This is a genomic window from Streptomyces sp. 378, from assembly GCF_030124145.1.
Classification (GTDB): domain Bacteria; phylum Actinomycetota; class Actinomycetes; order Streptomycetales; family Streptomycetaceae; genus Streptomyces.
Map to the genome: position 1 here is coordinate 1 of NZ_JASKMS010000020.1, position 113512 is coordinate 113512.

A 113512-nucleotide genomic window follows, 5' to 3' on the forward strand; every position below is an offset into this window, starting at 1 on the left:
TCAAGGAACGGTCGCTTCCTTTGTACTCACCCTCTCGGGCTTTCCTCCGGGCTTCCCTTCGGTGTTCCAAACTCTATCAGTGTTTTTCCGGCCTCCTGACCACCGTCCTGCAGGCATGCAGAAGGCGACCCAGAGATAGGATCTGACAAGTTGGTTGCTGCCCGGCCAGGACGCGAGGTCGCGTCGTTCAGCCCCAAGCAGGAGTACGACTGTACACGCGGCCGTGGAGCGGGGGCAAATCGATGTGAGGTATGGTCTAGACCACTTCGGAGTGCTCACGCGGAACCGGCACTTCAGGTGACATACGCTGCTGAACAGTGTGCCGTCCGGTACCTACAGGGACGGCCATATCGATCTCCACCCCTGGGAGGTTTCCCATGACCACCGTGACGTCCCCGCTCGCAGGACGCGCCATCGGACTGGCAGCCGTGCCGGATCCCGTCTTCTCCGGGGCCATGGTCGGCCCGGGCACAGCGATCGACCCCGTACGTGAGCCTTCCGAGGCCGTCTCGCCCGTGGACGGCGTCATCGTCTCCCTGCACCCGCACGCGTTCGTCGTCGTCGACCAGAACGGGCACGGTGTGCTCACCCATCTCGGCATCGACACCGTGCAGCTCAACGGCGAGGGTTTCGAGCTGCTCGTGAACAAGGGCGACACCGTACGGCGCGGTCAGGGCGTCGTGCGCTGGAACCCGGCCGCCGTCGAGGCCGCCGGCAAGTCCGCGGTCTGCCCGGTCGTGGCCCTGGAGGCCACGGCCGAAGCGCTCTCCGATCTTCGTATCGACGGCGAAGTGAAGGCCGGCGACAGTCTCTTCCTCTGGAAGTGACGTCAGTGCCGTCGTGATGACGGCGAGTACCACAACCAACGCGGCGGCGGGGCCCGCCGCTCTATCGGAGACGGGTGAGATGGAGACAACCCTGCGAGGCGTCGGTGTGAGCCACGGTGTGGCGATCGGCGAGGTGCGGCACATGGGAACGGCGGTACTCGAGCCGCCCGCGAAGCAGATCCCGGCGGAGGAGGCGGAGCGCGAACAGGGGCGCGCCCGCAAGGCCGTGGAGGCGGTGGCCGCCGACCTGATAGCGCGTGGCAATCTGGCCGGGGGCGAGGCCCAGGCGGTGCTCGAGGCTCAGGCCATGATGGCCCAGGACCCCGAGCTGATGGCCGATGTGGAGCGGCGGATCGCCGTGGGCAGTACGGCGGAGCGCGGCGTGTACGACGCGTTCGCCTCCTACCGCGAGCTGCTGGCGGGTGCCGGTGAGTACCTCGCCGGTCGCGTGGCGGACCTCGACGACGTGCGGAACCGCATTGTCGCCCGCCTGCTGGGGGTGCCGATGCCGGGCGTCCCCGACAGCGACGAGCCCTACGTCCTGGTCGCCCGTGACCTCGCTCCGGCCGACACCGCGCTGCTGGACCCGACGCTGGTGCTCGGCTTCGTCACCGAGGAGGGCGGGCCGACCAGCCACAGTGCGATCCTGGCGCGTGCGCTCGGCGTGCCGGCGGTGGTGGCCCTGCCTGGTGCCGGTGAGATCGCCGAGGGCACGATGGTCGCCGTCGACGGCAGCACGGGAGAGATCTTCGTGGACCCGAGCGACGAGAAGAAGGCGCAGCTCGAGGCCGCGGCCGCCGAGCGGAAGGCGGCGCTGGCGGCCTCGACGGGGCCCGGTGCCACGGCGGACGGTCACAAGGTGCCGCTGCTCGCGAACATCGGCGGCCCCGCCGATGTGGCGGCCGCTGTCGAGGCCGGTGCCGAGGGTGTCGGTCTCTTCCGCACGGAGTTCCTCTTCCTGGACGACAGCAAGCAGGCGCCGTCCGAGGAGAAGCAGGTTGCCGCCTACCGTCAGGTGCTCGAGGCGTTTCCCGAGGGACGCGTCGTGGTGCGGGTGCTGGACGCGGGCGCGGACAAGCCGCTCGACTTCCTCACGCCGGCCGACGAGCCCAACCCGGCGCTCGGCGTGCGGGGCCTGCGGACGTTGCTCGACCACCCGGATGTTCTGCGCACCCAGCTGACCGCGCTCGCGAAGGCCGCGGAGGGGCTGCCGGTCTATCTGGAGGTCATGGCCCCGATGGTGGCGGACCGTACGGATGCCCGGGCCTTCGCGGACGCCTGCCGTGAGGCCGGGCTGCGGGCGAAGTTCGGCGCGATGGTCGAGATCCCGTCGGCGGCACTGCGGGCTCGCTCGATCCTGCAGGAGGTCGAGTTCCTGTCGCTGGGGACCAACGACCTCGCCCAGTACACCTTCGCCGCCGACCGTCAGGTGGGTGCGGTGTCCCGGCTGCAGGATCCGTGGCAGCCCGCCCTGCTCGACCTGGTGGAGTTGTCCGCCGAGGCGGCGAAGGCCGAGGGCAAGAGCTGCGGTGTCTGTGGTGAGGCCGCGTCCGACCCGTTGCTCGCCTGTGTGCTGACCGGTTTGGGCGTCACCTCTCTCTCGATGGGTGCGGCGTCTATTCCCTATGTCCGGGCGACGCTGGCGAAGTACACGCTGGCGCAGTGCGAGCGGGCTGCCGCGGCGGCGCGGGCGACGGACAGTGCCGAGGACGCGCGCAGTGCGGCGCAGGCGGTGCTGTCGGGCGAGTAGGTCCGGCACGGCCGGCCGGCTGCCCGGCGAGGGGCGCTCCACCGAGGTGGCGCGCCCCTCCCCCGTTCAGTGCTGATGCCCTTGGGCCGGTTTCTCCTCGCCGAGGTCGGGTGGCGTGCAGTAGTCGACGTTGGATTCCGGGGAGATCAGGTCTCCGGATTCGACGTCGGTGCAGTAGGCGTCGAAGACCTCTCCCGCCGTGAGGGGTTCGAGTCCGTATGCGCGCATGCGCCAGCCGTAGACGCGGTCGGGTGTGCCTGGGGCGCTGGTGCGGATGACGAGTCCGCCGGGGCTGTCGGTGGCCAGGCCGAGGGCGAGGACCGTGGTGAATTCGAGGGCTTCGGTCCCGTCCGGGTTCAGCTCGGCCCCGTGGTCGGTGATGTGGAGGGCGGCGATGAGGGGTTCGGGGGGCCCGGTGACGCTGCAGACGAGGTGTCGGTGGCCGGGTGGGGCCGTGTCGAGGATGCGGACGAGCAGGTCGGAGGCCCGGGTGAAGGCGGCGCGTCCGATGTCCTCACCACAGGCGGTGCAGGCGCCCAGGCGGGCGAGGAGGGTGGTCGCGTACTCCCAGGTGGCCTGGCGCACGGCCTCGTCGACGAGGTCCGGGAGCAGGTCGGCCAGTGGCCGGCCGTCGTAAGGGAGGGTCGGGCCGGTGAGGGCGATCTGTGCGGTGAAGCGGGTGCGGCTCGACGGGCTGTCGGGGTCGAGGCCCTTCTGCGTGCAGAACTCGGCGTACTCCTCGGGGTCGAAGAGCGCCACCGCGGTGTGGCTGCCCTGCAGGGTTCGGCTCCTGAGGAGGCCCTCCACCTGTTTCAGGTAGGTGGCGTGGTCGTCGAAGGTGAAGCTGCGGTAGCGCCGCATGGCGCGAAAGTCGTGCTCGTCGGTCAGCAGGCCGATGGTGCCGGCGATTTCGCGGCGCAGTAGGCGTCGCATGGTGCGGTTGTCGGTGTGCGCCATTGTTTCCCCCTGTGCACGGTCGATCAATGCTCACTCACAGTAATCGTCGGCACTGACAGTGAGCCGGGGCGCCGTGGCACACGCACTCGATCGACAGCGCCTGGACGGCAGAAGGCGCAGGTCACAGCGATGGGTGGGGGTGTGTGCTGCGGCCTGCGCCGTGGTGACGTCGCGATGCGGTGGGGGTCAGGAGCGTTTGCGGGCCAGGTCCTCGTAGAAGTTCAGCAGGTCGAGGTTGTCGATGGAGCCCGGGTTGACCGCCTTCTCCAGCGGGGTGCCCTGGAGGAGGCGCTTGACGGGGACCTCGATGCGCTTGCCGGTGAGGGTGTGCGGGATTCCGGGCACTTCGATGATCTCGTCGGGGACATGGCGCGGTGACAGTTGCTCGCGGATCGTCTGCTTGATGCGGGTCAGCAGGGACTCGTCGAGGACGGCTCCGGGGGCCAGGTGGACGAAGAGAGGCATCCAGTAGCCGCCGTCGGGCTGCTCGATGCCGATGACCAGGGACTCCCCGATCTCGGGGAGACGTTCCACGGCTTCGTAGATGTCGGCGGAGCCCATGCGGACGCCCTGACGGTTGAGCGTGGAGTCGGAGCGGCCGTGGATGACGACGGATCCCCGGGAGGTGACGGTGATCCAGTCGCCGTGCCGCCAGACGCCGGGGTAGGTGTCGAAGTAGCTGTCGTGGTAGCGGCTGCCGTCGGGGTCGTTCCAGAAGTGGATGGGCATCGATGGCATGGGGTTGGTGACGACCAGTTCCCCGACCTCGTCGACGAGGGGGTTGCCGCTCGGGTCCCAGGACTGCAGGTCGGTGCCGAGGCACGGGGCCTGGAGCTCGCCGACGTGGACCGGGAGGGTCGGCACGGCACCGGCGAAGCAGGAGCACACGTCGGTGCCGCCGCTGACGGAAGCGAGCCACAGGTCGTCGCGGACCTCGTCGTGGAGCCAGCGGAAGCCGTCGGGCGGCAGGGGCGAGCCGGTGGTGGCGACGCACTGGACGGCGGAGAGGTCGAAGTCGCGCGACGGGTGCACACCCGCCTTGCGGCAAGCCATGACGTAAGCCGCCGAGGTGCCGTAGAGGGTGGCTTTGGTGCGTTCGGCGATCCGCCACTGGGCGCCGGTGTCGGGGTAGCCCGGGCTGCCGTCGTAGAGGACGATCGTGGTGCCGGTGAGCAGGCCGGAGACGAGGAAGTTCCACATCATCCAGCCGGTCGAGGTGTACCAGAAGAACCGGTCTTCCGGGCCGAGGTCGCAGTGCAGGCCGAGTTGCTTGAGGTGCTCGACCAGGATGCCGCCCTGGGACTGGACGATGGCCTTGGGCAGGCCGGTCGTGCCGGAGGAGTAGAGCACCCACAGGGGGTGGTCGAAGGGCACCTGCTCGAAGACGGGGTCCGTGTCGGCCGAGGTGAGGGCCGACCAGTCCAAGGCGCCCTCGGGTGCCTCGGTGCCGAGGAGCGGGATGTGGATCACGGCGCGCAGGGTGGGCAGTTCGCGGCGAAGCTCGGCGACGACCTCGCGTCGGTCGTGTTCCTTGCCGCCGTAGCGGTAGCCGTCGACGGTGAAGAGGACGACGGGTTCGACCTGCCGGAAGCGGTCCAGGACGCTGCGGGCGCCGAAGTCGGGCGCGCAGGAGGTCCAGACTCCGCCGACGGCGGCTGTGGCGAGGAGGGCGACCACGGCCTGTGGGACGTTCGGGAGGTAGCCGCTGACGCGGTCGCCGGGACGTACGCCGAGCGCGCGCAGTTCGGCGGTCAGGGAGCCGACCTGGCGGCGCAGCTCGGCCCAGGTGACGGGGCGCGGTTCGTGCGTCTCGTCCACGTGCAGGAGGGCCGGTTCGTCCGCGCGGGTGGCGGCCGCTCGCAGGGCGTGTTCGGCGTAGTTGAGGGTCGCTTCGGGGAACCACTGGGCGCCCGGCATCGAGCGGTCGCCGAGCACGCGCGCGTAGGGGGTCGAGAAGCGGACGTCGAACCACTCCGTGACGGCTTTCCAGAAGGTGTCGAGGTCGTCGACGGACCAGCGGTGCAGGGCCGCGTAGCCGCCCTCGGCGGGGGCGCCGTGGCGTTCGGCGGCCCAGGCCTGGAACCTGGTGATTCGTGCCCGGGCGATGCGCTCGGGGTCTGGCTGCCAGAGCGGCTGGGGACTCTCGGTCGACATGGTCGGCTCCCGGACTGTGCGCGTCGTGTGCGTCCTCCGCGCACGGGCTGGGGTGTGCGCGTGAGCGGCTGGCACGGACAATGCCATGTGATCGACTTCGGCACCAGGGTGCGCCCCACACAGTCCGTGTCGTGAAGATGTGGTCCATGCATGGGTGAACGGCAGTTGAACGACACTCGTGCGCGGGGCGGTCAGTGGCAGGGTGAGCAGCATGAACGGTCGTGACCTGGTGCGTTCGGTGAGAGCGGTGGCTTCGGTGGGGGCGGCGCAGGGTGTGCGTACCGTACGAGCAGCGTGGCGCAGGCACCGGGCCGACGCCACCGGGCTGCCGACGCGAGGGGCGGAGCGTGCCCGGGTGCCCGGGCCCGTGCAGGACGCGGAGCCGGGGCCGGGGGGCGGTGTAGTCCGCTTCGGCCGGTCGGAGCTGCGGATTCTGGTCGCCGCGAACGGGGCGGTGTTCTGGGGTTGGGACGGGGCGGAGCCCGAGCCGTCGTACGCGCTGGCCGGCGGGTGTCCGGAGCCGGATCCGCGGGCGGTCCTGGAGCCGGACAAGGACGGCGGCTGGCGGGTGGTCGCCGAGCGGGTCACGGTCGTGGTCTCACGGCACGGCGCGGTGGAGGTGCTCACTCCGGGTGGTGTGACCCTGCGGCGCGATCTGCCGCCGCGGTGGTGGGAGCCGGTCGGCGGGGGTCCGGGACGGTGGATGCAGCGGTCGGAGGTGGGCGCCGACGCGCGGTTCTTCGGTCTCGGGGGGCGGACCGCGGGTCCTCGGCTGCCGGACGGGACGTACCGGCTGTGGAACACCGATCCCGGCCGCTCCGTCGCGCCGGGCGACGACCCGCTGTACATCACGATGCCCGTGCAGGTGGTGGTGTCCGACGGCGGCACCCACCTGGCCTTCCACGACAACGCGTGGGACGGCACGGTGACGCTGCGGGCGGGCGAGGAGGGCTCGGGTTCCGGACACGACCGGGCGGGGACGAGCGAGCTGCGGATGGACGGCGGTCCGCTGCGCTGCTGGGTGATGGTGGGCACCCCCGCGCGCGTGCTGCTCGCCTGGGCGTCGCTCACCGGGGCGCCCGCCCTGCCGCCCGCGTGGGCGCTCGGGCACCATCACGCGCGGTGGGGGTTCGGCAGTGAGCAGGAGGTACGGCGGATCGTCGCGGGGTATGCGGAGCACGGCCTGCCGCTCGACGCCGTGCACCTGGACATCGACCACCTCGACGCACACCAGGTGTTCACCGTCGACCAAAACCGTTTCCCGAAGCTGCCCGTGCTGGCCGAGGAGCTCCGGCGGGACGGCATCCGGCTGGTGTCGATCGTGGACCCGGCGGTGAAGGCCCTTCCCGGCAACGCGGTGTACGACGGCGGTGTGGCGGAGGAAGCGTTCGTGCGGGACGCCTCGGGTGAGGTCGTGGAGGGTGTCTCGTGGCCCGGGGAGGTGGTGTTTCCCGATTTCACGCACGCCCGGGTGCGGGAGTGGTGGGGCGGCCTCTACGCGGAGCGGCTCGCCCAGGGCTTCTCGGGATTCTGGCACGACCTGAACGAGCCCACGTCGTTCACCGCCTTCGGGGAGTCGACGCTGCCGCGTTCGGCCCGGCACTGCCTGGAGGGGCGTGGCGGTGACCATCGCGAGGCACACAACGTGTACGCCCTGTGCATGGCCAGGGCGGGGTTCGAGGGCCTGAGGAGGCTCGCGCCCCAGGAGCGGCCGTTCCTGTTCTCCCGCTCAGGGTGGGCCGGCATGCAGCGCTACGGAGGCACCTGGTCGGGTGACGTGGCCACCGGCTGGGCGGGGCTTAGGGCGTCGTTGTCGCTGGTGTTGGGTCTCGGCCTGTGCGGCGTCCCGTACTCGGGGCCGGACGTCGGGGGCTTCGACGGGGATCCGTCCCCCGAGCTGTATCTGCGGTGGTTCCAGCTGGGCGCGTACCTGCCGCTGTTCCGTACGCATGCGGGTCTGCGGGCGGGCCGCAGGGAGCCGTGGGAGTTCGGCGGCGAGGTGCTGGAGCACGCGCGCGTGGCGCTCGTGGAGCGCCGGCGGCTGCTGCCGTACTTCATGACGCTGGCGCATCTGGCGCGGCGTACCGGGGCGCCCTATGCGCGGCCTCTGTGGTGGGGGGCGCCGGAGGAGCGGGCGCTGCGTGACTGCGAGGACGCCTTTCTGCTGGGTGACAGCCTCCTGGTGGCGCCGGTGCTGGACCCGGGCGCCGAGCGGCGTGCCGTGCGGCTGCCGCGGGGGCGCTGGTACGACACCGCGACAGGGCAGGCGTACGAAGGTCCGGGGCAGGTGCTCGTCGACGCGCCGCTGTCGCGGATTCCGGTGTTCGCGCGCGCGGGTGCCGTGATCCCGGTCCGTGGGGAGGACGGTGGTCTGGAACTGGAGGTGTGGGCGCCCGCCCGGGGACGGACCGGAGGCGGTCTGGTCGTGCCGGACGGGGGCGAGGGGTGGGACGAGTCGGAGATCGAGCGCTATACCGCTCGCTGGACGGGGTCGCGGGTGGTCGTGGAGCGGGAGGGTGGGGAGGACGGGAGTGCGCCGCCCCACTCCGTGCGCGTCCGCGGGGCCGGGGGGCACTGAGCGCCAAGCGGACCGGGCTCAGATGTACCGGCCCTCGAACCAGGCCCGTACGGCCAGGGTGTGGAGGGGGAAGGCGAGCTCCTCGGGCCTGCGCAGGAGGTGCCAGCCCTCCGTCTCGTCCGTGGTGGTGGAGGAGGGCAGGCCCTCGGCCGGGCGTTCCGGGAGGAGGCCGAAGAGCAGCAGGTGCCCGTCGGGCGAGCTCATGGCGTCGACGAGCCGCACGTCACGACCGGCCGCGTCGATGCCGGTTTCCTCCCTGAGCTCGCGTATGACGGCCTGCCGCCAGTCCTCCCGGTCGTCGATGTAGCCGCCGGGCAGGGCGATGCCCCCGCGCGCGGGGGCGATGGTTCGGGTGATGACGACCAGGGCGGTGCCCTTGGTGTCGTACACGGGCTGGAGGGCCACCGCGACCGGGAGTGGATTGCGGTAGGCCACGGCGCCGCACATCGGACAGGTGCGGGGCCAGCCGGTGACGCCCTCGTCGTAGGGCGCGCCGCAGCTCGAACAGTGGGAGTTCGGCGCGGAGTTGGAAGCGGAGTGCTGAGTTTCGGACACGCGGCGGACTGTAGCCGATCACGCGGAGGGCGCCTCGGGCAGGCGGCTCAGTGGGCGCCGGTGAGCGACTTCCTGGACACGGGGAAGTCGAAGTACGTGTCGGGATGGGCCTCGGGCTTGAAGGTGTAGTGCCACCACTCCTCTGCCAGGTTCACGAAGCCGACGCCTTCCAAGGTGCCCTTGAGCAGCAGCCGGTTGGCGCGCTGCCGCCCCTGGATGCGTGGGTCGAGGGTGTGCGAAAGGGTGTCGAAGCAGTCGAAGCCGGTTCCCATGTCGATCGAGTTGTCGGGGAACCGCTCGCTCCGGGGCGCGAAGCACGGCACCAGGGGCTCCCCCGGGCGGTAGGGCCGGGTCGGCTTCGCCGGGAGCCCGACGAGGGTGACGTCCAGGGTGGAACCACGGCTGTGGCCGGATTTCGCCGCGATGTACCCGTCGGCGAAGAGCCGGGTCTTGTCGACGTGGGGGTAGAACTCGCCCTTCATGGCCTCGTCGTCGAGGTCCTCGGCCCAGCGGACGAAGTGGTCCACCGCGCGTTGCGGTCGGTAGCAGTCGTACACCTTGAGCGAATACCCCTTCCGCAGGAGCGCGCTCTGGGCCTGGTGAAGGGCTTCGGCAGCGGGGCGGGTGAGGATGCAGAGGGGCTGGCGGTAGCCCTCGACGCGCTCGCCCACGAAGTTGTGCGGGGTGGCGTAACGCATCTCCTGGATGATCGTCGGGTCCACACTTCTGAGCGCCACGAAGTCCTTCGGTGCCTTGGGATCGATGGCGGCGCGGGCGGTTGCGGTGGGCGTGATCGCTGTCAGCGTGACGGCGAACGCGGCGAGCAGGGCACGTGCCACGGTGGTGAGTCGTGTCATGCACCTGCGTCTATCAGGAGTGGCGGCGCCGGGGAAAGGGAGCGCCCGGGCAGTGGCGGCGGCCCGTCGGCGCCGGTCTCGTGGCCTGCCGATCAGCGACCGGCCCTGGCAGACTTCTGACGTTCCGTCAGATGTGGGCTGCGGGGAGGCGCTGTGACGCGTGTACGAACACCTGTGGTGGCGGGGTGGTTCGCCGGGGAAGGGGACGGTTTCCGGCTGCTCGGCACGCGTTGTTCGGCGTGTGCCACCGTCTTCTTCCCCCGGGAGGACCACCACTGCCGCAATCCCGCCTGCATGGGCGGGGAGCTGCGGGAGCTTCCGCTGTCGCGCCATGGCCGCATCTGGTCGTACACGGACAGCCGATACCGGCCGCCGTCACCCTACGTGACCGATGCGGAACTTCCGTGGGAGCCGTGCGCGTTGATCGCTGTGGAGCTGGAGGCCGAAGGGATGGTGGTGCTGGGACAGGCGGTTCCCGGGACCACCGTGGCCGATCTGGCGGTGGGCATGGAGGTGGAGGTCGTGCCCGGCGTGCTCCATGAGGACGCGGAGACGACCTGGACGACGTGGCACTGGCGGCCGACGGGGGTGACGGCATGACGGAAGAGGTGGCGGTGCTCGGCGCGGGCATGCACCCATGGGGCAAGTGGGGGCGCGGCTTCGTGGAGTACGGCGTCGCGGCGGCCCGCGCGGCGCTCACCGATGCCGGGCTGGAGTGGCGGGACATCGGCGCGATCATCGGCGCGGACACGGTGCGGGGTGGCTATCCCGGGTATGTCGCGGGGGCGACGTTCGCGAAAGCCCTGGGCTGGCAGGGCGCGCGGGTCACCAGCGTGTACGCGGCGTGCGCGTCGGGGGCGCAGGCCGTCGACGCCGCGCGGGCACAGATTCTCGCCGGGCTGGCCGACGTGGTGCTCGTCGTGGGGGCCGACGCGGCTCCCAAGGGATTCTTCCGTCCCGCGGGCGGGGACCGGCCCGACGACCCCGACTGGCTGCGGTTCCGGATCCTCGGGGCGACCAACCCGGTGTACTTCGGGCTGTACGCCCGCAGACGCATGGCCGTACACGGCGACACACCGGACGACTTCGCGCAGGTGAAGGTGAAGAACTCGGCGATGGGAGCACTGAACCCCCACGCCCGCTACCGCAGCCGCGTCACCGCCCAGGAGGTCGCCGCCTCCGCCGTCGTCGCCGACCCGCTGCGTCTGCTCGACATCTGCGCGACCTCCGACGGCGGCGCGGCGGTGGTGCTCTCGAGCATGGATTTCGCGCGCCGGCACGGGCATGCGCGGCCGGTGCGCATCCGGGCCGTGTCCACGGTGACCCCGCGCTACCCGAACACCCTGCTGGACCTGCCGGACATCGCCACGGACTCCACGGCAGCGGTGGATCCCCCCGGCACGCCGTTCCGCAGCCGGATCGCCCGCGCCGCCTACGAGGAGGCGGGCATCGGGCCGGAGGACCTGTCGCTGGCCGAGGTCTACGACCTGTCCACCGCCCTGGAGTTGCAGTGGTACGAGGACCTGGGGCTGTGCACAGAGGGCGAGGGCGTGAAGCTGCTGCGGGACGGCGCGACAGCCCTGGGCGGTCGGATACCGGTGAACGTCAGCGGTGGACTGGCCTCCTTCGGCGAGGCCGTTCCGGCGCAGGCGATAGCTCAGGTCTGCGAAGTGACACGGCAGTTGAGGGGCGAGGCGGGTGACCGGCAGGTCGTCGGGGCGCGTGTGGGCATCACGGCGAACCAGGGGCTGTTCGGGCACGGGTCGGCGGTGATCGCGGTGCGGTGAGGTACGAGAGGCCGGCGAGGAGGTACGAGAGGCCGGCGAGGTACGAGGGCCCCGGGCCGACGCCGCTCCGGGGGCCGGTCGTACCGCGCGCACGCGGCCCTCGTGAGTACGCTCCGTGACCGCGTGGAAATCCTGCGTGAACGCCTCGTGAACTGCGCTCGGGCGGGTGCCGGTGGCGTCGATCATGCTGCCGTGCACTCCTGGACGGACACTCTGCGCTTCGCCTTCCAACCGGTGGTCAATCTGACGACCGGCGCGGTCGCGGGGCTGGAGATACTCGCCCGCCCGGAGACCGGCGACATCCTGGCCGAGGCCCGCCGGAACCCCGAACTCGACTGCCGGCTGGCGGTGTCGGCCGTGCGTGCCGCGGTCCGCAGGGAGACCCTGCTCCCGTTGTTCGTCAACGTGTTCGCCGCGACCCTCGCGGACCTCGGCGGGCTGCCCTCACTGCACGCTGCCGTGCGCGAGGCGGGGCGACTGCCGTGGGAGGTGACGATCGACATCTGTCCGCCGTACACGCACGTGCCGCAGCAGGCTCTGCTGGAGGCGGTGGACGCGCTGCGCGAGCAGGGCTTCCGGATCAGCGCGGACGGTGTCGGGGACGGGGACGTGCCCTTGCGGCTGCTCTCGGAGTTGGCGCCCGGCCTGGTGAAACTGGACGCGTCTCTGCTGCCGCACCCGGCGGTGGTGCGGTCGATGCGGACCCTGTGCGACGAGTCGGGGGCGCTCCTGGCCGTGGAGGGCGTGGAGACCGAAGGGCAGTGCGCGGTGGCGCTGGCGGCGGGGGCGCAACTGGCGCAGGGCGAGTTGTTCGCGCCTCCGGCGCGGCTGCCCGCCGCGGACGTCTATGTTCCGCCCCGGTCCCCCGGCGAGGTGGTCGCGCCGCGCTCCGGACCGTCGGTGCGGGAGTTCGTCCGGCCCGCCGCGCTGCTGCCCGCCACGGCATCCGCAGGGCGGGTGCGAGCCCTGCTGACCGGATCGCCGGACGTGTCCGGGGTGCTGCTCGTGGACACCGCCGGGATGCCGGTCCGATCGGTGCACCGCTCCCGCTTCCTGCTGTCCATGTCGGGCCGCTACGGCCACGCCCTCTACGCCGAACGGCCCGCGGCCAAGCTCGGCGACCCGCCGCGGACGGTGGGCGTCGACGCCTCCGCCTGGGAGGTCCTGGACGTGGTGGCGGTCGGCGGGCGGGACCGTACCTCGGACGACGTCGCCGTGGTGGACGCGTACGGGCGCTGCGTCGGGGTCGTGCGACTCGCGGACCTCGTGCGGGCACTGGCCGAGACACGGGTCGAGGAGGCGGCGGGACTCAATCCGCTGACGCGTCTGCCCGGCTCGGACGCGATCACCGGTGAGGTGGACCGGCGGATCGCCGCGGGTCGCGCGTTCGCACTGAGCCGACTGGACGTGGACCACTTCAAGCAGGTCAACGACGGGGCCGGCTTCGCGGCGGGCGACGAGCTGATCCGGGCGGTGGGGCGGGCGCTGCGGCAGGCCGCGACGGGCGGGGCACGCGTCGGGCACATCGGCGGGGACGACTTCCTGGTGCTCGCCGATCCGGAAGGTCTCGATCCGCTGGGCGCCGCGGTGTTGGACGTTCCCTGGTCGGCGGGTGGCCGACCGGTCACGCTGTCGCTCGCTACGGTGCTGTGCCCGCCGGGCAGCGTGACCGATCACCGGCAGGCCGCCGCTTGTCTGGCGCCGTTGAAGAAGGCCGCGAAGGCGCTGCACGGGACGAGTTGGGTGCTGGGCCGGCCGGGCGTCCCGGGTCACGAGACCCGCCGGGGCTCACCGCCGAGGCCGATGTCGGCACCGACGGGGTGCGCGTCGGCACCGACGGGGTGCGGGCTGGGAGTCGAACCGAACGTACAGGGCGTGTGAGAAGCGGTGCCCGCCGCGCCGGCTGGCCCGGGCGTCGGGTTCCTGCTCGACGGTTGCGGGGCGGTGACGCGTGCGTCGTTCCGCAGGCGTGCTGAGGGGGCGGGAGCCGGGGCCGGGGGCCAAGGGGCGGGAGCCTTGGCCGGGGCCGGGCACGAGGCTTCGCTGCTTCAGGGGCTGGAGGGGTGAGGGTGGGCACGAGGCTTGCAGCGCTGCGACGGCTACAGACCCAAGGGCTGAGGCCCGGGAGCCGGGACCGAGGGCTTGGCACGAATCTGGTAGCGCTGCGGTGGCTGGACGGCTGAGGGTCCGGGGGCCGGGGCCGGGCACGAGGCCTGCGGCACTGCGACGGCTCGAGCGCTGAGGGCTGACCCGGAAGCCGGGGACCGGGCCTCAGCCCTCAGCGAGGCCCGGAAGCCGGGACCGGGAGCCGGAGACGGGGCTTGCGGTGCTGCGACGGCTCGAGGGCTGGGGGCTGAGGCCCGGGAGCCGGGAGCGGGGGACGGAGACCCGCGCCGGGGGCCGGGCGGCGGGCGGCCGGCCGGCGGCGCTGTAGGGCCCGTCGGGGCGGGGCGGTGGCCGGGCCGTCGGGGCTTTCGTGGCTGCCATGGCGCCGCGGAACTCGTGCGGTTGAGAAGCGGCCAGGTCAGGTGGATCCTGGACACGAGCAAGCGAAGAGTCAGGTCGGGCCGGGATCGCGCCGCCCAGGCGGAGCCCGGTGGAGGCCGGACACCATCAGCCAAGCCTCGTGCGGCTCTCACTCGGGTCCGCGCGAGCCGGACCAGATCTGAACAATGACGCGACCGGGCGCCACCGTGGCCGGGCATCGGCCCACCGGTGCGGCAGGAGCCCGGCAGTCGTCGGAACGACCGTCAACCGTTGCGGTCGGCGACCTTGACGCCCTCTGGGTGCCGGTGAACACTTCCGGTGTCAGCCGACATCGCCGTACATATTCGGCGTATTCCGGCACTGCGGCGCGTGGATGCGCCGACGCCAAGGCCCGGCCTCCCAAGGCGAGTCGGCTGCGACGGCACGCTCGTCACGGATGCCGGACGGGGCGCGAACGAATCTCCCTGCCTTCGGCTGAAGTGGCCATGGGTAACGCACCCTGCATGTGAGGCCCGGGGTACACCGTCCCCGGGCCTGGGCCTAGGAGCCGCCATGAGCAACGTAGACATCTTCGTCGGCGAGATCATCGGCACGGCGATCCTCATCCTGTTCGGCGCGGGCGTCTGCGCCGCCGTGACCCTGAGATTCTCGAAGGCCCGGGCCTCGGGCTGGATCGTCATCGCGTTCGGCTGGGGTTTCGGTGTCCTGGCCGGCGCGTACACCGCAGCCCCGCTGTCCGGCGGCCACATCAACCCCGCCGTGACCCTCGGGCTGGCCGTCGACACGGGTGTGTGGAGCAAGGTCTGGGTGTACCTGCTCGGGCAGATCGTGGGTGCGATGCTCGGCGCCGTCCTGGCGTACCTGGTCTACTTCGCCCAGTTCCAGGCCAACGTACGGCAGACGGGAACCACGGAGGGAACGGCGGACGAGCCGGTGCCGACCCTCGGCATCTTCTCCACCATCCCGGAGATCAGGAACCCGGCCGCCAACCTGATGACGGAGACCCTCGCGACCATCGCCCTGGTACTTCCCATCCTCGCGCTGGTCGGTGACAACAGGGTCGTGCAGGGGGTCGGCATCGGACCCATCCGGGGTGAGGGAGCCGGGATCTATGGTTCCGGCATCTCGATCCTGCTGGTGTCCCTGCTGGTCGTCGGCATCGGCCTCTCGCTCGGTGGGCCCACCGGCTACGCGATCAACCCGGCGCGTGACCTCGGCCCGCGCATCGTGCACCAGTTCCTTCCCATCCCGAACAAGGGGACGACCGACTGGGGGTATGCCTGGATCCCGGTGGTGGGGCCCGCGGTCGGCGGAATTCTCGCGGCTCTCATCTACAACGCAGCCTTCTGAACCAGCCCAAGGGGTAGTCATGACGGACAACGCCGAGAAGTACGTCGCAGCGATCGACCAGGGCACCACATCGAGCCGCTGTATCGTCTTCAACCAGGACGGCGCGATCGTCGCCGTCGACCAGCGCGAGCACCGCCAGATCTTTCCCAAGCCGGGCTGGGTGGAGCACGACGCCACCGAGATCTGGTCCAAGGTACAGGCGGTGGTGGCCGGAGCGATCGCCAAGGCCGGTCTGCGCGCCGACCAGTTGAGCGCGATGGGAATCACCAATCAGCGCGAGACGACGCTGCTGTGGGACCGCGCCACGGGCAAGCCGGTGCACAACGCCGTCGTCTGGCAGGACACGCGGACGGCCGCGCTGTGCAACCAGCTGGGCGGCTCGGACGGGCAGGACCGGTTCCGCGAGCAGACGGGGCTGCCGCTGGCCACCTACTTCTCCGGGCCCAAGGCGGCCTGGCTGCTCGACAACGTGCCCGACCTGCGGGCGCGTGCCGAACGCGGCGAGATCGCCTTCGGCACGATGGACTCCTGGCTGATCTGGAACCTCACCGGCGGCACGGACGGCGGGCAGCACGTCACCGATGTGACCAACGCCGGGCGCACCATGCTGATGAACCTGGAGACCCTCCAGTGGGACTCCTCGATCCTCTCTGCGATGAACATCCCCGAGGCCATGCTGCCCGAGATCCGCTCCTCGGCCGAGGTGTACGGCACGGCCGTCGGGCAGCTCGCGGGCGTCCCCGTGGCCTCCGCACTGGGCGACCAGCAGGCGGCCGTGTTCGGGCAGGCCTGCTACGACGTGGGCACGGCGAAGAACACATACGGCACGGGCAGCTTCCTGCTGCTCAACACGGGCGACCGGCCGGTGCCGTCGAAGAACGGCCTGCTGACGACGATGGGGTACAAGATCGGCGAGGAGGCCCCGGTCTACTGCCTGGAGGGCGCGATCGCCATCACGGGCGCGCTGGTCCAGTGGTTCCGCGACCAGCTCGGCATCATCCGTACCGCCGACGAGATCGAGCCCCTGGCGGCCAGTGTGGAGGACAACGGCGGCGCGTACATCGTGCCGGCGTTCTCGGGCCTGTTCGCGCCGTACTGGCGCTCCGACGCGCGGGGCGTGGTCACCGGCCTGACCCGGTACGTCACGAAGGCGCACCTCGCGCGCGCGGTGCTGGAGGCGACGAGTTGGCAGACCCGTGAGGTCGTGGACGCCATGTACCAGGACTCCGGGGTGCACATCACCACCCTGAAGGTCGACGGCGGCATGACCAAGAACAACCTGCTCATGCAGCACCAGGCGGATGTCCTCGACGTGCCGGTGGTGCGGCCGAAGATCTCCGAGACGACCTGCCTGGGCGCCGCGTACGCGGCCGGTCTGGCCACCGGTGTGTGGAACGACCTGGACGAGCTCAAGGCGCACTGGCAGAAGGACGTCGAGTGGACGCCGAACATGGAGGCGTCGGTGCGCGACCGCGAGTACCACAACTGGCGCAAGGCCGTGGAGAAGAGCTTCGGCTGGGAGGAGGGCGACAGCTGACCACGCGCGCGTGGAGCGTCGTGTGCGACGGCGGCCCGTACCCCGGTCGGCGGGGTGCGGGCCGTTCCCGTTCGGCCGGGGCGGTGTCAGCCGGTCACGGCCTCGCGGCGGTCGGCCGCGTACGCCATGGCGTGCTGGACGACGCCGATGAGCGCTTCCTTGACCGACTCGCGGTCACGGGCGTCGCACGTCAGGAGCGGCACGTCCTCGTCGAGGTCGAGGGCCTGGCGGACGTCCTCGATCGGGTAGCGGGGGGCGCCCTCGAAGCAGTTGACGCCGACGAGGAACGGTATGGAACGCCGTTCGAAGTAGTCGACGGCGGCGAAGCAGTCCTCCAGGCGGCGGGTGTCGGCGAGCACGACGGCACCGAGCGCGCCCTCGGAGAGCTCGTCCCACATGAACCAGAACCGCTCCTGGCCCGGCGTGCCGAAGAGGTACAGCACGAGGTCCTCGCGGAGGGTGATGCGCCCGAAGTCCATCGCCACGGTGGTGGTGTGCTTGCCCTCCACGCCGCTGGTGTCGTCGACCGGACGCCCGGCCTCGGTGAGCAGCTCCTCGGTGCGCAGCGGCCTGATCTCGCTGACCGCGCCGACGAGCGTGGTCTTGCCCACGCCGAAGCCGCCGGCCACCAGGATCTTGAGCGTGACGGGCTCGACCGGAGGCTTGCCGCGCTCAGAACGCCCGAAGATCATCGATCTCTTCTCCTGCTTGATGGGGTCGGACGACGGCGGGCCGCAGCCTTAGGCGCCCGGGGTTTCGATGACGAGTACGTCGCCGGTGACGACGTCCGCACCGTCGCGTCCCCCACCCTCGTCGACCGGGGTACGGGCCGTCGGCCGGGGCGGAGGTGGCGGTGGCGGTGCGCGCGGTGGAGTCCGGCGGGGCCGTCCAGGTCCGGGGCGCGCAGGACGGTGCCGTCGGCGGCGGCGCCCCCGTGGAGCTCGACGACCCGTTCGTGCGGCAGCACGGGCAGACCGGTGCGGCGGGCGAAGACGCCCGGACGGTCCTCGGGGGCGACGCGCGGGGTGTCGAAGCCGCGTGCGGCACGGTCGGAGAGCGGCTCGCGCGCGAGCAGCCGACCGTCCGGGCGCCCGGTGCGACGGGCGAACGCGCCCGGACGGCCCCCGAGGGCGACACGCGGGGTGTCGAAGCCGCGTGCGGCACGGTCGGAGAGCGGCTCGTGCGCGAGCAGCCGACCGTCCGGGCGCCCGGCGACGACATCCGTGCGGGTGCCGACCCGGTCCGCCCCGAGCTGCCGGCCAGTCATGTCAGTACCCCGCTTCCGCGCTGCTCACAGCGCCCGGAGCCCGTTGATCACGTCGCGCAGAATACTCTCGTCCGGCAGCTCGGCAGGGGGCACGGGCCGGTTCACATGGACGAACTCCGCGTCCACGAGATCTCCGACGAGGACCCGCACCACCCCGATCGGCAGGTCGAGTTCCGCTGCGAGTTCGGCGACCGACTGTGGGTCGTCGCGGCACAGTTCGACGATGTCCACGTGCTCCGGGGAGAGCATGTGGTCCGCTTCCGGGTCGTCCGCCTGCGGTTCCGCGACCACGACCGCGATCAGGTCCAGGCGGTGCTGGCCCTGGCTGCTGGTGCGGCCACGGGTCATCGCGTACGGACGGACGACCGGTCCGGCCTCGTCGTCGAACCAGTGGCTTCTTCCCTGACCGTCAGCGCTCATGTCATCCCACTACCCGCCCGCGGGCAGATCGGTGCGCGGAGCGGCGGCCAGATGCACGCCCACCCGCTTCACGAGGAGCGTCATCTCGTAGGCGACCTGGCCGACGTCCGAGTCGGCGTCCGAGAGGACGGCGAGGCAGCTGCCGTCGCCGGCGGCCGTGACGAACAGGAAGGCGTCGTCGAGTTCGACGACCGTCTGGCGGACGTTGCCGGCCTCGAAGTGGCGTCCCACGCCCTTGGCGAGGCTGTGGAACCCGGAGGCGACGGCGGCGAGGTGCTCGCTGTCCTCCCTGGTCAGGTCCTTGGAGACGCCCGTCGGCAATCCGTCGCCGGAGAGCACGAGGGCCTTGCGAATGCTCGCGACGCGGTCCACCAGGTCGTCGAGGAGCCAGTTCAGCTCGCCCGTGTTGGTGGTGTGGCCGGTCGCCTTCGGTGCGGTCATCGACCGTCCCCCTCTGTCGTTCCTTGTGGTGCTGTGCCGCTGTGGGCGGCATCGCCCGCGGCGTTCTCCTCGCGGCCTCGCTGCCAGCCGCGCTGGAGCGAGGCCATGCGGCTTCGTACTTCATCGGCGTCGCGTTCGACGGGCTCGGCCCCGTCCTCGGTGCGCGGCTGCGAGGTCCGCTTCAGCTGCGGGGCCAGGTTGGCCTGCCGGACGCGCCGGGGCAGCGGCGTGGTGCCGGAGCCGGTCCCGCGGGGTGCGGCGCCGGCTCCCGGGCGCGTGGTGCCACTGGTGGTCTCCGGCGTGGAGCCGGAGGGGTGATCGGGTGCGTTCGGGCCGCTCGCCGCGATCTCCGCGCGGCGGGTGCGCCTGGGCGGACCGGACGGCTCCGGCAGGTCGCCGGGTGCACTGCCGGGCGAGGCCGGGGCACTGGTGCGGTCCTCGTCGCGGTCGGCGGCGCCGATGCCGCGGCGGACGGAGTCCGTCCCTCGACGACGGGCCGGCAGCGGGGGCGGGGCGTCCGGCCGGGCCGCGCCCCGCCGGCTGCCGGTCGAGGAGCTCTCGGTGCGGCTCCGGTCGGGAAGGGCGGTGGCGGGCTCGGGGCCGGAGCGGCCGGGCGTGGGCCCTTCGCCGCGGCGGCGTTGCGGAAGCGCGGAGGCGGGGCCCGGCTCCGTTCGGCCGGTGGTCGTGGGGGTCTCCTCGTCCGCGTTCCCCCGCCGGGGGCGCTGGTCCGTGACCGGCCGCCCGTGCGAACTGACCAGTTTGGGGGTGTGGCGGCGGGACAACGGGACGGGAGCGCTCAGCTCCTCCTCGCCGTCGGTCCGGTCCCCGGCGCTGCGGGCGTCGGCGCCCTGGCGGCGCGGATCGCGACGTCCCGCCGTCTCGTCCGGGGCGCGGGTGAGCGAGTGCCGGGGACGGAACAGGCCGCCGTGTTCGCTGTCGTCGTCCTCGATGGCGCCGGGGAAGTCGCCGACGGTGTCCAGGTCGACGGGCGCCTCCAGTTCGACCGGACCGTCCAGCAGGGAGGCGGGCACGCCGGGACGCTGGGCGGACGCCTGGGACAAGGCGGCGCGGCGGTTGTCCTGCGGCTCGCTCCCGGGCGCGAGCCGGGGGCGGTCGAGCCGGAACCCGATGCCGTTCGTGTCGGGGACGTCGTCCGTCAGCAGCGCGTCGGGGATGAAGACCACGGCGGTCGTGCCGCCGTACGGCGAGGGCTGCAGGGAGACCCGGACGTTCTGGCGCTGGGCGAGTCGGCTGACCACGAACAGGCCGAGGCGGTCGGTGTCGGACAGTTCGAACTCCGGTGTCTCGGCGAGCCGGAGGTTGGCGTCCAGGAGCGCTTCGGCGGCCATGCCGAGGCCGCGGTCGTGGATCTCCAGGGTGAAGCCGTTGGCGACGCGCTCGCCCAGGACCTGGACGGCGGTGTGCGGCGGGGAGAAGACCGTGGCGTTCTCCAGGAGTTCGGCCACGAGGTGCGTGAGGTCGGCGACGGCCGGGCCGCTGATGGCCATCCTCGGCAGGCGGCGGACCTCGATGCGTTCGTAGTCCTCGACCTCGGCGACGGCGGCGCGCACGACGTCCATGAGCTGGACGGGCTTGCGCCACTGACGGGAAGGCGCGGCGCCGGAGAGGATCACGAGGCCTTCGGCGTGCCGGCGCATGCGGGTGGTCAGGTGGTCGAGGCGGAACAGGTCGGCGAGTTCCTCGGTGTCCTCGGTCCGGCGTTCCATGGCGTCGAGCAGGGTCAGCTGCTTGTGGAGGAGGACCTGGCTGCGGCGCGCGAGGTTGACGAAGACCTCGGAGACGCCGGCGCGCAGCTCGGCCTGCTTGACGGCGGCCTCCACGGCGGCGCGCTGCAGGGTGTTGAGGGCCTGGCCGACCTCGCCCATCTCGTTCTTGTCGTATTCGAGGCGCGGGACCTCGGTCTCGACGTCGACCTGCTCGCCCGCCGAGAGGCGGCGCATCACGCTGGGCAGCCGCACTCCGGACGCCTCGTGGGCCTCCAGACGCAGTTGCCGCAGATCGCGGATGAGGGTGCGGCCGACGCGTACGGACAGGAAGAGGGAGAGCAGGAGCGCGATCAGGCCGAGGGCGCCCGCGATGACCGCCTTGGCGATGACGCCGACGGCCACGGGGTGGACGCGGTCCTGGTAGCGGTCGTTGGCCTGGTCGTTGAGGGTGCCGAGTTCGTCGAGCACATCGCCGGCGGCGCTGTTCCAGCTCTGGGCGGAGACGCCGCGGGGGGTCCCGGAGCCGGTGGAGACGGCGGCTTCCTCGGCCACGCGCAGGGGAGCGGAGGAGGCGTTCTTCCAGAAGCTCTGGTAGCGGTCGCGCTCCGCCGCGGGCAGCAGCGGCAGGTTGACGTCGTACATCAGCGTGCGCTGGGCCACGAGGTCGGAGATGTCGCGCTCTTCGGAGCGGGAGATCCTGCCGACGATCAGGGCGGAGCCGAGGAGGGCGTCCTCGCGGGAGAGCAGTTCGCGGGCGCGGGCGAGGTTGACCAACGCGCGGTACTGCTTGTCCAGTTCGACGTTGTCGACCACGTGGAGGTTGGCGAGGAGGACGTAGCAGGGGTCGACGAGCCGGTTGTAGAGGTCGAGTGCCTGGGCGCGGTTGACGGTGCCGTCCTCGACACTGCGGCGCAGCGACTCGATGCCGTCGAAGGCGTCCAGGACCGCGGTCAGCCGCTCGTCGGTGTCCGCGCCCATCGCGTCGCGCACGTCGGGGTGCCGGGCGTTCTCGCGGATGCTGCCGACGGCCTCGTCGGTGGCGGTCCGGCTGCGGCGGAGGGCGGCGAGTCCGTCGGAGGCACGGGGGTCGGCGAGGTGGACGAGGGTCTGGCGGCGTTCCTCCTGGAGGACGCGCACGGTGTCCTCGATGGGGTAGCCGATCTTCTCCACCACGGACGACACGTTGAACAGGTCGCCCGCCTCACGTCCCGTGAGGACCGTGGCGAAGGCCCAGATCGCGGTCAGGGACACCAGCGGCACGAGAAGCAGCGCCACGATCTTCCGGCGGATGGACTTCCCGCGAAAGCGCATGGCCTCCCCCAGCTCGGGCCCCCGGGCTACCCGGGGTACACATGTGCGTCAACAAACGGCGAGAGCCTACTACCGACCCACAGGGAACTCGAAGACCGGCCCGGAGCCTGAACTTCCGCGCCGGAGGCACGGCGTCGGGAGTTGTCCGGTCATGGCGGGAGTTGTCTCCCCGAAACGGGTGGTGGCGGTGGGGGTCAATCCCCGTGTTCAGCCAGAGCGGTTGGCTGAAACTTTTCGTTATCCGGGAATCTTCGTGAGGAGTTGTTCGTCCTTCCCCATGGGAAACGGGGGCGGAATCGGCCACAGGAGCCGCGTCCCGCATCTGGGCGGCGTAAAACAGCGCAAGCCGGGCAGCCGCTGGGGAGCACGGGTCTTCGGATGCGAGCGAGCGGTCTGCTGGCGGTGGGGAGTGACACGGTGATGGGCACGGCGGAACGGCACGGTGCGCCGAGGGCGGACGGGGCGCAGATGGCGAGGCCCCGGAAGACGCAGGCGACCGATCGCGACGGTCCCGGGAATCCGGTGACGCCTGCGGAGCGGGGGCCGGGGGTTCCGGCTCACGAGATGGGCCGCGGCGCCCGGGAGCAGCAGTACCACCGGCCGCTGTGGGTCGAGGAGCCCGCGCGGCGGCGCCGCTTGCCGGATCCCGTGCGGACGGCTGCCGTGCGGGCGGTCCTCCTCATAGCCGTGACGCTGATTCAGGCGATGGTGGCCTTCCTGTGCACGATGGCCGGGTCCTGGCTGGCGTTCCCGATGGTGATCAGCAGCGTGGTCAGCACGATCGCGGCCACCTGGGGGGCGCTCGACGTGTGGGTGACCCGCCAGGTCTGGAACCAGCGCAACGGAGTGGTGTCCGTGCCGAGCAGCACGGCCCGGGCCCTGCGGCGCGAGCGGCGCCGGACCCGGCGGCAGGAGCGGGCCGCCGCGCGGGCACAGGGGCGGATAGGCCGGCGAGGTGGAGCCGGACAGTTGTCCCACTCGTGAGGCGTGGCGCGAGGGGCCGCGGTGGGGCGACCGCAAGCGAGAGAGGTCGCTCGGCCGAGGTCCGCCCCGGCGGCATCGCCTCACCGTAGGGACGCCAGGGCCTAGGAAACCGGGCGTTTGTACATCCTGGTCGCCGTGATCTCGCTGTGGACCGCCTCGCCGTCCTGGGGCTGCTGCGGCAGACCGGGGCGCAGGTGTTCCTCGACGCTGATGTATTTGAGGCCCGCCCTCAGGTCGGCGTCGTTGCGCATGCGGATGACCAGGGGGAACTCGGCCAGGGCGGTGGTGTCGAACAGGCCGGTGGTGTACAGCAGCTGCACACCCAGGGCGTCCGACACCGCCCGCTGCAGTTCCAGCAGGTACGTGGCGTTGGCGCGGCCGATGGGGTTGTCGAGGAACAGCGTGCCGGCGTGCCGGTGCTTGTCGCGGCCCCGGTCGTTCGAACGCAGCGCGGCCATCGTGCAGTACAGGGCGATGGCGGCGGTGAGGAGCTGGCCGCCGGAGAAGACGTCGCCCATCTGCCCGACGGGGACGCGCTCGGCGCGCAGCACCGCGTCCGGCTTGAGGATCTCCACGGCGACGCCCTTGGGTCGGAGGGCCGCCGCGACGCCCCGCAGCAGCAGGGACATGCCGTCGCGCCGCAGGTCGGAGTTCTTCTTGACGGCGGCGCGCGTCGCCTCGTCGATGACCTCACCGAGCCGCTCGGTGAGGGTCGCCTGGTCGGGCTCCTCGAAGCGGATACGGAGGAACTCCTGCCCGGACCACTCGCCGAGGCCCTCCGGAAGCCGGGAGAGCCGCTGGGCCGAGCGCAGGGTGGCCAGCGCCGATTCGACCAGGCCGCGCAGGCGGTCCACGATCGAGTCGCGGTTGCGCTCCAACTGCTCCAGTTCGTCGGTCAGGACGCGCAGCCGGGGTGCGAAGGCGTCCGCCCACTTCTGGGCGTGCTCCGGCAGCGCGGAGGCGGGCAGTTCGCGGATCTGCTGGCGGGCCGGGGTGCGGACCTGCTCGTAGCGCGTGGAGTTGGCGTGCCGGACGAGGATGTCGCCGGCCTCGCGGAGGGCGGCCTCGGCCGTGGACAGGTCGGCCGCGCAGCCGCGCAGGGAGCGACGGGCCTCGGCGGCGGACTGGCGGGCCTCCTCGGGGCTGCCGGGGTACGGCTCCGTCTCCTCCTGCTCCTCGTCGGTGCCGTGCTCGCGCAGCAGATCGCGGAGCAGGGCGGCGATCTCGTCGAAGCCGCTCGCCGCGTCCTCGGCGGCGCGGTGGGCGTCGAGGAGGTCGGCGTGCGCCTCACGGGCCCGGTTCAGCGCCTCGGTGTGGGAGGCCAGTTCGGCGGTGGCGGTGCGCAGCAGGGTCTGCGCGTGCTCCGCGTCGCGCGGCTGGAGCTCCTCGGGGAGCCCGGTGTGCGCCTCGCCGTCCTCGGGTGCGAGTCGTTCGGCCTCGCCGCGCAGCCGCCCGAGCTGCTCGCTCGCGGTCGACATCCGTGTCTCCAGGAGCTGCACCAGTTCCTCGGCGCGGGCGGCGGCGGCCTGGCGGCTGGGCCCGTCCGAACCGTCGGGTGATTCGAGGAGTTGCTCCGCGCGCGTACGGACCTTGTTGCTCAGCCGGTCCAGCTCCGCGCGGGCCGCGCTCTCGTCGCTCTCCGCGCGGGCCTGCTCGGCGCGCAGGTCGGCTCCCACGCCGACCTTCTCGTACAGCTGGGACGCGGCCCGGTAGGCCTCGCGCAGGGCGGGCAGGGAGGTTCGGGGGGCCTGGGCGTCCTCCTCGGGCACGTCGTCGGGAGCGCCCGCGATCTCGGAGCGCTCCGCGCGCAGGGCGCGGGCGGTGCGGCGGGCGTCGTCGGCGGCGCGCTGGGCGGCACGCCGGTCCTCGTCGGCGGCCCGGGCCCGCTCCAGGCAGGCCTGGGCACTCGCCTCGGACTCGGCGGCCTCGTCGGCCAGCTCGCGCACCTTGACCTGCCAGCCGGCCCGCTCGCGCAGCCGGAAGGCGAGCCCGGCGAGGGCGTCGGCGGAGCGGCGGGCCTTCTGGGCGGCCTCCTGCCGTTCGTCCCGGACGCGTGCGGCCTCGGCGGCGGCCTCGTCGGCCTCGGCCCGCACGGTCCGGGCCTCGGCCAGTTCGGCCTCCGCCTCCTCGGCGAACTCCCGGGTGTCCTGGGCCGCCCGGGCCAGTTCGGCCAGCCGGCCGGCCGGACAGCCGGTGCGCCAGGAGGCGAGCCGGGCGGCCAGCTCGCGGTCCTTGCCGAGCCGGGCGGCAAGCGTGCGGATCTCCTCGTCCCGCTCGGTCGCCCGGGCGCGCAGTGCCTGCCGTTCCTCGTCGGCGGCGTGCTCGTCGTGCATGGCCGGGTTCGGCGGCACGAGGAAGACGTCGCCGCTGTCGGTGTCCGGTGCCGGGGTCGGGGCGAGCAGGGCGGCGGCGGTGCCGACGGCCACGGCGGAACGGGGCAGCAGAGCCGCGTCGCCCAGCGCCTCCCGGGCACGGGCGTGGGAGTCGGGGTCGGTGATGATCACCCCGTCGACGAGTTCGGGTCGGGCGGCCAGCACCCGCGCGTGGTCGGCCGGGTCGACTGCCTGGGCGAGATAGCGCCAGCCGGGCAGGGCGGGGATGCCGTGCTCACCGAGGAACTCCACCGTGGCCAGCACATCCGGGCCGGGCGGCAGCAGTCCGCCGTCGCCGAGCGCGCCGAGGATGCGGGAGTCGTCGGCGGCGGCCGTGCGCAGCTCGAACAGTTGCCGTTCCGCGGAACCGACGGTGTCGTCGAGGAGTTCGCGCAGGTCGTCGGCGAAGCGGTCGAGGTCTTCGGGGCTGAGCCCCGGGGTGCCGGAGGCCGACTGTGCGTTCGGCTCGGTGTCCGCGCCGTGGCGGGGCTGCGGGATGCCCGGGCGGGTTTCCGGGGTCAGGCTGAGCAGTTCCGCCAGCCGCTTCTCCCCCGCCAGGGCGTCGGCGGTACGTCGCTCGGCCTCGTACGACCGCTCCGCCGCCGTCGCCGCGTCCGCCGCGCGGGCCGCGGTCAGCTCGGCGCGGCTCTCGGTGGAGGCGGCTTCGCGCGCGTGCTCCGTGGCCCGGCGGGACGCTTCACGGGCGGAGTCCCAGGCCGCCACAGCGGTCTTCTCGGCGTCGCTGGCGGCGAGGGCCGCGCGGGCCGGGTCGGCGTCGGGCGCGGAGTCATCGAGCCAGCCGGCCCGGACCGCCTCGGCGGTCTCCTGCTCGACCTCGGCGAGGCGCTGCTTGAGGTGACCGATCTCGCTGCGGGCGCGCTGGGCCTGCGTGGCGGCGGCAGTGGAGTCCCGGTAGGCCGCGTCGCTGACCTCCTGGAGGGCGGCGGAGCGCTCCTCCTCCTCGTTGGCGTGGCTCTCGGCCTTCTCGGCGGCCGCGTGCAGGGCCCGGACGAGGTCCACGGCGGCCCTGGAGCGGGCCGCCAGGGCGGGCGCGGCGTCCCGCTCGGCCTCCTGGATCGCGGCGGACACGCGGGCGACGCGGTCGGAGGCGGCGCGGTGGCGCAGTACGACCTCGGCGGCCTGCCAGGCCGCGTACAGGGTGCGGGCGTCGGCGAGCTCGCGCTTCTGCGCGGCGGCGGACTTCTCGGCCGCCGCGAGGGCCAGCGAGGCGTGCCGGTAGGCGAGTTCGGCGGAGATCAGGGCGCTGCGCTCGCGGGCCGCCTCGGCGTGCGTGACGGCGTAGGCGGCGGCGGTGACCCGCTGGGCCAGGTCGGCGGCCCGGACCCGCTCCCGCACCCCGCGCGCGGACAGCCTGCGGGCCAGGGTCCGGGTACGGCGTTCGGCTCCGGCGTGGACGTCACGCGCGCGTGAGCGGGCCTCGGCGGCCTCGACGATCCGGCCGAGGAGGTCCACCGATCCGGCGGTGAAGTCGCGTTCGGCGATCAGCTCGGCACGCCGGCCCAGCTTGTTGCCGAAGCCGCTGACCAGGTCTGCGAGCCCGTCGGTGTCGCGGGTGTCGGTGACGGCACGCAGCAGCAGGTCGGTGAAGTCGGCGTCCTTCTTGACGGCGAAGAGACCGGCGGCCTCGCCTTCGTCGGCGTTCATCTCCCGCTGGTAGCGGAAGAGTTCGGGGTCGAGGCCGAGGTCGCCGAGGTGCTCGATCCAGCGGTCGTGGATCTCCTCCCAGTGGACCTCCAGGTGCGGGTAGGTCTTGCCCGCCTCCGTGAGGGCGTCGCGGAAGCCCTTCATGGTGCGGCGCCGCCCGCGCGCACTGGACTGGCCCTCGACCGGGGCCCGTACGGCGGTGGCCTCCGCCACGGGGAGGTTGTCGAGGCTCAGCCCGGGGCCGGGCCGGAAGGAGTACCAGGCCTCGGCGAACTTCCGCGGGTCGTTGGAGACCTGCCGTCCGCGCCACTCGCTGACCTTGCCGACGACGACGCACTCGCCGGTCAGCACGTGCTGCCACTCCAGCGCCACGTGTCCGCAGTCGTCGGCGAGGAGGAATTTGCGCAGCACGCCGGAGCTGGCGCCGCCGAGCGTGTTCCGGTGTCCGGGCAGCATCACCGAGAAGATCAGCTTGAGCAGCACCGACTTGCCGCCGCCGTTCTCCAGGAAGAGCACACCCGCGGGCGCCGGCCGGCGCGGCGGGCCGACCGGCTCCTCCTCGAAGAACTCCGCCTGCGCGGGCGCGGGGTCGGGCACGATCTCCCCCACGCCCCGCAGGTCAAGCACGGTGTCGGCGTAGCGCGCACCGGCGGGCCCGATCGAGTAGAGGCGGACCCGGGACAGCTCGTACATGGCGGACTCTCGTAGATCTTCGTGAGATGGGGGGTCAGGAGGCGTGGAAGGGCAGCCCGGCGTCGGCGACCAGCTCCAGGTCGTCGCCCTCCTCGGGGGGCAGCAGCGTCGGTGTGCCGTCGGTGACCGGGACGACGCCCAGTTCCAGCAGTTCGGCCATGGCGGCGCTGCCGGCCATGTCGCGGACCTGGAGCTGGTAGCGGGCGGTGGTGCGGTACGTGCCGCCGTGGTCGTCGCCGGTGCGCTGCAGGAATCCGGAGTCGGTGAGGAAGGTGACGGCCTTGGCGACGATGCCGGTGGTCGAACCGGCCAGCCGGCGCGCGTCCTTGGTGGCGCCGGTGGCGCTGCGCCGCACCCAGATCCGCCAGGCGGCCTCCAGCCCGGGCGCGTCGGTCGCCGGGTCGGTGTTCTCGCCCTGCTCGGCGGCGCGTTCCTCCAGCCGTCGGCAGGCCTGGCGCACGAAGGCGTCGACGCCGTTGACCGTCACCCGGCCGATGTAGCCGTCGTCGGCGAGGTCCTCGGGACGCGGGAACGCCAGGGCGGCGACGGCGAGATGGGCGAGCCCGTGCAGGAACCGGTCACCGCCGTCGGCGGACGTACGACGCGCGTAGTCGCCCATGCGGACGGCGAACACCGAGTCCTCGGCGGCGGTGACGGCCATGCCCGCGCGCGGGGACACCTCCAGCACGATCAGCCCCAGGCCGGTCGCCACGGCGTCCGCGAGCCGGGCGAAGGGCGGGTCCTCGCGGTAGCGCCGCAGCAGGTCCGCGTACTCCTGGTCGCGGGCGGGCTGCAGCTTGGGCTGCAACCCGAAGGACACGAGCCGGGCCGCGTCGGCGGCGTCGGCGGGAGTGACGGCGGCGCCGGCCGCCGGGGCCGGCCCGTCCGGCTCGCTCCACTCGACATGCTCGCTCACGGTCGGGACTCCTTGTGCCACTCGTACTGACTCATGCCGCTTCCGTCCGGTCCGCCGCCATCCCCGCCGCGTCCAGCAGCGCGGTACCGACGATGAGGTCCGCGCCGCCGAACTCCGGATCGTCGAGCTGGGTCCCGTCGTCCACGGCGAACAGCAGCTTCTGCTCGCCCTGGCGATAGGCCGTGCCGACGGGCGGACTGGCGGCATGCACCGCCAGCAGGGCCACCAGATACGGCAGTTCGGGATCCTGCCGCCGGGCCTGCGCCAGCAGCCCCGACAACCGGCGCGGCGCGTCCGCCGGCAGGTCGAGCAGTTCCTGCGCCGCCGCGAGCTGCTCCTCGCTGAAGCGGCTGTCGTCCGGGGTGGCGATCAGGTCGGGCTCCGGCATCTCCGCGCCCAGATGCTCCCGCTCCACCGGCGGCGTCAGCAGTATGTCGACGAGGTCACCGACCCGGACGGACACGGGCGTGCGCAGCCCGGTGCCGCGGCCGAAGAACGCGTCCGTGACGCGGACGGCCTGCTCCAGCGGCAGCGGCAGCACGGGCGCGAGGAGGTGCCCGTAGAGGTCCGTCCCCGATGTCGTCATCGGGGTGGCGAAGGCCTGCCGGTCCTGCTCTGCGCGGAACAGCGGTCCGGCTTCCAGCAGCCGGGACTGCAACTGCGTGTGCCGGCGGATGCAGTCCTTGACGATGTCGACGAGCTCGGCGGCCCGACGCTTGTGCTCGGGGTCCTCGGACTCGTCGCGCGCCTTGCGGATGTTCGTGAGGATCGCGTTCTCATGGCGGTAGCGGTCGGCGACGTGCTCCAGCGCCTCGGCGATCATGTCGGGCACGGTGGAGAGCCAGTCCACCGCGCGCACGTTGCGCCGGGTCGCCTCCAGGGCGCGGCGCAGGGTCTCCGAGTACTGCACGGTGCGGTAGCGGGCCTGTTCGGCCGCGAGCTGGGCGTCGGCGAGTCTGCCGCGGCTGATCAGCACCTCCAGCTTGACCTCGGCGGCGATCTGCGCGCTGGTGACGTCCGTGTCGAGGGCACCGACGAGGACGTTGACCGCTTCGTCTGTGGTACGGAGGTAGACCGTGCCGCCGGGCCCGGGGACCTCCTCGATCAGCTTGAAGTCGTAGTCGCGGCGCACATAGGTGCCGTCGGCCGCGAACGTGCCGTACACCGCGCGGAAGCCGCGGTCGACACTGCCGACGTTGATCAGGTTCTCCATCACCCAGCGGGCGACCCGCTCGTGCTCGGCGGCGGGCCGTTGCGCGGCCTGGGCGGCGATGCGCGGGATGAGGCGGGCAACGATCTGGTCGTGGTCCGCGCCCGTGTCGAAGTCCATGTTCAGGGTGACCAGGTCGATGGCCGCGAGGGCCACCTCCGCCATGCCGTACACCGAGTACTCCCCGGCGAGGTTCGCCTTGCGCGCGTCGAGGTCGTGCAGCGGCGCGGTGCAGGCGAGCGCACGCAGGCGCCGCGCCAGGCCCTCGTCGGCGGCCGGCCCCGGGGCGGGGCGCGGCCCCGCGCTGAGCTGGGGCGGAACGCTGTCCGTCGATGCAGGCGAAGTCACGGTGCACAGACTAGGTCCTGGGTCTGACATCGGCCCAAACGACGCGGTGCGCCCTCGGCGCCGCCGTCCTCAGCCGTCCTCGCCGACCCGCTGCCGGTACACCTCGACGACGCGCTCCAGCGAGTCGTCGAGGTATCCCGCCAGCAGACTCTCGGCCTTCTGTCGGTCGCCGCTATGCAGAACCTCGAGGATCGCGACATTGCGCGCGATGTACGGTTCGTGGAGTCGCTGTGGCTCGTCCACCACGTGGAAGGCCAGCCGCAGTTCGGCGAAGACGCTCCGCATGAGCTCGTCGGTGCGTTCGCTCGCGGCGAGAGCGACCAGTTCCCGGTGGAAGTGGATGTTCGCCGTTCCCACCGCTTTCCAGTCACCTTCCCGGGCCGCCGTCCGTCCCTGCGCGACCGCACCGGCCAGTCCGTCGAGCCCGTACGGGGGCTGCCCGAGGCCTCGCACGACCGCGCACTCGACGAGCCGGCGGGTGCGGTAGATGTCCTCGACGTCCTCCACGGTCAGCACCCGGACGAAGACGCCCCGGTTCAGCTCGTGGACGAGCAGGCGTTCGTGCGTGAGCAGCCGGAACGCCTCGCGCAGCGTGTTGCGGGAGACGCCGAGCGCGCCGCCGATGCTGTCCTCCGACAGACGGGTCCCGGGCGGGAAGTAGCCTTCGGCGATCCGGCTCCTGAGGATGTCCGAGACCCGTTCCGCGGTGCTGGTGCGCCCGAGGAGGGCCCGGTCGTCGGCGAGGTCCTTCAACTGCTCTGCCATGCCGGAATTCAATCGCAGATCACAAGTACAACCCAACATGGGTATTGAGGGATCGTTGAACAATCCTCTACGGTGCTACACACGGCGTCGCTTTCCCCACCGTCGCGCCGACCGCTTCGGCGCGACCCGGCTCACCCCAAGCACCCTCCTCCTCCCTCTGCGAGGTGCCCATGAGCACGACTCCTCCACCGCAGGCAAAGATCGACGACACCCGCGCCACGCCCGCGGAACGCGCCCCGGACGACGGGGCGCTGGGCTGGCTGCGGGCCCTGGGCCCGCGCGGGCGCCGCGCGTTCGCCGGCGCCTTCGGCGGCTACGCCCTGGACTCGTACGACTACTTCACGCTGCCGCTGAGCATGGTCGCGCTGTCGGCGTACTTCGGCCTGAACAGCGGCCAGACCGGACTCTTCACGACGGTCACGCTCATGGTCTCCGCGATCGGCGGCGCCCTCGCGGGCGTGCTCGCGGACCGCGTCGGCCGGGTGAAGGCGCTGATGGTCACCGTGATCACGTACGCGGTGTTCACGGTCGCCTGTGGTTTCGCGCCCAACTACGAGACGCTGCTGGTCTTCCGTGCGCTCCAGGGCCTCGGTTTCGGCGGTGAGTGGGCGGTCGGCGCGATCCTCGTTGCCGAGTACGCGAGCGGCAAGCACCGGGGGCGCACGCTCGGCGCGATCCAGAGCTCGTGGGCCGTGGGCTGGGGCCTGGCCGTGATCGTCTACACCCTGGTCTTCTCGGTGGCCGACGACGACCTGGCCTGGCGCATCATGTTCTGGACCGGGGCCCTGCCCGCGCTGCTCGTCGTCTGGCTGCGGCGCAATGTGCACGACGCGCCCGAGGCGACCGCGGTGCGTGAACAGAGCGCGCAGAAGGGCTCGTTCACGGCGATCTTCAAGCCGGGCCTGCTGCGGGTCACGATCTTCGCGGTGCTGCTGTCCACCGGTGTGCAGGGCGGCTATTACACGCTGGCCACCTGGGTGCCGACGTATCTGAAGACCGAGCGCGACCTCTCGGTCGTCGGCACCGGCGGCTATCTGACGTTCCTCATCTCGGGCGCCTTCATCGGCTACCTGACCGGCGGCTACCTCACCGACAAGCTGGGCCGGCGGCGCAACATCTGGCTGTTCGCCCTGCTGTCGGCGCTCTGCATCCTGGCGTACGCGAACATCCCGAGCGGCGCCAACACCCTGCTCCTGGTGCTCGGCTTCCCGCTCGGGTTCTGCATGTCGGCGATCTTCAGCGGCTTCGGGTCCTACCTGAGCGAGCTGTACCCGACGGCGGTGCGCGGGACGGGGCAGGGCTTCACGTACAACACCGGCCGCGCGGTGGGCGCCGTGTTCCCGACCATGGTCGGGTTCCTGGCCGACAGCTGGGGCGTCGGCGGCGCGCTGGTCTTCGGCGCGATCGGCTACGGCATCGCGGCCCTGGCGCTGCTCGGGCTGCCGGAGACGCGTGGGAAGGAGCTCGCGTGAACCGCACGAGCACCGAGGACCGACCCCTGCTCCTCGTCGACGAGCACGCGCGCGCGTGGAGCCCCGCGACGGCCCGGGCCCGCTTCCGTGACGGCCTGACGGGCCCCACGGCGGGGGTCGCGGCGGGCCACACCCAGGTCAACCTGGTCTCGGTGCCCGCCGACTGGGCCTACGACATGCTGCTGTTCTGCCAGCGCAACCCCAAGCCCTGCCCGGTCCTGGACGTCACCGACGCCGGGTCCTGGACGACCGTGCTCGCCGAGGGCGCGGACCTGCGCACGGACCTGCCGCGCTACCGGGTGTGGCGGGACGGCGAGCTCGTGGACGAACCGACCGACGTGCGCGCGTACTGGCGGGACGACCTGGTGTCGTTCCTGATCGGGTGCAGCTTCACCTTCGAGTGGGCGCTGGGCGAGGCGGGCGTGCCCATCCGCCACGTCGAGCAGGGCCGCAACGTCCCGATGTACGTGACGGGCCGGCAGTGCCGTCCGGCGGGGCGGCTGCACGGGCCGCTGGTGGTGTCGATGCGGCCGGTGCCGCCCGGACATCTGGCGGCGGCGATCCGGGAGAGCAGTCTGTTGCCTGCGGTGCACGGCAGCCCCGTGCACTGCGGCGACCCCGCCGGGCTCGGCATCGGCGATCTCGGCCGCCCCGACTTCGGCGACCCGGTGGACGCCGAGCCGGACGACATCCCGGTGTTCTGGGCGTGCGGGGTGACCCCGCAGGCGGCGGTCATGGCCTCGCGTCCGCCGTTCGCCCTCACGCACGCCCCGGGGCAGATGTTCCTCACCGACGCCCGCGACGAGCAGTACCGCGTGGCCTGACAGGAGACACTGGACACATGGCCTGCATCGATCTGAACGCCGACCTCGGCGAGGGCTTCGGCCGCTGGCGGCTCACCGACGACGAGCAACTGCTGTCCGTCGTCACCAGCGCCAACGTGGCCTGCGGCTTCCACGCCGGGGACGCGGTCACCATGCGCCGGGTGTGCGAGCTGGCCGCCGAGCGCGGGGTCCGGATCGGCGCGCAGGTCTCCTACCGGGACCTGGCCGGATTCGGGCGGCGCGCGATGGACGTGCCGCCCATCGAGCTGGCGGCCGAGGTCGCGTACCAGATCGGCGCCCTGGAGGTGTTCGCACGCGCGGCGGGCGCCCGGGTGGCCTATGTCAAACCGCACGGCGCGCTCTACAACCGGGTCGTGGGCGACGCGGAGCAGGCCGCCGCGGTCGTCGACGGCGTGCTCCTCGCGGACGCCGCCCTGCCCGTCCTCGGCCTGCCCGGCTCGCGCCTGCTGGAGCTGGCCGGGAAGGCCGGACTGCCGGTCGTCACCGAGGCCTTCGCGGACCGGGCGTACACCGATGAGGGCACCCTGGTGCCGCGCGCCCGGGAAGGTGCCGTGATCACCGACCCGGACACCGTGGTGGAACGCTCCCTGGGCCTGGCCCGCTCCGGCGAGGTCGTCTCCCGCTCGGGGACGCGCATCGAGGTACGCGCGCGTTCCCTGTGCCTGCACGGCGACACCCCGGGCGCGGTGGAGCTGGCGCGCCGGGTGCGGGAACGGCTGGAGGCCTCGGGCGTCCGCGTGGAGGCGTTCGTATGAGGGTCCTGCCCGTCGGCGACGACGCCCTGCTCGTCGAGGTCTCCTCGGGCGACGAGGCCGAGGCCCTGCACGCGGAGCTGCTGCGACGCCGCGCGGAGGGCTCGCTCCCGGCCCGCGAGATCGTGCCGGCGGCCCGCACGGTCCTCATCGACGGCCTCGACTCCCCCGCCCGGCTGGCCGCCGAACTGACCGCCGCCGAGCTGCCGCCCCCTCCGTCACGCGCTCACGCGGTCGTCGAGATCCCGGTGCGCTACGACGGCCCGGACCTGCCCGACGTCGCCGCGCACTGGGGCGTGCCGGTGCCGGAGGTCGCCCGCATCCACGCGGGCACCGAGTTCCGGGTCGCCTTCTGCGGCTTCGCGCCCGGCTTCGGCTACCTCACCGGGCTGCCGCCGCGCTACGACGTCCCGCGCCGGGCCACCCCGCGGACGGCCGTCCCGGCGGGGTCGGTCGCCCTGGCGGGCCCGTACACGGGCGTGTACCCGCGCTCGTCGCCCGGCGGCTGGCAGCTCATCGGCAGCACGGACGTCGTGCTGTGGGACCACACGCGCGTGCCGGCGGCGCTGCTGGCGCCGGGTACGCGGGTGCGGTTCGTCCCCGAGGCGGGGTCATGACGGACCGTGCGCTCGCCGTGGTCCGGGCCGGGGCCCTGACCACCGTGCAGGACACGGGCCGCCCGGGCCACGCCCACCTGGGTGTGCCCCGCTCCGGGGCCCTGGACCGGACCGCCGCCGACCTCGTCAACCGGCTCGTCGGCAATCCGCCCGGGGCGGCCGTGCTGGAGACGACCCTCGACGGCTGTGCCGTCCGCCCCCGTTCGAGCGTCACCGTGGCGGTCGCGGGCGCGCCCTGCCGGGTCACGGTGGACGGGCGGCCCGTCGCCTGGTGCGCACCGGTGCGGGTACCCGCCGGGGCGCTGCTGGACGTCGGACCCGCCGCCGCGGGCGTACGCGCCTACGTGGGGATCTGCGGTGGCATCGCGGTCGAGCCGGTGCTCGGCAGCCGGTCGACGGACCTGCTGTCGGGGCTCGGTCCGCCCCCGCTCGCGGACGGCGCGGTGCTGCCCCTGGGCCGGCCGACGGGCGGCCACGCGCGCGTGGACGTCGCCCCGCAGCCGGCGCCACCGGCCGAGCTGGTGCTGCGGGTGACACTCGGCCCGCGCGACGGCTGGTTCACACCGAAGGCCGTACACACCTTCGGCTCCCGCGCCTACCGGGTGTCCTCCGCGAGCAACCGCATCGGGCTGCGCACCGAGGGACCGGCCCTCGAGCGGGCCCGGCCGGGCGAACTCCCCAGCGAGGGCATGGTGCTGGGTGCCGTGCAGGTTCCGCCGGACGGCCTGCCGGTGGTGTTCCTGGCCGACCACCCGACGACCGGGGGCTACCCGGTGATCGCCGTGGTCCGTGCCGCCGACCTTCCCGCCGCCGCTCAGGCGGTCCCCGGGACGCCGGTCCGCTTCGTGGCCGTGCGCCGCCGCTGAGGCCGGCACGCGGGTTCGCGGGACAGGCCCGTCAGGCCGCGTCCGCCTGCTCCGCGACCGGCAGCGCGGCGAGGGCGGCGGACACCGCGGCCGAGGCCCGCAGGTCGAGCCGGGTGCTCGTGCCCCGGGCGCGGTGCCGGAGCTCGTCGACGGCCAGGGTCAGGAGCTGGGGCAGCAGGTCGGTGCACCGGCGGGCCACCCAGCCGGTGCCGGCCGTGGCCAGCCACCTCAGGCGCGCCGCCTTCGTCGGGACGGGGCACTCGGCCTCGGCCGAGGGCGCCGGCCCCGTCGCGAGGCCGTGTTCCGCGAGGAGGGCGTGAAAACGCAGCGCGAGTTGCCGGTGCCCGCGTTCCCCGGGGTGCAGCCGGTCCGCGCTCCGCAGGGCACGGTCGGTGATCCAGTCGCCCTCGCACGCGTGCAGGTGCAGCGCCCCGTACCGCTCGGACAGCGCGTGCACCACCGTGTTCACCGCCCGCTGCCGCCGGGCCAGTGGGCCGGCCAGGGCCCACGGCAGACCGAGCATCGCCCCCGGGTCGGGCAGGCACGCGGTGAGCAGCACGGCGCCCTGCCCGGTGCAGGCCGCGTACACCTGGTCGAGCCGGGCGGCCACGGCCCGGATGTCGAAGGTGCAGCGCAGGGTGTCGTTGACGCCGACGACGACGGACACGAGGTCGGGCCTCAGCTCCAGCGCGGCGGGCAGCTGCCGCTCCAGCACGTCCCGGGTCCGCGACCCGCTCACCGCGAGGTTGGTGAAGTCGACCGGCCCTTCGGCGAGCCCGTGCGCGAGCAGCGCGGCCCAGCCGCGCCACACCCGGTCACCGACGGGATCACCCACGCCCTCGGTGAGCGAGTCACCGAGGGCCGCGAACCGCAAGACCCCCGCGCACCGCGGGGGTCTCATGCCACGCCCCCGGGGGCGTACGGCAGTGCCGGGCGCACCGGGACGGCCGCGTCGTGCGCGGCGAGGAACGCGTCGACCGCCGCGTTCCACCCGAAGCACTCCGCACGCGCACGTGCCGCCTCGCGCCGGTCCGCCTCCCGGCGTTGCAGCAGGAGGTCCACGGCGTCCGCGAAGGCCTCACCGTGGTCCGCCGCGGCGGCTCCGGCGGAGCCGATCACCTCCGGCAGCGCGGACGACGCGCTCGCCACCACGGGCGTGCCGCAGGCCATGGCCTCCAGTGCGGCGAGCCCGAAGGTCTCGGCGGGCCCGGGTGCCAGGGCGAGGTCGGCGGAGGCCTGGAGCGCGCCCAGCAGCCCGGGGTCGGGGACGTGCCCGAGGAAGGTGACCGGCAGGCCGCTGACGCGCACCCGCTGTTCGAGCCGGGCGCGCAAGGGGCCGTCCCCGGCCACCACCAGCGCGGCCCGGCGACCACGCCGCCGCAGCGCCTCCAGGGCGTCCAGCGCCGTGCCGGGCCGCTTCTCCACGGACAGCCGCGAGCACATCACCAGCAGCGTCTCGTCCTCACGCGCGTGCCGGGCCCGTACCCCTGGGTCGCGCAGCGCCGGGTGCCGCTGCACCAGATCGACGCCGAGCGGGGCCCGGACGACGTTGCGGGCACCGATCCGCACGAACTCCCGCTCGGCGAACTCGGTGGTGCACACCACACGCGAGTAGGTGTGGGCCGTACGGACGTTGAGGGCGTCGGCGGCCCGCCGGGCGGCTTTCTCGGGCAGGCCCCAGGTGCGCAGCACCCCGTCGGCCGTCTCGTGCGAGACCATCACGGCCGGGACCCGGGCGCGCCGCGCCCACTTGCCGGTCCACCGCAGGGTCGTCCGGTCGGACACCTCCAGCCGGTCCGGCGCGAGTTCCTCCAGGAGCCGGGCCACTCTCCGTTGATCGGTGAGGACGCGGTAGCCGCCGGTGCCGGGCAGCAGCGGCCCCGGGAGGGTGATCACCCTTCCCTGCTCGGTCTCGCGGTCGCTCATCCGTTCGCCGGGGATCACGAGGACGGGTTCGTGTCCCGCCGCCTTGATGCCTTTGCCGAGCTCGCGCAGCGCGGTGCGCAGACCGCCGGACGAGGGTGCGACGAAGTTGGCGAGCCGGACGATCCGCAGCGGCCGACGGCCGCTGTCGCCCGGGCGGGAGGCGCTCATGCCGCCACCGCCGTCCGGCGCCCGGCGAGCACGTGCGCGTAGTGCCCGATCAGCTGGTCGCCGACGGCCGCCCAGGTGCGGCCCTCGACCATGGCGCGTCCGGCGGCGCCGAAGGCGGCCCGCAGTCCGGGATCGGCGGCCAGGGACCGCACCGCGCCCCGTACGGCGCTCGCGTCGCGCGGCGGTACCAGCAGGCCGGTGCGCCCGTGGGCGACCAGGTCCAGCGGTCCGCCCGCGGCGGGCGCCACCACGGGCAGGCCGCTGGCCATGGCCTCCTGGACCGTCTGGCAGAAGGTCTCGAAGGGTCCGGTGTGGGCGAAGACGTCGAACGAGGCGAAGGCCCGGGCGAGGTCGTCACCGGTGCGCCGACCGAGGAAGACGGCGCCGGGCAGCGCCTGCTCCAGGCCGGGCCGGCTGGGGCCGTCGCCGACGATCACGACCCGGACGCCCTCCAGGCCGCAGGCACCGGCGAGGAGTTCGACCTGCTTCTCCGGGGCGAGCCGGCCGACGTAGCCGACGATCAGTTGGCCGTTCGGGGCGAGTTCGCGGCGCAGGATCTCGTCGCGCCGGTCGGGCCGGAACCGCTCGGTGTCGACGCCCCGCGGCCACAGCCGGACCCGGGGGACTCGGTGGGCCTCCAGGTCGTGCAGGGCCGCGCTGGACGGGGCGAGGGTGAGGTCGGCGGCGCCGTGGACGGAGCGGATGCGCCGCCAGGCGGCGGCCTCTCCGGCCCCCATGTACGTACGGGCGTAGCCGGCCAGGTCGGTCTGGTACACGGCGACGGCGGGGATGCCGAGGCGGGCGGCTGCGGCCATGCCGCGCACGCCGAGGACGAAGGGGCTGGCGAGGTGGACGACATCGGCACGGTGCTCGACGAGGGTGGCGGCCAGACGGCGGCTGGGGAGGGCGACGCGGACCTGGGGGTAGCCGGGGAGCGGGAGGGAGGGGACGTGGACGACGGGGCACGGCGCGCAGGCGTCGGGCTCGTCGCCGGACGCGGGCCCTCCCTGCTTGAGCGAAGCCGCGAGCTCGGGGGAGGGGGCCGGGGCGACGACGACGGGGGTGTGACCGCGATCGACGAGGTGCCGGGCGGTCTGGAGCGCGCAGTGGGCCACGCCGTTCACATCGGGGGGAAAGGATTCGGTCACGATGACGACACGCATACCGGTGTTGTCGCCGTGCCGGACGTGGCCGCGTCAACGTGGATCTTTCCGCACGTGGAACGTCCCATGAGCGTTCTGAGGTGCACCCCGCACAGGTCAGGTCGTGTCCACGCCCTCCTGACCCGCGAGTCGTCCCGTGTTCACCCGGGAGGCGCGAATCCGCCCGGGCCTCCCGTCGGGCAGGGGGGTCACACAGCGGTCTCCTCGGGACCGATGCGGCTGCGGACGGCCGTCTGGACCTCGGCCTCCTCGGCCGGGTCGGCGGCGAGCCGGCGCAGTCGCTCGACGACTCGGGTGTCTCCGGTCTCGGCGTGCCGGGCGGCGATCTCCCGGGTGGTCTCCTCACAGTCCCACAGGCATTCGACGGCGAAGCCGGTGGCGAAGGAGGGGTCGGTGGCGGCGAGGGCCCGGGCGGCCCGGCCGCGCAGATGGGAGGAGGCCGTCTCCCGGTACACATGGCGCAGGACGGGTGCAGCACAGGCGATGCCGAGCCGTCCGGTGCCGTCCACGAGGGTCCACAGGGTCGGCGCGTCGGGGCCTTCGCCCCGTACGGCCTCCCGTAGCGCCGTGAGGACGAGGTCGCGGTCCTGGACCCCGCCACGGCAGGCGAGGAGGCGTCCGGCCGCGGCGCCCAGCACGTCCGGCCGCCGGGCCCAGCCGCGCGCCCGGTCCACGGCCGCCAGTGAGCGCATCCGTTCGAAGGCGTCGACGGCGGCGTCCACGACCAGCGTCGAGCCGGTGGCCACGGCGCCCTCGATCAGATCGAGGGCCTCGGGATCGTTGCCGTCGGCGAGGTACCTGAGGGCCGTGCACCGGGCTCCGTCGGTGCCGTCCTTCGCCGCCCGGACGATCTCGGCCCGGTCCTCGGGCCCTGCCACGGCGCTGAGACAGCGGGCGGCCGGCACATGGAGGGCGGCACCCCGCTCGATGCCTTGCTGGGCCCACTCGAAGACGGCCTGCACGCTCCACCCCGGGCGGGGGCCGGACGGCCGCATCTGCCGCTGCCAGCGGTCGAAGCTGCCGGTTTCATGGGCGGCACGCACGCGCGTGGCGACGGATTCGCGCGGATCCTCCGCCCACAGGCGCCAGGGCCGGGGTTCGAAGGCGTCCCGGACGGTGGCGGCCAGCTCGGCGTCGCCCTCCGGATCGGCCGGGAACCGGGCGAGGACGGGTGCGGCGAGGGCGCGCAGCCCCGCGTCGTCGTCCCTGAGGGCCAGCTCGTCGAGGGCCCAGGCCCAATTGGAGCCGTGGGCGGCGTACCTGCGCAGCAGTTCGAGGGCGTCCCGCCTGCCGTAGGAGGCGAGGTGCCCGAGGACGGCCAGGGCGAGCCCGGTGCGGGACTCGTCGGTGTCGAGGACGTCCTCGGCGCAGAAGAGGTGGGCCTCGACCTCGTCCAGCTCGCCGTTCAGGTCGAGGTAGAGGCGGGCGTAGTAGAGGGAGCGGTTCTCCACCTGCCAGTCGTGGCGGGGATCGCGCAGCACACAGTGGTTCAGCGCCGCCAGCGCCTCGGGGCGCGGGGCGGTGAGCGCGTGCAGCGTGCCGTCGCCGCGGCCCCGCTGGAGCAGGCCGAGCAGCGTACCGCTGGGCGCTATGACCGGATCGAACATGGGAAACAGCCTCACATCAAGCGTCGACGCAACCGGGGACGTGTACTACCTGGCCGCGCGACAACACGTCGGAGTGCCCGCCGTTTCCTGCTTGCTGTAGACCATCTTCCTCTGCCTCTCGTCGGTGGCCCTTGCGGACCGCGTCACGGCCCGCGCGGTGCGGCAACCCCTGCCCAACCATCACGTCCGTGAACCACGTCGTCATGATGACTCGGCACTCTCGTCCACCGCGACCGAAATTTCGGCGGCCTTGTACCGCCTCCCCCGTTTTCCGTGTCGTGCCTGGTCAGGCCGGTCGGCTCAGTGTTCGCCGAAGAGTTCGAGCACTTCGGTCCGCCCGAACATCCGGGCGGTGTCGACCGCCGAGGGTGTGCCGGCGGACGGGTCGGCCCCGCCTTCCAGGAGGACCTTGATCACGTCCGTCTCGCCCTTGAAGACCGCTCCGGCGAGCAGGGTCTGGCCCCGGTCGTTGATCCGGTCGGCCTCGGCGCCGCGCTCCAGCAGCGCCCGCACCGCGTCGGAGTGGCCGTGATAGGCGGCGAGCATCACGAGCGAGTCGCCGCGGTCGTTGGTGAGGTTGGCCGGAACACCCGCGTCGACGTACGCCACGAGAGCCTCGGCCTGTCCCCGCCGGGCCAGATCGAAGATCTTGGTCGCCAGCTCCACGACCTCGGGGTCGGGGACTTCGGTCATCGGCCGGACCGCCTCTCCACTACGCGTCTGCTCCGGGTGTACGCCTGCGAGGGCGCAGCCGTACGGGTGAATCGCCAGGGTACTGGCTCGCGCGGCACATGACCCGATGTGCCCGAGGTAAAGATCAGTACAGACCCGGACAAGCGCAACAGTCCGGTCCCACCGAGCGCGGGGCCACTCCGCCGCATGGGAGAAATCGTCCAAATTTCACCCAGTTGCACCTTTTATCGTATGGATACATCCTGTGAGCCTGGAAGTACTCATGGTGACTGTCCCCGCGAACCAGGAGATCCCCAATGATCCTCTCCATCTCAGGCGTGGTCCTGCTCGGCATCGTCGTCTTCATCTTCTTCCGCAAGGACGGACTGAAGGCCTCGCATGCCGTGGTCGCCATGCTGTTCGGCTTCTACCTGGCGAGCACGGCCATCGCCCCGAGCATCAAGGCGGGCGGCGAGAGCCTCGCGAGCCTCCTGGGCGGAATCAAGTTCTGACGGCCCCGTTCCCCGTACGCATCCCGCCCGTACGCACCCACTGGAGGCAGTAGTGGCCCGGCGCCCCCTCCCCCGCATTCTGAGCAACGGCAGCGCGCAGCTCGCCCGGAGCCGGGAGCTGGCCCGGACGGCCGCCGACAGTGCCACCGACGTCCTCCACCCGCTGATCACGATCACGCGGGGGCTGCGCCGGCTGGCAGCGGCCGGGCGGCGCAGATGGACCGAGACCCCCAAGGAGCGACGGGGGGCGCTGCTGTTCCTGGTGACCTCCGTGGTCCTGGTCGTGGCGCTGGTGCCGTACGGGCCGCTGCTCGCCGTCATCACCCTGATGGCGGCCGCGGCCTGGCAGGGCCGGGACCGGACCGCGGCGGCGTCCGACGGGCCCGACGAGTCGCAGAGCCAGCGGCTGAAGTCGCTGTACGAGGCTCTCGTACCGCACTTCTCCGCCGCCGAGGACCCTGAGCCGCTGTACTCCCACGGCGGCGCGTGGGACAAGGCCTTCCCCACCTACGCGTTCGACGGCGGCGGCCGGATCTCGCAGCTGGTGGTGCGCTACCCGGCGTACTTCACCGACGGCGAGGCCGAGGCCCGCGCCCGCATCGAGCACCTCCTCGCGGCCAAGTCGGGCCGGGGCCGCGAATACCACTTCACGTGGGACGAGGAGGGCAACCAGTTGACGCTCGGCGTCCTCCTGCCGCTGCCCGTCGACATCACCGCCCAGCGTTTCGTCACCACCCCCGGCGAGACGGTCCTGGGCTTCACCGACCCCACCCAGGTCCAGCGCACCCTGCCCCTCACCCACGGGGAACGCCGCCGCGACGTGCCGCCGGTCGTCTGGCGCACGGGCCCGCGCTCCACCGAGCCACACCTGCTGGCTCTCGGCCAGCCGGGCAGCGGCACCTCCACCCTGCTGCGGTCCATCGCCCTGCAGGCCCTGCAGCACGGCGACGTGGTGATCATCGACGGCGGCGGCACCGGCGAGTACGCCTGCCTCACCGGCCGGGACGGCGTCCTGGCCGTCGAGGCCGGGCTCGCCGGGGTCACGGCCAGCCTGGAATGGGCGGCGACCGAGACGGAGCGCCGCCTCATCGCCGCCAACCGCGCCCACCAGGCGGGCCACCCGCCGCCCGACGACACCAAGCGCCCGCTGTGGATCCTCCTCGACCGCCCCACGGCGTTCACCCATCTGGCCGCCGCGGACGGCCGCAAGGATCCGCAGTCGCTCCTCCAGGTCCCCCTCCGGCACGGCCGCCCGGCGAACGTGACGGTGGTCGTGGCCGACCAGCTGGACAGCATGGACGCCCTCAGCGAGCCGGTGCGCCGGCACACCCGCGCCCGCGTGGTCCTGGGCCCGGCGACGGCGGACCAGCTCGAGTCGGTGCTGGGCGCGCCCCCGCACACCACCCCCATCGACCAGCTCCCGCCCGGCCGCGGCTACGCCCGCCTGGGCACGGGCCCGGTCCACCGCCTCCAGGTCCCCGCCACCCCGAACCCCTACGACGACGCGACGCCCGACGCCCTGTGCCAGGCGGTCCTGGACCTCCTCCCGCCCCGGACGACTCCGGCGGACGGGGAGACGATCCCGGAGCAGGACCAGTCGGCGGGCGAACCGGAGCCGGTACCGACGGCAGGGCAACCGGAGCCGGGGGCGACGGCCGGCGAACCGGAGCCGGTGCCGGTGGCCGTCGGGCCCGTGGCGCCGGAAGCGAACCCCGGCCCGGTGCCGGTCCTCGGTCAGGACCCCCGGCCGCATCCGGCGCCGGTTCTGACGAAACCCTCGGAAGCGGATCGCTCGTAGCCCACCGGGGCGCGGGCAATCCGCCACCCCGTCCTGCCCAGTGCCGCAGCAGGCGACGGTTCGTCCCGTCGCGACGTCCGGCACGCTCCCCGTGCTCGGCTTCGCTCGCACGGGAGGGGCCCCACCGCCGCACCGGCCGAAAGCCCGAGTATGTCCCGTACGAGGCCTTCCGGCCGGGCCCGCCGAGAGCACGCACCGGACATCGCTCCTGCCGTAGGCACCCGCCTGCGACGTGGCGTCACCCCGTGCCGAAGACAACGGACAGACGTCGCCTGCCGCGGCACTAGGCGACGAACGTGCGCGGCGCCTCCGCGCCCCCGACGACGCCGCTCTCCACCAGTGCCGCGGCCGCGGCCAGCCGCACGGCCGCCTCCTCGGCCACCGCACCCCCGACGGTGAACGGCAACCGCACATACCCCTCGAACGCCCCGTCCACCCCGAAGCGCGGCCCGGACGGCACGCGCACCCCGACGCGCTCCCCCGCCTCGGCCAGCCGCGAACCGGACAGCCCTCCCGTGCGCACCCAGAGCGTCAGCCCGCCCTGAGGCACCTCGAACTCCCAGTCGGGCAGCTCCCGCCGCACCGCGGCGACCAGCTCGTCCCGGTTCGCCCGGGCCTGCTCCCGCCGCACCTCCACGGCCTGCACCCAGCCCCCGGTCCCGAACAGCCAGTTCACCGCCAGCTGTTCCAGCACCGGCGTACCGAGGTCGGCATACGCCCGCGCGGCGACCAGACTGCGGATCACGTCCGGCGCGGCCCGCACCCACCCGATCCGCATACCGGCCCAGAAGGCCTTGCTCGCCGACCCCACCGTGATCACTGTGGACCCGGCCGGGTCGAACGCGCACACCGGCCGCGGCATCCGTACCTCCGCGTCGAGCCACAGCTCGCTCATCGTCTCGTCGGCGATCAGCACGGTCCCCGCCGACCGCGCCGCGTCCACCAGCCGCCGCCGCTGGTCCTCGTCCGCGAGCGCCCCGGTCGGGTTGTGGAAGTCGGCGACGACGTAGGCGATGCGGGGCGCTGCGTCGCGCAGGACCTGCCGCCAGCGGTCCATGTCCCAGCCGGTGAGCCCCTCCGCCATGGCGACGGGCACGAGCCGGGCCCCGGCCTCCCGCATCAGCTGGAGGATGTTGGCGTACGAGGGCGACTCGACGGCGATGCGCTCACCCCGCCCGGCGAACAGATGGCAGATGGCGTCGATCGCGCCCATCGCCCCGGTCGTCACCATGATCTGCTCGGGCATGGTGGGAATCCCGCGCGCGGTGTACCGCTCGGCGATCATCGCCCGCAGCGCCGGCAGCCCCGCGGGATAGTCGCCGTGGGTGTGCGCGTAGGGCGGCAGTTCCTCCAGGGCGCCCTGGACGGCTCGGGTGAGCCAGGGCTCGGGGGCCGGCAGGGCGGCGCAGCCCAAGTCGATCATCGAGCCGAGTGCCTCCGGAGGCAGGGGCTCCAGTCCGCGCGCGGGCAGCGGGTTCCCGGCCGGCACCGCCGTCCAACTGCCCGCGCCGCGCCGGGACTCCAGGAACCCCTCGCTGCGCAGCGCCTCGTAGGCGGCGGCGACCGTCGTACGGCTGACGGACAGGGAGAGTGCGAGTTCACGCTCGGCGGGCAGCCGGGCGGCCACCGGGACCCGCCCTTCGAGGACCAGCAGGCGGATGCCGTCGGCGAGCGCGCGATAGGCCGGCGGCCGGCGCGTGCCGGGTCCCGCCGGTCGGTCCTGCTGGGAGCTGAGGAGCCGGGCGAGTTGCGCCGCTCCCACAGCCGAGGTCCACTCCGCCATCGAAATCAGTCCACCTTCCCCGGATTGGCCATGGATGGCCTCTCCATCCAAGCCACATGGTGTCATGCAGCAGTCCACTACCACCACAGGGGGGCACATCATGTCCACGCGGGGGCGTCTCACCCGGCGGCTCGTCCAGCTCTACGCCGGTCTCGCGCTGTACGGAGCGAGCTCGGCACTGCTCGTGCGCTCGGGTCTCGGTCTGGAGCCGTGGAACGTGCTGCACCAGGGCCTCGCCGAGCGGACCGGCCTGTCGATCGGCGTCGTGCTGACCCTGGTGGGCGCCGCGGTGCTGCTCGTGTGGATCCCGTTGCGCCAGCGACCGGGCCTCGGCACGATCTCCAATGTGCTGGTCATCGGCATGGCGATGGACGCGACGCTGGTCCTGGTGCCCGACGCGCACGGTCTGACGTCGCGCGTCACGCTGCTGGTGGCGGGGATCGTCCTGAACGGGGCGGCGACCGGCCTGTACATCGCGGCCCGCTTCGGACCCGGCCCGCGCGACGGCCTCATGACCGGACTGCACCAGCTCACGGGCGTCTCGATCCGTCTGGTCCGCACGGGTATCGAGCTCACGGTCGTGGCGACCGGCTTCGCCCTGGGCGGCACCGTCGGGATCGGCACCCTTCTGTACGCCCTGGCGATCGGCCCGCTCGCACAGGTCTTCCTGCGCGTGTTCGCCGTCCCCCCGGCATCCTCCGGCAGCACGGCCGTTGCCCTCGCTCAACCCCGAGGGGCGATACTGCGTCCGTGACCCCGCGGATACGCCACCCCTACCTCGACCATCCCGGCCCGATCGCCTTCGCCCACCGGGGCGGGGCCGCGGACGGGCTGGAGAACACCGTGCGGCAGTTCCGGTGTGCCGTGGAGGCCGGCTACCGGTACATCGAGACCGACGTCCACACCACCCGGGACGGCAGGCTCGTCGCCTTCCACGACGCGACGCTGGACCGGGTGACGGACGGGGCGGGCCGGATCGCCGACCTGCCGTGGCAGGAGGTGCGGCAGGCGCGCGTGGCGGGCGAGGAACCGCTCCCCCTCTTCGAGGAACTCCTGGAGACCTTCCCCGACGTGCGCTGGAACGTGGACGTCAAGGCGGAGGCGGCCCTGCTGCCCTTCCTGGACCTGGTCGGGCGGACGGACTCCTGGGACCGGATCTGCCTCGGCTCGTTCTCCGAGGCCCGTGTGGTGCGTGCCCAGCGGCTGGCCGGCCCGCGTCTGGCCACGTCGTACGGCACGCGGGGTGTGCTCAACCTGCGCCTGCGCTCCTGGGGGCTGCCGGCGGCGGTGCGCCGCTCGGCGGTGGCCGCGCAGGTCCCCGAGATCCAGTCCGGCATCCAGGTTGTGGACGGGCGCTTCGTGCGCGCCGCCCATGCGCGAGGGCTGCAGGTCCACGTGTGGACGGTCAACGAGGCCGAGAGCATGCACCGGCTCCTGGACCTGGGCGTGGATGGCATCATGACCGATCACATCGACACGTTGCGCAAGGTCATGGAGGACCGCGGCGTCTGGGTCTGAGGTCCCGGGTCCGTCCCCCACGCGCGTTCACGGGGAAGCGAGGGCACGGGTGGGTCAGGACACCGTGCGGACACCACCGGCCGACGGGGCCGCGGAGCTGAGGCGCGAGCAGCGCGGCTGGTACGTCTACGACTGGGCCTGCTCCGTCTACTCGACGAGCGTGCTCACCGTGTTCCTGGGCCCCTATCTCACCTCGGTCGCCAAGTCGGCGGCCGACGCCGACGGGTACGTCCACCCCCTCGGCATACCGGTGCGGGCCGGCTCCTTCTTCGCCTACTCGGTGTCCTTGTCGGTGATCGTGGCCGTGCTGGTGATGCCCCTGGTGGGTGCGGCCGCCGACCGCACCGGCCGCAAGAAGCCCCTCCTCGCGGCCGCCGCCTACACCGGCGCCACGGCGACGGCGGCCATGTTCTTCCTGGACGGCGACCGCTACCTGCTCGGCGGCGTCCTCCTGATCGTGGCGAACGCCGCACAGTCGGTGGCGATGATGCTCTACAACTCCTACCTGCCGCAGATCGCCCCGCCCGAGCAGCGGGACGCGGTCTCCTCCCGCGGCTGGGCCTTCGGTTACGCCGCCGGCTCGCTGGTTCTCGTCGCCAATCTGGTGCTCTACACCGGCCACGAAGGTTTCGGGCTCTCCGAGAGCGCGGCGGTCCGCATCTGCCTGGCGTCGGCCGGGCTGTGGTGGGGCGCGTTCGCCCTCGTCCCGCTGCGGCGGCTGCGCGATCGCCGGACCGCCGGCCGGGAGGCGGCCCTCCCCGGCTTCCGGCAGCTCGCGGCGACCATCCGCGACATGCGCCGCCACCCGCTCACCCTGGCCTTCCTGCTCGCGTACCTGGTCTACAACGACGGCATCCAGACGGTGATCTCCCAGGCCTCGGTCTACGGCTCCGAGGAGCTCGGCCTCGGTCAGTCCACCCTCATCGGCGCGGTCCTGCTGGTGCAGGTGCTGGCGGTGGCGGGCGCACTGACCATGGGCCGGCTGGCCCGGGTGTACGGGGCCAAACGCACGATCCTCGGCTCGCTGGTCGCATGGACGGTGACGCTGGCGGCCGGGTATTTCCTGCCGGCCGGGGCGCCGGTGTGGTTCTTCGTCCTGGCCGCCGGGATCGGACTGGTCCTCGGCGGCAGCCAGGCGCTGTCCCGGTCCCTGTTCTCCCATCTGGTCCCGGCCGGCAAGGAGGCCGAATACTTCTCGGCATACGAGGTGAGCGACCGCGGCATGAGCTGGCTGGGACCGCTGCTGTTCGGGATCACCTATCAGCTGACCGGGAGCTATCGGGACGCGATCATCTCGCTGGTGGCGTTCTTCGTGCTCGGGTTCGGCCTGCTCGCACGGGTTCCGGTGCGGCGTGCGATCGCCGAAGCGGGGAACCCGGTTCCGGACAGGATTTAGCACTGAACACGAAAGGGCTGTAGTGTACGCGTTTGGCCTGCCAGGCGGACCGTTACTGCGCGTCAAAGATGTCGAAACGCTGGGTTGTATCTGGTAGCAGATGTGACAAACCGGGCGCTGGTGGGTACAACAAGGGCGGCTACGACGGCGACGCATGACCCGGAACGGGACTCGGAACGGGAATCTTTACCGCCGACCGGACGTTGACCGGATGACGACGACAGCGACACCTGTCCTGTGGGCGACAAGCCCGGGAGGCACGATTCATGAGTGAGCGAGCTCTTCGCGGCACGCGCCTCGTGGTGACCAGCTACGAGACGGACCGCGGCATCGACCTGGCCCCGCGCCAGGCCGTGGAGTACGCATGCGAGAAGGGGCACCGCTTCGAGATGCCCTTCTCGGTCGAGGCGGAGATCCCGCCGGAGTGGGAGTGCAAGGTCTGTGGGGCCCAGGCACTCCTCGTGGACGGCGATGTCCCTGAAGAAAAGAAGGGCAAGCCCGCGCGTACGCATTGGGACATGCTGATGGAGCGGCGCACCCGTGAGGAACTCGAAGAGGTCCTCGAGGAGCGCCTGGCGGTTCTGCGCTCCGGTGCGATGAACATCGCTGTTCATCCCCGCGACAGCCGCAAGTCGGCATAGTCCCTCCAGGGTCTGGCCGAAGTAACAGCGCATCAGTAAGACCGCGGGCGCCGTACGAGATGTACGGCGCCCGCGGTCTTCCGCGTGTCCGGGCCCGGTGCCGGACCGGCTGGGCCCGGGGTGGCTCAGTGGGCCAACGGCGGCCGCGGGGCGTCCCCCGGCTCGTCCCTGATGACCTCGCCCTGGACGACCTTGCCGTCGGGCTGGTGCATACGCGCCTGGTGGAACGCGCCGCCCAGGGTGCCCGGGCGGGCCTCCCTGAGCTTGCGTTCGACAGTACGCTCGGCGGAGCGGCTCACGGCCTTCTGCACCGGCGGCAGCAGCATGAGCAGGCCCACCGCGTCCGACATCAGGCCCGGGATCATCAGGAGCAGGCCGCCCAGCATCATCAGGCCGTTGCCCTCGCTGCCCGGCCGGGCCGCCTCGGGCATCACACCGCTCTGCTGCTGTTGCAGCGCCTCGGAGAGCTTGCGGAAGGCCCGCCGGCCGGCCCGCTTGATGACGACGGAGCCGAGAACGAGACCCGCCAGCAGGACGAGGAGGACCACCAGCCCGTTGGTCGCCCCCGCGACCAGCGTGAGCAGCCAGATCTCCAGCACCAGCCACACGGCGAGGCCCAGCGGCAGGAGCGTGCGCAGCCGGGAGCGCCTGGGCCGGGCGGGGGACGGAGGGGTCTGAGCGCCAGTCGTCATGCCTCCAGTGTGCCTGGCCCCGGCTCAGCGCGGCATAAGGCCGCCATCAGCTGATTCTGTGAGCGGTGGCCCGGGAAGGGACCGGACGGCGCTACGGCTTCGACGGCTTTCCGGAGCGCCCCGTGACCTTGCCGACCCGCTCCCCCACCCCCCACGCCGTGACGCGCCACAGCGCCTCGACGAGGATGTCGCGGCTCATCTTGGAGTCGCCGAGTTCCCGCTCGACGAAGGTGATGGGCACCTCGATCACGTGGTAGCCGGCCTTGACCGAACGGCGGGCGAGGTCCACCTGGAAGCAGTACCCCTGGGAGGCGACCTCGTCGAGGCCGAGTCCCTCCAGGGTCTCGCGGCGGAAGGCACGGTAGCCGCCGGTGATGTCGCGCAGCGGCAGATCGAGCGCCAGCCGGGAGTAGAGGCTGCCGCCCCGGGAGATCACCTCGCGGGACTTCGGCCAGTTCACCACCCGGCCGCCCGGCACCCAGCGCGACCCCAGCACCAGGTCGGCGCTCTTCAGGGCGGTGAGCAGACGGGGCAGTTCCTCGGGCTGGTGGGAGCCGTCGGCGTCCATCTCGATCAGCACGCCGTAGTCCCGCTCCAGGCCCCAGCGGAAGCCCGCGAGGTAGGCGGCGCCCAGGCCCTCCTTGCCCTTGCGGTGCAGCACGTGGACGTGGTCGTCCTCGACGGTCAGCTCGTCGGCCAGCTTGCCCGTGCCGTCGGGGCTGTTGTCGTCGGCCACGAGCACATGCGCCTCGGGGACGGCCTTGCGCACCCGGCCGACGATGCTCTTGATGTTCTCCGCCTCGTTGTAGGTCGGGATGATCACCAAGGCCGTGCCGAGCGGGCCGAACTTCCTCCCCTGGGCCCCCGCCGCGAGGGTTCCGTCGCCGTCGTTCACTACTGCCCCTTCATGTCCATACGCAGAGGTCCACCATAGTGGGCCCGGCCTGCACCGACATGACAGGACGTTCGAATCGTGGTGTCGAATCCGCAAGACGCGGGGGAGAACGCGCTTCCGGGTGCGCATACGGCGGATGGGGGCCCGGCGCCCTTCGGGCCGGCCTGGGATCCGCCGGCTGCGGATCGACCGAAAGCCGTTGTCTACTGAGCGCCCGGGCCCCACCCGGGTCACACCTCCCCGACCGGCCGGAACGTTCCCTCGGCGCTGCGCCGGCCTGAGCCTGGCTCCCAGTGGCGGTGCTCCGGTGCGGCACACCGTCCCTGACCCGGCGGCGCCGCGGCGAGTGCTCGGACGTTCCCCGGTCGGGCGTCCGGTGGTGGACTCCGCCGAACCTACCGGCCTCCTCCGGCCGCCTGTCAACAGCCGTTCGAGCTGCGCATCTTCCGGCAAGGACCTGGTCAGCGCGGAGGATACGCAGGTCGCACGCCGGGGGCGCGGCGCACGGCTTCAAGCGCGCCACCCCCGTACATCACTCGCCCGGCCGTACGAAGACCGTGCGTCCGCCCACCACGGTGCGCAGGCAGACGGGCAGGTCGCGGCCAGGAGTCAGGTCGGGCAGACCGGGCGTGCCGGAACGGGGATCCGTCGACCAGCGCGCGACGCGGTCGTCCGGGGCCTGCACGACGAGTTCGCCGGTGCGCCAGACGGCGTAGTCGGCCGGGGCGCCCGGGACCAGAACGCCCGCGTCGTCCCGTCCGACGGCCCGCCAGCCGCCGCGCGTGTGCGCCGTGAACGCTGCGCGCACGGAGACGCGGTGCTCCGGTGTGCGGTGGAAGGCGGCGGCCCGGACCGTGCCCCACGGATCGAGCGGGGTGACCGGGCTGTCGGAGCCGAAGGCGAGCGGGACACCGGCGCGCAGCAGGGCCGCGAAGGGGTTCAGGGCGCGGGCCCGTTCGACGCCCAGGCGCTGCGCGTACATGCCCTCCTCGCCACCCCACAGGGCGTCGAAGGCGGGCTGCACCGAAGCGGTGAGGCCGAGTTCGGCGAAGGCGGCGACACTCTCCGGGGTGAGCATCTCGGCGTGCTCGACGCGGTGGCGGGCGGCCCGGATCCGGGCGAGGCCGAGCTTGTCGGCGGCGGCGCGCACGCCCTCCACCACGGCGTCCACGGCCGCGTCGCCGATGGCGTGGAACCCGGCCTGCAGGCCCTCCTCGGTGCAGGCCACGACGTGCGCCGCGACCGCGGCGGCGTCCAGATAGGCGATGCCGGTGTCCCCGGAGTCGGCGTACGGCTGGTGCAGGCAGGCCGTGTGGGAGCCGAGGGCGCCGTCGACGAACAGGTCCCCCGCGGCTCCGGCCGCGCCCAGCTCGCGGGCCTTGGCGACATCCTGTTCGGCCCAGTAGCCGACGACACGCGGTCCGGGTTCCGCCGCGGCGAGGCGCAGCAGGCCGGTGAAGTCGTCCTCGGAGGAGATCTCGGGCCCGGCGCACTCGTGAAGCGTGCCGATGCCGAGCGAGACGGCGTGCGCGAGGGCGGCGCGCTGTGCCTCGGTGCGCTGCTGGGGGGTGACGGCCGCGAAGGCGGCGGCCCGCACGGCGTGATGGGCGCCGGCGGTGAGCGGGCCGTCCTCACGGGTGACCTCGGGAACCAGGTCGAGCAGGGCGGTGCTCACCACCGCCGAGTGGACGTCGATCCGGCTGAGGTAGAGGGGCCGGTGCCCGGTGGCCTCGTCGAGTTCGGCCCGCGCCGGGGGCCGGCCGCCGGGCCAGCGGGCGGCGTCCCAGCCGTGCCCGAGCAGCACGCGGTCCTCCGGGCGGGCGGCGGCGAAGTCCCGTACGAGGGCGAGGGCGGCTTCGAGGGAGGGGGCGCCCGACAGGTCGAGACCGGTCAGGGCGAGCCCGGTGGCAGTGGTGTGCACATGCGCATCGGTGAATGCCGGGGTCACCAGGGCCCCGTCGAGGTCGATCACCTCGTCGACGCCGTCGGCGAAGGCGTCAGCGGCTCCCTCGGACCCCACCCACGCGACCTGTCCCCGCTCCACGACCATCGCGGTGGCGAAGGGATCGGCGGGGCTGTGCACCTCGCCACGGCGGAGCAGAACGGTCTTCGGCGGCACACTGGACTCACTCATGGAGCACAGTCTCACAGGCCGCCCTTCGACGCCCCGCAAAGGGGCGCGGGACCATGTCGAGGTGCGGCTCCGCCGCGCGGGCCCCGCGGGCCGCGGTACCGACCGGTCAGATCCTGGGCGGCCGCGCCTCGTAGGGCGTGGACAACACCACCGTCGTCCGGGTCGACACCCCGGCGAGCGACCGCAGCCGGGCCAGCAGCTCCTCCAGCTCGTGCGGTGTGGCGACCCGCACCTTGAGGATGTAGTTCTCGTCCCCCGCGACGCTGTGGCACGCCTCGATCTCCGGCACGTCGGCCAGCCGGTCCGCGATGTCGTCCGGTGCACTGGGGTCGAACGGTTTCACCGAGATGAACGCCGTCATCGGCAGTCCCACGGCCTCCGGGTCGACGACCGCGGCATAGCCCCGGATGACACCCCGCTGCTCGAGCCGCCGCACCCGCTGATGCACGGCCGACGTGGACAGGCCCGTGGCCTTGCCCAGGTCGGTGTAGCTCATCCGCCCGTCCTTGACGAGCAGCTGCACGATCTGTCGGTCCAGCTCCTCCATGGCGCAAGAACCTACAGTGCGGTTGATCTCCCGGGATACCCGAGCGGCCCAGGTCATGCCCGCTTCGTGATGAGGGCGGAAGCCGGCTGTCAGCAGTTCGGGGGACAAACACACCGCAGCGGACACCTGCGCGGGGCATGTGACGAACGCCACAGGCCTCGAACAGTCTCCGTAATGTTCTCGTGATTACCGCCCAGGGGGCGCGGGAAGTGCTTGCTGTGGTCGAGGCCGCAGTGCCTGATACGGCCCAGCCTTAGGGGGAGAACCCAATGCAGAGTCTTAAGCGCCCTGGTCGCACCGCACCCAAGCGGCAGCAGCTCGTCGTCGAGCCCGAGCCGGAGGGTGTCGAACCCGACACCTTCGACGACGAACTCGACGCCTACGACACGTTCGAGATGTTCCGGGTCGTCTGCCCGGACTGCGCGCAGCCCATCGCCCTGCTGGCGGACGAGGAGGTGCTGCCGGAGCACGCGATGTGCGCCTCGCCGTGGAACCCCTTCGGACTCACGGTCTGCGCCGGGACCGGCCGCAGGGCCGCGGACGCCCGCCCTGCGGACGAGTCCGTGGAACCGCAGGAGCAGCACACCGCCCTGCTGTTGACGCTCCCCCAGGGGCTCGACTGGCGGACCCAGCCCTTCTCGCACGTGGGCGGCCCGGGCTCGCGCCCCATCAGGGTCCCCGTCATGCGCCGCCACGCGGCCTGAGCGCGGGCCTTCTCCGCCCGCCCGCTCCCCTCCCGCAGCCGCCCCGCGCCACGGCTCGCAGACCGCCGTGGTGCGGGACCGGTGCGCCCGGAGCCGGACCGATCCGGGCGGGCCCTGAACGCACGGCCGATTCCACCATGCGGTGACCTGTCCGGGCTCTGCCGCGTTGCCCTGGTATGACCCCCATCTCCTCAGCGACCGGGCGTCAGCGCCTCCTGTACGTCCCGCCGCCCGCAGAATCGGTTCGGCCGGCTCCGCCCCGCTATCAGGACCCGCCGATCTACCGCGACCTGATGCGGACCTGGGCCGAGGGCGGCCGCACCCTGCCGGGCCGGCACGACCCGGAGTGGATGCGGCTCGCGGCCCCCTGGCGGGGCCTCGACCAGTTCAGCGTCCCTCTGGACCCACGAGATGGCGGGCGATGACCATCCGCTGGATCTGGTTGGTGCCCTCCACGATCTGCAGCACCTTGGCCTCGCGCATATAGCGCTCGGCCGGGAAGTCGGCGGTGTAGCCGTAGCCGCCGAGGATCTGCACGGCGTCGGTGGTGACCCGCATCGCCGTGTCGGTGCAGTGCAGCTTGGCCATGGCGGCCTGCCGCGCGAAGGGCCGGCCCGCGTCCTTCAGCCGTGCGGCGGCGAGGTAGAGCGCGCGGCCGGCCTCGATCTGCGTCGCCATGTCGGCGAGCATGAACCGCAGTCCCTGGAAGTCGGCGATCGGCTTGCCGAACTGGCGCCTTTCGGTCGCGTAGGCCAGGGCCTCGTCGAGCGCGGCCTGCGCCACTCCGATGGCGCACGCCGAGATGCCGAGCCGTCCCGAGTCGAGCGAGGACAAGGCGATCGCGAAGCCCTGACCCTCCTCGCCGATACGCCGGTCGTCCGGGACGCGGACGCCGTCGAAGTGGACCTGCGCGGTGGGCGAGCCCTTCATGCCCATCTTCTTCTCCGGCACGGCGGCGCTCAGCCCCTCGGCGTCGCCGGGCACCAGGAACGCGCTGATCCCGCGCGGGCCCTCCTCGCCGGTGCGCGCCATCACCGTGTAGAAGTCGGCGATCCCGCCGTGCGTGATCCAGGCCTTGGTGCCGGTGATCACCCAGCCGTCGCCGTCCCGCACGGCCTTGGTGCGCAGGGCGGCGGCGTCCGAGCCGGAGTGCGGTTCGGAGAGGCAGTAGGCGCCGAGCAGGCCGCCGCCGAGCATCGCGGGCAGGTGCTCGACCTGCTGCTCCTTGGTGCCGTAGGCGGCGAGCGCGTAGGAGGCCAGGGAGTGGACGCTGACGCCGAGACCGACGGTGAGGCGGGCCGCGGCGAGCTCCTCCAGGACCTGGAGGTAGACCTCGTAGGGCTGGTCACCGCCGCCGTACTCCGAGTCGTACGGCAGGCCGAGCAGCCCTGAGCGGGAGAGCAGGGTGAACAACTCGCGCGGGAAGCGGCCGGCGTCCTCCTCCTCGGCCGCCTTCGGGGTGATCTCCTGCTGCGCGATGTCGCGCACGAGCGAGATCAGGTCCCGGGCCTCCTCCGTGGGCAGTTGTCGGTCCACCGGCTGCGGGGCGCGGTCGGGCATGGCGACGCTCTCCTCCCTGTCGGGCACTGGCGGACGGGCCCATGGGTGGGGGCGGCGCCGCCGGGTCGTTCTGGTGCCTGGCCGATGCTTGCGGTCCCGGGTCTCGGGCGCTGCTGACCAGCGGCTCTGCGCTGTGAGTATGCCCGATCGAAGGCATCACGTCACCAGTTAACGACCGCTCACTTCAAGAATAAGCCGTGCGCGGCCGGCGTGGCGAAATTGGTCCGCACCATTGACCCAACTGGTCTAGTCCTCCTACTGTTTCGCTCCACCGATTCACCGCGTTCATGCCAATGAGCGCGGCCGTTCCCCTCTCCCCCACGAGGAGACACCGGATGCACACCCCCCACCCCTCCCGCTTCCGGGCCATCGTGTCCGCGGCCTGTTGCGCCGTCCTCGGCGCCGGTCTGCTGGCCGGCGCGGGCACCTCCGCCTCCGCGGCGACCTCGGCTCAGGAGGCCGCCGCAGCCACGAAGGACGCCCCCGGGGCCAGGGCCGCGGGCTCCAAGGTCATCGGGTACTTCACCGAATGGGGCACCTACGACCGCAAGTACTACGTCAAGAACATCGAGACGTCCGGGTCGGGCAGCAAGCTCACCCACATCAACTACGCCTTCGGCAACGTCACCGGCGGCAAGTGCGCCATGGGCGACGGGTACGCCGCCACCGACCGGGCCTACACCGCCGCGGAGTCCGTCGACGGCAAGGCCGACACCTGGGACCAGCCACTGCGCGGCAACTTCAACCAGTTGCGCAAGCTGAAGCAGAAGCACCCGAACCTCAAGGTCCTGTGGTCCTTCGGCGGCTGGACCTGGTCGGCCGGCTTCGGCGAGGCCGCGAAGAACCCGGCCGCCTTCGCCCGGTCCTGCTACGACCTCGTCGAGAACTCCCGGTGGGCCGACGTCTTCGACGGCATCGACATCGACTGGGAGTACCCGAACACCTGCGGCGCCACCTGCGACACCAGTGGCAAGGCGGCCTTCAGGAATCTGATGCGGGCCCTGCGCGCCGAATTCGGCTCACGCAACCTCGTCACCGCGGCGATCACCGCCGACGCCACCCCGGGCGGCAAGATCGACGCCGCGGACTACGCGGGCGCCGCCCCGTACGTCGACTGGTACAACCCGATGACCTACGACTTCTTCGGCGCCTGGGACGCCGCGGGACCGACCGCTCCGCACTCGCCACTGACCTCGTACTCCGGCATCCCGAAGGCGGACAACCACAGCTCGGCGACCATCGCGAAGCTCAAGGGCCTCGGCATCCCGGCCTCGAAGCTGCTGCTCGGCATCGGCTTCTACGGCCGCGGCTGGACCGGCGTGACGCAGTCCGCCCCGGGCGGCACCGCGACCGGCCCGGCGGCGGGCACGTACGAGCAGGGCATCGAGGACTACAAGGTGCTCAGGACCAAGTGCCCGGCGACGGGGACGGTGGCCGGCACGGCGTACGCCAAGTGCGGCGGCGACTGGTGGAGTTACGACACCCCGGCCACCATCGGCACCAAGATGGACTACAAGAACCGGCAGGGCCTGGGCGGCACGTTCTTCTGGGAGCTGAGCGGTGACACGTCGAACGGTGAGCTGATCAAGGCCATCAAGTAGCACCCGGAGGGAGGGGCGGAGGTCCGCCGCGGACCCTCCGCCCCTTCGTCACGCGCCCCGGCGGGCGGGCTGCGGGGCCGGGTAGGCCGGGTCGAGTTCCTCGATCGCGCGCAGGGTGCCGCCGAGGGTCTTCACCAGCAGCTCGCACATGGTGGCGCGGGGCAGTTCGGGACGGTCGATCCATTCGAGCGTGGCCCCCTCGACGCTGCACACCCAGGCCAGCAGCCCCATCCGCGCCGGCGCGGTGACGTCGACACGGCCGTACGCACCCTCGGCGATGGTCGTCACCACCGCCTCGCGCACCCCGTCGCGGAGGGCGTGCACCTCGGTGTCGAAGCCGACGCCGCCGCTGACGATCGTGCGGTACGCGGCCTGGTTGTGCTCGGCGTAGCGCAGATAGCTGTCGACGGTGCGCTGGACCCGGTCGACGGGGGGCAGTTCGGGACCGCTCGCCGCCAGGGTGACCAGTTCCGTGACGGAGTCCTGGATGATGGCCAGGTAGTAGCCGCGCTTGGACTGGAAGTAGTAGTAGATCAGCCCCTTCGCGACATGCGCCTGCCGGGCGATGTCGTCCATCGACAGGGCGTCGTAGGAGATGTCGGCGAACAACCTCCGCCCGATGGCGATGAGTTCGGCACGGCGCGCCATCGAGCGCTCGGTGCCGCGGGCCCGGGGGCGCGCGGCGGGCTGGGGGCTGATGTTCAAGGTCGACCCTGGTCTCGACGGGCGGGGGCGGGACCTCCGCAGTATGTCAGGCGCCGACGCCGGGCCGTGGGTCAGGTCACAGCAGCCCGAGCTGGGTCACGAGCATCGCGACGACCACGACGAGGGCCCACCCCATGACGTGCTCGACGATCTTCGGGCCGTCTTCCTGAGGGCCGCCGGTGCGGGCGCGGGTGGCGGTGACGGAGTACGCGGTCATGGCTTCTCGCAGGGTCGGCGGTGCGGACGGACTCCCCCCGAAGTCCTGTCCACCTTGCCACCGGAAGCGGCTTTCACGGCCGAGAGCTTGGTCACACGCGGACGCCCACAGCCGCCAGGGCCTTGCGCTGAGCCCCGCTCGGGCGGGCCGGGAAGTACAGGTAACAGATGCCGCCGGTACCGGAGGCGACCTTGCCGGAGGCGTTGTACCGCTTCGTCCTGAGCCAGATGTTCTCCCACTCCCGCCTGCGGTAGACGCGTCGCACGGCCTCGTCGGTCGGGGAGAAGGGGTCGTTGGCGATCACGTCGCCCTCGGCGGTGAAGCCGATGACGGTCATCAGGTGCCCGGCGGTGCCGTACCCGGCGCCGGTCAGCTCCTCCTTCAGGAACGACTGGGACGTTATGGCCGGGATGCCCGCGGCGATCAGCCTCTCCAGGTCGGTGAGCGAGCCGAGCCGGGTGACCACGCCCTGGAGGCCCTTGAACGTGGCCGCGTAGGCGGCGTTGAACGGCCAGTTGCCGCAACCGCCGTACTGGTAGTCATAGGTGAACCGGGCCGCGTGGCAGACCTGCGGATCGGTGTACGACGGGTCGACCCAGGCGAGTTGCTCCTCGGTGAGCCGACCGCCCCAGTACTCGATGATCATCTGGGAGGACGTCGGGCTGCACCAGGCTTCGCCACCGTTGTCGTACTCGGGATACCGGCCCTTGTGGATTTCCTGCGAGTAGCGCGGGACGGCCAGTTCCTTCGCGAGGCCGGGCGCGGACGCCGGGACGGTGAACCGGTCGGGCACGTCGGAGCCCATGGCGCCGAGCCGCCAGACGGTGGGCGTGGCCTTGGTGCCGGGCTTGCGGTAAAGGGTCAGGCGCAGCCGGTACGCGGCCAGGCGCAGACCGGTCGACGGGGCGTCGATCGCCAGGGTGTCGGTCCAGACCGTGCTCCTGCCGTCGCTCTGGCCGTCGACGGAGGTGCGCCGGATGTCCTGGTCGCCCGCCGCCCAGCGGCCCATCACGTACCAGGGGGTGCTGGTGCCGTCGGTGTAGGTGCCCCTGATCTCGGCCTGGATCCAGGTGCCGGCCGGGGTGCGCGCGTTCCAGGAGACGATCACCTCGGTCGCGGGGACGGTGAGCCGGTGCACGGGCGAGGTCCAGGTGCCGTACTCCCACGCCGCGGTGGTGCCGGTGTGCGGGTCGGTGTAGTCGGCAGTTCCGGCGGGCCGGGCGATCACCAGACCCGGGCGGGTGCCCGCGACGGCCCGGGTGCCCTTGGCGGTGCCGCCACGCCAGTCGCCGTAGGAGAGCCAGGCCCGGTTGTCGACGGTGGGGGCCGGGACCGCCCGGGCGGGTTCCGCGGTGTCGGTCGTCATGGGGGCCTCGGGGTCGGCGGCCGCCGGACCCGCGCCCGCGGTGACGGCGGCGGCGACCGCGGCGGCCAGGACGGTTCTGCGGGCGGGCTGTTCGGCTCTGCGCATGGCGGGGACCCCCGGATGTCGGAGTAGGGCAGGGGCGGGGCAGGTCCGTGCACGGCCGGGACGCGTCCGTGCGTGCGCCACATATGAGCACAGCCCGCCGTGTCCTGCCAGCACTTCGACGCGCGCCACGCCTATCAATATTGGCGTCGACCAGTGGCGACCGGGCAGGAGACCGTCGTTAGAGTGCTGGGCGAGATGACTGACTCCTTCCGCCCCGCACCGGGTCCCGCCGCGCACGACCTGGCCGCCCGGATCCGCCGTCTCTCCCCCTCCTGCGGCCCGGTCCGCCTCGTCGGTGTGGACGGCCACGCCGGGTCCGGAAAGAGCACGTTCGCCGGGCGGTTGGCCACGGCGCTGGGCGGTGCGCCGGTGCTGCGTCTCGACGACATCGCCAGCCACGACGCGCTCTTCGACTGGACCGGGCGGCTGCTGGACCAGGTGATCGAGCCGCTCTCCCAGGGCCGGACGGCGCACTACACCCCCTACGACTGGCGGGACCGCCGCTTCGGCGCGCCGGTCCCGCTCCCGCCCGCGCCGGTGCTCCTCGTGGAGGGCGTCGGCGTGGGACGCCGGGCGCTGCGCCCCCACCTGGCCCTGCTGCTGTGGATGGAGCTGCCGCGCGAGGAGGCCTGGGCGCGAGGACGGTCGCGGGACGGGGCGGAGCAGCGGGAATTCTGGGACGGCTGGGTCCCGGCGGAGCGCCGGCACTTCGCCGGCGATCCCTCGCGACCGTTCGCCGACCTTCTGGTACGGCAGCGCGACGAGGGATATGAGGTGCTCGCGGGACCCGCGGGGACCGTTGGACCGGACCATCCCCTCACGCACGGTGACGGACCACCCGCAGTGTGCTGAACTTGTGAAGGGCCTTGCCGGACAACTCGCCGCAGCGCCTCAACTCGGCTTGACCGCTGGGCCGTACAGGTCTTACGTTCTCAATGTGCGGCATCGGAGCCGCCCGCAGACGCGAAGCCCCCGGTTGTTCCCCCGTGATCGGGGGCTTCGTTCTGCCCTCTTCCGGTTCTCCGGCCGCCGCGCGGGCGCCGACCGCTCACCCTGGGTCACCGCGCGCGAGTGCCTCGCCTCCGCTCCCACCTCGCCGAACGGCCCGTGCGGCACCCTACGGGGGCGCCGCCCGCGACGGTACGATGCCCTCGTCGCGACCTGCGGACGGTTGCTTCGCGCACGGCAACTGCGGTCCGTGGCACAGCGGTTCGAGCAGGGCAGCCGGCTGGGGGACGGCTCGTTGGCCTACCGACGGGGGCACGGTTCGTGGGGGACGGGATGGACTTCGGCACGCAGGGCCCTCAGGCCCCGGCCGACCTCGCCTGGCTGCGAGGCGTGGACGCCTACACCATGGGCGCCTATCCGCAGGCGGAGGAGGAGTTCCGCGCCGCCGTGCGCATGGACTCCGGGATGGCCGACGGCTGGCTCGGACTGCACGCCCTGCGCGTCGACACGACGACCGCGCTGCTGCGGATGTTCCAGCACCGCGACCGCTTCGGGGAGCAGCGCTCCCGCTACCGTCGCGCGCTCAACTCCTGGTACTGGCTGGGCTGGTGGGTGCAACCCGTACTGGAGAGCCCCCGCGACCTGCTCCTCGCGCACGCCTCCCACTGGCTCGACGGCCGCCATGTTCCCGAGCTGGACCGGGCGCTCGCCGGGCTGCCGCCGGTGGACACCGACCACCAGGTCCGCTTCCTGCACTCCTGCCGCGCCTATCTGGTCAAGGACTGGGAGCAGCTCGTCCGCCACACCGATCCGCTGCTCGACGATCCCATGCTCGGCATCGAGGCGGGCCTGTTCGGGGGCATGGCCCGGGTCCGCCTGGAGATGTACGGCCAGGCCGAACCACTGCTGGCCGCCGCGCTGATGCGCTGCCGCAGCGAGCAGCCCCAGCGCAAGGAGCTGCGGTACTGGCTGGCCCGGGCGCACGAGGGCACCGGCCGCAGTGCCGCCGCGCTCCCCCTGTACCGGGCCGTGCACCGCGTCGACCCGGCCTTCATGGACACCTCGGCCCGGCTCACCGCGATAGCCGAGGGCGACGGATACGACGACGTCACGGACCTCGCCGCGATCACGCTCACCGGCGCGGGCCAGGACGTCGTGGACGGGCCCGACGGGTTCGATCCGCTCTTCGGCCCGGAGGGGCGCGACCTGAGACTGCCCGACCCCGAGCCGCCGATCACTCCCCTGCCTCCGGTGACCGTCCCGCCGGTCCGCGCCAGGACCGGCCCGGCCTCCACCCTGCCCGCCGGGCCGACCGACCCGGCCTTACTGGAGGAAGCACTCGCCGAGCTGGAGCGCATGGTGGGCCTGGAGCCGGTGAAACGCCAGGTCAAGGCCCTGTCGGCGCAGCTGAACATGGCCCGGCTGCGGGCCGGGCAGGGCCTTCCGGTCCAGCCGCCGAAACGGCACTTCGTCTTCTCGGGCCCCTCCGGCACCGGCAAGACCACCGTCGCCCGCATCCTCGGCCGGGTCTTCTACGCGCTCGGGCTGCTCGGCGGCGACCACCTCGTGGAGGCGCAGCGGGCCGATCTGGTGGGCGAGTACCTCGGGCAGACGGCGGTGAAGGCGAACGAGCTGATCGACTCGGCCCTCGGGGGCGTCCTCTTCGTCGACGAGGCCTATGCCCTGTCCAACTCGGGCTACGGCAAGGGGGACGCCTACGGCGACGAGGCCCTGCAGGTGCTGCTGAAGCGCGCGGAGGACAACCGCGACCACCTCGTGGTGATCCTGGCCGGCTACCCGGAGGGCATGGACCGCCTGCTGGCCGCGAACCCCGGGTTGTCGTCCCGTTTCACCACCCGCGTCGACTTCCCGTCGTACCGGCCCCTCGAACTCACCGAGATCGGCAAGGTACTGGCGGCGGAGAACGGCGACCTCTGGGACGAGGAGGCCCTCGACGAGCTGCGGTCCATCGCCGGGCACGTGGTGGACCAGGGGTGGATCGACGAGCTGGGCAACGGGCGGTTCCTGCGGACGCTGTACGAGAAGAGCTGCGCCTACCGGGACTTGCGCTTGTCCCTCTACCCCGGAGCGCTGGGGCGCGAGGATCTCGCGACGCTGCGGTTGCCGGATCTGATGCAGGCGTACGGGGAGGTGCTGTCCGGGCGGGGACCGCAGGATCCGCCCGGACCATGAGGAAGCCGAGTGGGGCCGTGGCGCCGGCCAGGGGGTGCTTTGAAAGTCCCGCACAGCATCCCCTAGGTGGCCAGGACCTCCTCCGACGCCCCGCTGCTGCGGGGCTCGGTCAGCCTCACCTCGCGCACCTCACGATGCGCCGGATCCCGCACCTCCCCCACCAGCAGCTCCAGCACGTCCTCCAGGGCGACCAGCCCGAGCACCTTCCCGGACCCGTCGGCCACCTGGGCCAGGTGGGTCGCCGCCCGCCGCATCACCGTCAGCGCGTCGTCCAGCGGCAGCTCGGACCGCAGGGTCGTCATGGAACGCCACAGGTGCTGCGGGACGGCCCGGTCGGGGTCCTCCAGGTCGAGGACGTCCTTGACGTGCAGATAGCCCATGAACACGCCGTTGTCCGCGGCAATCGGGAAACGGGAGTAGCCGGTGCGGGCCGTGAGCCCGACGATGCGACCGGGGGTGACCGACGGGCTGACCGTCACCAGGGACTCCCGCTTGAGCAGGACGTCCGTGACCGGGCGGGAGCCCAGCTCCAGGGCGTCCTCCAGGCGTTCGGCCTCCTCGGGGTCGAGCAGACCCGCCTGGCCGGCGTCCTCCACCAGCCGGTTGAGCTGCTCGCTGGTGAAAACGGCCTCGACCTCGTCCTTGGGCTCCACGTGGAAGAGCCGCAGGATGCCCTTCGAGCAGGCGCCGAGGGCGGCGGTGATGGGCTTGCAGAAGCGGGCGAACCAGACCAGGCCGGGGCTCAGCCACAGCGCGGCCTTCTCCGGGGCCGCCATCGCCAGATTCTTCGGGACCATCTCGCCGATGACCAGGTGGAAGAAGACCACGGCGGCGAGGGCGATGACGTAGGTGAGGGGGTGGATGACACCCTCGGGCAGGTGGATCCGCTCGAAGACCGGCTCCAGCAGGTGCGCGACGGTCGGTTCGGCGACCGCGCCGAGGGTCAGCGAGCAGATGGTGATGCCGAACTGGGCCGCCGCCATCATCTGCGGCAGCCGCTCAAGACCGTAGAGGACCTGCCGGGAGCGGGCCGTGCCGAGCGGTTCGATCTGGCTGCGGCGTACGGAGACCAGCGCGAACTCGGCGCCGACGAAGAAGCCGTTGGCGAGCACGAGCAGCGCCGCGAAGAGAAGCTGGAGCACGCTCATCGGACGGCCTCCGCCATGGACGGCACGGGGGCGGTCCGCACCAGCCGGACCCGTTCCGCGCGGTAGTGGCCGACCTGGCGCACCGACAGCCGCCAGCCGGGCAGCTCCGCCCTGTCCCCGACGGCCGGGATGCGGCCCAGCAGGTCGGCGATCAGGCCCGCGACGGTCTCGTACGGGCCTTCCGGCACGTCGAGGCCTATGCGCTGCAGGATGTCGACCCGGCAGCTGCCGTCGACGTCCCAGGCGGGCCTGCCGTCCTCCGGCGGCACGGCGGCCAGCTCGGGCAGGTCGTGTCCGTCGTGCTCGTCGCGGACCTCGCCGACGAGTTCCTCGACGATGTCCTCCAGCGTCACGACACCGGCGGTGCCGCCGTACTCGTCGACGACGACCGCGATGGGCTGCTCGCTGCGCAGGCGGGTGAGGAGCGGCCGCACGGGCAGCGTCTCGGGGACGAGCAGCGCCGGGCGGGCGATGCGGCCGGCGGGGGTGCGCAGCCGGTCCTGGACGGGCACGGCCAGGGCGTCCTTGAGGTGGACCATGCCGACGACCTCGTCGATCCTCTCCCGGTAGACGGGGAAGCGGGACAGGCCGGTGGCCCGGGTCAGGTTGATCACGTCCTCGGCGGTGGCCGAGGACTGCAGGGCGCTGACCTTCACACGCGGCGTCATCACGTGTTGCGCGGTCAGCTCGCCCAGCGACAGGGTACGGACGAACAGATCCGCCGTGTCCTGCTCCAGGGCGCCGGCCCGGGCGGAGTGGCGGGCCAGGGAGACGAGCTCGCCGGGGGTGCGGGCGGAGGCCAGTTCCTTGGTGGGTTCGACGCCCAGGACGCGCACGAGCCGGTTCGCGACGGCATTGAGGCCGGCGATGACCGGGCGGAACAGCCGGGCGAAGACATGCTGCGGGCCCGCGACGAAGCGCGCCACCTGCAACGGCCTGGACACCGCCCAGTTCTTGGGCAGGAGCTCGCCGATCACCATCTGCACGGCGGAGGCCAGCAGCATGCCGACCACGACCGCGACACCGGGGACGGCTCCCACGGGGATGCCGACCGCGGTGAACGGGCCGTGCAGGAGCTCGGCGAGCGCCGGTTCGGCGAGCATGCCGACGACGAGCGAGGTGATGGTGATGCCGAGCTGGGTGCCGGAGAGCTGGAAGGACAGTTCCTTGAGCGATGCCACGACACGGTGGGCGCGCCGGTCGCCCTCGGCGGCGGCCTTCTCGGCCTCCGGGCGCTCGACCGTGACGAGTCCGAACTCGGCCGCCACGAAGAATCCGTTGGCGAGGATCAGCAGGAACGCGGCTGCCAGGAGCAGCAGGGGGGTGGTCATGATGCCGCCGCCTCCACACGGTCGCGTACCTCGGCAATGAGGTCCGCGCTATGTCGGCAGGGGGCGGCGCAGGTACTGCAGGACGATCCGTCCATCGCCGGAGGGGGTCACTCCTCGGTGAGCAGGGGCCTCTGTGCACCGGGCGGGGCAACAGAGGCGGAGGCGCGTCCATCACGCCTCCGCCAACAGATTAATCAAGACACGGCCCGGTGCGGCAGTGGCGGCCGCCGGGAGGCCCCCAGCGTCAGTCCCGAGGCACCTCGGGGCCCGCCGTGGAACGGGCCTCGGCGAGCGCCCGCAGGGCCCTGGCGTCGGCGATCGCGCGTTGTCTGGCCAGGCCCGGCTGAATGCCCAGAGCAGGCAGACTGGTGCCGTCGCTGAGGTTGAGGAAGACCCAGGGGTCGCCGGGCCGGAGGGTCACCTGGAGGATCTCCGCCCATTCCAGCCGGCGCTTGTTCGTGAGATTGACGACAGTGACGCCGTCCTCGTCGGCGACGACCTTGGGCCGCGCCAGGAGGAGCAGTACGGCGTCCAGCAGGAGCGCCGTGAAGACGAAACTGACACGCTCGCCGGGGCTGAGCTGCTTCAGCAGCATCGCGACCGCCGTGATCACCACGAAGACCGCGACGGCCGCGGTGAGCAGCACCACGCGGGTGCTGCCCGGCCGGAAGGTGACGGGCAGGGCGGGCAGATCGGACATCGGTGCGCGCCCCTCAGAGACGGCAGGCGTGGATGGCCGTGGTCAGGATGGCCCGGGCGCCGATGTCGTAGAGGTCGTCCATGATCCGCTGGGCTTCCTTGGCGGGGACCATCGCGCGGACGGCGACCCAGCCCTCGTTGTGCAGCGGGGAGACCGTCGGGGACTCCAGGCCGGGTGTGAGGGCCACGGCCTTCTCCAACTGCTCGACACGGCAGTCGTAGTCCATCATCACGTACGTCCGGGCGACCAGGACGCCCTGGAGGCGGCGCAGGAACTGCTGCACCTTGGGGTCGTCGGGCTCCGCGCCGGTGCGGCGGATGACGACGGCCTCGGACTGCATGATCGGCTCGCCGGCGACCTCCAGGCCCGCGTTGCGCAGGGAGGTGCCGGTCTCGACGACATCGGCGATGACCTGGGCGACGCCGAGCTGGATGGCGGTCTCGACGGCACCGTCGAGGTGGACGACGGAGGCGTCGATGCCGTGCTCGGCGAGGTGCGCCGCGACGATGCCCTCGTAGGAGGTGGCGATCGTCTTGCCCGCCAGGTCCGCCAGGCCGCTGATCGTGCCGGGCTTGGTGGCGTAGCGGAAGGTGGAGCGGGCGAAGCCGAGGGCGAGGATCTCCTCGGCCTGGGCGCCGGAGTCGATGAGCAGGTCACGGCCGGTGAGGCCGATGTCCAGCTGGCCGGAGGCCACGTAGATCGCGATGTCGCGGGGGCGGAGGTAGAAGAACTCGACCTCGTTCTCCGGGTCGACGATCCGCAGTTCCTTGGACTCCCGGCGCTGCTGGTAGCCGGCCTCATGCAGCATCTCCGCCGCAGGGCCTGACAGGGAACCCTTGTTGGGGACGGCGATGCGCAGCATGAGGTCGGCTTCCTTCGCGTGGGTGTCGTACGGGGGCGGGTGCGGCTTACAGGTGGGCGTAGACGTCGTCGAGGGAGATGCCGCGGGCGACCATCATCACCTGGACGTGGTACAGCAGCTGCGAGATCTCCTCGGCGGCGGCTTCCTTGCCCTCGTACTCGGCGGCCATCCACACCTCGGCGGCCTCTTCGACGACCTTCTTGCCGATGGCGTGGACGCCCTTCCCGACCAGTTCCGCGGTGCGGGACGTGGCGGGATCGCCCTGGGTGGCCTTGTGCTGGAGCTCGGCGAAGAGCTCCTCGAACGTCTTCTTGGACATGGTGTCGCTCAGCCTATGCCACACGCGGCTTTCGTCAGCGCCAGGGTTCGGATACTGAGCGGAGGGTGGCCGCGGTCGCGACCGCGGCCGTCACCGCCTCGTGCCCCTTGTCCTCGTGGGAGCCCTCGATTCCGGCGCGGTCCAGGGCCTGCTCCTCGGTGTCGCAGGTCAGCACACCGAAGCCGACGGGGACCCCGGTGTCCACGGAGACCTGGGTGAGGCCCTGGGTCACGCCCTGGCACACGTACTCGAAGTGGGGGGTTCCGCCGCGGATGACGACCCCGAGGGCGACGATCGCGTCGTAGCCGCGGCCCGCGAGGACCTTGGCGACGACCGGGAGCTCCCAGCTGCCGGGGACCCTCAGCAGGGTCGGCTCGTCGATGCCCAGGTCGTGCAGGGCGCGCAGGGCGCCGTCGACCAGGCCGTTCATCACCTTCTCGTGCCACTGTGCCGCGATGACGGCGACCCGGAGGTCACCCACATTGCGTACGGACAGCTCCGGTGCACCCTTGCCGCTCACGTTGCTCCCTCTGTGCTCTCTTACTGGTTGCCGCAGGCCGGCACGGTCGTCGTGTCCAGCCAGGGCAGGTCGTGGCCCATCCGGTCCCGCTTGGTGCGCAGGTAGCGGAGGTTGTGCTCACCGGCGCTCACGGGCATCGGCACGCGCGCCCTGACCGCGATGCCGTGCCGCACGAGCGCGTCGGTCTTGTCGGGGTTGTTGGTCAGCAGCCTGACGCCGCGCACGCCGAGGTCGGCGAGGATCTGGGCGCCGGCCGCGTAGTCGCGGGCGTCGGCGGGCAGGCCGAGTTCGAGGTTGGCGTCGAGGGTGTCGCGACCGCGCTCCTGGAGTTCGTAGGCGCGCAGCTTGGACATCAGGCCGATGCCGCGGCCCTCGTGTCCGCGCAGGTAGACCACGACTCCGCGGCCCTCGTCCTGGATGCGGGCCAGGGAGGCGTCCAGTTGGGGACCGCAGTCGCAGCGGGCGGAGCCGAAGACGTCGCCGGTGAGGCATTCGGAGTGGACCCGGACGAGGACGTCCTGGCCGTCGCCGATCTCGCCGTGCACCAGGGCGACGTGCTCGACGCCGTCGACGATGGAGCGGTAGCCGTATGCCGTGAAGGTGCCGTGGGCGGTGGGCAGTTGGGTCCTGGCCTCGCGGCGGACGGTGGGCTCGCTGCTGCGGCGGTAGGCGATCAGGTCCTCGATGGAGATGATCGTCAGGCCGTGCTTGCGGGCGAAGGGGATCAGCTCGGGCAGGCGCAGCATGGTGCCGTCCTCGCCGGCGATCTCGACGATCGCGCCGGCCGGGCGCAGGCCCGCGAGGCGGGCGAGGTCGACCGCGGCCTCGGTGTGGCCGTTGCGGGTCAGGACGCCTCCGGGCCGGGCGCGCAGCGGGAAGATGTGGCCGGGGCGGACGAAGTCGCCGGGTCCGCTGACGCCGTCGGCGAGCAGCCGGAGGGTGGTGGCGCGGTCGGAGGCGGAGATGCCGGTGCTCACGCCGTGGGCGGCGGAGGCGTCGACGGAGACCGTGAACGCGGTCTTCATCGACTCGGTGTTGTCCTCGACCATCTGCGGGAGGTTCAGCCGGTCCAGTTCCTCGCCCTCCATGGGGGCGCAGATCAGGCCGCGGCACTCGCTCATCATGAAGGCGACGATCTCGGGGGTCGCCTTCTCGGCGGCGATGACGAGGTCGCCCTCGTTCTCCCGGTCCTCGTCGTCGACGACCACGACGGGGCGGCCGGCCGCGATGTCGGCGATGGCCTGCTCGACGGGGTCGAGGGCGAAGTTCTCGACGTCGTCGGCGCTGTACAGGGCGGTGGTCGAGGGGGTGGCGCGAAGCGCCTCGGTCAGGGTGGTGGCGGGTGACGGGCGGGCGGTCATGCCGGCGCTCCTTCCAGGGTGGGCCGCGCGGCCTGACGCGAGCGCAGCCACCAGTCGCGCAGGCCCCACAGGACGAGCGCGCCGTAGATGACGTAGACGAAGCCGGAGAAGGCGTAGCCGTTGGCGAAGTTGAGGGGCACGCCGACGAGATCGACGAGCAGCCAGGCGAACCAGAACTCGACCATGCCGCGGGCCTGGGCGTACATGGCGACGACGGTGCCGACGAAGATGTAGGCGTCCGGCCAGGGGTCCCAGGACAGGGTGGGGTACGCCGTGAAGAGCAGCGCCACCGCGACCGTGCCGGCGGCGGCCGCCGCGGCCATCGCCGCGCGCTCGCGCCAGGTGGCGAACCGGACGGCGATGTGGCCGTCCTCGGCCTGTCCCCTGCCGCGCTGCCACTGCCACCAGCCGTACAGGGCGACGACCATGACGACCGCCTGCTTGCCGGCGCTGCCGGTGAGGTGGCCGAAGAAGGCGCCGAAGAGGATCAGGCCGGCCAGGAACTGCACGGGCCAGGTCCAGATGGAGCGGCGCCAGCCGAGGGCGAGGGCGGCCAGACCGAAGAGGTTGCCGACCATGTCGGACCAGAGGATGTGCTGGCCGAAGAGGGCGAACGCCTCGGAGTTCAGCGTGTTCACCGGGCCGCCCCCGGTGCGCGGTCGCCGAGCATCCGCTCGACGTACTTGGCGATGACGTCCACCTCGAGGTTGACCGGGTCGCCGGGCTGCTTGTGGCCGAGCGTGGTCAGGGCGAGGGTGGTGGGGATGAGGCTCACGGTGAAGTGGTCGGAGCCGGCGTCGACGACGGTGAGGCTGATGCCGTCGACGGTGATGGAGCCCTTTTCGACCACGTACCGGGTGAGGTCGGCGGGGAGGGAGATCTTCACGATCTCCCAGTTCTCGGAGGGCTTGCGCTCCAGGATCTCGCCGGTGCCGTCCACGTGGCCCTGCACGATGTGCCCGCCGAGGCGTTCGCCCACGGCCATGGGGCGTTCGAGGTTGACGCGGGAGCCGGCCTTCAGGGCACCGAGGCTGGAGCGGTTCAGGGTCTCGGCCATGACGTCGGCGGTGAACTCGTCGCCCTCGTGGTCGACGACCGTGAGGCAGACGCCGTTGACGGCGATGGAGTCGCCGTGTTTCGCGCCTTCGGTGACGACCGGGCCGCGCAGGCGGAAGCGACAGGCGTCGTCGAGGTTCTCGACGGCGGTGACCTCGCCCAGCTCTTCGACGATTCCGGTGAACACTTCCCGGGTCCTCCTGCCTCTTCGGGCACGGACTCCGGGGCTGTCGATGACGACAGAAGGTACGAGCAGGACACAGGGACGACGCCGGACGGAGTCCGCCACGGGGGACGGACTTCTGGGCGGCGCGCACGGATGCCCGCTCGCCGCGCACTGCCTCCCATCCGGACTTTAACCGTCGGTCCAGGAATTTCACCTGGTCAACCGGTCGCTGGAGGCGACCGGGTCGCGGACTGTAACCGCCGGTTCGGACTTTCACCGACCCCGGAGTGCGCTGCTACTGGTACCCGGCCAGTGTGCCACGCCTGAATGACGTTCAGAGAGGGGAAGTGTGTGGGCTGCCTCACAGACCGTGTCGCGCCCCTTCCCGAGCGCGACCGAGTCCTCGACATCCGTGCGGGACCGGCCCCTTGAGGCCGTCATTGGTACACACCTATTGACGATGTGGTCTAGTCCTTTCTAGGGTCGGCGTCAGGGTCGACCGACCCCCACTGACCGGCCCGGCGGCGGTGACGACGGCCCTTGCCCGCCGTCGGGCCTTCCCAGGCGCAGCCCCTCCCCCGGCGTGAACAGCTCCTCCTGAGCCCGGTCTCGCGCCGAGAGCAGCGCACCGCGCAGGACCGCGCCACCGCCCAGGGTGGTGACCCGCACCTCCGTGGGCAGCGGCGTCATCCGGGCGATCCGGTCCTGGACGCGCGCGGCGAGCTCGACGCCGCCTGCCTTCCCGACCTCTCCCCCCAGGACCACGCAACCGGGGTCCAGGATGGCGACGACCGAGGCGACCCCGACGGCCAGCCGGTCGGCCAGGGCGTCGAGGAAACGGGCCGCGGGGTCACTCCCCGACGGGGGCACCTCCGGCAGCGGACCCGTCTGCCGCGGCAGCGCCGCACTCCGCACCCGGCCCACCGCCTCCCGCACCACACCGGCGGCGGCCCGCACCACGCCGACCGCCGGAACCTCTTGCCCCGCCGCGGCCGCAACGCCGTACTCCGCCGCCAGGTCCAGCACGGCGGCCGACGACGCCAGGGAATGGAAGCCGCCCTCGCAGTCCGTCGAGGTCGGCAGTGCGGCCGTGCCCGGAACCGGGAGGAAGCCGATCTCACCGGTGCCACCGGAGGCGCCGCGACGAAGGGCGCCGTCGAGGACCACGGCCGCACCCGTTCCATGGCCCAGCCACAGCAGGACGAACGTGTCCCGGTCCCGGGCCGCCCCGTCGCGCTGCTCGGCCACCGCCGCCAGGTTGGTCTCGTTCTCGACGCGGACGCGGGTGTGAGGCAGCCGCTCCTGGAGGGTGGCGACGAACCGGCGGTGCCATTCGGGCAGGCCGGTGGAGTCACGGAGTTCGCCGCTGGAGGGGTCGATCAGGCCCGGCGCCCCGATCCCCACGGTGTGCAGGCGGTCGGCACCGGCATCCTTCACCACCCGCTCGACCAGGGTGACCGCCTGCTCCACGGCGGGGCCGGTCCCCATGTCGCCCCCGATGGGCACCGACGCCTCGGCCAGCACCCCGCCGACCAGGTCCGCGACGGCCACGGAGACGCCTTCGGTGCGGACGTCGAGGGCGGCCAGATGCGCCCGGTCGGCGACGATGCCGTACACCTTCGCGTTGGGGCCGCGCCGCTGCTCCCCGGTCTCGCCGACCACGGCGATCAGACCCGCGGCGGTGAGGCGTTCGACGAGGTCGGCGACGGTCGGCCGGGACAGGCCGGTCAGTTGCTTCAAGCGCCCTGCCGTCAACGGGCCTTCCTGCTGGAGCAGGCGCAGGGCCAGCCGGTCGTTGATGGCCCGGGCGGTGCTCGGGGATGCGGGCATGCCGGGATCCTTCCAGATCGGCGGGGCCGTGGGCCGAGGCCCGCCGGGTAACCCTCTTATTATCAGGCAGGGTTCCTGATAGTTTACGCCAGCACCAGAGGCGAGGTACGGCGGAGACCTGGGCGAGTAGGGCAGAGACCTGGAGGGGGACCGCAGAATGGGCAACGTGGTCGACGAACAGCGCGAGGTGAAGCGGTCCCGGTACGCCGTGGCCGCCGTCTTCGCCGTGCACGGCGCCGTGACCGGCTCGTTCGCCACCCGCGTACCGTGGATCCAGGACCACGCCGGCGTGAGCGCGGGCCAGTTGGGGATCGCGCTGGCCTTCCCCGCGCTCGGCGCGTCCGTGGCCATGCCGCTCGCCGGCAGCATCAGCCACCGCTTCGGCGCCCGCAACGCGCTGCGCGGACTGATCGCCCTGTGGACGTTGTCCCTGGTCCTTCCCTCCCTCGCCCCGAACCTGCTGACGCTCTGTCTGGCCCTGTTCACCTACGGCGCCACGGCGGGCATGGCGGACGTGGCGATGAACGCGCTGGGCGTCGAGGTCGAGAACCGCCTCGGCCGGTCGATCATGTCCGGGCTGCACGGCATGTGGAGCGCGGGTGCCCTGATCGGCTCGGCGGCCGGCACGCTCGCCGCGCACCTCGGCTCGGACGCCCGGCTGCACCACGTCCTGGCCGCCGCGGTCCTCACCGTCGTCGGCGTGCTGTCCTGCCAGTGGGTGCTCGACCTGCAGCCCGCCGAGGACGAGGAGCCGCCGCCGCGGTTCGCGCTGCCGCCCCGCTCGGCGCTGCTCATCGGCGCGATCGGGTTCTGCGCGGTGTTCGCGGAGGGCGCGAGCCTGGACTGGTCGGCGGTCTATCTGCGCGAGCAGTTGGAGACCTCCGCCGGGCTCGCCGCGGCGTGCACGACGGGCTTCACGCTCACCATGGCCGTCGCGCGGCTCGCCGGCGACAAGGTCGTCGACCGCTTCGGCGCCGTGCGGACGGTGCGGACGAGCGGCGTGTTCGCCGTCCTGGGCGGGCTGCTGATCGTGGTGGCGGACCATCCGGCGGTGGCCATGAGCGGGTTCGCCCTGATGGGTCTCGGCATCGCCGTCGTCGTACCGGTGTGCTTCGCCGCGGCCGGCCGCAGCGGCGCCAACCCGAGCCTGGCCATCGCGGGTGTCGCGACCATCACGTACACCTCGGGGCTGATCGCGCCGAGCGCGATCGGCATGGTGGCCCAGGCGACCAGTCTGATGGTGTCGTTCTGCCTGGTGACGGCACTGTCGTGCGGCCTGGTGGCGTTCGCGGGGGTGCTGCGCCCCGGCGAGCGGACGAAGCTCGGCCGGCCGAAGACGGCGGTTCCGGACCCGCGGCCCTGAGCCGGCGGCGCCGGACCGAACGGGCCCGGCACCGCCCCGGCCCCCAGCGCTCCCGGCGCACCCCGGCCACCACTCCGTGGACGCGAGCGGCCGGCTCATTCGACCACCGGTGGCCGGACCTGTCCGGCGTGGGCAGGGCCGACCGGATCGGGCTGCCGGAGCCGCACGCCCCGTCGTTCGACCGATCGGCGATCCTGGTCGCCCCGCCGGTCGTCACCGCGCTGGTCAGCACGCCCTGCCGGCCTTCGCCCCGCCCCACCTCAAGACGCGGACACCCCTGCCGGCCGAGGGCACCTCCTCCTACGACGACGCCAGGTCGTAGGCGTAGGAGGCCGTGAACGTCCCGGGCCTGCTCTTGCAGCCGTCCGACTCCCCCGGCAGTTTGACCCACAGATAGGCGTCGATCCGGGCCTCGCCGGTGCTGAGGGTGGGTGCCCGGCCGAGCTTGCGGCCCGCCGGGTCGCACCACTGGCCGTCGGGCGGGGCGCCGTTGCCGTTGCGGCTGGTGTCGATGACGGCGCCGAGGCTCTCCGGGCCGCCGAGTGCGTCGAGGACCCGCCGGTCGTAGGCGACCTCGTCGGCGGTGGAGTGGAAGTTGGAGACGTTGCTGAAGATCCCGTCGGAGGACGCGGGCGAGGCGGCACCGGCCTGTCTGAGCCAGGCCGCCTGTGTGCCGGGCGCGTTCCAGCCCGAGTGTCCCGCGTCGAAGTACACGCGGGCCCGGGGGTTGGCGGACTTCAGGACGCGGCCTGCCCGGGCCAGTGAGGCGAAGCGGTCCGCGCGATCACCGGCGGAGAGGCACGCGGCCTGGGCGACCGAGTCCGGCTCCAGGACGACGATGACCTCGCCGGAGCCCAGCCCCGCCGCGAACCGGTCGATCCAGGCGTCGTACGCGTCCAGGCCGGGCGCTCCGCCCTGGGAGTGGCCGCCGCAGTCCCGGCCGGGAACGGCGTACGGCACGACGACGGACACCCGCCCCAGCGCGGCCGCGCCCGAGGTCACCGCGGCGACCCGGGCGGTGACGGTCTCGGGCGAGTAGTCGGCGAACCAGACCGCCGCGGGCTGCTCGGCGATGCGGGACGCGATGACCGCGTGCCGGGGGTCGCCGGAGTGGGAGCGGACCCAGTCGAGCACCTGGGAGTCGGGATGGAGGTACAGCCGCCCCGCCGCGCGGGTGGTGATGCGTTCCCGCTGCTTCTCGGTCCTCCTGGGCGGGGCGGAGCTCAGCGTGCGGCGCGGGGACGGCGAAGGCGCGGGGGAAGCGGACTCTGCCGTGGCCGGCGCGGACGTCGACGGCATGGCCGGCAGGGGCGCCGGGCGGGGCGGGGCCGACACCTCGGGGGGTCCGGCCTCGTCCGAGGCCCGCCCGTGGTCGAAGGCGGCGAGGACCCCGGCGACCGCGCCGGCCGCGAGCACGAGCGAGGCCGCCACGACCATCGCGCCGCGCCGGGCGGCGCGCCTGCGTTCGCCCCTGCGGGCGGCCAGACGCTGCGCGCGCGAGCCTGACACGGTGCTGCTCCCCCTCCCCCTGCGGCGGGCGGTGTTCCCCCGTTTCGGGGAAGCGCCGGGCCCGCCGGTACGTCCGCCAGCCTAGAGCTGCGACTCTGCCCGCATGCCGCGATGCGAACAAGTCCCCCCAGCCGTGGACACTCCGGTCGACGCCGTCATCTCCCGGATGCGCGCCCTGGACGCGGCCCTGCATCCCCGGGACGGGGTGGCGGTCTTCAACCGCGTCTACCTCACCGTGACGGAGGCGGTGGACCGGTACGTCGACACCGGGCGGTTCGCGGACGCCCACGCCGCGATCACGCTGGACGTACGGTTCGCGCAGCGGTACCTGGCGGCCGTCGAGACAGTGCCGGGCGAGCGGCGCCCGCCCGCCTGCTGGCGCCCGCTGTTCCAGTTCCGCCGCCATCCCGGGGTACGGCCGTTGCAGTTCGCGCTGGCGGGTATCAACGCGCACATCGGGCACGATCTCGCGCTGGCCGTCGTGGACACCTGCCGTACGCTGCGCTGCGCACCCGTCGATCTGGAGGACGAGTTCGACGTGGTGGGTGATCTCCTCGTCTCGCTGGAGGAGCGCATCCGCGACGATCTGATGCCGGGCCCCGACCTCTTCCGGATCGCCGACCCGCTGACCCACCTGCTCGGCTGCTGGAGCCTGGACCGCGCCCGGGACGCCGCGTGGACGGCGGCCCGGGCCCTGTGGGCTCTTCGCGAACTCCCCGATGTCGCCGCGGAGTTCACCGAACGCCTGGACACGGCGGTGGGCTTCGCGGGGCGCATGCTGCTCACCCCCCTGGCCGAGCCGGGCCTGCGGGCCCAGGGCCTGTCGTTCGGATCGGACCGGCTGTGAGGCTCGGCTCCCGTCAGCCGACCCGAGCGTGGCCGGGCCCCGCGACGCCGGGATGAGGCACACGACGGGCCCTGGCCTGGCTAGTCCTCCGGCAGTTCGACGGGCGCGATCTCGTCGTAGACGTCGCCCGGGCCCGGGTTGGTCGGGTCGGTCGTGCCGCCGAGGTGGTGCATGACGCCCCACACCGCGTTGAGGGCGGTCTGGATCGCGCCCTCTGCCCAGCCGGCCGTCCAGGAGATGTCGTCGCCGGCGAGGAAGATGCCGCGCTTGTCCTCGGGCAGCCGGTCCTGCATGAAGTGCGTGAACAGGCGCCGCTGGTAGCGGTAGTGGCCGGGCAGGTTGGCCTTGAACGCGCCCATGAAGTAGGGCTCGTTCTCCCAGGAGACGGTCACCGGGTTGCCGATGATGTGCCGCCGGATGTCGACCTTGGGATAGATCTCGCCGAGCGACTTCAGCATGACCTCCATCCGCTCGTTCGCGGACAGCGGCAGCCACTTCAGGCTGTCGTCGCACCAGGTGTAGGAGAGGCAGATGACGGCGGGCTTGTCCGGGCCGTCGTCGAGCAGGTAGGTACCGCGCGTCATACGGTCGGTGAGCGTCATCGACATGACGTCCCTGCCGGTCTCCTCGTCCTTGTCCAGCCAGAAGGGACGGTCGACCGGCACGAAGAGCTTGGAGCTCTCCATGTAGTGGGTGCGCTCGATGGCGGTCCAGTGGTCGATCGGGAAGAGCGAGTCGTCGCAGGCGATCTTCGACAGCAGCATCCAGGACTGGGCGGTGAAGATCGCCGCCTGGAAGGTGCGGATGTCGCCGCGGGCGTCGGTCACCGTGATGCGGTTGCCGGCGGTGCGGTGCAGCCGGGTCACGGCCGGGAGGGGCTCGCCGCCCTCGTGCAGACGCGCGAGCGAGGTGCCGAGCGGCCAGTGGACGATCTTCTGCGGCTCGCGCTCCCACAGACGCAGCGGAAGCTGCTGGGAGCCGCCGACGATGCCGCGGTGGTGGTCGTCGGCCTCGGTGTAGACGACGCGCAGGATCTCCAGGATGGAGTTCGGGAAGTCGGTGTCCCAGCCGCCCGTGCCGAAGCCGACCTGGCCGAAGATCTCGCGGTGCCGGAAGGACTTGAACGCCTCGGAGTCGCAGAGGAAGCCGTAGAAGGTCTGGTTGTCGAGCTTCTCGACGAGCCGCGACCAGATCTCGCGGATGCGCGGCACGTCCCGCTCGCGCAGGGCCCGGTTCATGTCGGAGAAGTCGGCGCCCTCCTCCAGGCAGCGGTTCCATGCCTCGGCGACGTCCCGGTAGACCTGGGGCAGGTCGCCGATGGTCTCGGCGTAGTGCGACTCGCCCTTGAGGTCGACGACGGTCGAGGGGGTCGCCTCGCTGAGGGGGTTGGGGAACGGCCGCGTCTGCAGGCCGACGAGGTCGATGTAGTGCTGCAGGGCCGTGGAGGACGGCGGGAAGCGCATCGCGCCCATCTCGGCGGTGAGGGACTCGTCGCATCCGTCGAAGCCCACCGTGCGCAGCCGGCCGCCGATCTGGTCGGCCTCGTAGACGACCGGCTTGAGGCCCATCTTCATGAGCTCGTACGCGGCGACGATGCCGGACAGGCCGCCGCCGATGACCGCGACCTCCGTGCCGTGCCGCGTCGCGGGTATCTGCCCGAGGCCCGCCGGGTGGGCGAGGAAGTCGTCGTAGGCGTACGGGAAGTCCGGGCCGAACATGGTGATCGGCGGCTGCTGCGCGTCAGCGTGCTCGACGGCGTTGGGCACGGTGGACGTCATGGGGTGCGGACTCCTTGCACAGATGCGAACGGGCGGTTCAGGGGGGATGTCAGACGAGCGGGCCGTACAGGCCGGGCCGCCGGTCGCGCAGATACGGGTTGTTCGCGCGCGACGCGGCGAGGAAGGCCGGGTCGACGTCGGCGATCACGAGTTCCTCACCGCGTCCGGCGCGGGTGCGGGCGATCCCGTCGGGCCCGGCGAGCGTGGACAGCCCCACGAACTCGAACTCGCCCTCCCGGCCGGCCCGGTTGACGTAGGCGACGTACATCTGGTTCTCGAAGGCGCGCACCGGGATCATCGACTCGGCGACGAACTGGAACGGGTGCATCTGCGCGGTCGGGACGACCAGCAGGTCGGTGCCGGCGAGGGCGTGGGCGCGGACGTTCTCCGGGAACTCCACGTCGTAGCAGATCAGGATGCCGATCCGGAGGCCGTCGATCTCGGCCTGGACGACCGGCTCGTCGCCGGGCGTGAAGTGGTCGCGCTCGAAGCAGCCGAAGAGGTGCGTCTTGCGGTGGTTGGCGAGACGGGTGCCGTCGGCGGAGATCAGCTGGGCGGAGTTGAACACGGTGTCGCCGGCCCGCTCGGGGTAGCCGTAGGCGATCGCCAGGCCGTGGTTCGTCGCGATCTCGGCGATGCCGTCAGCGCAGTCGCCGTCGGCGGGCTCGGCGAGCCGGCCGATCTCGTCGCCGATCGCGTATCCGGTGAGGAACAGCTCGGAGGTGACCAGCAGTCCGGCGCCCGCGGCGGCGGCCCGGCCGGCGGCCTCGTCGAGGACCTTGAGGTTCTCGGCGGTGGAGCCGGGCCGGCCGGAGCTCTGGAGCAGGGCGGTGCGCATGCGTGTTCCTCACCGGGCGGAAGGGTGGTTGGAGGGGCCACGTAGACGGTACGGGCGGCTGACCAGGGCGGACAAGAAGGAGCCGTTGCGCGCCGGTGAACGGTTCGTTGCGTGCGCACGGGGCCGGGCGGCGATTCGTTGCGCGCCTCGGGTCGCACCCCTGCTCCTCCTGGGAGCGCAGCCGGGGGCGGTCTCCCCCGCCGTGCGGCGGAGGCGGGGTCCCGCCCCGAGTCCGATGTCCCCCGCACGGCGGGCCGGGACAGTGGGGACTGTCCACTCGACCTGCGGAAAGGGACGTCATGAAGCGCCGTACGAAGATCGTTGTGCTCGGCTCCGCGCTGCTGCTCACGGCCGGGGCGGCCTCGGCCGCGACCGCGTCGGACGCGCCTCGGCAGCGGGAGGCCGCAGCGCTCACCGGCACCGCCGAACTCCACCGCTCGGCAGGGGACGACATCACGTTCTCGTTCGACGCGCATCTGGCGGCGAGGGACACCGCCGACCCGACGAAGGCCACCGGCACCTTCGCGTTCAGCCACTATCTGAACGGCCGGGGCGCCCGGGCGAAGGCGAAGGTCGACTGCCTGGTGACGGGCGGCAAGGTGGCCGTCGTCTCCGGAGTCATCACCGAGTCCGACCTCCCGGGCGCCGAGGGCAAGCGGGTCGGTGTCACCGTCCACGACCTCGGCCGCCACGACCGGCTCGGTTACAGCTGGGCGTCCACCGGCAGCCCCGTGGAGACCAAGGAGCTGCCCAAGTGTGTGAGCTCCGCCCCCTTCGAGAAGGTCGAGAAGGGGACGGGCGACTTCACGGTCGTGCCGTGGCGGCCCGAGCTCTGACCAGCGCCAGGGCCGTCAGCAGGTAGGGAATCGCCAGTACCGCGAAGACGGTGCCGTGCGCCAGGTCCGTCCCGAGCAGCGCGTACACGCCGAACGTGGCGACCGTGGCCAGCTCGGTGCCCAGGCTCGCCACGGAGGTGAGGGTGGCCCGGCGGGACTCGTCGATGCGGTGCTGGAGGCGGGCGTCGGCGAGCACCTCGGCCAGTTGGAATCCCGCGAAGGCGAGGCTCACGAGGGCGACACCGGCCAGGGATCGGGCCATGGCTCCCGCCGCCAGGGCGAGGGCGGCACCGGCGAGCAGTAGCGCGAGCCCGGTCGTGCCGAGGCGTTCGGCCGGTCCGGTCAGCAGGCTGCCGAGGGTGACCCCCGCCCAGATCAGCATGATCAGGTAGGGCACCGTGGCCTCGGCGACGCCGAGGTCCCGGACCAGCAGGGGGGTGTACTCGTCGAGCGCGCCCCACACCGCGGCGACGGCCGGGATCAGCAGCAGGGCGCCGCGCACCGCACGGTCCCGGCGGACCTCGGCGAGTCCGGCGCGCAGGGTCGCCGGCCGGCTGTCGCCGGCACCCTCCGGCCGCACCCGGTGCTCCGGGAACCGGGTCGCGGTGAGGGAGGTCAGCACACAGGCCAGGACGCTCGCGGCGCCGACCGCCGCGTAGCCGCCCCGGGCGAAGACGGGCCCCGCGAGGCCGAGGGAGGCCACGGTGCCCAGCAGGCGCGCGGCCCGGGCGCGGCCCATGACCCGCGCGTACCGGCCGGCGGCGTCGAGCCGGTCCAGTTCGTCGTAGACCAGCGCTTCCAGCGCGCCGGAGCCGAGGGCCCCGCCCGCGCCCCACAGGACGAAGCCGGCCGCGAAGGCACCGTACGACGGGAGGGCCACCCACAGCGCGAAGCCCGCGGCGGTCAGCAGCGGGCCGATCCACAGCAGTCTGCGACGCGACACGGCGTCGGCCCAGGCGCCGGAGGGAACCTCCAGCACCATGCCGGTGACCGACCACAGGGCGAACAGGGAGGAGATCTGCCAGAGCGACATGCCGGTGTCGGCGAACAGCAGCGCGTACACCGGGTAGAGCAGGACGAAGTCGTCGAGGAACGCGTAGCCGTACAGCGTGGTCGTCAGCCGCCGGACACCGGTGGCGGGCACGCGGGCGGGTGAGAGTGTCATGAGGCCTTCCCGAGAAGACGGATCGGACGCCGGAGGTACGGCGGCCGAGGCGGTCCTCGGGAGGCACGGCTGGTGGATCAATGTCGCCGGGTCATGGCATCGATGCTAGGCCCGGCACGCGGATCGGGCCACGGGGTTACGTGGGCGACCCGGAGGAGAAGCGGCGCAGCAGCGGTGAGAGCACGAGTACGGACTTGGTCCGCTCGACGAACGGCTCCCCGGCGATCCGCTCCAGGACCCGTTCGAAGTGGCGCATGTCGGAGGCGAAGACCTGGGCGATCGCGTCCGCGTCCCCGGTGACGGTGGACGCGGCCACGACCTCCTGGTAGCGCTCCAGGCCCCGCTGGATGGTTTCCGGGGAGGTGTTCCCCCGGCAGTAGATCTCGACGAACCCCTCGGTCTCCCAGCCGAGGGCGCCCGGGTCCACCCGCACGGTGAAGCCGGTGATGGCCCCGGTGGCCCGGAGGCGGTCCACACGGCGCTTGACGGCGGGCGCGGACAGGCCGACGAGTTGGCCGATGTCGGCGTAGGAGCGGCGGGCGTCCTCGGCGAGGGCGTGCACGATGCGTTCGTCGAGATCGTTCAGCACAGTGGGTTGATCACTTCTCGGATGGCGCGAGTCGGGAACGGCGGTAGCCGTACACGAAGTAGAACACGAGCCCGGCGGCCATCCAGACACCGAAGACCACCCAGGTCACGGTCGACAGGCTGGCCATCATCCAGAGGCAGAAGGCGAAGCCCAGTGCGGGCAGGACCGGGGAGATCGGCACCCGGAAGGTGCGGGGCAGGTCCGGCTTGGTGCGGCGCAGCACCACGACGGCCACGTTGACGAGCGCGAAGGCGAACAGGGTGCCGATGCTGGTGGCGTCGGCGAGCTGCCCGAGGGGGATCGCGGCGGCCAGGACACCGCAGAACAGGGAGACGATCAGGGTGTTGGCGCGGGGCGAGCCGGTCTTCGGGTGGACCTTGGCGAACACCTTCGGCACGAGACCGTCGCGGGACATGGCGAACAGGATGCGGGTCTGGCCGTACAGCACGGTCAGCACCACGCTCGCGATGGCGACGACGGCGCAGAACGCCAGCAGCGTGCCCCAGAAGGTCTGCCCGGTGACCTCGCGCATGATCTGGGCGAGGGCGGCCTCGGAGTCGGTGAAGTTCCTCCAGGGCTTGGCGCCGACCGCGACGGCCGCCACGAGGACGTACAGCGCGGTGATGATGACCAGCGACAGCATGATCGCGCGGGGCAGGTCGCGCTGGGCGTTCTTGGCCTCCTCACCGGCGGTGGAGGCGGCGTCGAAGCCGATGTAGGAGAAGAACAGCGTGGCGCCGGCCGCGCTGACGCCGGCCATGCCGAGCGGCATGAAGTTCTCGTAGTTGCCGGAGCGGAAGCCCTGGACGCCGATGGCGCAGAACAGCACCAGCGCGGCGATCTTCACGACGACCATGACGGTGTTGGCGCGGGCCGACTCGCGGGCGCCGCCCAGCAGGAACGCCATGGCGAGCAGCACGACGATCAGCGCCGGGAGGTTGAACACGCCGCCGTCGCCGGGCGGGGCGGACAGGGCGTCCGGGATGGTGACGCCGATGGTCCCGTCGAGCAGTTCGTTGAGGTACTCGCCCCAGCCGACGGCGACGGCGGCGACCGACACGCCGTACTCCAGGACCAGGCACCAGCCGCACACCCAGGCGATCAGCTCACCCATCGTTGCGTACGCATACGAGTACGAGGAGCCCGCGACGGGGATGGTGCCCGCGAGTTCGGCGTAGGACAGCGCCGAGAACAGGGCGGTGAGGCCGGCGATGACGAAGGACAGCGTCACGGCCGGGCCCGCCTTGGGGACGGCCTCGCCGAGGACGACGAAGATGCCGGTGCCGAGGGTGGCACCGATGCTGATCATGGTCAGTTGCCACAGCCCGAGGGTGCGGCGCAGCGACCCTCCCTCGCCCTGCCCACCCTCCGCGACCAGGCGTTCCACGGGCTTGCGCCGCATGAGGCGCGCGCCGATGCCGGGGGGCGCGGAAGCGGCTGTCGGGCCTGGGTTCTGCGGGGGTGCGCCTTGGTCGAGCACGCGCTGGCTCCTTTTCGCTGCCGGTCAGAGCGGCAGGGACCGGGGACGCCCTTGAGCAGGGACCCACCGAGCGGGGTCCCCGCCACGCCACGTACGAGGCGACAGCCTATGAGCAACGACGTTGCTGTTGAAATGCAGCAACCTTGCGCATACCCGCAAGATCATTGCGTTCCGGCGGACTCGGTGGGTGTTCGTTGCGGGACGGCTGTCGAGTGTTGCACCGGGAGCCGTCGGAGCGCCTCGACCAGCGCTACGTACGGATCGGCCCGCCCCTGCCGCACGCCGGCGGAGTCCAGGTGGCCCGGCGGTCGACGATCGGCTGTCTCCACGCCTCGACGGCGGGGCCGGTGCACGCGAGACGGCCCCCGGCCTTCCCGCGGTGCGGGTCGGTGGGGGCCGTCCGAGAGGGCGTCGGGAGCCGTCAGCTCCAGCTGGCGTGCAGCGGCTTGCCCTCGGCGTAACCGGCGGCGCTCTGGATGCCGACGATGGCCTTCTCGGCGAACTCCTCCAGAGAACCGGCACCGGCGTAGGTGCAGGACGAGCGGACGCCCGCGATGATCGAGTCGATCAGGTCCTCGACGCCCGGGCGGGCCGGGTCGAGGAACATGCGGGAGGTGGAGATGCCCTCCTCGAACAGCGCCTTGCGGGCCCGGTCGTACGCCGACTCCTCGGAGGTGCGGTTGCGCACGGCACGGGCGGACGCCATGCCGAAGGACTCCTTGTAGGCGCGCCCCTGGGCGTCGTGCTGGAGGTCGCCCGGGGACTCGTAGGTGCCCGCGAACCAGGAGCCGACCATCACGTTGGACGCGCCGGCCGCGAGGGCCATGGCCACATCGCGCGGGTGGCGGACGCCGCCGTCGGCCCACACGTGCTTGCCGTACTTCTTCGCCTCGGCGGCGCACTCCAGGACGGCGGAGAACTGCGGCCGGCCCACGCCGGTCATCATGCGCGTGGTGCACATGGCGCCGGGGCCGACACCGACCTTGACGATGTCCGCGCCCGCCTCGATGAGGTCGCGCACGCCCGCGGCGGCGACCACGTTGCCCGCCACGATCGGCACCTGCGGGTCGAGGTCGCGCACCAGCTTCAGGGCGCTGATCACCGACTCCTGGTGCCCGTGCGCGGTGTCGATGACGAGCGCGTCGACCCCCGCGTCCAGCAGCTGCTGCGCCTTGCCCGCGACGTCGCCGTTGATGCCGACGGCGGCGGCGATGCGCAGCCGCCCCCGGGCGTCGGTGGCGGGCGTGTACAGGGTGGCGCGCAGGGCGCCCTTGCGGGTCAGGATGCCGGCGAGCGTGCCGTCCGGGTTGACCGCGGGGGCGTAGCGGCGGTTGGCGTGGTCGAGGGTGTTGAAGGCCTCGCCCGGGTCCTGGTCCGCGTCGATGAGCAGCAGGTCCCGGGACATGACCTCGGAGAGCTGGGTGAAGCGGTCGACGCCGGAGAGGTCGGAGTCGGTGACCACGCCGATGGGCTTGTGGTTCTCGTCGACGACGACACCGGCGTCGTGCGCCCGCTTCGGCAGCAGCCCCAGCGCGTCGGCGACGGTCTGGTGCGGGGACAGGATGATCGGGGTGTCCAGCACCAGATGGCGGCTCTTCACCCAGGAGACGACCTCGGTGACCACCTCGATCGGGATGTCCTGGGGTATCACCACGAGGCCGCCGCGACGGGCCACGGTCTCGGCCATACGGCGGCCGGCGATGGCGGTCATGTTGGCGACGACGAGCGGGATCGTGGTGCCCGTGCCGTCCGGGGAGCTGAGGTCGACGGCCTGCCGGGAGCCCACCGAGGAGCGGCTCGGCACCATGAAGACGTCGTCGTACGTCAGGTCGTACCCGGGCTGGATGTCATTGAGGAAACGCACGTGCTGCACATCCCAGTCGATCAGAGGTGACCCCCCGTACCGGTCGGCCAGGGGGAAAGAGCACGTACTTCATTCTCCCATGCCGGGCACCCCGACGACCCCCGGCAGATCATCCAGGCTGGTCAGGATGCCTCTCGGAGGATTCTCCAAGGCCGAGGGTCACGAACAGCCCCGGGCCCCGGTCCGTCGCCTCGGCGAAGATCTCCTCGGCGACCTGCCACTCGTCGGGTCGCGTCTCGGCGTAGGCCCGCCAGCCCCGCACGACGACCAGCAGCCCTCGCTCCCCGGCCTCCTCGGGCCAGAGGGCGGGGTCGGCCAGGCAGTCGGCGAGGGCGTCCCAGTCGCGTCCGGACCAGTCGGGCAGGGCGAGGTCACGGGCGCAGCGGTCCATGAGGCCCGCCTTGTCCGTGACCCCGTCGAGATCAAGGACGCGCACGATCCGGCCCCCCGGGTCGTGCCCTCCGTGCGTCCGACCGGTCACCCGTCAGACTCCGTCCGGGTCGGACCTGTTGAGCGCGGACTTGGGCGCCGGTCCGGCCGTCAACAGGTAGTCCGCGGCCGACGTGTCCGTCACCAGGCTGGTGACGAGCCCGGACCGCAGCACCGCGTCGATCGCGGGTCCCTTGCGCTGCCCGCCCGCGATCGCCACGACCTCGGGGATCCGGCGGAGCTGGTCGGCCTTGACGGTGATGCACCGCTCGCCCAGGTCCCGCCCGACCCGGCGGCCGTCGGCGTCGAAGAGGTGCGCGGACATCTCGGCGGCGACACCGAGGGAGGCGTAGTGCGCGCGCTCCTCGTCGCTGAGCATGTCGTGCACCGTGGAGATGCCCGGCTCCCAGGAACCGATGGAGACACAGGCGACGGTGACCTTGTCGAAGTGCTCGAAGGCCCGGGCGATGCCCGTCTGGTTGCGCAGTGCCGCGGCCGTGGCCGCGTCGGGCAGCAGCATGGGCGCGTAGATGGGGTGGGCGTCCCCTCCGGCCACCTGGGCGGCGCGGCGCACGGCTTCGACCGAGCCGCGCTCGGCGGTCCCGGCGTCGTACACGCCGGTCAGCTGCACCACCGTGCAGGGCGGCAGCCGGTCGAGCGCCGCCGCCATGTGGATGGTGGAGCGGCCCCAGGCCAGGCCCAGCACATCACCTTCGTCGACCAGTTCGCCGAGCAGGTCGGCGGCCACCTCTCCCAGGTTCTCGGGATCGGGCGACTCCTCGGCCTCGGCCGGGGACTCGACCACGACAGCGTGCCGCAGGCCGTAGCGGGCGCGGAGCGCGTCCGAGCGCTCGGCGTCCAGCTCGGCGGGCACACGGATCTCGATGCGGACGAGATCCCGTTCGAGGGCGGTCTCCAGGACCCGGGCCACCTTGAAGCGGCTGACGCCGAACTCCTCCGCGATCTGGATCTTGGACTTGCCCTCCAGGTAGAAGCGGCGGGCCATGGCCGCCGCCTGCACCAGCTCAGCGGGTCCCATCCGCATGGCTGACCGGCCCGCCGACATACCCGACACGGCGTTCTCCTCACTGCTGTTCACACTCTGGATTCGCCGTTCATCCTTGCAGATCCGGCGCGATCGATCAGCCCTGATGAGAGCCGTTCACTTTGCTGTGGCTCAGTGGTCGCAGGCCCACGAGGCCTTCGCCGTCGCCGCCTCCGCCTGTGTGCGTAGTGCACGTACCGCCTCGGCCGGGTCGTTTGCCCCGTAGACCGCCGATCCGGCCACGAAGACGTCGGCTCCGGCGTCCGCGCAGCGCTCGATTGTGGAAGCGGAAACTCCGCCGTCGACCTGGAGCCAGAGCTCCAGTCCGTGCTTGCTGATCAACTCGCGGGTGCGGCGGATCTTCGGAAGCATGATGTCGAGGAAGGCCTGCCCACCGAAGCCCGGTTCAACCGTCATGATCAGCAGCATGTCGAGCTCGGGGAGCAGGTCTTCGTACGGCTCGACGGGGGTCGCGGGCTTCAGCGCCATGGAGGCGCGGGCGCCCTTGGCGCGGATCTCCCGGGCGAGCCGGACGGGTGCGGCGGCGGCCTCGACATGGAAGGTGACGGAACCGGCCCCCGCCTCCACGTACTGGGGCGCCCAGCGATCGGGGGCCTCGATCATCAGGTGGCAGTCCAGCGGGGTGTCCGTCGCACGGGCGAGCGACTCCACGACCGGCACACCGAGCGTGAGGTTCGGGACGAAATGGTTGTCCATGACGTCGACGTGGAGCCAGTCGGCTCCTTCCACGGCCTTCGCCTCGTCCGCGAGGCGGGCGAAGTCGGCGGAGAGGATGCTGGGGTTGATCTGCGCGGCCATGTCCTAAGACTGCCATGCCCCTCGGGGGTTGTGGGCATCGGTCCCGGTTGGCCAGGGTGGGGCGTCGGCTGCGGACCGCTGGTCGCCTGTCGCGCGGGTCCCCACGCCCTCGCGGGGCGCTTTCGCGCAGGGGGTCGGCGTGGGACACGGTGTCGCACACCTCGTCTGCGGGCGGCGGGCCACGTGGCTGGTCCTGGGCCTGTGGTGGTCGTGCTCTTCGCGCCGCCCCGTTCGCCCTGAAGCCGACCGACGCGCAGGACGACGATGCGGCGTCCTGGCTGCCGGGGTCCGCGGAGTCGACGCGGGTGCTGCAGATCTCCGACCGGTCGCGGTGGTCTGCGCGCTGTTCACCGCCCAGGCGCTGATCCACCTGCCGGCCGAGCACGGCGGTCTGACGGTCAACGGCCAGAGCGCCGGCATCCTCGCGGTGCTGGTCCCTTCGGAGCGGGGACGGGCTACGGCCGGCGCGCCAGGGCGGCGGCGCGCCGGAGGAGGCAACGGTGGGAGCGGGCGTCAGCCGGTCCGGCGAAGAAGCGCCAGGTACATCGCGTCGGTCCCGTGCAGATGCGGCCACAGCTGCACGTCGGGTCCGTCGCCCAGGTCCGGTACGCCGGGCAGCAGCGGCCGGGCGTCGACGAGGTCCGTGTGCGGGTGTTGTTTGAGCACGTCGGCGACGACGGCCCGGCTCTCGGCGAGGTGCGGCGAACAGGTCGCGTAACCCACGACGCCGCCGACCCGCACCGACTCCAGGGCGGTGCGCAGCAGCCCGCGCTGCAGCGGCGCGAAGCCCTCCAGATCCTCCGGACGGCGCCGCCAGCGCGCCTCGGGACGGCGGCGCAGGGCACCGAGGCCGGTGCACGGCACATCGACCAGCACCCGGTCGAAGCTGCCGGGCCGCCACGCCGGACGCGTCCCGTCCGCGGCGATCACCTGATACGGACCGGGGTTGCCGTCCAGCGCCTTCGCCACGAGGCCGGCCCGATGGGTCTGCTTCTCGGAGGCGACGAGCAGGGCACCCCGCTCGGCGGCCAGCGCGCCGAGCAGCGCCGCCTTGCCACCGGGCCCCGCGCACCCGTCCAGCCAGCGCCGGTCGGGCCCGTCCAGGGGCGCGTTGGCAAGGGCGATCGCCACGAGCTGGCTGCCCTCGTCCTGCACACCGGCCCGCCCGTCCCGCACGGCCGCGATGGCACCCGGCTCCCCGCCCTCGGTCAGCCGCACCGCGTACGGCGACCAGTGCCCCCGCACCGCGGCGTCCTCGTCGAGCAGTTCCTCGGTGGTGGCCCGCCCGGGCCGCGCCACCAAGGTCACCTCGGGCCGCTCGTTGTCGGCGCGCAGCAGCTCCTCGACGCCGGTCCTGCCGCCGCCCAGGGAGTCCCACAGCGCGGACACGACCCACCTGGGGTGCGAGTGGACGACGGCGAGATGGTCCTCGGGGTCCTCGTCGTACGGAGGCGCGACCTTCTCCAGCCAGCCCTCCAGATCGTGCTGCGCGACCTTCCGCAGCACGGCGTTGACGAACTTGGCCCGTCCGTCGCCGAGCACGACCCGCGCGAGTTCGACGGTTGCGGACACGGCCGCGTGCGTCGGGATCCGGGTGCCGAGCAACTGGTGCGCGCCGAGGCTGAGCACGTCCAGCACCGGCGGGTCGACCTCTCTGAGCGGCCGGTCCACGCAGGTCCCCAGGACCGCGTCGTACGTCCCCTGCCACCGCAGCGTCCCGTACACCAGCTCGGTGGCGAGCGCCGCGTCCCGGGCGTCGAACGAGTCGGGGCCCTCCTTCTCGCGCGCCTTGCGCAGCAGGGGCGGGAGAACGAGGTTGGCGTAGGCGTCCCGCTCGTCCACGGCCCTGAGCGCCTCGAAGGCGAGGATGCGGACGGGGTCCTTCTTGGGCCGGCGGTAGGGCTTGCCTGACGTGCGGGCTCGACGGGGCTGTTCGCTCACGAAAAAGGTGCTCCGGGTGTGAGAAGAAGTGCGCCGTCCAGCCTACGCCGCCGGGAGCAGCGGGGAACCGGCGGCGGGGCATCGCGCCGCCGTGCGGCCCCGCCCGGGCGGATGTCAGCCGCCGAGCCGCTCGCCCTCGCCGATACGCACCCCGCGCGCCCAGTCCGCCGCCCGCATCGGCTTCTTGCCCTGCGCCTGCACCCACAGCAGCTCGACGCCGTAGGAGCCGGTGCCGACGTACACGTTGTTCTTCCCGGCGGCGATCTGCCCCGGGGCGAGGTCCGTCCGGTCGGGCACGGGGGCGGCCTGGATGAGCTTGAGCCGCTCGCCGCGGAACGTGGTCCAGGCGCCGGGAGCCGGGGTGCAGCCGCGCACCATCCGGTCCACGCGCAGCGCGGGCGCGCTCCAGTCGAGGTGCGCGTCCTCGACGTTGACCTTCGGGGCGAGGCTGATCCCGTCGGCCGGCTGCGGTACGGCCTTCAGTGAGCCGTCCTCGATGCCGTCCATGGTCGCCGCGAGCAGCCCGGCACCGGCGAACGCCAGCCGGGTCAGCAGATCCCCGCTGGTGTCGGTGGGCCGGATCTCCTCGGTCACCGTGCCGTACACCGGCCCGGAGTCGAGCCCTTCCTCGATCAGGAAGGTCGACGCCCCGGTGATCTCGTCGCCGGCCATGATGGCGTGCTGCACGGGCGCGGCTCCACGCCAGGCCGGCAGCAGGGAGAAGTGCAGGTTGACCCAGCCGTGCACGGGCACGTCGAGGGCGACCCGGGGCAGCAGCGCTCCGTAGGCGACGACGGGGCAGCAGTCCGGCCCGATCTCCCGCAGCCGCTCCAGGAACTCGGGGTCCTTCGGCTTCGCGGGCTTCAGCACCTCGATCCCGGCCTCCTCCGCCCGCTCGGCGACGGGCGACGCGACGAGCCGGCGTCCGCGTCCGGCCGGCGCGTCGGGCCGCGTGACGACGGCGGCCACCTCGTGCCGCCCGGAGGCGAGCAGAGCGTCCAGAGCGGGAACGGCGACCTCGGGTGTACCGGCGAAGACGAGCTTCATGGGGTGGTGGGGGCCTCTCGGGCGGGGGTCGATGACGGGCAGCACACAAGTCTATGAGCCGTGGGACGCAACGCCGCCGACGGCGCTCGGCCCTCGCGGGAGAGCCGGGCCTCTCGGTCGCACGGTCGCGGGCGGCGCGCGGGTGGACGACCCCGTCGAGGGCCGAAGGCCGAGGCGCACACCCCGCGCAAACGGGCGCACGCATATGCCCCCGCGCCCCCACACCGTGACCCGCGGAGCGAATCCGCGTTGGTCAAGACAGAGTTGACCACAACGGGCCGCGATCGCGGCCCAATTCCTTTCAACGCCGGTTCGAGAGGCTTGTTCATGGCCGACCACGCAACCCACGACGCCCAGGCTCGGGCCAGCCTGCACTTGCTGGTGCGGGACATCGAGCGGGTCCGCCGGCAGGTGGACGCGCTGCGCACACTCACCGCCCAGTTGGGCAACGTCTACCGCCCGCGCCGCTCAGGTCCCTCCACGGGCTTCGTCGTCTACGGACGCGCCCCCGCCCCGACGGTACGTCTCGCCCAGGAGCTGCGGGACAGCGTCGAGACCCTGGTCACGGCGGCCGTGGACTTCGATCGCTCACTCGGCTTCTCGTGGGACGCGGTGGGTTCCGCGCTCGGAGTCACCAAGCAGGCGGTCCACCGCCGTTACGGCGCCCGCCGGGCCACGGCCCAGGCGGCGCCCGAGCCGGAGCGCACCCCGGAGCCGTCGGGCAGCCGCTCGGTCAATGTGACCACCGGCCTGCCCACGGTTCCGACCGTCCCGGCGGCCCGCTCCATGCCCACGCAGCCCACGGCCGGCAGTCCCGCGCTCCGCGAAGAGGTGAGGCCGACGGCCTTTCCCGGCCCGCGCAACGGCTGACCCACCCCCTGCCCTGCCCTCCCGGAACGCCTCCGGGAGGGCAGTCGCGTATCCGGCCGACGCCCACCCGGACGTCCCTCATCCCCGGGCCGCGGCTCACCCGATGTCAGCCGGATCGACCCGTACCCAGACCCCCGGCCCCGTCCCGGCGCCACCACCGCTCCCCCGAGCCATCCGCGCAGCCTGCGCCGCCTTGAGCGCGGCGGCCAGCGCGGCCCCCCTCCCCGGCGGCACCCGCAGCAGCGCGCGCTCCCACTGCTCCCCGGGCGGGGGCGCGCCCGCCCGCCGCGGCCGCCCCGCGGCCGGAACGGGCAGCGGCACCGGACCCAGCACCTCCGCCTCGGGCGGCAGCTCGGCCGTACGAAGGAAGTCGGCCACCGCCTGAGGCGGGCCCGACACCGCGGCCATCCGCGACACCGGCGGAAACCCCAGCTCGGCCCGCTCGGCGAGTTCCCGCACCGCGTGACCGACGGGGTCCCAGCGCACCAGCGCCTGCACGGGCCGCAGCGTCGGCTCGGCCACGACCACCACCGTGCCACCGGCCGACTGCGGCCGGACCAGGGACGCCGCCGCGATCCACCGCCGCAGCGCGTCCTCCCCGGCCCGCAGGTCGGGCCGCCCGAGCATGGCCCAGCCGTCCAGCAGCAGCGCCGCCGCGTACCCGCCCTCGGCGACGGGCTCGGCCCCCGGCGTGCTCACGACCAGCGCCGGCGCCCCCGGGACGGTGTCGAGCACGTGCTCCCGCCCCGAGGTGCGTACCGGCACGGCGGGGAAGGCCCGCCCGAGCTCCTCGGCGGTCCGCCGCGCCCCGACGACCGAGGCCCGCAGCCGGAAGGAACCGCACTCCGGGCAGTGCCAGCCGCTCTCGCCGCGTCCGCACCACCCGCAGTCCAGGGCACCGCCGTCCGGCGCCTCCAACGGCCCGGAGCAGTGCCCGCAGCGCGCGGGCGCCCGGCAGTCGGCACACGCCATGCGCGGCACGTACCCCCGGCGAGGCACCTGCACCAGCACCGGGCCGTGCCGAAGGCCGTCCCTGACGGCCTGCCACGCGAGGGAGGGCAGCCGGGCGGCCCGGGCGGCCTCGTCCCGGGCGAGGTCCTGGTCCCCGACGGTCCGGACGAGCGGCGCGGCCCCGCGCACCTGGTCCCGGCCGGCGACGACCGGGCGTGCCCAGCCGCTCTCGACGAGTTGCGCGGCCTCCACCGTGCAGCTCCAGCTGCCCAGCAGGAAGCCGCACCCGTCCTGGGCGGCCCGCAGCAGGAGCACCTCGCGGGCGTGCGGCTGCGGGGCGTGCTGCTCGCTGTGGCTGTCGTCGCCGTCGTCCCACAGAGCGACCAGGCCGAGGTCCTGGACCGGCGCGAACATCGCGGCCCGGGTCCCGATCACGGCCCGGACGGAACCGCGCCGCACCGCGAGCCACTGCGCGTAGCGCTTCTCGGGTCCGGCGTCGGCGGTGAGTACCGCGTGCCGCCCCTCCCCCAGCAGGGAGGTCAGGGCGGCGTCGACCCGCGCGACGGCCCGCCCGTCGGGCAGGACGGCGAGCGCCCCGCGCCCGGAGGCCAGCGTCGCGGCGACGGCCCGGGCCAGCTCCTCGCTCCACTGCGGCCCGGGCAGCGCGTTCCACACGGCCCGGGGTGCTCCGCCGGAGGCCAGCGACTCCAGGAAGGCCGCCCCCCGCTCGTAGCGCTGCCAGGAGCCCGGCTCGGGCACCGGGGGCGGTGGCAGCGGGTCGGGTGAGGGCCGCTGCTCGGCTCGTGCGTTGCGCGGCGGTACGGCGAGTTGCAGGACGTCGGCGAGGCTGCCCGCGTACCGGTCGGCGACCGCCCGGGCCAGCCCCAGCAACTCCTCGCTCAGCACCGGCTCGGGCGACACGACCTGGGCGAGGGCGGCCAGCGGTCCGGCGTAGTCGGACTCGGCCAGCCGCTCGACGAGGAATCCGTCGATGAGGCCACCGCCCTCGCGACGGCCCTCCCGCACCCGGTGCCGTCCGGCCCCGAACCGCACGCGCACGCGGACGCCCGGCCGGGCGTCCGCGTCCAGCTCCTCTGGCACGGCGTAGTCGAAGTACCGGTCGAGATGGAGCACGCCCTTGTCGACGAGGACGCGCGCGACGGGGAGCTCCTTGGCGAGGGCTGCCCCCCGCCAGGTGCGCGGCTTGGCCCGGGGGGTCTTGGCGTTGCGCACACTGTCCCGGATGAGCGCGAGCTGTTCGGGCGGCGCACCCTCGGCCCCGCCGCCCGCGTGTTCGTTCTCGCTGCTCACGCTTGCATTCTTACCAAACACCACTGACACGCGGCGGTGCCCGGGAGGAGAGCCCCGCCCCCGGACACGGCAAAGCCCGGCCCTCGAGGGGCCGGGCCTCGGATGCCGGGACCTACAGACCCGCGGCCTCGCGGAGCGCGTCCACGCGGTCCGTCCGCTCCCACGTGAAGTCGGGGAGCTCGCGGCCGAAGTGGCCGTACGCGGCGGTCTGGGAGTAGATCGGTCGGAGCAGGTCGAGGTCGCGGATGATGGCGGCCGGGCGGAGGTCGAAGACCTCGTCGATCGCCTTCTCGATCCTCTCCGTCTCGACCTTGGCGGTGCCGAAGGTCTCGACGAACAGACCGACCGGCTCGGCCTTGCCGATCGCGTACGCGACCTGGACCTCGCAGCGGGTGGCGAGACCGGCGGCGACCACGTTCTTGGCGACCCAGCGCATCGCGTACGCCGCGGAGCGGTCGACCTTGGACGGGTCCTTGCCCGAGAAGGCACCGCCGCCGTGACGGGCCATGCCGCCGTAGGTGTCGATGATGATCTTGCGCCCGGTCAGGCCGGCGTCACCCATCGGGCCGCCGATCTCGAAACGGCCGGTGGGGTTGACCAGGAGACGGTAGTTCTCCGTGTCCAGCTTGATGCCCTCGTCCAGGAGCGCCTTCAGCTCCGGCTCGACCACGAACTCCTTGATGTCCGGGGCCAGCAGCGAGTCCAGGTCGATGTCCGAGGCGTGCTGCGAGGAGACCACGACGGTGTCCAGACAGACCGCCTTGTCGCCGTCGTACTCGATGGTGACCTGCGTCTTGCCGTCCGGGCGCAGGTAGGGGATCGTGCCGTTCTTGCGCACGTCGGACAGGCGCTTCGACAGGCGGTGGGCCAGGAAGATCGGCAGCGGCATCAGCGTCGGCGTCTCGTCCGTCGCGTAGCCGAACATCAGGCCCTGGTCGCCCGCGCCCTGCTTGTCGAGCTCGTCGTCGTCGCCCTCGACACGCGTCTCGTACGCCGTGTCCACACCCTGGGCGATGTCCGGGGACTGCGCGCCGATCGACACCGACACGCCGCAGGAGGCGCCGTCGAAGCCCTTCTTGCTGGAGTCGTAGCCGATTTCGAGGATCTTGCTCCGGACCAGCGTCGCGATGTCCGCGTACGTCTTGGTCGTGACCTCGCCGGCCACGTGCACCAGGCCGGTCGTGATCAGGGTCTCGACGGCGACCCGGGAGGACGGGTCCTCGCGCAGAAGCGCGTCGAGAATGGTGTCGCTGATCTGGTCAGCGATCTTGTCGGGGTGACCCTCGGTCACGGACTCCGAGGTGAACAGGCGACGGGACACAACGCTCCCTGGGGTTGCAGCGGCTGCTGGCTGATCATTGGCGGACGGCGGGGGCTGCACCCGGCGCCGTCCGTGGAACAGTTTACGGGTCACACTTCGGCCACGGTCCCCCTGTCTCGCCACTCGGGAGTGCTGTGACCTGCGGCACGGGCATTCTGCCCAATGCCGAGCGGCGTTGGCCAGAGGCGCCACGCCCGGATCCAGCCGCTTTCGAGGGGTGCGCGGCGCCCTGACTTCAGCACAGGCGCTCGGCGACCAGGTCCCACACCGTATCGGCCAGGGCTTCCTTGGGGCCGTACGGCACCGCCGTCTCACTGCCGTCCGCGCCGAGCACGACGGCCTCGTTCTCCTCGGAACCGAAGGTCTTGCGCTCCCCCACCTCATTCACGACGAGCAGGTCGCAGCCCTTGCGCTTGAGTTTGGCGCGGCCGTTGGCGAGGACGTCGTCCGTCTCCGCGGCGAAGCCGACGATCACCTGTCCGGCGCGGGCCCGTTCGGCGGAGATCTCCGCGAGCACGTCCGGATTGCGCACCAGGGTGATCGGCTCCGGCTCCCGGCCGTCCTTCTTCTTGATCTTCCCCGCCGCGTACGCCGCCGGGCGGAAGTCGGCGACCGCGGCCGCCATCACCACGGCGTCGGCCTCGGGGGCGGCCCGCAGCACCGCCTCGCGCAGCTGCACGGCGGTGCCGACCGGGACGACGTCGACGCCCGCCGGGGCCGGCAGGGTGCTGTTGGCCGCGATCAGCGTGACACGGGCGCCGCGGGCCGCGGCGGTGCGGGCGAGGGCGTAGCCCTGCTTGCCGGAGGAGCGGTTGCCGAGGAAGCGGACGGGGTCCAGGGGCTCGCGGGTGCCGCCCGCGCTGACGACGACGTGCCGGCCCCTGAGGTCGGGCTCGGCGATGCCCCGGGCCAGCACCCGGCGGCACACCTCGAAGATCTCGCCCGGGTCGGGCAGCCGGCCCTTGCCGGTGTCGACGCCCGTCAGACGGCCCACGGCCGGCTCGATGACGAGGGCACCGCGGCGGCGCAGCGTCGCCACGTTCTCCTGGGTGGCCGGGTGCTCCCACATCTCCGTGTGCATGGCGGGGGCGAAGACGACCGGGCAGCGGGCGGTGAGGAGCGTGTTGGTGAGGAGGTCGTCGGCGAGGCCGTGGGCCGCCTTGGCGAGCATGTCGGCGGTGGCGGGGGCGACGACGACGAGGTCCGCGTGCTGCCCGATGCGGACGTGCGGGACCTCGTGCACGTCGTCCCACACGTCGGTGGAGACCGGGTTGCCGGAGAGCGCGGCCCAGGTGGCGGCGCCGACGAAGTGCAGCGCGGAGGCGGTGGGCACCACCCGCACGTCGTGGCCCGACTCCGTCAGCCGCCGCAACAGCTCACAGGCCTTGTAGGCGGCGATGCCCCCGCTGACCCCCAGAACGACCTTCGGCTTGTCCACGTCTCTCCCCGGACCTCGGCAACCGGCACACCGTACGCCTCCATGACACACCACAGGCCCGGCAGTCGGCCTGCCGGGCCTGTGGACAAGTCAGCGTGAAGCTGTAAATCCTATTTACTGCGCCGGGCCCTCGACGGCCTCGGACGTCAGGAGCCCCGCGTTGATCTCGCGGAGGGCGATCGAGAGCGGCTTCTCGTGGACGTGCGTGTCGACGAGGGGACCGACGTACTCGAGGAGACCCTCGCCGAGCTGCGAGTAGTACGCGTTGATCTGGCGGGCACGCTTGGCCGCGTAGATCACGAGGCTGTACTTCGAGTCGGTGGCCTCGAGGAGCTCGTCGATCGGCGGGTTGATGATGCCCTCGGGCGCGGAGATGGAAGAGGACACGCTCTACCTTCCGATGGATGGGAAAGAATTTGTCGCGTTGATCGGCCGGCCGGAACGATCGGCGATGGTCACACGACGTCCATCAAGGCTAGCAGCTCACGAGCGACGTCCTCGACGGAGGTGTTGACCAGGGTGGTGTCGAACTCCGGCTCGGCCGCGAGTTCGATCTTCGCCGCCTCGAGCCGGCGCTCGATCACCTCGGGCGGCTCGGTGCCCCGCCCGGTGAGTCTGCGCACGAGCTCCTCCCAGGAGGGAGGAGCCAGGAACACCAGCTGGGCCTCGGGCATCGACTCCCGGACCAGGCGAGCGCCCTGCAGGTCGATCTCCAGGAGGACGGGCTCGCCGTTCTCCAGGCGCTCCTGCACGGCCGCACGCGGCGTGCCGTAGCGGTTGCCGGCGAACTCCGCCCACTCCAGCAGCTCCCCGTTGGCGATCAGCTTGTCCATCTCGTCGTCGGAGACGAAGAAGTAGTGGACTCCGTGCTGCTCGCCGGGGCGCGGCTTGCGGGTCGTCGCCGACACCGAGAGCCAGACTTCGGGGTGTTCCTTGCGCATATGGGCGACGACCGTGCTCTTGCCGACCCCGGAGGGGCCGGAGAGCACGGTCAGCCGCGGACGTACGTCCGGGGGTACGGGGGTCGTCCCCCGGGGTGTTGCAGCCATGCAGCGATTATCCAGCAATCCCGGAGTGCCCGGGACTCGCTTCCCCGGACTGCCGGGTTCAGGAGCCGGTGCTGCCGAACTCGCGCTCCAGGGAGGCGATCTGGTTGGAACCGAGACCACGCACGCGGCGGCTCTCGGAGATGCCGAGTCGCTCCATGATCTGCTTGGCGCGGACCTTGCCCACGCCGGGCAGCGACTCGAGGAGGGCGGAGACCTTCATCTTGCCGATGACGTCGTTCTCCTGGCCCTGCTTGATGACCTCGTGAAGGGAGGCGCCGGAGTGCTTGAGTCGATTCTTGACCTCGGCCCGCTCCCGGCGAGCCGCGGCGGCCTTTTCGAGCGCGGCTGCGCGCTGTTCAGGGGTAAGGGGCGGAAGAGCCACGCCTACGTCACCTCGGATGTCGAACTGTCGGATACGGACCGGTGAGGAACCTAGTCGCCCCACACCTGGGGAGCCACGAGCAACACACGCTTGCCCGTCCTCTCGTCGGAGACTAGCGGGCAAGTCCGCCAGAGTCAGCGAGAACAGCGGAAAAGTCCTGGTCAGCCTTCATCTGAACGGACATTTAGGACATACTGCCCTGGATTTGAGGATGTATTCAGATTCAAGCGCGCCGCGGACGGGTCATCGGAGGTCTCCCGACAAGGTCTGGACCGCCTCACGAGGACGTCACGGCGTGACGGATCTCCTCCGCGAAGCGGTCGGCGGCGTCACGCAGAGCGACCGCGTCGGGACCGTGGCGTAGCACTCCCCGGCTGACGTTCGGCACGACGTTGCGCACGGCCGCGCCGAAGACCCCGGGGAGGTCGGCCGGCGTGGCCCCCTGGGCACCGATGCCGGGCGCGAGGAGCGGGCCGTTGATGTCCAGGTCGTACGTCGAGAGGTCACCGAGGGTGGCGCCGACGACCGCGCCGAAGGAGCCCAGCGGTTCCTCGCCGGCGTTCTCGGCGGCCAGGTGCGCGAGCATCGTCGCTCCCACGTTCCGGCCGTCGGAGCGCACCGCGTGCTGGACCTCGCCGCCCTCCGGGTTGGAGGTGAGCGCCAGTACGAACAGTCCGGCGCCGCTCTCCCGGGCCAGTGCGACGGCCGGGCCCAGCGAGCCGTAGCCGAGGTAGGGCGAGACGGTGAGCGCGTCGGAGAACAGCGGGGCGTCCTTGTACAGAAAGGACTCGGCGTAGGCGGCCATGGTGGAGCCGATGTCCCCGCGCTTGGCGTCCATCACGACCAGCGCGCCCGCCGCCCGGGCCTCGGCGACGGACTTCTCCAGGACGGCGACACCGCGCGAGCCGAAGCGCTCGAAGAACGCGCTCTGCGGCTTGAGCACGGCGACCCGGTCGGCCACCGCCTCGACGACCGTGCGGCTGAACCGCTCCAGACCGGCCACGTCGTCGTTCAGACCCCACTCGGCGAGCAGGGAGGCGTGCGGGTCGATGCCGACGCACAGCGGGCCGCGCTCGTCCATGGCCCGGCGCAGACGGGCGCCGAAGGGTTCCAGACCACTCATGCCGTCTTCCTCACGTCGGCGCCCACCGCGTCGGCGAGCGTGGCGTAGGGGCTCGTGGCCAGGCGAGCGGCGAGCCCCTTGTGGATCGCGCGGCCCCAGAAGGGCCCCTCGTAGATGAAGGCGCTGTAGCCCTGGACCAGGGTGGCACCGGCCAGGATGCGCTGCCAGGCGTCCTCGGCGTTCTCGATGCCGCCGACGCCCACCAGGGTGATCCGGTCCCCCACGCGCGCGTAGAGGCGGCGCAGGACCTCCAGGGAGCGTTCCTTCAGGGGCGCCCCGGACAGGCCGCCGGTCTCCTTGACCAGGGAGGGGTTCGACTTCAGGCCGAGTCCCTCGCGCGCGATGGTGGTGTTGGTGGCGATGATGCCGTCCAGCCCGAGTTCCACCGCGAGGTCGGCGACGGCGTCGACGTCCTCGTCCGCGAGGTCCGGCGCGATCTTCACCAGGAGCGGGACGCACCGTGCGGACACCGCGCGGTCCGCGGCCTCGCGAACGGCGCTCAGCAGGGGGCGCAGCGCCTCCGTCGCCTGGAGGTCGCGCAGACCGGGCGTGTTCGGGGAGGAGACGTTGACGACCAGGTAGTCGGCGTAGGGGGCCAGCCGCTCGGCGGACTTCACGTAGTCCGCGACGGCCTCCTTTTCCGGTACGGCCTTGGTCTTGCCGATGTTGACGCCCACGACCGGCTTGAAGACGGGCGTACGGGAGGCCAGGCGGGCGGCGACACGGAGCGAGCCGTCGTTGTTGAAACCCATCCGGTTGATCAGCGCCCGGTCCCCGACCAGGCGGAACAGCCGCTGCTTGGGGTTGCCGGGCTGTGGTTCGCCGGTGACCGTGCCGATCTCGACGTGGTCGAAGCCGAGCATGGCCATGCCGTCGATGCCGACGGCGTTCTTGTCGAAGCCCGCCGCGAGCCCGAAGGGGCCGTGCATGCGCAGGCCGAGGGCCTCGGTGCGCAGCTCCTTGTACCGGGGCGCGAGGGCGGCGGCGAGGAAGGTGCGCAGCACGGGGATGCGGGCGGCCAGGCGGATCCAGCGGAAGGCGAGGTGGTGCGCCTGCTCCGGGTCCAGCCGCTTGAAGACGAGACGGAAGAAGATCTTGTACATGGTGTCCTCACGAGGACATGGCGTCCTCACGAAGAGGGGGACACCGTTTCCGGTGTCCCCCTCGGGGCTGCTAGTCGCGGGCCGCGGTCAGGTGTTCCGCGTGTTCCTGGAGCGATCGGACGCTCACGTCGCCGCGGTTGAGGGCGTCGATGCCCTGGACCGCCGCCGCGAGGGCCTGGACCGTCGTCAGGCAGGGCACGGAGCGCGCCACGGCCGCCGTACGGATGTCGTAGCCGTCCAGACGGCCGCCCGTGCCGTACGGGGTGTTGACGATGAGGTCGACCTCGCCGTCGTGGATGAGCTGGACGATGGTCTTCTCGCCGTTCGGGCCGGTGCCCTCGGACTGCTTGCGCACGACGGTGGCGTTGATGCCGTTGCGCTTGAGGACCTCGGCCGTGCCGGAGGTGGCCAGCAGCTCGAAGCCGTGCGCGACCAGCTCACGGGCCGGGAAGATCATCGAGCGCTTGTCGCGGTTGGCGACCGAGATGAACGCGCGGCCCTTGGTCGGCAGCGGGCCGTAGGCGCCCGCCTGCGACTTGGCGTACGCCGTGCCGAAGACGGAGTCGATGCCCATGACCTCGCCGGTGGAGCGCATCTCCGGGCCGAGGACGGTGTCGACGCCGCGGCCGTGGATGTCGCGGAAGCGCGACCACGGCATGACGGCCTCCTTGACCGAGATCGGCGCGTCGAGCGGGAGCTCACCGCCGTCGCCGTTCGCCGGGAGCAGGCCCTCGGCGCGCAGTTCGGCGATGGTCGCGCCGAGCGAGATCCGGGCGGCGGCCTTGGCCAGCGGCACCGCGGTCGCCTTCGAGGTGAAGGGGACGGTGCGCGACGCGCGCGGGTTGGCCTCCAGGACGTAGAGGATGTCCCCCGCGAGCGCGAACTGGATGTTGATCAGGCCGCGGACCCCGACGCCCCTGGCGATGCCCTCCGTGGAGGCGCGCAGGCGCTTGATGTCGAAGCCGCCGAGCGTGATCGGGGGCAGGGCGCACGCCGAGTCGCCGGAGTGGATGCCGGCCTCCTCGATGTGCTCCATGACGCCGCCGAGGTAGAGCTCCTCGCCGTCGTAGAGGGCGTCGACGTCGATCTCGATCGCGTCGTCGAGGAACCGGTCGACCAGGACCGGCCGCGAGGAGCTGATCTCGGTCGATTCGGCGATGTAGGACTCCAGGCGGGTCTCGTCGTAGACGATCTCCATGCCGCGCCCGCCCAGGACGTACGAGGGACGCACCAGGACCGGGTAGCCGATCTCGTCGGCGATGGCCTTGGCCCCGGCGAAGGTGGTGGCGGTGCCGTGCTTGGGAGCCGGAAGGCCCGCCTCGGCGAGGACCCGGCCGAAGGCGCCCCGGTCCTCGGCGGCGTGGATGGCCTCCGGGGAGGTGCCGACGATCGGCACGCCGTTGTCCTTCAGCGCCTGCGACAGACCCAGCGGCGTCTGGCCGCCGAGCTGCACGATGACGCCCGCGACCGGTCCGGCCTGCTGCTCGGCGTGCACGATCTCCAGCACGTCTTCCAGCGTCAGCGGCTCGAAGTACAGGCGGTCGGAGGTGTCGTAGTCCGTGGAGACGGTTTCCGGGTTGCAGTTGACCATCACGGTCTCGTAGCCCGCGTCGCTCAGCGCGAAGGAGGCGTGGACGCAGGAGTAGTCGAACTCGATGCCCTGGCCGATGCGGTTCGGGCCGGAGCCCAGGATGATGACGGCCGGCTTCTCGCGGGAGGCGACCTCCGTCTCCTCGTCGTAGGAGGAGTAGAAGTACGGCGTCTTCGCGGCGAACTCGGCGGCGCAGGTGTCGACCGTCTTGTAGACCGGGCGGACGCCCAGCGCGTGCCGGACCTCGCGGACGACGTCCTCGCGCAGGCCGCGGATCTCGCCGATCTGCTGGTCGGAGAAGCCGTGCCGCTTGGCCTCGGCGAGCAGGCCGGTGGTCAGCTCGGGCGCCTCGGCCAGCTCGTCCGCGATCTCCTTGATCAGGAAGAGCTGGTCGACGAACCAGGGGTCGATCTTCGTGTATTCGAAGACCTCCTCGGGCGTGGCGCCCGCGCGGATGGCCTGCATGACCGTGTTGATCCGGCCGTCGGTGGGGCGCACGGCCTCGCGCAGCAGCTCCTCCTTGTCGCCGGGCTCGCCGACGAAGGTGAACTGGCTGCCCTTCTTCTCAAGCGAGCGCAGCGCCTTCTGGAAGGCCTCGGTGAAGTTGCGGCCGATGGCCATGGCCTCGCCGACCGACTTCATGGTGGTGGTGAGGGTGGAGTCGGCGCTCGGGAACTTCTCGAAGGCGAAGCGCGGGGCCTTCACGACCACGTAGTCGAGCGTCGGCTCGAAGGAGGCCGGGGTCTCCTGGGTGATGTCGTTCGGGATCTCGTCCAGCGTGTAGCCGACGGCCAGCTTGGCGGCGATCTTGGCGATCGGGAAGCCGGTCGCCTTGGAGGCGAGCGCCGAGGAGCGCGACACGCGCGGGTTCATCTCGATGACGATCACCCGGCCGTCCTCGGGGTTCACCGCGAACTGGATGTTGCAGCCGCCGGTGTCGACGCCGACCTCGCGGATGACGGCGATGCCGACGTCGCGCAGGGTCTGGTACTCGCGGTCGGTGAGGGTCATCGCGGGCGCGACGGTGATCGAGTCGCCGGTGTGCACGCCCATGGGGTCGAAGTTCTCGATGGAGCAGACGACCACGACGTTGTCGTTCTTGTCGCGCATCAGCTCCAGCTCGTACTCCTTCCAGCCGAGGATGGACTCCTCCAGGAGGACCTCGGTGGTCGGGGAGAGCGTGAGGCCCTGGCCGGCGATGCGGCGCAGCTCCTCCTCGTCGTGCGCGAAGCCGGAGCCGGCGCCGCCCATGGTGAAGGAGGGGCGGACGACGACCGGGTACCCGCCGAGCTCCTCGACGCCCTTGAGGACGTCGTCCATGGAGTGGCAGATGTACGAGCGGGCCGACTCGCCGTGCCCGATCTTCTTGCGGACCTCCTCGACGACCTCCTTGAACAGGTCGCGGTCCTCGCCCTTGTTGATGGCCTCCACATTGGCGCCGATCAGCTCGACGCCGTACTTCTCCAGGACGCCGTTGCCGTGCAGCGAGATCGCGGTGTTCAGCGCCGTCTGGCCGCCCAGGGTGGGCAGCAGCGCGTCGGGGCGCTCCTTGGCGATGATCTTCTCGACGAACTCGGGGGTGATCGGCTCGACGTAGGTGGCGTCGGCGATCTCGGGGTCGGTCATGATCGTCGCCGGGTTGGAGTTCACCAGGACGACCCGCAGGCCCTCGGCCTTGAGGACGCGGCACGCCTGGGTGCCGGAGTAGTCGAACTCGGCGGCCTGGCCGATGACGATCGGGCCGGAGCCGATGACCAGGACGGACTGGATATCGGTGCGCTTAGGCACGCTGGCCCTCCATCAGGGATACGAAGCGGTCGAACAGGTAGGCGGCGTCGTGCGGGCCGGCTGCCGCTTCGGGGTGGTACTGGACGCTGAAGGCGGGGCGGTCGAGGAGCTGCAGCCCCTCCACCACGTTGTCGTTCAGGCAGACGTGGGACACCTCGGCGCGGCCGAACGGGGTCTCGGAGACCTTCTCGAGCGGGGCGTCGACGGCGAAGCCGTGGTTGTGCGCGGTGACCTCGACCTTGCCGGTCGTCCGGTCCTGCACCGGCTGGTTGATGCCCCGGTGGCCGTACTTCAGCTTGTAGGTGCCGAAGCCGAGCGCGCGGCCCAGGATCTGGTTGCCGAAGCAGATGCCGAACAGCGGCGTGCCGCGCTCCAGGACGCCCCGCATGACGGAGACCGGGTGGTCGGCGGTGGCCGGGTCGCCCGGGCCGTTGGAGAAGAACACACCGTCCGGGTTCACCGCGTACACGTCGTCGACGGTCGCGGTCGCCGGGAGCACGTGCACCTCGATGCCGCGCTCGGCCATCCGGTGCGGCGTCATGCCCTTGATGCCGAGGTCGACGGCGGCGACGGTGAACCTCTTCTCGCCGATCGCCGGAACGACGTACGGCTCGGTGGTGGCGACCTCGGCGGCGAGGTCGGCCCCCTTCATCTGCGGGGCCTCCTGGACACGTGCCAGCAGCGCGGCGTCGTCCCGGACGGCGTCGCCGCTGAAGATGCCGACGCGCATGGCGCCGCGCTCGCGCAGGTGGCGGGTGAGGGCGCGGGTGTCGATGCCGCTGATGCCGACGACGCCCTGGGTGTCCAGCTCCTCGTCCAGCGTGCGCCGGGAGCGCCAGTTGGACGGCACGCGCGCGGGGTCGCGCACGACGTAGCCGGAGACCCAGATCTTCCTGGACTCCATGTCCTCGTCGTTCACACCCGTGTTCCCGACGTGCGGGGCGGTCATCACCACGACCTGGCGGTGGTACGAGGGGTCGGTCAGGGTCTCCTGGTAGCCGGTCATGCCGGTGGAGAACACCGCTTCGCCGAAGGTCTCCCCCACGGCCCCGTAGGCACGGCCGCGGAAGATCCGGCCGTCCTCCAGGACGAGTACGGCGGGAGTTTTGGCGGCTCCCCTGGTGGAGGTGGTCATCGTTCGGCGCCTTCCCTGGTGTTCGTGTCGATGATGGAGTTGATGGCTTCGACCCACTCGTTGTGCTCGGCCGCGTGGTCCGAGCGGAAGCCGGAGTCGATCAGCCGGTCGCCGTGCGCCCAGGTGACGATCAGCAGGCCGCCCTCGGTGAGCACCTTGCCGGCGATGCCCTTGTCGAGCCGCGCCTCGCGCAGCGCCGTGGCCGGGACGAAGAAGTCGCTCGCCCCGGGGCGTACGACGTCGAGGCCGGCGTCCGTCAGGGTCAGCTCGGCACGGCTGCGGGTGCCCAGACCGTGCGCGACGATGCGGTCGAGCCACTGCCCGGCGGTGGTGGAGCCGTGGTAGCGGCCGGTCATGGTGAGCTTGGCGGGGCCCGGCTCGTCCGGCGTCGCGGGCAGCTCGGGCAGGTCGCCCTGGAGGGTGCCGCGCCACTTCCAGCCCTCGCGCATCAGCCAGTAGACGAGCGCGACGAACAGGGCGAGGCCGACGACCCAGCCGATGCGGGCGGCCCAGTCGGTCACTTGCGCCGATTCCTTCTCGGCGGCCAGCAGGAGTACAGGTGTCACGTGAGCTTCCCGTCGACGAGCGTGGCCTTGCCCCGCAGCCACGTGTGCGTCACACGGCCCGGCAGCTCGCGGCCCTCGTAGGGGGTGTTGCGGCTGCGCGAGGCGAAGCCCGCGGGTTCCACGAGCCCACGGTATGCCGTGTCGACCAGGGTGAGGTTGGCGGGCTCACCTGCCGAGACGGGACGGCCGTGGCCCGAGGCCTGTCCGATCCGCGCGGGCGTGACGGACATTCGGTCGGCGACACCGGCCCAGTCCAGCAGGCCCGTGTCGACCATGGTCTCCTGCACCACCGACAGCGCGGTCTCCAGCCCGACCATGCCCATGGCTGCCGCGGCCCACTCGCAGTCCTTGTCCTCGTGCGGGTGCGGGGCGTGGTCGGTGGCGACGATGTCGATCGTGCCGTCCGCGAGCGCCTCGCGCAGGGCCATCACGTCGCGCTCGGTGCGCAGCGGCGGGTTGACCTTGTAGACGGGGTCGTAGGTGCGGACCAGCTCGTCGGTGAGAAGCAGGTGGTGCGGGGTGACCTCGGCGGTGACCTGGATGCCGCGGGACTTGGCCCAGCGGACGATCTCGACGGAGCCGGCGGTCGACAGGTGGCAGATGTGGACGCGGGAGCCGACGTGGTCGGCGAGCAGGACATCCCGGGCGATGATCGATTCTTCGGCCACCGCGGGCCAGCCGCCGAGTCCCAGCTCGGCGGAGACGACGCCCTCGTTCATCTCGGCGCCCTCGGTCAGCCGCGGCTCCTGCGCGTGCTGCGCGACGACACCGCCGAAGGCCTTCACGTACTCCAGGGCCCGGCGCATGATCACGGCGTCGTGGACGCACTTGCCGTCGTCGGAGAAGACGGTGACGCCGGCGGCCGACTCGTGCATGGCGCCCAGCTCGGCGAGCTTCCTGCCCTCCAGGCCGACGGTGACGGCACCGATCGGCTGGACGTCGCAGTAGCCGTGCTCCTTGCCGAGCCGCCAGACCTGCTCGACGACGCCGGCGGTGTCGGCGACCGGGAAGGTGTTGGCCATGGCGAACACGGTGGTGTAACCGCCGGAGGCGGCGGCCCGGGTGCCGGTGAGGACGGTCTCGGAGTCCTCACGGCCCGGCTCGCGCAGATGGGTGTGCAGGTCGACCAGGCCCGGCAGCAGCACCTTGCCCTCGGCCTCGACGACCTCCGCGCCCTCGGCGCTCAGAGCGGCACCCACCTCGGCGATGGTCCCACCGTCGATCAGCACGTCCTGCGGCTCGCCGCCGAGCACCTTCGCACCACGGATCAGGATCTTGCTCATCTGTCTTACTTCTCCTCGGTACGGGGGTGGGTGACGGCGGGCTCGTTACCACCGAGCAGCAGGTACAGCACGGCCATCCGGATGGACACTCCGTTGGCGACCTGCTCCACGACGGTGCAGCGGTCGGAGTCGGCGACCTCGGCGGTGATCTCCATGCCGCGGACCATCGGGCCGGGGTGCATCACGACGGCGTGCTCGGGCATGCGCGCCATGCGCTCGCCGTCGAGGCCGTAACGCCGGGAGTACTCGCGCTCGGTCGGGAAGAACGCGGCGTTCATCCGCTCGCGCTGGACACGCAGCATCATGACCGCGTCGGACTTGGGCAGCGTGCTGTCGAGGTCGTACGACACCTCGCAGGGCCAGTTCCCGACACCGACCGGCACCAGCGTGGGCGGCGCGACGAGGGTGACCTCGGCACCGAGGGTGTGCAGCAGGTCGACGTTGGAGCGGGCGACCCGGCTGTGCAGAACGTCACCGACGATGGTGATGCGCTTGCCCTCGAGGTCCCGGCCGAGTCCGGCGTCCGGGCCGACCAGGCGGCGGCGCATGGTGAAGGCGTCCAGCAGGGCCTGGGTGGGGTGCTGGTGGGTGCCGTCGCCGGCGTTGACGACGGCCGCGTCGATCCAGCCGGAGTTCGCCAGGCGGTACGGGGCTCCGGAGGCGCCGTGCCGGATGACGACGGCGTCGACGCCCATGGCTTCCAGGGTCTGGGCGGTGTCCTTCAGCGACTCGCCCTTGGAGACGCTGGAGCCCTTGGCGGAGAAGTTGATGACGTCCGCGGACAGCCGCTTCTCGGCGGCCTCGAAGGAGATCCGGGTGCGGGTGGAGTCCTCGAAGAAGAGGTTGACGATCGTGCGGCCGCGCAGGGTCGGCAGCTTCTTGATCGGCCGGTCGGCGACCCGGGCCATCTCCTCGGCGGTGTCGAGGATCAGGACGGCGTCGTCGCGGGTGAGGTCGGCGGCCGAGATGAGATGACGCTGCATCTGTCAGGCTCCGTAAGGCAGTTCAAACGGGAGATTCGGGGCAGACGGGCACGCGAGGGCGCGCACTGAGCCGGCGTACGACAGGGTCGTACGCCGGAAGCGCTACTGGGCGGCCGGCTTGGCACCGAGCAGCACGGTGTCGCGACCGTCCTCCTCGGCGAGCTGGACCTTGACCGTCTCCCGCAACGACGTGGGGAGGTTCTTGCCGACGTAGTCGGCGCGGATGGGCAGTTCGCGGTGTCCGCGGTCGACGAGGACGGCGAGCTGCACCGCGCGCGGGCGCCCGATGTCGTTCAGGGCGTCGAGGGCGGCGCGGATGGTGCGGCCGGAGAAGAGCACGTCGTCGACCAGGACGACGAGCCTGCCGTCGAGACCGTCACCGGGGATCTCGGTGCGGGCCAGGGCACGCGGCGGGTGCATGCGCAGGTCGTCGCGGTACATGGTGATGTCGAGCGAGCCGCACGGAACCTTGCGCTCGGTGATCTGCTCGAGCTTGTCCGCGATCCGCCGGGCGAGGAAGACGCCCCGGGTCGGAATGCCGAGGAGCACTACGTCGTCGGCGCCCTTGGCGCGTTCGACGATCTCGTGGGCGATGCGGGTCAGTACCCGCGCGATGTCGGGCCCTTCGAGAACGGGCCGGGCATCGGAGTGCGTGTCGTGCGAGTCCATAAGAAACGGACCTCCTTCTCCGCCTCACGGGACGGACCTTAAAGGACGTCGGGATTGCGCCATACACGGTAGCAGGTCTCCGTGATCGCCCGTTCGGCCCCCTCGAATCACCCACTCGGCCCAACGGAACGCCGATACCACGGAAGAGTCGGTGCGGACCATTCGGCTTGACGCAGCAGAGTAACGCTGCGTAACCTCACAGTGAGTTACCAGCCGCGCGGCCTGGCACCCACGCCAGACGCGTCGACACAGTGCCGGGGAGCTATATGTCCAGCGAATACGCCAAACAGCTCGGGGCCAAGCTCCGGGCGATCCGCACCCAGCAGGGCCTTTCCCTCCACGGTGTCGAGGAGAAGTCCCAGGGACGCTGGAAGGCGGTCGTGGTCGGTTCGTACGAGCGCGGCGACCGTGCCGTGACCGTGCAGCGCCTTGCCGAGCTGGCGGATTTCTACGGCGTTCCGGTGCAGGAGCTGCTCCCGGGCACGACCCCGGGCGGCGCCGCCGAGCCGCCGCCGAAGCTGGTCCTGGACCTGGAGCGGCTGGCCACGGTGCCGGCCGAGAAGGCGGGCCCGCTTCAGCGCTACGCGGCCACGATCCAGTCGCAGCGCGGTGACTACAACGGCAAGGTGCTGTCGATCCGCCAGGACGACCTGCGCACGCTCGCCGTCATCTACGACCAGTCGCCGTCCGTCCTCACGGAACAGCTGATCAGCTGGGGTGTCCTGGACGCGGACGCGCGTCGCGCGGTGGCGTCCCACGAGGAGGCCTGACCCGCACCGCGGGCTCAGCAGAAACGTGCCGCCGGGGTGGCCGAAACCGTATGGTTCTCGGCCACCCCGGCGGCGTTGTGAGCGCTCTGTGTGGTCCTGGCGGCACAGAGATGGAGCGGGGCACGTGCGGAAACGCCGGAGGGCCCGCAGCGTCACCGCTGCGGGCCCTCCGGCGTGTGTTCGGTCTCGGACCTCGTGGCGACGGTCTCAGACCTCGTCGCGGCGGAGCGAGGGCTTGAGTTCCTTCAGCCGGCCGAGCAGGCCGTTCACGAACGAGGGCGACTCGTCCGTGGAGAACTCCTTCGCCAGCTGCACCATCTCATCGAGGACGACGGCGTCCGGCGTCGCATCGACCCAGATCAGCTCGTAGGCGCCGAGCCGCAGGATGTTGCGGTCGACGACGGGCATCCGGTCGAGCGTCCAGCCGACGGAGTACTGCGCGATCAGCTCGTCGATGCGCTTCGCGTGCTCCGCGTAGCCCTCGACCAGCTCCATCGTGTACTCGCTGACCGGCGGCTGCCGGGTGTCCGCCCGGGAGAGCCGGATCCAGTCCGCGAGGACGGTCAGCACCTCGGCACCGCGCTGGTCCCCCTCGAAGAGGATCTGGAAGGCGCGCTTACGGGCCGTGTTGCGGGCAGCCACGGTTAGCTGTTCACCCGGCCGAGGTAGTCGCTGGTGCGGGTGTCGACCTTGATCTTCTCACCCGTGGTGATGAAGAGGGGCACGTTGATCTGGTGGCCGGTCTCCAGAATGGCGGGCTTGGTGCCGCCGGTGGAGCGGTCGCCCTGGACGCCCGGCTCGGTCTCCTGGATGACGAGCTCGACGGCGGCGGGCAGCTCGACGAAGAGCACCTCGCCCTCGTGCTGCGCGACGGTGGCGGTGAAGCCCTCGATCAGGAAGTTCGCGGCGTCGCCGACGGCCTTGCGGTCGACGTGCAGCTGGTCGTAGGTCTCCATGTCCATGAAGACGAAGTACTCGCCGTCCATGTAGGAGAACTGCATGTCGCGCTTGTCGACGGTGGCCGTTTCGACCTTGACGCCGGCGTTGAAGGTCTTGTCGACGACCTTGCCGGAGAGCACGTTCTTGAGCTTGGTGCGCACGAAGGCCGGGCCCTTGCCGGGCTTGACGTGCTGGAACTCGACGACGGACCAGAGCTGGCCGCCTTCGAGCTTGAGCACCATGCCGTTCTTGAGGTCGTTCGTGGAAGCCACGGTTGCGGAATCTCCTGGACTGACGTACGACCCCGGTGCACGCGCCTGCCTACCTACAGGGCGAGCAGCTCCTTGGTCGTGATGGTGAGTAGCTCGGGTCCGCCGTCCGCCTCGGGGCGGACGACGAGCGTGTCATCGATCCGGACACCGCCCCGGCCCGGGAGGTGGACCCCCGGCTCGACGGTGACCGGCACGCAAGCGTCCAGTTTACCCATGGCCGCGGGACTCAATTGAGGGTCCTCGTCGATTTCGAGCCCGACACCGTGTCCGGTCAGGACCGTGAGGCCCTCCGTGTACCCCGCGGAGTCCAGGACCTGGCGGGCGGCGCGGTCGACGTCCCGGCAGGCGGCGCCGGGTACCAGGCTCTCACGCCCGGCTCGCTGGGCGGCGAAGACCAGGTCGTAGAGCTCGATCTGCCAGTCCGCGGGAGCGGTGCCGATGACGAAGGTGCGGCCGATCTCGCAGCGGTATCCGCGGTAGGTCGCGCCGAGGCAGACGGAGAGGAAGTCGCCCTCCTCGACGCGGCGGTCGCTGGGCCGGTGGCCGGGGCGGCCGGCGTTCGGGCCGGTGGCGACGGACGTGGCGAAGGCCGGCCCGTCCGCCCCGTGATCGACGAGCCGTCTTTCGAGTTCGAGCGCGAGATGGCGTTCGGTACGGCCGACGAGAATCGACTCCAGCAGTTCACCGAGGGCCTGGTCGGCGATCTCGGCGCCGATGCGCAGACAGGAGATCTCCTCCTCGTCCTTGACGATCCTGAGCTGCTCGACGGCGTTGCCGAGGTTGGTCAGGCGCAGCCGGGGGGTGACCGAGCCGAGGGCTCGGTGCCGGGCCACGGTGAGGTGGTGCTCCTCCACGGCGAGGGAGTCGGCGCCCTGGCCCGCGGCGAGGCCGGCGGCCGCGACGGCCGGGTCACCGCCGCCGGTTCCGGGCAGCGCCTGTACGCGCAGTGCTTCGTCGGGGCGCTCCTGCGTGGGGCGGTCGGCCGTGGGGCCGGCACACACCAGGAGGTCCTGCTCCTCGGTCCTGCCCAGCAGGAGTACGGCGCCGGGCGGGGCCGCGCCCGCGAGATAGCGCACATTGGCGGGGCGGGAGACCAGCGCCGCCGCGCTGCCGCCCGCGTTGCAGTAGTCCCTCAGACGCGTCCGGCGGGCCGCGTACACCTCTGACATGACCCGAGCGTATGAGCTCCGCGGGTCCGGCGCCGTTCGGGAGAGGCCGAGTGGGGCAGGACGTCTGCCGTACGCGAGCCGTGGGGCATCGCGCAGTCCCCCGTGTCCCTACGGGGCGCTCACCACTGGGGTGGGCTGGCGATGGAGCGGGCCAGGACGTCGTCCAGTACGCGCGCCGTCTCCGGGACGTCCATCTGCGAGTTGTCGATGATCGGCAGGCCCGAGCCGTACCACCCGGCCATGCGGCCGTGGATGCGGGCGACCTCCTCGTCCGACAGCCGCCGGTTCCCCGAGCGCTCCGCGTTGCGTTCCAGGACGATGTCCAGCCCGGGCAGGAGGACGACCGGCAGCAGGCCGGGGCCCACGTGACGCTTCCAGCCGCCGAGGCCGACGACCGGACGGTCGGGGAAGACCGCGTCGTCGAGGATGCACGAGATGCCGTTGGCCAGGAAGTTCCGCGCGGCGAAGCCGCAGGTGCGGCGGGCCAGTCGGTACTGGGCCTCGGAGTGGTCGTTCCACCCGGACTGGGGGTCGGCGAAGCCGGAGCGGACCCACTCGCGGACGTCGTCGAGGCTGATGTGGGCCGTGGGGACCCGGCGATGGTCCGCCCAGAACTTGGCGACGCTGGTCTTGCCCGCGCCCGCGGGGCCGATGAGCAGTACCGCGAGCGTGGTGGCGGCGGGGTCGGGAATCGCCGCGGCGGGCGGGGCCATCGGCATGGCGACCGGGCCGCCGGGCGGCAGCGGCACATGGCCGGTGGTCTCCGGCGCGGGTGGGCCGGAAGCGGGGGGCATGGTCGCGGCCGGTCCGGGCGGGGGCGCCGGATATCCCGGCGCCGGGGGCAACGGGGGCACGGGCACGGAGCCCTGGTGCGCGCCCGGATTCGGCGGAACCGGGTGATGTGCGGCCGGCGACCAGCCGGTGGCCGGTCCGTGCCCCGGCTGATGGGGCTGCGGCAGCGGAGAACCCACTGCGTGCTGCATCCGGTGCCACTCCGTCTCGTACAGGCGATGGGCGCTGACAGCGGGGCGGAACCCGCTTGCTACCGAACGGTACCGCCCCCGGTCGTCGATGTGTGAACGGCCGGGGGCGGCCCGAAGTGCCCGGCTCCGTAAGGTGGTTTCGGGCGGAAGGCGCGCCGCGGGACTTACTGGCCCACTTCGCCGTACGCGGCGAGCAGCACGGCCGGGTCGGGTCCCTCGAGGACCGTGGGCTTGGCCAGACCGTCGAGGACGATGAAGCGCAGCAGGTCACCGCGGGACTTCTTGTCGACCTTCATGGTCTCCAGCAGTTTGGGCCACTGGTCGTGCCGGTAGTGCAGGGGCAGTCCGACCGCTTCGAGGATCGTGCGGTGGCGGTCGGCCGTCGCGTCGTCCAGCCGGCCCGCCAGACGGCCCAGTTCGGCGGCGAAGTGCATGCCGACCGAGACCGCCGCGCCGTGGCGCCACTTGTAGCGCTCGTTCTTCTCGATGGCGTGGCCGAGCGTGTGGCCGTAGTTGAGGATCTCGCGCAGTCCCGACTCCTTCAGGTCCGACGACACCACGTCGGCCTTGACCCGGATGGAACGCTCGATGAGCTCGGCGGTGTGCGGGCCGGCGGGCGTACAGGCGCCCTGCGGGTCGGACTCGATGAGGTCCAGGATCACCGGGTCGGCGATGAAGCCGGCCTTGATGACCTCGGCGAGCCCGGAGACGTAGTCGTTGACCGGCAGGGAGTCCAGCGCGGCCAGGTCGCAGAGCACACCGGCGGGCGGGTGGAAGGCGCCGACGAGGTTCTTGCCCTCGGCGGTGTTGATGCCGGTCTTGCCGCCGACGGCCGCGTCCACCATGGCGAGCACGGTGGTCGGGATGGCGATCCAGCGCACGCCGCGCAGCCAGGTGGCGGCCACGAACCCGGCGAGGTCCGTGGTCGCGCCGCCGCCGACGCCGATGATGACGTCCGTGCGGGTGAAGCCGGACCGGCCGAGCGCCTTCCAGCAGTAGGCGGCGACCTCGGCGGTCTTGGCCTCCTCCGCGTTGGGCACCTGGATGGCGACCGCCTCGTAGCCCTGCCCGGCCAGGTCGGCGCGCAGCGCGTCACCGGTCTCGGCCAGCGCCTCGGGGTGAAGGATCGCGATCCGCTTGGCCTTGCCGCCGATCAACCCGGCGAGTTCGCCGAGCAGTTGACGGCCCACCAGGACCTCGTACGGCTCGGTGCCCGCCGTGCCGCCGACCTGGATCCGCGTCACTGTCTCGCTCATGCTTCCTTCAACTCCAGTGCGTCCAGGGCGACTCGGGTGACCTCTTCGGGGGTCCGGCCGTCGGTGGCGACCACGGCCGTGGCCACCTCTTCGTACAGGTGACGGCGGGCCTCCATCAGCTCGCGCCACTGTTTGCGCGGGTTGACCGCGAGCAGCGGCCGGGCCGTGTTGAGGCCGGTGCGCTTGACCGCCTCCTCGACGTCCATCGACAGGTACGCCACCCGCTGCCCGGCGAGCAGCGCCCGTGTGTCGTCGTCGAGGATCGCGCCGCCGCCCAAGGCCAGCACCCCGTCGTGCTCGGCGACGGCCCGGCGCACGGCCGCCTTCTCGATCGCCCGGAAGGCGGACTCGCCGTCGTCCACGAAGATCTCGGCGACGGTCCTGCCCTGCTCGGCGACGATGTCGTCATCGGTGTCCCGGTAGGAAACCCCCAGCCGCTCGGCCAGCAACCGCCCGACGGTGGACTTGCCCACCCCCATCGGGCCGACCAGGACCACCAGCGGGCCGCTCATCGGATGGCGAGGTTGTCGAGGAACGAGGTGACGTTACGGCGCGTCTCGGCCACCGAGTCGCCACCGAACTTCTCCGCCACCGCATCGGCCAGCACCAGCGCCACCATCGCCTCGGCCACGATGCCGGCGGCCGGCACCGCGGACACGTCGGAGCGCTGGTGGTGCGCCTGCGTAGCCTCGCCGGTCGTGACATCCACGGTCTGCAGGGCACGCGGCACCGTCGCGATCGGCTTCATCGCGGCGCGCACCCGCAACAGCTCACCGGTGGTCAGACCACCCTCGGTGCCACCCGAGCGGCCGGAGGTACGCCGGATCCCCTCGTCGGTCTTCACGATCTCGTCGTGCGCCTTGGAACCGGGCACCCGCGCCAGCTCGAAGCCGTCGCCGATCTCGACACCCTTGATGGCCTGGATGCCCATGAGCGCGCCGGCGAGCCGGGCGTCCAGCTTGCGGTCCCAGTGCACATGCGAACCGAGGCCGACCGGCACCCCGTACGCCAGGATCTCGACCACACCGCCGAGGGTGTCGCCGTCCTTGTGGGCCTGGTCGATCTCGGCGACCATCGCCTTCGACGCATCCGCGTCCAGACAGCGCACCGGGTCCGCGTCCAGCTTCTCGACGTCGCCCGGGGTCGGGTAGACGCCCTTGGGTGCCTTCGCCGCCGCCAGCTCCACCACATGCGACACGATCTCGACGCCGGTCGTCTCCTTCAGGTACGACCGGGCCACCGCGCCCAGCGCGACACGGGCGGCGGTCTCCCGCGCCGAAGCACGCTCCAGGATCGGCCGGGCCTCGTCGAAGCCGTACTTCTGCATGCCGGCGAGGTCGGCGTGGCCGGGCCGCG

The 113512-nt window shown here is 72.3% G+C and carries 100 protein-coding genes, 1 pseudogene and 1 riboswitch (1 of these 102 cut by a window edge); of the genes and pseudogenes, 31 read left to right on the plus strand and 70 right to left on the minus strand.

Annotation, left to right across the window (positions count from 1 at the left end):
• Nucleotides 1–377: 377 nt before the first annotated feature.
• A complete protein-coding gene (locus QNO09_RS24960; protein ID WP_283972478.1) occupies nt 378–827 on the plus strand; it encodes a PTS sugar transporter subunit IIA in 450 nt (149 codons plus the stop codon).
• 79 nt (nt 828–906) lie between these two features.
• Complete coding sequence (ptsP, locus tag QNO09_RS24965; protein ID WP_283972479.1) at nt 907–2577, plus strand: phosphoenolpyruvate--protein phosphotransferase; 1671 nt, start codon at nt 907–909, stop codon at nt 2575–2577.
• Nucleotides 2578–2643: 66 nt separating this feature from the next.
• On the opposite strand, the gene QNO09_RS24970 is transcribed toward ptsP, so the two are convergent.
• Both QNO09_RS24970 and QNO09_RS24975 read right to left on the minus strand, forming a co-directional pair.
• Nucleotides 2644–3534: a DUF8829 domain-containing protein gene (locus tag QNO09_RS24970; RefSeq protein ID WP_283972480.1), complete on the minus strand. Its 891-nt coding sequence runs from the start codon at nt 3532–3534 to the stop codon at nt 2644–2646.
• A 186-nt stretch (nt 3535–3720) separates the two neighbouring features.
• Complete coding sequence (locus tag QNO09_RS24975) at nt 3721–5688, minus strand: acetoacetate--CoA ligase (protein ID WP_283972481.1); 1968 nt, start codon at nt 5686–5688, stop codon at nt 3721–3723.
• Between the two features lie 211 nt (nt 5689–5899).
• Between QNO09_RS24975 and QNO09_RS24980 the strand changes: the two genes are divergently transcribed.
• The gene (locus QNO09_RS24980) at nt 5900–8266 is read left to right on the plus strand and encodes a glycoside hydrolase family 31 protein (protein WP_283972482.1); all 2367 of its coding nucleotides are present in this window, start codon (nt 5900–5902) and stop codon (nt 8264–8266) included.
• An 18-nt stretch (nt 8267–8284) separates the two neighbouring features.
• Here QNO09_RS24980 and QNO09_RS24985 read toward each other — a convergent pair whose 3' ends face one another.
• Together QNO09_RS24985 and QNO09_RS24990 are read right to left on the minus strand one after the other, a co-directional pair.
• Nucleotides 8285–8821: an NUDIX domain-containing protein gene (locus tag QNO09_RS24985; protein ID WP_283972483.1), complete on the minus strand. Its 537-nt coding sequence runs from the start codon at nt 8819–8821 to the stop codon at nt 8285–8287.
• 47 nt (nt 8822–8868) lie between these two features.
• Nucleotides 8869–9678, minus strand: a complete 810-nt coding sequence (locus tag QNO09_RS24990) for a M15 family metallopeptidase (RefSeq protein ID WP_283972484.1) — start codon at nt 9676–9678, stop codon at nt 8869–8871.
• Nucleotides 9679–9852: 174 nt separating this feature from the next.
• On the opposite strand from QNO09_RS24990, the gene QNO09_RS24995 reads away from it, so the two are divergent.
• The 5 genes from QNO09_RS24995 to glpK all read left to right on the plus strand — a co-directional run bounded on the left by QNO09_RS24995 (nt 9853) and on the right by glpK (nt 16839).
• Nucleotides 9853–10278, plus strand: a complete 426-nt coding sequence (locus QNO09_RS24995; RefSeq protein ID WP_283972608.1) for a Zn-ribbon domain-containing OB-fold protein — start codon at nt 9853–9855, stop codon at nt 10276–10278.
• Nucleotides 10275–11465 carry a lipid-transfer protein gene (locus QNO09_RS25000; RefSeq protein WP_283972485.1) on the plus strand — a complete coding sequence of 397 codons (1191 nt, stop codon included), beginning with the start codon at nt 10275–10277 and terminating at the stop codon, nt 11463–11465. Before QNO09_RS24995 ends, QNO09_RS25000 begins: the two co-directional genes overlap by 4 nt.
• 192 nt (nt 11466–11657) lie before the next feature.
• A complete protein-coding gene (locus QNO09_RS25005; protein ID WP_283972486.1) occupies nt 11658–13346 on the plus strand; it encodes an EAL domain-containing protein in 1689 nt (562 codons plus the stop codon).
• 1158 nt (nt 13347–14504) lie between these two features.
• Complete coding sequence (locus tag QNO09_RS25010; protein WP_283972487.1) at nt 14505–15302, plus strand: MIP/aquaporin family protein; 798 nt, start codon at nt 14505–14507, stop codon at nt 15300–15302.
• A 19-nt stretch (nt 15303–15321) separates the two neighbouring features.
• Nucleotides 15322–16839, plus strand: a complete 1518-nt coding sequence (gene glpK / locus QNO09_RS25015; RefSeq protein WP_283972488.1) for a glycerol kinase GlpK — start codon at nt 15322–15324, stop codon at nt 16837–16839.
• A gap of 86 nt (nt 16840–16925) precedes the next feature.
• Here glpK and QNO09_RS25020 read toward each other — a convergent pair whose 3' ends face one another.
• Genes QNO09_RS25020 through QNO09_RS25040 form a run of 5 tightly spaced genes read right to left on the minus strand, consistent with a single transcriptional unit; the run spans nt 16926 to nt 22005 of the window.
• Nucleotides 16926–17531 (minus strand): GTP-binding protein, encoded by a 606-nt coding sequence (locus QNO09_RS25020; protein ID WP_283972489.1) that lies wholly within the window; start codon nt 17529–17531, stop codon nt 16926–16928.
• Nucleotides 17528–18106, minus strand: coding sequence for a hypothetical protein (locus tag QNO09_RS25025; RefSeq protein ID WP_283972490.1), 579 nt, complete (start codon nt 18104–18106; stop codon nt 17528–17530). Before QNO09_RS25025 ends, QNO09_RS25020 begins: the two co-directional genes overlap by 4 nt.
• 24 nt (nt 18107–18130) lie before the next feature.
• Nucleotides 18131–18526 carry a DUF742 domain-containing protein gene (locus QNO09_RS25030; protein WP_283972491.1) on the minus strand — a complete coding sequence of 132 codons (396 nt, stop codon included), beginning with the start codon at nt 18524–18526 and terminating at the stop codon, nt 18131–18133.
• A gap of 9 nt (nt 18527–18535) precedes the next feature.
• Complete coding sequence (locus QNO09_RS25035; protein WP_175431362.1) at nt 18536–18967, minus strand: roadblock/LC7 domain-containing protein; 432 nt, start codon at nt 18965–18967, stop codon at nt 18536–18538.
• The gene (locus tag QNO09_RS25040) at nt 18964–22005 is read right to left on the minus strand and encodes a sensor histidine kinase (RefSeq protein WP_283972492.1); all 3042 of its coding nucleotides are present in this window, start codon (nt 22003–22005) and stop codon (nt 18964–18966) included. The genes QNO09_RS25035 and QNO09_RS25040 overlap by 4 nt, the downstream gene beginning before the upstream one ends.
• Nucleotides 22006–22425: 420 nt before the next feature.
• Between QNO09_RS25040 and QNO09_RS25045 the strand changes: the two genes are divergently transcribed.
• Complete coding sequence (locus QNO09_RS25045) at nt 22426–22989, plus strand: hypothetical protein (RefSeq protein WP_283972609.1); 564 nt, start codon at nt 22426–22428, stop codon at nt 22987–22989.
• 101 nt (nt 22990–23090) lie between these two features.
• Here QNO09_RS25045 and QNO09_RS25050 read toward each other — a convergent pair whose 3' ends face one another.
• The 4 genes from QNO09_RS25050 to QNO09_RS25065 all read right to left on the minus strand — a co-directional run bounded on the left by QNO09_RS25050 (nt 23091) and on the right by QNO09_RS25065 (nt 30958).
• Nucleotides 23091–27719 carry a hypothetical protein gene (locus QNO09_RS25050; protein WP_283972493.1) on the minus strand — a complete coding sequence of 1543 codons (4629 nt, stop codon included), beginning with the start codon at nt 27717–27719 and terminating at the stop codon, nt 23091–23093.
• A 34-nt stretch (nt 27720–27753) separates the two neighbouring features.
• Nucleotides 27754–28635, minus strand: a complete 882-nt coding sequence (locus QNO09_RS25055) for a hypothetical protein (protein ID WP_283972494.1) — start codon at nt 28633–28635, stop codon at nt 27754–27756.
• A 31-nt stretch (nt 28636–28666) separates the two neighbouring features.
• Complete coding sequence (locus QNO09_RS25060) at nt 28667–30193, minus strand: hypothetical protein (protein WP_283972495.1); 1527 nt, start codon at nt 30191–30193, stop codon at nt 28667–28669.
• Nucleotides 30194–30262: 69 nt separating this feature from the next.
• Nucleotides 30263–30958, minus strand: a complete 696-nt coding sequence (locus QNO09_RS25065; RefSeq protein WP_283972496.1) for a GntR family transcriptional regulator — start codon at nt 30956–30958, stop codon at nt 30263–30265.
• A 170-nt stretch (nt 30959–31128) separates the two neighbouring features.
• On the opposite strand from QNO09_RS25065, the gene QNO09_RS25070 reads away from it, so the two are divergent.
• The 5 genes from QNO09_RS25070 to QNO09_RS25090 are packed head-to-tail and all read left to right on the plus strand — an operon-like array spanning nt 31129 to nt 35510.
• Complete coding sequence (locus QNO09_RS25070) at nt 31129–32430, plus strand: MFS transporter (protein WP_283972497.1); 1302 nt, start codon at nt 31129–31131, stop codon at nt 32428–32430.
• Nucleotides 32427–33254, plus strand: coding sequence for a putative hydro-lyase (locus tag QNO09_RS25075; protein ID WP_283972498.1), 828 nt, complete (start codon nt 32427–32429; stop codon nt 33252–33254). Before QNO09_RS25070 ends, QNO09_RS25075 begins: the two co-directional genes overlap by 4 nt.
• A 17-nt stretch (nt 33255–33271) precedes the next feature.
• Complete coding sequence (locus QNO09_RS25080; RefSeq protein ID WP_283972499.1) at nt 33272–34030, plus strand: LamB/YcsF family protein; 759 nt, start codon at nt 33272–33274, stop codon at nt 34028–34030.
• The gene (locus tag QNO09_RS25085) at nt 34027–34644 is read left to right on the plus strand and encodes a 5-oxoprolinase subunit B family protein (RefSeq protein WP_283972500.1); all 618 of its coding nucleotides are present in this window, start codon (nt 34027–34029) and stop codon (nt 34642–34644) included. Before QNO09_RS25080 ends, QNO09_RS25085 begins: the two co-directional genes overlap by 4 nt.
• Nucleotides 34641–35510, plus strand: a complete 870-nt coding sequence (locus QNO09_RS25090; protein ID WP_283972501.1) for a 5-oxoprolinase subunit C family protein — start codon at nt 34641–34643, stop codon at nt 35508–35510. The genes QNO09_RS25085 and QNO09_RS25090 overlap by 4 nt, the downstream gene beginning before the upstream one ends.
• A gap of 31 nt (nt 35511–35541) precedes the next feature.
• Here QNO09_RS25090 and QNO09_RS25095 read toward each other — a convergent pair whose 3' ends face one another.
• The 5 genes from QNO09_RS25095 to QNO09_RS25115 form a co-directional block, all read right to left on the minus strand.
• Complete coding sequence (locus QNO09_RS25095; RefSeq protein ID WP_283972502.1) at nt 35542–36411, minus strand: SGNH/GDSL hydrolase family protein; 870 nt, start codon at nt 36409–36411, stop codon at nt 35542–35544.
• On the minus strand, nt 36408–37604 hold the full coding sequence (locus QNO09_RS25100) for a glycosyltransferase (RefSeq protein WP_283972503.1): 1197 nt from the start codon (nt 37602–37604) through the stop codon (nt 36408–36410). The genes QNO09_RS25095 and QNO09_RS25100 overlap by 4 nt, the downstream gene beginning before the upstream one ends.
• A complete protein-coding gene (locus QNO09_RS25105) occupies nt 37601–38767 on the minus strand; it encodes a glycosyltransferase family 4 protein (protein ID WP_283972504.1) in 1167 nt (388 codons plus the stop codon). The genes QNO09_RS25100 and QNO09_RS25105 overlap by 4 nt, the downstream gene beginning before the upstream one ends.
• A gap of 188 nt (nt 38768–38955) precedes the next feature.
• The gene (locus tag QNO09_RS25110; RefSeq protein WP_283972505.1) at nt 38956–40374 is read right to left on the minus strand and encodes a HEAT repeat domain-containing protein; all 1419 of its coding nucleotides are present in this window, start codon (nt 40372–40374) and stop codon (nt 38956–38958) included.
• 300 nt (nt 40375–40674) lie between these two features.
• Entirely contained in the window at nt 40675–41067 is a 393-nt protein-coding gene (locus QNO09_RS25115) for an ankyrin repeat domain-containing protein (RefSeq protein ID WP_283972506.1), read from the minus strand.
• A 296-nt stretch (nt 41068–41363) separates the two neighbouring features.
• Here QNO09_RS25115 and QNO09_RS25120 point away from each other — a divergent pair, with 296 nt between their 5' ends.
• The gene (locus QNO09_RS25120) at nt 41364–41558 is read left to right on the plus strand and encodes a hypothetical protein (RefSeq protein ID WP_030843336.1); all 195 of its coding nucleotides are present in this window, start codon (nt 41364–41366) and stop codon (nt 41556–41558) included.
• A 52-nt stretch (nt 41559–41610) separates the two neighbouring features.
• Nucleotides 41611–43356 carry a hypothetical protein gene (locus QNO09_RS25125; RefSeq protein WP_283972507.1) on the plus strand — a complete coding sequence of 582 codons (1746 nt, stop codon included), beginning with the start codon at nt 41611–41613 and terminating at the stop codon, nt 43354–43356.
• A gap of 283 nt (nt 43357–43639) precedes the next feature.
• Here the strand turns inward: QNO09_RS25125 and QNO09_RS25130 are convergent, their stop codons facing one another.
• Entirely contained in the window at nt 43640–45139 is a 1500-nt protein-coding gene (locus tag QNO09_RS25130; RefSeq protein ID WP_283972508.1) for an SCO1417 family PLP biosynthesis transcription factor, read from the minus strand.
• A gap of 100 nt (nt 45140–45239) precedes the next feature.
• Here QNO09_RS25130 and yczE point away from each other — a divergent pair, with 100 nt between their 5' ends.
• The 4 genes from yczE to QNO09_RS25150 all read left to right on the plus strand — a co-directional run bounded on the left by yczE (nt 45240) and on the right by QNO09_RS25150 (nt 48694).
• On the plus strand, nt 45240–45893 hold the full coding sequence (gene yczE, locus QNO09_RS25135; RefSeq protein ID WP_451524241.1) for a membrane protein YczE: 654 nt from the start codon (nt 45240–45242) through the stop codon (nt 45891–45893).
• Nucleotides 45890–46657, plus strand: coding sequence for a glycerophosphodiester phosphodiesterase family protein (locus QNO09_RS25140; RefSeq protein ID WP_283972510.1), 768 nt, complete (start codon nt 45890–45892; stop codon nt 46655–46657). The genes yczE and QNO09_RS25140 overlap by 4 nt, the downstream gene beginning before the upstream one ends.
• Nucleotides 46658–46706: 49 nt before the next feature.
• On the plus strand, nt 46707–48053 hold the full coding sequence (locus QNO09_RS25145) for an MFS transporter (protein ID WP_283972511.1): 1347 nt from the start codon (nt 46707–46709) through the stop codon (nt 48051–48053).
• A gap of 266 nt (nt 48054–48319) precedes the next feature.
• Entirely contained in the window at nt 48320–48694 is a 375-nt protein-coding gene (locus QNO09_RS25150; protein WP_030247095.1) for an RNA polymerase-binding protein RbpA, read from the plus strand.
• Nucleotides 48695–48819: 125 nt separating this feature from the next.
• Here the strand turns inward: QNO09_RS25150 and fxsA are convergent, their stop codons facing one another.
• From fxsA to QNO09_RS25170, 4 genes are all read right to left on the minus strand, one after another.
• Nucleotides 48820–49386: an FxsA family membrane protein gene (fxsA, locus tag QNO09_RS25155; RefSeq protein ID WP_283972512.1), complete on the minus strand. Its 567-nt coding sequence runs from the start codon at nt 49384–49386 to the stop codon at nt 48820–48822.
• A 91-nt stretch (nt 49387–49477) separates the two neighbouring features.
• Nucleotides 49478–50281, minus strand: a complete 804-nt coding sequence (locus tag QNO09_RS25160; protein ID WP_283972513.1) for a polyprenol monophosphomannose synthase — start codon at nt 50279–50281, stop codon at nt 49478–49480.
• A gap of 532 nt (nt 50282–50813) precedes the next feature.
• Nucleotides 50814–52415 carry an amidohydrolase gene (locus QNO09_RS25165; protein WP_283972514.1) on the minus strand — a complete coding sequence of 534 codons (1602 nt, stop codon included), beginning with the start codon at nt 52413–52415 and terminating at the stop codon, nt 50814–50816.
• Between the two features lie 106 nt (nt 52416–52521).
• The gene (locus QNO09_RS25170; RefSeq protein ID WP_150943808.1) at nt 52522–52962 is read right to left on the minus strand and encodes an Lrp/AsnC family transcriptional regulator; all 441 of its coding nucleotides are present in this window, start codon (nt 52960–52962) and stop codon (nt 52522–52524) included.
• Between the two features lie 269 nt (nt 52963–53231).
• Here QNO09_RS25170 and QNO09_RS25175 point away from each other — a divergent pair, with 269 nt between their 5' ends.
• Nucleotides 53232–53666 carry a hypothetical protein gene (locus QNO09_RS25175; RefSeq protein WP_283972515.1) on the plus strand — a complete coding sequence of 145 codons (435 nt, stop codon included), beginning with the start codon at nt 53232–53234 and terminating at the stop codon, nt 53664–53666.
• A gap of 176 nt (nt 53667–53842) precedes the next feature.
• Nucleotides 53843–54091, plus strand: a complete 249-nt coding sequence (locus QNO09_RS40035) for a hypothetical protein (protein ID WP_078615159.1) — start codon at nt 53843–53845, stop codon at nt 54089–54091.
• On the opposite strand, the gene QNO09_RS25180 is transcribed toward QNO09_RS40035, so the two are convergent.
• Nucleotides 54054–55226 (minus strand): acyl-CoA dehydrogenase, encoded by a 1173-nt coding sequence (locus QNO09_RS25180; RefSeq protein WP_283972516.1) that lies wholly within the window; start codon nt 55224–55226, stop codon nt 54054–54056. The two genes, QNO09_RS40035 and QNO09_RS25180, sit on opposite strands and share 38 nt — an antisense overlap.
• A gap of 335 nt (nt 55227–55561) precedes the next feature.
• Here QNO09_RS25180 and QNO09_RS25185 point away from each other — a divergent pair, with 335 nt between their 5' ends.
• Entirely contained in the window at nt 55562–56827 is a 1266-nt protein-coding gene (locus tag QNO09_RS25185) for a glycoside hydrolase family 18 protein (RefSeq protein WP_283972517.1), read from the plus strand.
• Between the two features lie 48 nt (nt 56828–56875).
• Here the strand turns inward: QNO09_RS25185 and QNO09_RS25190 are convergent, their stop codons facing one another.
• The 3 genes from QNO09_RS25190 to QNO09_RS25200 form a co-directional block, all read right to left on the minus strand.
• Nucleotides 56876–57532 (minus strand): TetR/AcrR family transcriptional regulator, encoded by a 657-nt coding sequence (locus QNO09_RS25190; protein WP_283972518.1) that lies wholly within the window; start codon nt 57530–57532, stop codon nt 56876–56878.
• Nucleotides 57533–57608: 76 nt separating this feature from the next.
• On the minus strand, nt 57609–57749 hold the full coding sequence (locus QNO09_RS25195; protein ID WP_283972519.1) for an SCO1431 family membrane protein: 141 nt from the start codon (nt 57747–57749) through the stop codon (nt 57609–57611).
• 91 nt (nt 57750–57840) lie between these two features.
• Entirely contained in the window at nt 57841–59220 is a 1380-nt protein-coding gene (locus tag QNO09_RS25200; protein WP_283972520.1) for a C39 family peptidase, read from the minus strand.
• A gap of 195 nt (nt 59221–59415) precedes the next feature.
• On the opposite strand from QNO09_RS25200, the gene QNO09_RS25205 reads away from it, so the two are divergent.
• Both QNO09_RS25205 and QNO09_RS25210 read left to right on the plus strand, forming a co-directional pair.
• A complete protein-coding gene (locus tag QNO09_RS25205) occupies nt 59416–60072 on the plus strand; it encodes a uridine kinase family protein (RefSeq protein WP_283972521.1) in 657 nt (218 codons plus the stop codon).
• Nucleotides 60073–60501: 429 nt separating this feature from the next.
• A complete protein-coding gene (locus QNO09_RS25210; RefSeq protein ID WP_283972522.1) occupies nt 60502–62361 on the plus strand; it encodes an AAA family ATPase in 1860 nt (619 codons plus the stop codon).
• A 62-nt stretch (nt 62362–62423) separates the two neighbouring features.
• Here QNO09_RS25210 and QNO09_RS25215 read toward each other — a convergent pair whose 3' ends face one another.
• The 10 genes from QNO09_RS25215 to QNO09_RS25260 form a co-directional block, all read right to left on the minus strand.
• Nucleotides 62424–63509: a hemolysin family protein gene (locus QNO09_RS25215; RefSeq protein ID WP_283972523.1), complete on the minus strand. Its 1086-nt coding sequence runs from the start codon at nt 63507–63509 to the stop codon at nt 62424–62426.
• Nucleotides 63506–64840: a hemolysin family protein gene (locus QNO09_RS25220; protein WP_283972524.1), complete on the minus strand. Its 1335-nt coding sequence runs from the start codon at nt 64838–64840 to the stop codon at nt 63506–63508. The genes QNO09_RS25215 and QNO09_RS25220 overlap by 4 nt, the downstream gene beginning before the upstream one ends.
• A gap of 244 nt (nt 64841–65084) precedes the next feature.
• Nucleotides 65085–65540 carry a PH domain-containing protein gene (locus QNO09_RS25225; RefSeq protein ID WP_283972525.1) on the minus strand — a complete coding sequence of 152 codons (456 nt, stop codon included), beginning with the start codon at nt 65538–65540 and terminating at the stop codon, nt 65085–65087.
• 13 nt (nt 65541–65553) lie between these two features.
• Entirely contained in the window at nt 65554–66402 is an 849-nt protein-coding gene (gene hisG, locus QNO09_RS25230) for an ATP phosphoribosyltransferase (protein ID WP_283972526.1), read from the minus strand.
• Nucleotides 66403–66448: 46 nt separating this feature from the next.
• A complete protein-coding gene (locus tag QNO09_RS25235) occupies nt 66449–66721 on the minus strand; it encodes a phosphoribosyl-ATP diphosphatase (RefSeq protein ID WP_283972527.1) in 273 nt (90 codons plus the stop codon).
• A gap of 34 nt (nt 66722–66755) precedes the next feature.
• Complete coding sequence (gene ribH, locus QNO09_RS25240) at nt 66756–67241, minus strand: 6,7-dimethyl-8-ribityllumazine synthase (RefSeq protein WP_283972528.1); 486 nt, start codon at nt 67239–67241, stop codon at nt 66756–66758.
• Nucleotides 67242–67261: 20 nt separating this feature from the next.
• Complete coding sequence (locus QNO09_RS25245) at nt 67262–68602, minus strand: bifunctional 3,4-dihydroxy-2-butanone-4-phosphate synthase/GTP cyclohydrolase II (protein ID WP_283972529.1); 1341 nt, start codon at nt 68600–68602, stop codon at nt 67262–67264.
• Nucleotides 68599–69240: a nicotinamide mononucleotide transporter family protein gene (locus tag QNO09_RS25250; RefSeq protein ID WP_283972530.1), complete on the minus strand. Its 642-nt coding sequence runs from the start codon at nt 69238–69240 to the stop codon at nt 68599–68601. Before QNO09_RS25250 ends, QNO09_RS25245 begins: the two co-directional genes overlap by 4 nt.
• Nucleotides 69237–69845 carry a riboflavin synthase gene (locus tag QNO09_RS25255; RefSeq protein ID WP_283972531.1) on the minus strand — a complete coding sequence of 203 codons (609 nt, stop codon included), beginning with the start codon at nt 69843–69845 and terminating at the stop codon, nt 69237–69239. Before QNO09_RS25255 ends, QNO09_RS25250 begins: the two co-directional genes overlap by 4 nt.
• 143 nt (nt 69846–69988) lie before the next feature.
• Nucleotides 69989–70119: riboswitch (FMN riboswitch) on the minus strand.
• 194 nt (nt 70120–70313) lie between these two features.
• Nucleotides 70314–71654, minus strand: a complete 1341-nt coding sequence (locus QNO09_RS25260) for an ROK family transcriptional regulator (protein WP_283972532.1) — start codon at nt 71652–71654, stop codon at nt 70314–70316.
• Nucleotides 71655–71811: 157 nt separating this feature from the next.
• Between QNO09_RS25260 and QNO09_RS25265 the strand changes: the two genes are divergently transcribed.
• Nucleotides 71812–73017 (plus strand): MFS transporter, encoded by a 1206-nt coding sequence (locus QNO09_RS25265; RefSeq protein WP_283972533.1) that lies wholly within the window; start codon nt 71812–71814, stop codon nt 73015–73017.
• Nucleotides 73018–73317: 300 nt separating this feature from the next.
• Here the strand turns inward: QNO09_RS25265 and QNO09_RS25275 are convergent, their stop codons facing one another.
• Nucleotides 73318–74454 (minus strand): glycoside hydrolase family 6 protein, encoded by a 1137-nt coding sequence (locus QNO09_RS25275; RefSeq protein ID WP_283972610.1) that lies wholly within the window; start codon nt 74452–74454, stop codon nt 73318–73320.
• 175 nt (nt 74455–74629) lie between these two features.
• Between QNO09_RS25275 and QNO09_RS25280 the strand changes: the two genes are divergently transcribed.
• Nucleotides 74630–75373 carry a DUF5995 family protein gene (locus QNO09_RS25280; protein WP_283972534.1) on the plus strand — a complete coding sequence of 248 codons (744 nt, stop codon included), beginning with the start codon at nt 74630–74632 and terminating at the stop codon, nt 75371–75373.
• 80 nt (nt 75374–75453) lie between these two features.
• Here QNO09_RS25280 and QNO09_RS25285 read toward each other — a convergent pair whose 3' ends face one another.
• Together QNO09_RS25285 and QNO09_RS25290 are read right to left on the minus strand one after the other, a co-directional pair.
• A complete protein-coding gene (locus tag QNO09_RS25285) occupies nt 75454–77151 on the minus strand; it encodes a flavin monoamine oxidase family protein (protein WP_283972535.1) in 1698 nt (565 codons plus the stop codon).
• A gap of 49 nt (nt 77152–77200) precedes the next feature.
• Nucleotides 77201–77989 carry a carbon-nitrogen hydrolase family protein gene (locus tag QNO09_RS25290; RefSeq protein ID WP_283972536.1) on the minus strand — a complete coding sequence of 263 codons (789 nt, stop codon included), beginning with the start codon at nt 77987–77989 and terminating at the stop codon, nt 77201–77203.
• A 299-nt stretch (nt 77990–78288) separates the two neighbouring features.
• On the opposite strand from QNO09_RS25290, the gene QNO09_RS25295 reads away from it, so the two are divergent.
• Nucleotides 78289–78825, plus strand: coding sequence for a Repetin (locus QNO09_RS25295; RefSeq protein WP_283972537.1), 537 nt, complete (start codon nt 78289–78291; stop codon nt 78823–78825).
• Here QNO09_RS25295 and QNO09_RS25300 read toward each other — a convergent pair.
• The 7 genes from QNO09_RS25300 to rpe all read right to left on the minus strand — a co-directional run bounded on the left by QNO09_RS25300 (nt 78794) and on the right by rpe (nt 86216).
• Complete coding sequence (locus QNO09_RS25300; protein ID WP_283972538.1) at nt 78794–79990, minus strand: MFS transporter; 1197 nt, start codon at nt 79988–79990, stop codon at nt 78794–78796. The genes QNO09_RS25295 and QNO09_RS25300 overlap by 32 nt on opposite strands.
• 136 nt (nt 79991–80126) lie before the next feature.
• Complete coding sequence (locus QNO09_RS25305; protein WP_053668336.1) at nt 80127–80579, minus strand: Lrp/AsnC family transcriptional regulator; 453 nt, start codon at nt 80577–80579, stop codon at nt 80127–80129.
• Between the two features lie 10 nt (nt 80580–80589).
• Entirely contained in the window at nt 80590–82059 is a 1470-nt protein-coding gene (locus QNO09_RS25310) for an amino acid permease (RefSeq protein WP_283972539.1), read from the minus strand.
• A 421-nt stretch (nt 82060–82480) separates the two neighbouring features.
• Complete coding sequence (locus tag QNO09_RS25315) at nt 82481–83923, minus strand: GuaB1 family IMP dehydrogenase-related protein (RefSeq protein ID WP_283972540.1); 1443 nt, start codon at nt 83921–83923, stop codon at nt 82481–82483.
• 109 nt (nt 83924–84032) lie between these two features.
• Complete coding sequence (locus QNO09_RS25320; protein ID WP_283972541.1) at nt 84033–84404, minus strand: barstar family protein; 372 nt, start codon at nt 84402–84404, stop codon at nt 84033–84035.
• Between the two features lie 3 nt (nt 84405–84407).
• A complete protein-coding gene (locus tag QNO09_RS25325; RefSeq protein WP_283972542.1) occupies nt 84408–85451 on the minus strand; it encodes a sugar-binding transcriptional regulator in 1044 nt (347 codons plus the stop codon).
• A gap of 78 nt (nt 85452–85529) precedes the next feature.
• Nucleotides 85530–86216 carry a ribulose-phosphate 3-epimerase gene (gene rpe, locus QNO09_RS25330; RefSeq protein WP_283972543.1) on the minus strand — a complete coding sequence of 229 codons (687 nt, stop codon included), beginning with the start codon at nt 86214–86216 and terminating at the stop codon, nt 85530–85532.
• A gap of 139 nt (nt 86217–86355) precedes the next feature.
• Here rpe and QNO09_RS25335 point away from each other — a divergent pair.
• Nucleotides 86356–86548 (plus strand): annotated as a pseudogene (locus QNO09_RS25335) (hypothetical protein); the annotation flags it as partial.
• 181 nt (nt 86549–86729) lie between these two features.
• Here the strand turns inward: QNO09_RS25335 and QNO09_RS25340 are convergent.
• Together QNO09_RS25340 and fmt are read right to left on the minus strand one after the other, a co-directional pair.
• The gene (locus tag QNO09_RS25340; RefSeq protein ID WP_283972544.1) at nt 86730–88157 is read right to left on the minus strand and encodes an RsmB/NOP family class I SAM-dependent RNA methyltransferase; all 1428 of its coding nucleotides are present in this window, start codon (nt 88155–88157) and stop codon (nt 86730–86732) included.
• Between the two features lie 114 nt (nt 88158–88271).
• On the minus strand, nt 88272–89204 hold the full coding sequence (fmt, locus tag QNO09_RS25345) for a methionyl-tRNA formyltransferase (protein WP_283972545.1): 933 nt from the start codon (nt 89202–89204) through the stop codon (nt 88272–88274).
• Between the two features lie 327 nt (nt 89205–89531).
• Between fmt and QNO09_RS25350 the strand changes: the two genes are divergently transcribed.
• A complete protein-coding gene (locus QNO09_RS25350) occupies nt 89532–90074 on the plus strand; it encodes a hypothetical protein (RefSeq protein WP_283972546.1) in 543 nt (180 codons plus the stop codon).
• Nucleotides 90075–90170: 96 nt separating this feature from the next.
• On the opposite strand, the gene QNO09_RS25355 is transcribed toward QNO09_RS25350, so the two are convergent.
• From QNO09_RS25355 to pyrR, 14 genes are all read right to left on the minus strand, one after another.
• Complete coding sequence (locus QNO09_RS25355; protein ID WP_283972547.1) at nt 90171–92336, minus strand: primosomal protein N'; 2166 nt, start codon at nt 92334–92336, stop codon at nt 90171–90173.
• A gap of 112 nt (nt 92337–92448) precedes the next feature.
• On the minus strand, nt 92449–93657 hold the full coding sequence (gene metK, locus QNO09_RS25360) for a methionine adenosyltransferase (protein ID WP_283972548.1): 1209 nt from the start codon (nt 93655–93657) through the stop codon (nt 92449–92451).
• A 235-nt stretch (nt 93658–93892) separates the two neighbouring features.
• A complete protein-coding gene (gene coaBC, locus QNO09_RS25365) occupies nt 93893–95095 on the minus strand; it encodes a bifunctional phosphopantothenoylcysteine decarboxylase/phosphopantothenate--cysteine ligase CoaBC (protein WP_283972549.1) in 1203 nt (400 codons plus the stop codon).
• Nucleotides 95096–95209: 114 nt separating this feature from the next.
• Entirely contained in the window at nt 95210–95482 is a 273-nt protein-coding gene (rpoZ, locus tag QNO09_RS25370) for a DNA-directed RNA polymerase subunit omega (RefSeq protein ID WP_003988945.1), read from the minus strand.
• Between the two features lie 68 nt (nt 95483–95550).
• Nucleotides 95551–96144, minus strand: a complete 594-nt coding sequence (gmk, locus tag QNO09_RS25375; protein WP_097215518.1) for a guanylate kinase — start codon at nt 96142–96144, stop codon at nt 95551–95553.
• A 58-nt stretch (nt 96145–96202) separates the two neighbouring features.
• Nucleotides 96203–96526, minus strand: a complete 324-nt coding sequence (locus QNO09_RS25380) for an integration host factor (RefSeq protein ID WP_003977346.1) — start codon at nt 96524–96526, stop codon at nt 96203–96205.
• Between the two features lie 277 nt (nt 96527–96803).
• Entirely contained in the window at nt 96804–97649 is an 846-nt protein-coding gene (pyrF, locus tag QNO09_RS25385) for an orotidine-5'-phosphate decarboxylase (protein ID WP_283972550.1), read from the minus strand.
• Nucleotides 97646–98752 (minus strand): quinone-dependent dihydroorotate dehydrogenase, encoded by a 1107-nt coding sequence (locus QNO09_RS25390; protein ID WP_283972551.1) that lies wholly within the window; start codon nt 98750–98752, stop codon nt 97646–97648. The genes pyrF and QNO09_RS25390 overlap by 4 nt, the downstream gene beginning before the upstream one ends.
• Before the next feature lie 70 nt (nt 98753–98822).
• The gene (carB, locus tag QNO09_RS25395; RefSeq protein WP_283972552.1) at nt 98823–102131 is read right to left on the minus strand and encodes a carbamoyl-phosphate synthase large subunit; all 3309 of its coding nucleotides are present in this window, start codon (nt 102129–102131) and stop codon (nt 98823–98825) included.
• Complete coding sequence (gene carA, locus QNO09_RS25400) at nt 102124–103266, minus strand: glutamine-hydrolyzing carbamoyl-phosphate synthase small subunit (RefSeq protein WP_283972553.1); 1143 nt, start codon at nt 103264–103266, stop codon at nt 102124–102126. Before carA ends, carB begins: the two co-directional genes overlap by 8 nt.
• Nucleotides 103263–103832 carry a PH-like domain-containing protein gene (locus QNO09_RS25405; protein WP_283972554.1) on the minus strand — a complete coding sequence of 190 codons (570 nt, stop codon included), beginning with the start codon at nt 103830–103832 and terminating at the stop codon, nt 103263–103265. The genes carA and QNO09_RS25405 overlap by 4 nt, the downstream gene beginning before the upstream one ends.
• On the minus strand, nt 103829–105115 hold the full coding sequence (locus QNO09_RS25410; protein ID WP_283972555.1) for a dihydroorotase: 1287 nt from the start codon (nt 105113–105115) through the stop codon (nt 103829–103831). Before QNO09_RS25410 ends, QNO09_RS25405 begins: the two co-directional genes overlap by 4 nt.
• A 5-nt stretch (nt 105116–105120) precedes the next feature.
• The gene (locus QNO09_RS25415; protein WP_283972556.1) at nt 105121–106098 is read right to left on the minus strand and encodes an aspartate carbamoyltransferase catalytic subunit; all 978 of its coding nucleotides are present in this window, start codon (nt 106096–106098) and stop codon (nt 105121–105123) included.
• Between the two features lie 102 nt (nt 106099–106200).
• Nucleotides 106201–106767, minus strand: coding sequence for a bifunctional pyr operon transcriptional regulator/uracil phosphoribosyltransferase PyrR (gene pyrR / locus QNO09_RS25420; protein ID WP_283972557.1), 567 nt, complete (start codon nt 106765–106767; stop codon nt 106201–106203).
• A 266-nt stretch (nt 106768–107033) separates the two neighbouring features.
• On the opposite strand from pyrR, the gene bldD reads away from it, so the two are divergent.
• Nucleotides 107034–107537, plus strand: a complete 504-nt coding sequence (gene bldD / locus QNO09_RS25425) for a transcriptional regulator BldD (RefSeq protein ID WP_018570201.1) — start codon at nt 107034–107036, stop codon at nt 107535–107537.
• 207 nt (nt 107538–107744) lie between these two features.
• On the opposite strand, the gene nusB is transcribed toward bldD, so the two are convergent.
• The 7 genes from nusB to aroC all read right to left on the minus strand — a co-directional run.
• Nucleotides 107745–108179 (minus strand): transcription antitermination factor NusB, encoded by a 435-nt coding sequence (gene nusB, locus QNO09_RS25430; RefSeq protein WP_283972558.1) that lies wholly within the window; start codon nt 108177–108179, stop codon nt 107745–107747.
• A 2-nt stretch (nt 108180–108181) separates the two neighbouring features.
• The gene (gene efp, locus QNO09_RS25435; RefSeq protein WP_031138970.1) at nt 108182–108748 is read right to left on the minus strand and encodes an elongation factor P; all 567 of its coding nucleotides are present in this window, start codon (nt 108746–108748) and stop codon (nt 108182–108184) included.
• A gap of 53 nt (nt 108749–108801) precedes the next feature.
• A complete protein-coding gene (locus QNO09_RS25440; RefSeq protein ID WP_283972559.1) occupies nt 108802–109917 on the minus strand; it encodes an aminopeptidase P family protein in 1116 nt (371 codons plus the stop codon).
• A gap of 119 nt (nt 109918–110036) precedes the next feature.
• The gene (locus QNO09_RS25445) at nt 110037–110900 is read right to left on the minus strand and encodes a Pro-rich N-terminal domain-containing protein (protein WP_283972560.1); all 864 of its coding nucleotides are present in this window, start codon (nt 110898–110900) and stop codon (nt 110037–110039) included.
• Nucleotides 110901–111064: 164 nt separating this feature from the next.
• Nucleotides 111065–112156 carry a 3-dehydroquinate synthase gene (gene aroB, locus QNO09_RS25450; RefSeq protein WP_283972561.1) on the minus strand — a complete coding sequence of 364 codons (1092 nt, stop codon included), beginning with the start codon at nt 112154–112156 and terminating at the stop codon, nt 111065–111067.
• Nucleotides 112153–112668 (minus strand): shikimate kinase, encoded by a 516-nt coding sequence (locus tag QNO09_RS25455; protein WP_283972562.1) that lies wholly within the window; start codon nt 112666–112668, stop codon nt 112153–112155. The genes aroB and QNO09_RS25455 overlap by 4 nt, the downstream gene beginning before the upstream one ends.
• Nucleotides 112665–113512: the 3' portion of a chorismate synthase gene (aroC, locus tag QNO09_RS25460; protein ID WP_283972563.1), read on the minus strand. The gene runs 337 nt beyond the window's last position; only the last 848 of its 1185 coding nucleotides appear in the window; its start codon lies off the right edge, out of view; it ends in the stop codon at nt 112665–112667. The genes QNO09_RS25455 and aroC overlap by 4 nt, the downstream gene beginning before the upstream one ends.

Bases quoted from the DNA above. Each gene is read 5' to 3' on its own strand.
- QNO09_RS24960 (WP_283972478.1), top strand. From the start codon at position 378: ATGACCACCGTGACGTCCCCGCTCGCAGGACGCGCCATCGGACTGGCA.
- ptsP (WP_283972479.1), top strand. From the start codon at position 907: ATGGAGACAACCCTGCGAGGCGTCGGTGTGAGCCACGGTGTGGCGATC.
- QNO09_RS24970 (WP_283972480.1), bottom strand. From the start codon at position 3,534: ATGGCGCACACCGACAACCGCACCATGCGACGCCTACTGCGCCGCGAA.
- QNO09_RS24975 (WP_283972481.1), bottom strand. From the start codon at position 5,688: ATGTCGACCGAGAGTCCCCAGCCGCTCTGGCAGCCAGACCCCGAGCGC.
- QNO09_RS24980 (WP_283972482.1), top strand. From the start codon at position 5,900: ATGAACGGTCGTGACCTGGTGCGTTCGGTGAGAGCGGTGGCTTCGGTG.
- QNO09_RS24990 (WP_283972484.1), bottom strand. From the start codon at position 9,678: ATGACACGACTCACCACCGTGGCACGTGCCCTGCTCGCCGCGTTCGCC.
- QNO09_RS25000 (WP_283972485.1), top strand. From the start codon at position 10,275: ATGACGGAAGAGGTGGCGGTGCTCGGCGCGGGCATGCACCCATGGGGC.
- QNO09_RS25010 (WP_283972487.1), top strand. From the start codon at position 14,505: ATGAGCAACGTAGACATCTTCGTCGGCGAGATCATCGGCACGGCGATC.
- glpK (WP_283972488.1), top strand. From the start codon at position 15,322: ATGACGGACAACGCCGAGAAGTACGTCGCAGCGATCGACCAGGGCACC.
- QNO09_RS25020 (WP_283972489.1), bottom strand. From the start codon at position 17,531: ATGATCTTCGGGCGTTCTGAGCGCGGCAAGCCTCCGGTCGAGCCCGTC.
- QNO09_RS25025 (WP_283972490.1), bottom strand. From the start codon at position 18,106: ATGACTGGCCGGCAGCTCGGGGCGGACCGGGTCGGCACCCGCACGGAT.
- QNO09_RS25030 (WP_283972491.1), bottom strand. From the start codon at position 18,526: ATGAGCGCTGACGGTCAGGGAAGAAGCCACTGGTTCGACGACGAGGCC.
- QNO09_RS25035 (WP_175431362.1), bottom strand. From the start codon at position 18,967: ATGACCGCACCGAAGGCGACCGGCCACACCACCAACACGGGCGAGCTG.
- QNO09_RS25040 (WP_283972492.1), bottom strand. From the start codon at position 22,005: ATGCGCTTTCGCGGGAAGTCCATCCGCCGGAAGATCGTGGCGCTGCTT.
- QNO09_RS25045 (WP_283972609.1), top strand. From the start codon at position 22,426: ATGGGCACGGCGGAACGGCACGGTGCGCCGAGGGCGGACGGGGCGCAG.
- QNO09_RS25050 (WP_283972493.1), bottom strand. From the start codon at position 27,719: ATGTACGAGCTGTCCCGGGTCCGCCTCTACTCGATCGGGCCCGCCGGT.
- QNO09_RS25065 (WP_283972496.1), bottom strand. From the start codon at position 30,958: ATGGCAGAGCAGTTGAAGGACCTCGCCGACGACCGGGCCCTCCTCGGG.
- QNO09_RS25070 (WP_283972497.1), top strand. From the start codon at position 31,129: ATGAGCACGACTCCTCCACCGCAGGCAAAGATCGACGACACCCGCGCC.
- QNO09_RS25080 (WP_283972499.1), top strand. From the start codon at position 33,272: ATGGCCTGCATCGATCTGAACGCCGACCTCGGCGAGGGCTTCGGCCGC.
- QNO09_RS25085 (WP_283972500.1), top strand. From the start codon at position 34,027: ATGAGGGTCCTGCCCGTCGGCGACGACGCCCTGCTCGTCGAGGTCTCC.
- QNO09_RS25090 (WP_283972501.1), top strand. From the start codon at position 34,641: ATGACGGACCGTGCGCTCGCCGTGGTCCGGGCCGGGGCCCTGACCACC.
- QNO09_RS25095 (WP_283972502.1), bottom strand. From the start codon at position 36,411: ATGAGACCCCCGCGGTGCGCGGGGGTCTTGCGGTTCGCGGCCCTCGGT.
- QNO09_RS25100 (WP_283972503.1), bottom strand. From the start codon at position 37,604: ATGAGCGCCTCCCGCCCGGGCGACAGCGGCCGTCGGCCGCTGCGGATC.
- QNO09_RS25105 (WP_283972504.1), bottom strand. From the start codon at position 38,767: ATGCGTGTCGTCATCGTGACCGAATCCTTTCCCCCCGATGTGAACGGC.
- QNO09_RS25110 (WP_283972505.1), bottom strand. From the start codon at position 40,374: ATGTTCGATCCGGTCATAGCGCCCAGCGGTACGCTGCTCGGCCTGCTC.
- QNO09_RS25115 (WP_283972506.1), bottom strand. From the start codon at position 41,067: ATGACCGAAGTCCCCGACCCCGAGGTCGTGGAGCTGGCGACCAAGATC.
- QNO09_RS25120 (WP_030843336.1), top strand. From the start codon at position 41,364: ATGATCCTCTCCATCTCAGGCGTGGTCCTGCTCGGCATCGTCGTCTTC.
- QNO09_RS25130 (WP_283972508.1), bottom strand. From the start codon at position 45,139: ATGGCGGAGTGGACCTCGGCTGTGGGAGCGGCGCAACTCGCCCGGCTC.
- yczE (WP_451524241.1), top strand. From the start codon at position 45,240: ATGTCCACGCGGGGGCGTCTCACCCGGCGGCTCGTCCAGCTCTACGCC.
- QNO09_RS25150 (WP_030247095.1), top strand. From the start codon at position 48,320: ATGAGTGAGCGAGCTCTTCGCGGCACGCGCCTCGTGGTGACCAGCTAC.
- fxsA (WP_283972512.1), bottom strand. From the start codon at position 49,386: ATGACGACTGGCGCTCAGACCCCTCCGTCCCCCGCCCGGCCCAGGCGC.
- QNO09_RS25165 (WP_283972514.1), bottom strand. From the start codon at position 52,415: ATGAGTGAGTCCAGTGTGCCGCCGAAGACCGTTCTGCTCCGCCGTGGC.
- QNO09_RS25170 (WP_150943808.1), bottom strand. From the start codon at position 52,962: ATGGAGGAGCTGGACCGACAGATCGTGCAGCTGCTCGTCAAGGACGGG.
- QNO09_RS25175 (WP_283972515.1), top strand. From the start codon at position 53,232: ATGCAGAGTCTTAAGCGCCCTGGTCGCACCGCACCCAAGCGGCAGCAG.
- QNO09_RS40035 (WP_078615159.1), top strand. From the start codon at position 53,843: ATGACCCCCATCTCCTCAGCGACCGGGCGTCAGCGCCTCCTGTACGTC.
- QNO09_RS25180 (WP_283972516.1), bottom strand. From the start codon at position 55,226: ATGCCCGACCGCGCCCCGCAGCCGGTGGACCGACAACTGCCCACGGAG.
- QNO09_RS25185 (WP_283972517.1), top strand. From the start codon at position 55,562: ATGCACACCCCCCACCCCTCCCGCTTCCGGGCCATCGTGTCCGCGGCC.
- QNO09_RS25195 (WP_283972519.1), bottom strand. From the start codon at position 57,749: ATGACCGCGTACTCCGTCACCGCCACCCGCGCCCGCACCGGCGGCCCT.
- QNO09_RS25200 (WP_283972520.1), bottom strand. From the start codon at position 59,220: ATGCGCAGAGCCGAACAGCCCGCCCGCAGAACCGTCCTGGCCGCCGCG.
- QNO09_RS25205 (WP_283972521.1), top strand. From the start codon at position 59,416: ATGACTGACTCCTTCCGCCCCGCACCGGGTCCCGCCGCGCACGACCTG.
- QNO09_RS25210 (WP_283972522.1), top strand. From the start codon at position 60,502: ATGGACTTCGGCACGCAGGGCCCTCAGGCCCCGGCCGACCTCGCCTGG.
- QNO09_RS25215 (WP_283972523.1), bottom strand. From the start codon at position 63,509: ATGAGCGTGCTCCAGCTTCTCTTCGCGGCGCTGCTCGTGCTCGCCAAC.
- QNO09_RS25220 (WP_283972524.1), bottom strand. From the start codon at position 64,840: ATGACCACCCCCCTGCTGCTCCTGGCAGCCGCGTTCCTGCTGATCCTC.
- QNO09_RS25225 (WP_283972525.1), bottom strand. From the start codon at position 65,540: ATGTCCGATCTGCCCGCCCTGCCCGTCACCTTCCGGCCGGGCAGCACC.
- hisG (WP_283972526.1), bottom strand. From the start codon at position 66,402: ATGCTGCGCATCGCCGTCCCCAACAAGGGTTCCCTGTCAGGCCCTGCG.
- QNO09_RS25235 (WP_283972527.1), bottom strand. From the start codon at position 66,721: ATGTCCAAGAAGACGTTCGAGGAGCTCTTCGCCGAGCTCCAGCACAAG.
- QNO09_RS25245 (WP_283972529.1), bottom strand. From the start codon at position 68,602: ATGACCGCCCGCCCGTCACCCGCCACCACCCTGACCGAGGCGCTTCGC.
- QNO09_RS25260 (WP_283972532.1), bottom strand. From the start codon at position 71,654: ATGCCCGCATCCCCGAGCACCGCCCGGGCCATCAACGACCGGCTGGCC.
- QNO09_RS25265 (WP_283972533.1), top strand. From the start codon at position 71,812: ATGGGCAACGTGGTCGACGAACAGCGCGAGGTGAAGCGGTCCCGGTAC.
- QNO09_RS25275 (WP_283972610.1), bottom strand. From the start codon at position 74,454: ATGGTCGTGGCGGCCTCGCTCGTGCTCGCGGCCGGCGCGGTCGCCGGG.
- QNO09_RS25280 (WP_283972534.1), top strand. From the start codon at position 74,630: ATGCCGCGATGCGAACAAGTCCCCCCAGCCGTGGACACTCCGGTCGAC.
- QNO09_RS25285 (WP_283972535.1), bottom strand. From the start codon at position 77,151: ATGACGTCCACCGTGCCCAACGCCGTCGAGCACGCTGACGCGCAGCAG.
- QNO09_RS25290 (WP_283972536.1), bottom strand. From the start codon at position 77,989: ATGCGCACCGCCCTGCTCCAGAGCTCCGGCCGGCCCGGCTCCACCGCC.
- QNO09_RS25295 (WP_283972537.1), top strand. From the start codon at position 78,289: ATGAAGCGCCGTACGAAGATCGTTGTGCTCGGCTCCGCGCTGCTGCTC.
- QNO09_RS25300 (WP_283972538.1), bottom strand. From the start codon at position 79,990: ATGACACTCTCACCCGCCCGCGTGCCCGCCACCGGTGTCCGGCGGCTG.
- rpe (WP_283972543.1), bottom strand. From the start codon at position 86,216: ATGGCCGCGCAGATCAACCCCAGCATCCTCTCCGCCGACTTCGCCCGC.
- fmt (WP_283972545.1), bottom strand. From the start codon at position 89,204: ATGAAGCTCGTCTTCGCCGGTACACCCGAGGTCGCCGTTCCCGCTCTG.
- QNO09_RS25350 (WP_283972546.1), top strand. From the start codon at position 89,532: ATGGCCGACCACGCAACCCACGACGCCCAGGCTCGGGCCAGCCTGCAC.
- gmk (WP_097215518.1), bottom strand. From the start codon at position 96,144: ATGGCTGCAACACCCCGGGGGACGACCCCCGTACCCCCGGACGTACGT.
- pyrF (WP_283972550.1), bottom strand. From the start codon at position 97,649: ATGAGTGGTCTGGAACCCTTCGGCGCCCGTCTGCGCCGGGCCATGGAC.
- QNO09_RS25390 (WP_283972551.1), bottom strand. From the start codon at position 98,752: ATGTACAAGATCTTCTTCCGTCTCGTCTTCAAGCGGCTGGACCCGGAG.
- carA (WP_283972553.1), bottom strand. From the start codon at position 103,266: ATGACCACCTCCACCAGGGGAGCCGCCAAAACTCCCGCCGTACTCGTC.
- QNO09_RS25410 (WP_283972555.1), bottom strand. From the start codon at position 105,115: ATGAGCAAGATCCTGATCCGTGGTGCGAAGGTGCTCGGCGGCGAGCCG.
- QNO09_RS25415 (WP_283972556.1), bottom strand. From the start codon at position 106,098: ATGCAGCGTCATCTCATCTCGGCCGCCGACCTCACCCGCGACGACGCC.
- pyrR (WP_283972557.1), bottom strand. From the start codon at position 106,767: ATGGACTCGCACGACACGCACTCCGATGCCCGGCCCGTTCTCGAAGGG.
- bldD (WP_018570201.1), top strand. From the start codon at position 107,034: ATGTCCAGCGAATACGCCAAACAGCTCGGGGCCAAGCTCCGGGCGATC.
- QNO09_RS25440 (WP_283972559.1), bottom strand. From the start codon at position 109,917: ATGTCAGAGGTGTACGCGGCCCGCCGGACGCGTCTGAGGGACTACTGC.
- QNO09_RS25445 (WP_283972560.1), bottom strand. From the start codon at position 110,900: ATGCAGCACGCAGTGGGTTCTCCGCTGCCGCAGCCCCATCAGCCGGGG.
- aroB (WP_283972561.1), bottom strand. From the start codon at position 112,156: ATGAGCGAGACAGTGACGCGGATCCAGGTCGGCGGCACGGCGGGCACC.
- QNO09_RS25455 (WP_283972562.1), bottom strand. From the start codon at position 112,668: ATGAGCGGCCCGCTGGTGGTCCTGGTCGGCCCGATGGGGGTGGGCAAG.